The organism is Burkholderia mycopellens, from assembly GCF_964265025.1.
Classification (GTDB): domain Bacteria; phylum Pseudomonadota; class Gammaproteobacteria; order Burkholderiales; family Burkholderiaceae; genus Burkholderia.
Genome location: NZ_OZ183802.1, coordinates 3,293,880 through 3,407,057 on the forward strand (window position 1 = coordinate 3,293,880; position 113,178 = coordinate 3,407,057).

Annotated in this window: 106 protein-coding genes, 1 tRNA gene and 1 riboswitch (2 of these 108 running past the window's edge); of the genes, 52 read left to right on the forward strand and 55 right to left on the reverse strand. The window is 65.5% G+C overall.

Going from position 1 to position 113,178, the window contains the following annotated elements:
• Positions 1-287: the start of a recombinase RecA gene (recA, locus tag ACPTTC_RS15335; protein ID WP_175956449.1), read on the reverse strand. It extends 784 nt beyond the left edge of the window; only the first 287 of its 1,071 coding nucleotides appear in the window; it begins with the start codon at positions 285-287; its stop codon lies off the left edge, out of view.
• 189 nt (positions 288-476) lie between these two features.
• On the opposite strand from recA, the gene ACPTTC_RS15340 reads away from it, so the two are divergent.
• From ACPTTC_RS15340 to ACPTTC_RS15365, 6 genes are all read left to right on the forward strand, one after another.
• Entirely contained in the window at positions 477-1,205 is a 729-nt protein-coding gene (locus ACPTTC_RS15340; RefSeq protein ID WP_175970918.1) for a response regulator transcription factor, read from the forward strand.
• 17 nt (positions 1,206-1,222) lie between these two features.
• The gene (locus ACPTTC_RS15345; protein ID WP_175956444.1) at positions 1,223-2,770 is read left to right on the forward strand and encodes a sensor histidine kinase; all 1,548 of its coding nucleotides are present in this window, start codon (positions 1,223-1,225) and stop codon (positions 2,768-2,770) included.
• 236 nt (positions 2,771-3,006) lie between these two features.
• A complete protein-coding gene (locus ACPTTC_RS15350; protein WP_175970917.1) occupies positions 3,007-4,665 on the forward strand; it encodes an MFS transporter in 1,659 nt (552 codons plus the stop codon).
• A 138-nt stretch (positions 4,666-4,803) separates the two neighbouring features.
• Positions 4,804-4,880: transfer RNA gene (locus ACPTTC_RS15355), tRNA-Met, on the forward strand.
• A 74-nt stretch (positions 4,881-4,954) separates the two neighbouring features.
• Positions 4,955-6,331, forward strand: a complete 1,377-nt coding sequence (locus ACPTTC_RS15360; RefSeq protein WP_423392966.1) for a DUF6538 domain-containing protein — start codon at positions 4,955-4,957, stop codon at positions 6,329-6,331.
• A gap of 72 nt (positions 6,332-6,403) precedes the next feature.
• A complete protein-coding gene (locus ACPTTC_RS15365) occupies positions 6,404-6,949 on the forward strand; it encodes an ion channel (RefSeq protein WP_175858555.1) in 546 nt (181 codons plus the stop codon).
• Here the strand turns inward: ACPTTC_RS15365 and ACPTTC_RS15370 are convergent, their stop codons facing one another.
• Complete coding sequence (locus ACPTTC_RS15370) at positions 6,950-7,294, reverse strand: helix-turn-helix domain-containing protein (protein ID WP_175858556.1); 345 nt, start codon at positions 7,292-7,294, stop codon at positions 6,950-6,952.
• Between the two features lie 117 nt (positions 7,295-7,411).
• Here ACPTTC_RS15370 and ACPTTC_RS15375 point away from each other — a divergent pair, with 117 nt between their 5' ends.
• From ACPTTC_RS15375 to ACPTTC_RS15385, 3 genes are all read left to right on the forward strand, one after another.
• Positions 7,412-7,882: a hypothetical protein gene (locus ACPTTC_RS15375; RefSeq protein WP_175858557.1), complete on the forward strand. Its 471-nt coding sequence runs from the start codon at positions 7,412-7,414 to the stop codon at positions 7,880-7,882.
• A 45-nt stretch (positions 7,883-7,927) separates the two neighbouring features.
• Positions 7,928-8,206 (forward strand): lipoprotein, encoded by a 279-nt coding sequence (locus tag ACPTTC_RS15380; protein ID WP_423392967.1) that lies wholly within the window; start codon positions 7,928-7,930, stop codon positions 8,204-8,206.
• 201 nt (positions 8,207-8,407) lie between these two features.
• Complete coding sequence (locus ACPTTC_RS15385) at positions 8,408-8,623, forward strand: hypothetical protein (RefSeq protein ID WP_175858559.1); 216 nt, start codon at positions 8,408-8,410, stop codon at positions 8,621-8,623.
• Between the two features lie 770 nt (positions 8,624-9,393).
• Here ACPTTC_RS15385 and ACPTTC_RS15390 read toward each other — a convergent pair.
• Complete coding sequence (locus ACPTTC_RS15390) at positions 9,394-9,879, reverse strand: hypothetical protein (protein ID WP_423392968.1); 486 nt, start codon at positions 9,877-9,879, stop codon at positions 9,394-9,396.
• Positions 9,880-10,256: 377 nt separating this feature from the next.
• Here ACPTTC_RS15390 and ACPTTC_RS15395 point away from each other — a divergent pair, with 377 nt between their 5' ends.
• Both ACPTTC_RS15395 and ACPTTC_RS15400 read left to right on the forward strand, forming a co-directional pair.
• Entirely contained in the window at positions 10,257-10,595 is a 339-nt protein-coding gene (locus ACPTTC_RS15395; RefSeq protein WP_175858561.1) for a plasmid mobilization protein, read from the forward strand.
• 47 nt (positions 10,596-10,642) lie between these two features.
• A complete protein-coding gene (locus ACPTTC_RS15400) occupies positions 10,643-11,998 on the forward strand; it encodes a relaxase/mobilization nuclease domain-containing protein (protein ID WP_423392969.1) in 1,356 nt (451 codons plus the stop codon).
• Positions 11,999-12,005: 7 nt separating this feature from the next.
• Here the strand turns inward: ACPTTC_RS15400 and ACPTTC_RS15405 are convergent, their stop codons facing one another.
• The 3 genes from ACPTTC_RS15405 to ACPTTC_RS15415 form a co-directional block, all read right to left on the reverse strand.
• Positions 12,006-12,626: a hypothetical protein gene (locus tag ACPTTC_RS15405; RefSeq protein ID WP_175858563.1), complete on the reverse strand. Its 621-nt coding sequence runs from the start codon at positions 12,624-12,626 to the stop codon at positions 12,006-12,008.
• A gap of 68 nt (positions 12,627-12,694) precedes the next feature.
• Positions 12,695-13,291 carry a hypothetical protein gene (locus ACPTTC_RS15410; RefSeq protein ID WP_261323526.1) on the reverse strand — a complete coding sequence of 199 codons (597 nt, stop codon included), beginning with the start codon at positions 13,289-13,291 and terminating at the stop codon, positions 12,695-12,697.
• Entirely contained in the window at positions 13,288-13,704 is a 417-nt protein-coding gene (locus tag ACPTTC_RS15415) for a DUF3592 domain-containing protein (RefSeq protein WP_423392970.1), read from the reverse strand. The genes ACPTTC_RS15410 and ACPTTC_RS15415 overlap by 4 nt, the downstream gene beginning before the upstream one ends.
• Before the next feature lie 448 nt (positions 13,705-14,152).
• Between ACPTTC_RS15415 and ACPTTC_RS15420 the strand changes: the two genes are divergently transcribed.
• Complete coding sequence (locus ACPTTC_RS15420) at positions 14,153-14,527, forward strand: hypothetical protein (protein WP_423392971.1); 375 nt, start codon at positions 14,153-14,155, stop codon at positions 14,525-14,527.
• A gap of 3 nt (positions 14,528-14,530) precedes the next feature.
• Positions 14,531-14,875 (forward strand): hypothetical protein, encoded by a 345-nt coding sequence (locus tag ACPTTC_RS15425; protein ID WP_423392972.1) that lies wholly within the window; start codon positions 14,531-14,533, stop codon positions 14,873-14,875.
• Positions 14,876-14,932: 57 nt separating this feature from the next.
• Here ACPTTC_RS15425 and ACPTTC_RS15430 read toward each other — a convergent pair whose 3' ends face one another.
• The 3 genes from ACPTTC_RS15430 to ACPTTC_RS15440 form a co-directional block, all read right to left on the reverse strand.
• Positions 14,933-15,757, reverse strand: a complete 825-nt coding sequence (locus ACPTTC_RS15430; RefSeq protein ID WP_423392973.1) for a hypothetical protein — start codon at positions 15,755-15,757, stop codon at positions 14,933-14,935.
• A gap of 332 nt (positions 15,758-16,089) precedes the next feature.
• The gene (locus ACPTTC_RS15435) at positions 16,090-17,064 is read right to left on the reverse strand and encodes a LysR family transcriptional regulator (protein ID WP_175956434.1); all 975 of its coding nucleotides are present in this window, start codon (positions 17,062-17,064) and stop codon (positions 16,090-16,092) included.
• Positions 17,065-17,243: 179 nt separating this feature from the next.
• Entirely contained in the window at positions 17,244-18,215 is a 972-nt protein-coding gene (locus tag ACPTTC_RS15440; RefSeq protein ID WP_423392974.1) for a GlxA family transcriptional regulator, read from the reverse strand.
• A 117-nt stretch (positions 18,216-18,332) separates the two neighbouring features.
• Between ACPTTC_RS15440 and ACPTTC_RS15445 the strand changes: the two genes are divergently transcribed.
• Positions 18,333-19,016, forward strand: coding sequence for a DJ-1/PfpI family protein (locus tag ACPTTC_RS15445; RefSeq protein ID WP_423392975.1), 684 nt, complete (start codon positions 18,333-18,335; stop codon positions 19,014-19,016).
• Between the two features lie 67 nt (positions 19,017-19,083).
• Complete coding sequence (locus ACPTTC_RS15450; RefSeq protein WP_423392976.1) at positions 19,084-19,395, forward strand: cupin domain-containing protein; 312 nt, start codon at positions 19,084-19,086, stop codon at positions 19,393-19,395.
• A 58-nt stretch (positions 19,396-19,453) separates the two neighbouring features.
• On the opposite strand, the gene ACPTTC_RS15455 is transcribed toward ACPTTC_RS15450, so the two are convergent.
• Complete coding sequence (locus ACPTTC_RS15455) at positions 19,454-19,738, reverse strand: PAAR domain-containing protein (RefSeq protein ID WP_048242675.1); 285 nt, start codon at positions 19,736-19,738, stop codon at positions 19,454-19,456.
• Between the two features lie 157 nt (positions 19,739-19,895).
• On the reverse strand, positions 19,896-20,288 hold the full coding sequence (locus tag ACPTTC_RS15460) for an MAPEG family protein (protein ID WP_423392977.1): 393 nt from the start codon (positions 20,286-20,288) through the stop codon (positions 19,896-19,898).
• Positions 20,289-20,708: 420 nt separating this feature from the next.
• Between ACPTTC_RS15460 and ACPTTC_RS15465 the strand changes: the two genes are divergently transcribed.
• Positions 20,709-23,810 carry a transglycosylase domain-containing protein gene (locus tag ACPTTC_RS15465; protein WP_423392978.1) on the forward strand — a complete coding sequence of 1,034 codons (3,102 nt, stop codon included), beginning with the start codon at positions 20,709-20,711 and terminating at the stop codon, positions 23,808-23,810.
• A 49-nt stretch (positions 23,811-23,859) separates the two neighbouring features.
• On the opposite strand, the gene ACPTTC_RS15470 is transcribed toward ACPTTC_RS15465, so the two are convergent.
• Positions 23,860-24,492, reverse strand: a complete 633-nt coding sequence (locus ACPTTC_RS15470) for a FadR/GntR family transcriptional regulator (RefSeq protein WP_423393368.1) — start codon at positions 24,490-24,492, stop codon at positions 23,860-23,862.
• Between the two features lie 222 nt (positions 24,493-24,714).
• On the opposite strand from ACPTTC_RS15470, the gene dgoD reads away from it, so the two are divergent.
• Positions 24,715-25,863: a galactonate dehydratase gene (gene dgoD / locus ACPTTC_RS15475; RefSeq protein ID WP_423392979.1), complete on the forward strand. Its 1,149-nt coding sequence runs from the start codon at positions 24,715-24,717 to the stop codon at positions 25,861-25,863.
• 141 nt (positions 25,864-26,004) lie between these two features.
• Here dgoD and ACPTTC_RS15480 read toward each other — a convergent pair whose 3' ends face one another.
• Positions 26,005-26,937: a CopD family protein gene (locus ACPTTC_RS15480; RefSeq protein WP_423392980.1), complete on the reverse strand. Its 933-nt coding sequence runs from the start codon at positions 26,935-26,937 to the stop codon at positions 26,005-26,007.
• A gap of 379 nt (positions 26,938-27,316) precedes the next feature.
• Between ACPTTC_RS15480 and ACPTTC_RS15485 the strand changes: the two genes are divergently transcribed.
• The 3 genes from ACPTTC_RS15485 (at position 27,317) to ACPTTC_RS15495 (ending at position 31,005) form a co-directional block, all read left to right on the forward strand.
• On the forward strand, positions 27,317-28,081 hold the full coding sequence (locus ACPTTC_RS15485; protein ID WP_175956418.1) for a c-type cytochrome: 765 nt from the start codon (positions 27,317-27,319) through the stop codon (positions 28,079-28,081).
• A 19-nt stretch (positions 28,082-28,100) separates the two neighbouring features.
• Positions 28,101-29,399, forward strand: a complete 1,299-nt coding sequence (locus ACPTTC_RS15490; protein WP_423392981.1) for a c-type cytochrome — start codon at positions 28,101-28,103, stop codon at positions 29,397-29,399.
• A 127-nt stretch (positions 29,400-29,526) separates the two neighbouring features.
• On the forward strand, positions 29,527-31,005 hold the full coding sequence (locus ACPTTC_RS15495; protein ID WP_423392982.1) for a DEAD/DEAH box helicase: 1,479 nt from the start codon (positions 29,527-29,529) through the stop codon (positions 31,003-31,005).
• On the opposite strand, the gene ACPTTC_RS15500 is transcribed toward ACPTTC_RS15495, so the two are convergent.
• The 3 genes from ACPTTC_RS15500 to ACPTTC_RS15510 form a co-directional block, all read right to left on the reverse strand.
• Positions 30,999-31,505, reverse strand: coding sequence for a hypothetical protein (locus ACPTTC_RS15500; protein WP_423392983.1), 507 nt, complete (start codon positions 31,503-31,505; stop codon positions 30,999-31,001). The genes ACPTTC_RS15495 and ACPTTC_RS15500 overlap by 7 nt on opposite strands.
• Before the next feature lie 70 nt (positions 31,506-31,575).
• A complete protein-coding gene (locus ACPTTC_RS15505) occupies positions 31,576-32,403 on the reverse strand; it encodes a ferritin-like domain-containing protein (protein WP_011353107.1) in 828 nt (275 codons plus the stop codon).
• Between the two features lie 327 nt (positions 32,404-32,730).
• On the reverse strand, positions 32,731-34,371 hold the full coding sequence (locus ACPTTC_RS15510) for a gamma-glutamyltransferase family protein (protein ID WP_423392984.1): 1,641 nt from the start codon (positions 34,369-34,371) through the stop codon (positions 32,731-32,733).
• 222 nt (positions 34,372-34,593) lie between these two features.
• Between ACPTTC_RS15510 and ACPTTC_RS15515 the strand changes: the two genes are divergently transcribed.
• The gene (locus ACPTTC_RS15515; protein ID WP_006493999.1) at positions 34,594-35,373 is read left to right on the forward strand and encodes a DeoR/GlpR family DNA-binding transcription regulator; all 780 of its coding nucleotides are present in this window, start codon (positions 34,594-34,596) and stop codon (positions 35,371-35,373) included.
• Positions 35,374-35,676: 303 nt separating this feature from the next.
• Positions 35,677-35,874 carry a hypothetical protein gene (locus ACPTTC_RS15520; RefSeq protein ID WP_006751304.1) on the forward strand — a complete coding sequence of 66 codons (198 nt, stop codon included), beginning with the start codon at positions 35,677-35,679 and terminating at the stop codon, positions 35,872-35,874.
• Between the two features lie 93 nt (positions 35,875-35,967).
• Here ACPTTC_RS15520 and ACPTTC_RS15525 read toward each other — a convergent pair whose 3' ends face one another.
• Positions 35,968-36,336 carry a hypothetical protein gene (locus ACPTTC_RS15525; protein WP_175956402.1) on the reverse strand — a complete coding sequence of 123 codons (369 nt, stop codon included), beginning with the start codon at positions 36,334-36,336 and terminating at the stop codon, positions 35,968-35,970.
• Positions 36,337-36,498: 162 nt separating this feature from the next.
• Between ACPTTC_RS15525 and glpD the strand changes: the two genes are divergently transcribed.
• From glpD to ACPTTC_RS15540, 3 genes are all read left to right on the forward strand, one after another.
• Complete coding sequence (gene glpD, locus ACPTTC_RS15530; protein ID WP_226200832.1) at positions 36,499-38,022, forward strand: glycerol-3-phosphate dehydrogenase; 1,524 nt, start codon at positions 36,499-36,501, stop codon at positions 38,020-38,022.
• Between the two features lie 105 nt (positions 38,023-38,127).
• Positions 38,128-39,630, forward strand: coding sequence for a glycerol kinase GlpK (gene glpK, locus ACPTTC_RS15535; RefSeq protein ID WP_175970877.1), 1,503 nt, complete (start codon positions 38,128-38,130; stop codon positions 39,628-39,630).
• Between the two features lie 81 nt (positions 39,631-39,711).
• Positions 39,712-40,428, forward strand: coding sequence for an MIP/aquaporin family protein (locus ACPTTC_RS15540; RefSeq protein WP_059233266.1), 717 nt, complete (start codon positions 39,712-39,714; stop codon positions 40,426-40,428).
• 80 nt (positions 40,429-40,508) lie between these two features.
• Here ACPTTC_RS15540 and ACPTTC_RS15545 read toward each other — a convergent pair whose 3' ends face one another.
• The 3 genes from ACPTTC_RS15545 to ACPTTC_RS15555 are packed head-to-tail and all read right to left on the reverse strand — an operon-like array spanning position 40,509 to position 43,131.
• On the reverse strand, positions 40,509-41,759 hold the full coding sequence (locus ACPTTC_RS15545; RefSeq protein WP_423392985.1) for an NAD(P)/FAD-dependent oxidoreductase: 1,251 nt from the start codon (positions 41,757-41,759) through the stop codon (positions 40,509-40,511).
• Positions 41,760-41,763: 4 nt separating this feature from the next.
• On the reverse strand, positions 41,764-42,072 hold the full coding sequence (locus tag ACPTTC_RS15550; protein ID WP_175956393.1) for a non-heme iron oxygenase ferredoxin subunit: 309 nt from the start codon (positions 42,070-42,072) through the stop codon (positions 41,764-41,766).
• 36 nt (positions 42,073-42,108) lie between these two features.
• The gene (locus ACPTTC_RS15555) at positions 42,109-43,131 is read right to left on the reverse strand and encodes a fatty acid desaturase family protein (RefSeq protein WP_423393369.1); all 1,023 of its coding nucleotides are present in this window, start codon (positions 43,129-43,131) and stop codon (positions 42,109-42,111) included.
• A 232-nt stretch (positions 43,132-43,363) separates the two neighbouring features.
• On the opposite strand from ACPTTC_RS15555, the gene ACPTTC_RS15560 reads away from it, so the two are divergent.
• The 5 genes from ACPTTC_RS15560 (at position 43,364) to ACPTTC_RS15580 (ending at position 48,402) form a co-directional block, all read left to right on the forward strand.
• Positions 43,364-44,428, forward strand: a complete 1,065-nt coding sequence (locus tag ACPTTC_RS15560) for a LacI family DNA-binding transcriptional regulator (RefSeq protein ID WP_423392986.1) — start codon at positions 43,364-43,366, stop codon at positions 44,426-44,428.
• Between the two features lie 156 nt (positions 44,429-44,584).
• A complete protein-coding gene (locus ACPTTC_RS15565) occupies positions 44,585-45,643 on the forward strand; it encodes a xylose isomerase (RefSeq protein ID WP_423392987.1) in 1,059 nt (352 codons plus the stop codon).
• Complete coding sequence (locus tag ACPTTC_RS15570) at positions 45,640-46,467, forward strand: TIM barrel protein (protein ID WP_423392988.1); 828 nt, start codon at positions 45,640-45,642, stop codon at positions 46,465-46,467. The genes ACPTTC_RS15565 and ACPTTC_RS15570 overlap by 4 nt, the downstream gene beginning before the upstream one ends.
• Before the next feature lie 71 nt (positions 46,468-46,538).
• Positions 46,539-47,525: an inositol 2-dehydrogenase gene (gene iolG / locus ACPTTC_RS15575; protein WP_423392989.1), complete on the forward strand. Its 987-nt coding sequence runs from the start codon at positions 46,539-46,541 to the stop codon at positions 47,523-47,525.
• 190 nt (positions 47,526-47,715) lie between these two features.
• Complete coding sequence (locus tag ACPTTC_RS15580) at positions 47,716-48,402, forward strand: HAD family hydrolase (protein WP_175970875.1); 687 nt, start codon at positions 47,716-47,718, stop codon at positions 48,400-48,402.
• 101 nt (positions 48,403-48,503) lie between these two features.
• Here ACPTTC_RS15580 and ribB read toward each other — a convergent pair whose 3' ends face one another.
• The 3 genes from ribB to ACPTTC_RS15595 form a co-directional block, all read right to left on the reverse strand.
• On the reverse strand, positions 48,504-49,214 hold the full coding sequence (ribB, locus tag ACPTTC_RS15585) for a 3,4-dihydroxy-2-butanone-4-phosphate synthase (protein WP_122168536.1): 711 nt from the start codon (positions 49,212-49,214) through the stop codon (positions 48,504-48,506).
• Positions 49,215-49,332: 118 nt separating this feature from the next.
• Positions 49,333-49,481: riboswitch (FMN riboswitch) on the reverse strand.
• 189 nt (positions 49,482-49,670) lie between these two features.
• A complete protein-coding gene (locus ACPTTC_RS15590; protein ID WP_011353124.1) occupies positions 49,671-50,372 on the reverse strand; it encodes a helix-turn-helix domain-containing protein in 702 nt (233 codons plus the stop codon).
• Between the two features lie 219 nt (positions 50,373-50,591).
• Entirely contained in the window at positions 50,592-51,767 is a 1,176-nt protein-coding gene (locus ACPTTC_RS15595) for an MFS transporter (protein WP_423392990.1), read from the reverse strand.
• Positions 51,768-51,911: 144 nt separating this feature from the next.
• On the opposite strand from ACPTTC_RS15595, the gene ACPTTC_RS15600 reads away from it, so the two are divergent.
• The 8 genes from ACPTTC_RS15600 to lnt all read left to right on the forward strand — a co-directional run bounded on the left by ACPTTC_RS15600 (position 51,912) and on the right by lnt (position 60,229).
• Positions 51,912-52,844 (forward strand): LysR family transcriptional regulator, encoded by a 933-nt coding sequence (locus ACPTTC_RS15600; RefSeq protein WP_423392991.1) that lies wholly within the window; start codon positions 51,912-51,914, stop codon positions 52,842-52,844.
• 214 nt (positions 52,845-53,058) lie between these two features.
• Positions 53,059-54,432, forward strand: coding sequence for a tRNA (N6-isopentenyl adenosine(37)-C2)-methylthiotransferase MiaB (miaB, locus tag ACPTTC_RS15605; protein ID WP_175956373.1), 1,374 nt, complete (start codon positions 53,059-53,061; stop codon positions 54,430-54,432).
• Between the two features lie 29 nt (positions 54,433-54,461).
• Positions 54,462-55,508 carry a PhoH family protein gene (locus ACPTTC_RS15610; protein WP_226200842.1) on the forward strand — a complete coding sequence of 349 codons (1,047 nt, stop codon included), beginning with the start codon at positions 54,462-54,464 and terminating at the stop codon, positions 55,506-55,508.
• Between the two features lie 147 nt (positions 55,509-55,655).
• Positions 55,656-56,432, forward strand: coding sequence for an rRNA maturation RNase YbeY (ybeY, locus tag ACPTTC_RS15615; protein ID WP_226200843.1), 777 nt, complete (start codon positions 55,656-55,658; stop codon positions 56,430-56,432).
• A 12-nt stretch (positions 56,433-56,444) separates the two neighbouring features.
• Positions 56,445-57,077, forward strand: a complete 633-nt coding sequence (locus ACPTTC_RS15620) for a gamma-glutamylcyclotransferase (protein WP_423392992.1) — start codon at positions 56,445-56,447, stop codon at positions 57,075-57,077.
• Between the two features lie 64 nt (positions 57,078-57,141).
• Positions 57,142-57,291, forward strand: a complete 150-nt coding sequence (locus ACPTTC_RS15625) for a hypothetical protein (RefSeq protein ID WP_423392993.1) — start codon at positions 57,142-57,144, stop codon at positions 57,289-57,291.
• A 309-nt stretch (positions 57,292-57,600) separates the two neighbouring features.
• Positions 57,601-58,488, forward strand: a complete 888-nt coding sequence (locus tag ACPTTC_RS15630) for an HlyC/CorC family transporter (protein ID WP_021160150.1) — start codon at positions 57,601-57,603, stop codon at positions 58,486-58,488.
• Between the two features lie 52 nt (positions 58,489-58,540).
• A complete protein-coding gene (lnt, locus tag ACPTTC_RS15635) occupies positions 58,541-60,229 on the forward strand; it encodes an apolipoprotein N-acyltransferase (RefSeq protein ID WP_423392994.1) in 1,689 nt (562 codons plus the stop codon).
• 88 nt (positions 60,230-60,317) lie between these two features.
• On the opposite strand, the gene ACPTTC_RS15640 is transcribed toward lnt, so the two are convergent.
• On the reverse strand, positions 60,318-61,982 hold the full coding sequence (locus ACPTTC_RS15640) for a hypothetical protein (RefSeq protein ID WP_423392995.1): 1,665 nt from the start codon (positions 61,980-61,982) through the stop codon (positions 60,318-60,320).
• Positions 61,983-62,303: 321 nt separating this feature from the next.
• On the opposite strand from ACPTTC_RS15640, the gene glyQ reads away from it, so the two are divergent.
• From glyQ to ACPTTC_RS15665, 5 genes are read left to right on the forward strand one after another with little or no spacing between them, the layout of a single operon-like run.
• Complete coding sequence (gene glyQ, locus ACPTTC_RS15645; protein ID WP_011885965.1) at positions 62,304-63,308, forward strand: glycine--tRNA ligase subunit alpha; 1,005 nt, start codon at positions 62,304-62,306, stop codon at positions 63,306-63,308.
• A gap of 22 nt (positions 63,309-63,330) precedes the next feature.
• On the forward strand, positions 63,331-65,430 hold the full coding sequence (gene glyS, locus ACPTTC_RS15650; RefSeq protein WP_423392996.1) for a glycine--tRNA ligase subunit beta: 2,100 nt from the start codon (positions 63,331-63,333) through the stop codon (positions 65,428-65,430).
• 10 nt (positions 65,431-65,440) lie between these two features.
• Complete coding sequence (gmhB, locus tag ACPTTC_RS15655) at positions 65,441-66,004, forward strand: D-glycero-beta-D-manno-heptose 1,7-bisphosphate 7-phosphatase (protein WP_175970864.1); 564 nt, start codon at positions 65,441-65,443, stop codon at positions 66,002-66,004.
• A 43-nt stretch (positions 66,005-66,047) separates the two neighbouring features.
• Positions 66,048-66,812, forward strand: coding sequence for a lysophospholipid acyltransferase family protein (locus tag ACPTTC_RS15660; RefSeq protein WP_175956354.1), 765 nt, complete (start codon positions 66,048-66,050; stop codon positions 66,810-66,812).
• A gap of 46 nt (positions 66,813-66,858) precedes the next feature.
• Positions 66,859-67,746 carry a M48 family metallopeptidase gene (locus ACPTTC_RS15665; RefSeq protein WP_423392997.1) on the forward strand — a complete coding sequence of 296 codons (888 nt, stop codon included), beginning with the start codon at positions 66,859-66,861 and terminating at the stop codon, positions 67,744-67,746.
• 108 nt (positions 67,747-67,854) lie between these two features.
• Here ACPTTC_RS15665 and gloA read toward each other — a convergent pair whose 3' ends face one another.
• On the reverse strand, positions 67,855-68,244 hold the full coding sequence (gene gloA, locus ACPTTC_RS15670; RefSeq protein ID WP_043190639.1) for a lactoylglutathione lyase: 390 nt from the start codon (positions 68,242-68,244) through the stop codon (positions 67,855-67,857).
• Between the two features lie 383 nt (positions 68,245-68,627).
• Here gloA and ACPTTC_RS15675 point away from each other — a divergent pair, with 383 nt between their 5' ends.
• Entirely contained in the window at positions 68,628-69,560 is a 933-nt protein-coding gene (locus ACPTTC_RS15675) for a DMT family transporter (RefSeq protein WP_423392998.1), read from the forward strand.
• A gap of 95 nt (positions 69,561-69,655) precedes the next feature.
• On the opposite strand, the gene rsmA is transcribed toward ACPTTC_RS15675, so the two are convergent.
• Genes rsmA through ACPTTC_RS15695 form a run of 4 tightly spaced genes read right to left on the reverse strand, consistent with a single transcriptional unit; the run spans position 69,656 to position 75,304 of the window.
• Positions 69,656-70,483 (reverse strand): 16S rRNA (adenine(1518)-N(6)/adenine(1519)-N(6))-dimethyltransferase RsmA, encoded by an 828-nt coding sequence (rsmA, locus tag ACPTTC_RS15680; protein WP_423392999.1) that lies wholly within the window; start codon positions 70,481-70,483, stop codon positions 69,656-69,658.
• A 49-nt stretch (positions 70,484-70,532) separates the two neighbouring features.
• The gene (gene pdxA, locus ACPTTC_RS15685) at positions 70,533-71,522 is read right to left on the reverse strand and encodes a 4-hydroxythreonine-4-phosphate dehydrogenase PdxA (RefSeq protein WP_423393000.1); all 990 of its coding nucleotides are present in this window, start codon (positions 71,520-71,522) and stop codon (positions 70,533-70,535) included.
• A gap of 11 nt (positions 71,523-71,533) precedes the next feature.
• Positions 71,534-72,892, reverse strand: coding sequence for a peptidylprolyl isomerase (locus ACPTTC_RS15690; RefSeq protein WP_226200851.1), 1,359 nt, complete (start codon positions 72,890-72,892; stop codon positions 71,534-71,536).
• Between the two features lie 51 nt (positions 72,893-72,943).
• A complete protein-coding gene (locus ACPTTC_RS15695) occupies positions 72,944-75,304 on the reverse strand; it encodes an LPS-assembly protein LptD (RefSeq protein WP_423393001.1) in 2,361 nt (786 codons plus the stop codon).
• Positions 75,305-75,527: 223 nt separating this feature from the next.
• Between ACPTTC_RS15695 and ACPTTC_RS15700 the strand changes: the two genes are divergently transcribed.
• Together ACPTTC_RS15700 and murU are read left to right on the forward strand one after the other, a co-directional pair.
• Positions 75,528-76,577: an aminoglycoside phosphotransferase family protein gene (locus ACPTTC_RS15700; protein ID WP_423393002.1), complete on the forward strand. Its 1,050-nt coding sequence runs from the start codon at positions 75,528-75,530 to the stop codon at positions 76,575-76,577.
• Positions 76,578-76,608: 31 nt separating this feature from the next.
• Complete coding sequence (murU, locus tag ACPTTC_RS15705) at positions 76,609-77,328, forward strand: N-acetylmuramate alpha-1-phosphate uridylyltransferase MurU (protein WP_423393003.1); 720 nt, start codon at positions 76,609-76,611, stop codon at positions 77,326-77,328.
• Between the two features lie 182 nt (positions 77,329-77,510).
• Here the strand turns inward: murU and ACPTTC_RS15710 are convergent, their stop codons facing one another.
• Positions 77,511-79,382, reverse strand: a complete 1,872-nt coding sequence (locus ACPTTC_RS15710; RefSeq protein ID WP_423393004.1) for an ABCB family ABC transporter ATP-binding protein/permease — start codon at positions 79,380-79,382, stop codon at positions 77,511-77,513.
• Positions 79,383-79,557: 175 nt separating this feature from the next.
• Between ACPTTC_RS15710 and ACPTTC_RS15715 the strand changes: the two genes are divergently transcribed.
• Positions 79,558-79,953 carry an acyl-CoA thioesterase gene (locus ACPTTC_RS15715; protein WP_226200856.1) on the forward strand — a complete coding sequence of 132 codons (396 nt, stop codon included), beginning with the start codon at positions 79,558-79,560 and terminating at the stop codon, positions 79,951-79,953.
• A 46-nt stretch (positions 79,954-79,999) separates the two neighbouring features.
• On the opposite strand, the gene ACPTTC_RS15720 is transcribed toward ACPTTC_RS15715, so the two are convergent.
• The gene (locus tag ACPTTC_RS15720) at positions 80,000-80,482 is read right to left on the reverse strand and encodes a nitrate reductase associated protein (protein WP_423393005.1); all 483 of its coding nucleotides are present in this window, start codon (positions 80,480-80,482) and stop codon (positions 80,000-80,002) included.
• Between the two features lie 115 nt (positions 80,483-80,597).
• On the opposite strand from ACPTTC_RS15720, the gene fdhD reads away from it, so the two are divergent.
• Positions 80,598-81,440 carry a formate dehydrogenase accessory sulfurtransferase FdhD gene (gene fdhD, locus ACPTTC_RS15725; protein ID WP_423393006.1) on the forward strand — a complete coding sequence of 281 codons (843 nt, stop codon included), beginning with the start codon at positions 80,598-80,600 and terminating at the stop codon, positions 81,438-81,440.
• 51 nt (positions 81,441-81,491) lie between these two features.
• Here fdhD and ACPTTC_RS15730 read toward each other — a convergent pair whose 3' ends face one another.
• The 18 genes from ACPTTC_RS15730 to ACPTTC_RS15815 all read right to left on the reverse strand — a co-directional run bounded on the left by ACPTTC_RS15730 (position 81,492) and on the right by ACPTTC_RS15815 (position 103,572).
• Positions 81,492-82,259: an enoyl-CoA hydratase gene (locus ACPTTC_RS15730; protein WP_423393007.1), complete on the reverse strand. Its 768-nt coding sequence runs from the start codon at positions 82,257-82,259 to the stop codon at positions 81,492-81,494.
• Between the two features lie 91 nt (positions 82,260-82,350).
• The gene (locus ACPTTC_RS15735) at positions 82,351-83,550 is read right to left on the reverse strand and encodes an acetyl-CoA C-acyltransferase (RefSeq protein WP_423393008.1); all 1,200 of its coding nucleotides are present in this window, start codon (positions 83,548-83,550) and stop codon (positions 82,351-82,353) included.
• Between the two features lie 27 nt (positions 83,551-83,577).
• Positions 83,578-86,013: a 3-hydroxyacyl-CoA dehydrogenase/enoyl-CoA hydratase family protein gene (locus ACPTTC_RS15740; RefSeq protein WP_423393009.1), complete on the reverse strand. Its 2,436-nt coding sequence runs from the start codon at positions 86,011-86,013 to the stop codon at positions 83,578-83,580.
• A gap of 113 nt (positions 86,014-86,126) precedes the next feature.
• The gene (locus ACPTTC_RS15745) at positions 86,127-87,914 is read right to left on the reverse strand and encodes an acyl-CoA dehydrogenase C-terminal domain-containing protein (RefSeq protein WP_069257557.1); all 1,788 of its coding nucleotides are present in this window, start codon (positions 87,912-87,914) and stop codon (positions 86,127-86,129) included.
• Between the two features lie 58 nt (positions 87,915-87,972).
• Positions 87,973-88,572 carry a TetR/AcrR family transcriptional regulator gene (locus ACPTTC_RS15750; RefSeq protein ID WP_006751498.1) on the reverse strand — a complete coding sequence of 200 codons (600 nt, stop codon included), beginning with the start codon at positions 88,570-88,572 and terminating at the stop codon, positions 87,973-87,975.
• Positions 88,573-88,771: 199 nt separating this feature from the next.
• Positions 88,772-90,046: a cardiolipin synthase ClsB gene (gene clsB, locus ACPTTC_RS15755; protein WP_423393010.1), complete on the reverse strand. Its 1,275-nt coding sequence runs from the start codon at positions 90,044-90,046 to the stop codon at positions 88,772-88,774.
• On the reverse strand, positions 90,043-90,537 hold the full coding sequence (nudB, locus tag ACPTTC_RS15760) for a dihydroneopterin triphosphate diphosphatase (protein WP_174942400.1): 495 nt from the start codon (positions 90,535-90,537) through the stop codon (positions 90,043-90,045). Before nudB ends, clsB begins: the two co-directional genes overlap by 4 nt.
• A 159-nt stretch (positions 90,538-90,696) precedes the next feature.
• Complete coding sequence (gene aspS / locus ACPTTC_RS15765; protein WP_006477843.1) at positions 90,697-92,499, reverse strand: aspartate--tRNA ligase; 1,803 nt, start codon at positions 92,497-92,499, stop codon at positions 90,697-90,699.
• Between the two features lie 67 nt (positions 92,500-92,566).
• Complete coding sequence (locus ACPTTC_RS15770) at positions 92,567-93,217, reverse strand: DUF502 domain-containing protein (RefSeq protein ID WP_175956316.1); 651 nt, start codon at positions 93,215-93,217, stop codon at positions 92,567-92,569.
• 61 nt (positions 93,218-93,278) lie between these two features.
• Positions 93,279-93,626, reverse strand: a complete 348-nt coding sequence (locus ACPTTC_RS15775; protein ID WP_011353158.1) for an FmdB family zinc ribbon protein — start codon at positions 93,624-93,626, stop codon at positions 93,279-93,281.
• Between the two features lie 95 nt (positions 93,627-93,721).
• Positions 93,722-94,348, reverse strand: coding sequence for an SAM-dependent methyltransferase (locus tag ACPTTC_RS15780; protein ID WP_423393011.1), 627 nt, complete (start codon positions 94,346-94,348; stop codon positions 93,722-93,724).
• Between the two features lie 17 nt (positions 94,349-94,365).
• Positions 94,366-95,943, reverse strand: a complete 1,578-nt coding sequence (ubiB, locus tag ACPTTC_RS15785; protein WP_423393012.1) for a ubiquinone biosynthesis regulatory protein kinase UbiB — start codon at positions 95,941-95,943, stop codon at positions 94,366-94,368.
• Between the two features lie 12 nt (positions 95,944-95,955).
• Positions 95,956-96,582, reverse strand: coding sequence for a ubiquinone biosynthesis accessory factor UbiJ (locus ACPTTC_RS15790; RefSeq protein ID WP_423393013.1), 627 nt, complete (start codon positions 96,580-96,582; stop codon positions 95,956-95,958).
• Between the two features lie 164 nt (positions 96,583-96,746).
• Positions 96,747-97,781: a Tim44 domain-containing protein gene (locus ACPTTC_RS15795; RefSeq protein ID WP_423393014.1), complete on the reverse strand. Its 1,035-nt coding sequence runs from the start codon at positions 97,779-97,781 to the stop codon at positions 96,747-96,749.
• A gap of 41 nt (positions 97,782-97,822) precedes the next feature.
• Positions 97,823-98,554: a bifunctional demethylmenaquinone methyltransferase/2-methoxy-6-polyprenyl-1,4-benzoquinol methylase UbiE gene (gene ubiE, locus ACPTTC_RS15800; protein ID WP_124498964.1), complete on the reverse strand. Its 732-nt coding sequence runs from the start codon at positions 98,552-98,554 to the stop codon at positions 97,823-97,825.
• A 53-nt stretch (positions 98,555-98,607) separates the two neighbouring features.
• The gene (locus ACPTTC_RS15805; RefSeq protein ID WP_122946246.1) at positions 98,608-99,021 is read right to left on the reverse strand and encodes a gamma-butyrobetaine hydroxylase-like domain-containing protein; all 414 of its coding nucleotides are present in this window, start codon (positions 99,019-99,021) and stop codon (positions 98,608-98,610) included.
• Positions 99,018-99,461, reverse strand: a complete 444-nt coding sequence (locus ACPTTC_RS15810; protein WP_059533018.1) for an HIT family protein — start codon at positions 99,459-99,461, stop codon at positions 99,018-99,020. The genes ACPTTC_RS15805 and ACPTTC_RS15810 overlap by 4 nt, the downstream gene beginning before the upstream one ends.
• Before the next feature lie 85 nt (positions 99,462-99,546).
• On the reverse strand, positions 99,547-103,572 hold the full coding sequence (locus ACPTTC_RS15815; protein WP_423393015.1) for a DUF3683 domain-containing protein: 4,026 nt from the start codon (positions 103,570-103,572) through the stop codon (positions 99,547-99,549).
• 577 nt (positions 103,573-104,149) lie between these two features.
• Between ACPTTC_RS15815 and ilvA the strand changes: the two genes are divergently transcribed.
• Together ilvA and queF are read left to right on the forward strand one after the other, a co-directional pair.
• Entirely contained in the window at positions 104,150-105,673 is a 1,524-nt protein-coding gene (gene ilvA / locus ACPTTC_RS15820) for a threonine ammonia-lyase, biosynthetic (RefSeq protein ID WP_423393016.1), read from the forward strand.
• 11 nt (positions 105,674-105,684) lie between these two features.
• Positions 105,685-106,509, forward strand: a complete 825-nt coding sequence (queF, locus tag ACPTTC_RS15825) for an NADPH-dependent 7-cyano-7-deazaguanine reductase QueF (RefSeq protein WP_423393017.1) — start codon at positions 105,685-105,687, stop codon at positions 106,507-106,509.
• 122 nt (positions 106,510-106,631) lie between these two features.
• Here the strand turns inward: queF and ACPTTC_RS15830 are convergent, their stop codons facing one another.
• From ACPTTC_RS15830 to ACPTTC_RS15845, 4 genes are all read right to left on the reverse strand, one after another.
• Positions 106,632-107,051 carry a bleomycin resistance protein gene (locus ACPTTC_RS15830; RefSeq protein ID WP_423393018.1) on the reverse strand — a complete coding sequence of 140 codons (420 nt, stop codon included), beginning with the start codon at positions 107,049-107,051 and terminating at the stop codon, positions 106,632-106,634.
• A gap of 175 nt (positions 107,052-107,226) precedes the next feature.
• The gene (locus tag ACPTTC_RS15835) at positions 107,227-107,613 is read right to left on the reverse strand and encodes a RidA family protein (protein ID WP_006751946.1); all 387 of its coding nucleotides are present in this window, start codon (positions 107,611-107,613) and stop codon (positions 107,227-107,229) included.
• 133 nt (positions 107,614-107,746) lie between these two features.
• A complete protein-coding gene (locus ACPTTC_RS15840) occupies positions 107,747-109,228 on the reverse strand; it encodes an N-acyl-D-amino-acid deacylase family protein (protein ID WP_423393019.1) in 1,482 nt (493 codons plus the stop codon).
• Between the two features lie 3 nt (positions 109,229-109,231).
• A complete protein-coding gene (locus ACPTTC_RS15845; RefSeq protein WP_423393020.1) occupies positions 109,232-110,170 on the reverse strand; it encodes a MurR/RpiR family transcriptional regulator in 939 nt (312 codons plus the stop codon).
• Between the two features lie 119 nt (positions 110,171-110,289).
• Between ACPTTC_RS15845 and ACPTTC_RS15850 the strand changes: the two genes are divergently transcribed.
• On the forward strand, positions 110,290-111,570 hold the full coding sequence (locus ACPTTC_RS15850) for an amino acid deaminase (protein WP_423393021.1): 1,281 nt from the start codon (positions 110,290-110,292) through the stop codon (positions 111,568-111,570).
• Positions 111,571-111,726: 156 nt separating this feature from the next.
• Positions 111,727-112,308, forward strand: a complete 582-nt coding sequence (locus ACPTTC_RS15855) for a DJ-1/PfpI family protein (RefSeq protein WP_021161332.1) — start codon at positions 111,727-111,729, stop codon at positions 112,306-112,308.
• A 112-nt stretch (positions 112,309-112,420) separates the two neighbouring features.
• On the opposite strand, the gene ACPTTC_RS15860 is transcribed toward ACPTTC_RS15855, so the two are convergent.
• Entirely contained in the window at positions 112,421-112,867 is a 447-nt protein-coding gene (locus ACPTTC_RS15860) for a MarR family winged helix-turn-helix transcriptional regulator (RefSeq protein WP_423393022.1), read from the reverse strand.
• 26 nt (positions 112,868-112,893) lie between these two features.
• Positions 112,894-113,178: the 3' portion of an MDR family MFS transporter gene (locus ACPTTC_RS15865; RefSeq protein WP_423393023.1), read on the reverse strand. It continues 1,311 nt past the right edge of the window; the window shows 285 of its 1,596 coding nt (coding positions 1,312-1,596); the start codon falls outside the window, past its right edge; its stop codon occupies positions 112,894-112,896.

Below are 113,178 nucleotides of genomic sequence, written 5' to 3' on the forward strand. Positions count from 1 at the left end.
CCCAGCTTCTGCAGCTCGGCGATCACCTGCAGCGTGAGCGTGGTTTTACCGGACGATTCCGGACCGTAGATCTCGACCACCCGGCCGCGCGGCAGGCCGCCGACGCCGAGCGCGATGTCGAGCCCCAGCGAACCCGTGGAGACGACCTGGATGTCCTCCGCCGCCTCGCCGTCGCCCATCCGCATGATCGACCCTTTGCCGAACTGCTTCTCGATCTGCGCGAGTGCGGCGGCCAGCGCCTTGCTCTTCTCGGCGGTCATCCCGGAGCCCTTCTTGCTATCTTCCATGAATCGTCCTTTGCTATGATGAGCAGCGTCTGTCAGAGGCGCGCCCGCTTTCAAGCGCTGCCCACGAATGCAGACACTGTATAAAAAAACAGTGTTTTGTGCAAGCCCGCAATGCAGGCTGCGTTGTACACGAATAACTTCGGAGACAGTCGGCCGGCGCGAACGCCCTGCCGGCCATCGGTCAGCACCATGCGAATTCTCATCGCGGAAGATGACAGCATACTCGCGGACGGCCTCACCCGGTCACTCCGCCAATCGGGCTATGCGGTCGACCACGTGAAGAGCGGCGTCGATGCCGATACCGCGCTGTCGATGCAGACGTTCGACCTGCTGATCCTCGACCTCGGGCTCCCGAAAATGCCCGGGCTCGACGTCCTCAAGCGCCTGCGCGCCCGCAATTCCAACCTTCCCGTGCTGATCCTGACGGCCGCCGACAGCGTCGACGAGCGCGTGAAGGGGCTCGACCTCGGCGCCGACGACTACATGGCCAAGCCGTTCGCGCTCAACGAGCTCGAGGCGCGCGTGCGCGCGCTGACCCGGCGCGGTGCAGGCGGCGGCCCGACCGTCGTGCGCCACGGCTCGCTCGCATTCGACCAGGTCGGCCGCATCGCGTATGCGAACGATCACGTGCTCGACCTCTCCGCGCGCGAGCTCGGCCTGCTCGAGGTGCTGCTGCAGCGGATCGGGCGGCTCGTGTCGAAGGAGCAGCTCGTCGACCATCTCTGTGAATGGGGCGAGGAAGTCAGCAACAACGCGATCGAAGTCTACGTGCACCGGCTGCGCAAGAAGATCGAACCCAGCGGCGTGCGGATCTCGACCGTGCGCGGTCTCGGCTACTGCCTCGAGAAAGTCGCGCCCGCCGCGCCGGCCGACACGGCAGCGCCCCAGCCTGCGGCGGCCGGCACGCCGCTACGCTGAAACCGGCCGTCGCCGCGATGGCCACGCCGGCCCCTACCCGCCACCCGACCGGCGCGCCGTCGTCGGCCGCCGACGAGGCGCGCGACGCGCGCTACGAGAACCCGTTCGCGCCGCCCGACGAAACCGATACGCCCGAGGCACCGCGCCCGCGCTCGCTGTTCGGCGAGATCCTCGACTGGATGCTCGCGCCGCTGCTGCTGCTGTGGCCGATGAGCATCGCCGTCACCTATCTTGTCGCGAAGACGATCGCGAACGGCCCGTTCGATCGCGCGCTCGAGACCAACGCATACGTGCTCGCTCGGCAGATCCATCCGGTGAACGGCGTCGCCGAGCTGACGCTGCCGGAGCAGACGCGTGACTTCCTGCGCGCGGACAACGTCGACAGCGTTTACTTCCAGGTGCTCGGCACACGCGGCGAGCTGGTCGCGGGCGAAGCCGACATGCCGCTGCCGCGCGACGAGGACCGCCCGCCGCCAGGCGTCGTCATGTTTCGCGACGACCTGCTGCGCGGCAACGACGTGCGGGTTGCCTATACGACGGTCGCGCTACCGCAATCGGGCAACCCGCAGCCCGTGCTCGTGCAGGTCGGCGAAACGCTGGACAAGCGCAACGCGCTCGCGAACGACATCATCAAGGGCGTGATCCTGCCGCAGTTCGTGATCCTGCCGCTCGCGATCCTGCTGGTCTGGTTCGGCCTGTCGCGCGGGCTCGCGCCGCTCAACGCGCTGCAGGCGCACATCCGCGCGCGGCGGCCCGACGACCTGTCGCCCGTCGAGGCGCAACGCGCGCCGCCCGAGATCGAGCCGCTCGTCACGTCGTTCAACGACCTGCTCGCCCGTCTCGAACAGAACATGGCGCTGCAAAAGCGCTTCATCGCCGACGCCGCCCACCAGATGAAGACACCGCTCGCGGGCCTGCGCACGCAGGCCGAGTTCGCGCTGCGCCACCCCGTCCCGCCCGACGTGCAGCGCTCGCTCGAGCAGATCGCGACGAGCTCCGAGCAGGCCGCGCGGCTCGTCACCCAGTTGCTCGCCCTTGCGCGCGCCGAGAACCGCGCGAGCGGGCTGACGTTCGAGCCGGTCGAGATCGCCACGCTCGCGCGGCGCGCAGTGCGCGACTGGGTACAGGCCGCGCTCGCGAAACGGATGGATCTCGGCTACGAAGGCCCGCCGGACGACACGCCGCTCGACGTCGACGGCAATCCGGTGATGCTGCGCGAGATGCTCGGCAACCTGATCGACAATGCGATCCGCTACACGCCGGACGGCGGCCGCATCACGGTGCGCGTGCGCGCCGAGCCCGCGGCGCGGCGCGTGCATCTCGAAGTCGAGGACACGGGGCCGGGTATCCCGGCCGCCGAGCGCGAGCGCGTCGTCGAGCGCTTCTACCGGATCCTCGGCCGCGAAGGCGACGGCAGCGGCCTCGGGCTCGCGATCGTGCGCGAGATCGCCACCCAGCACGGCGGCACGCTGACGCTCGACGATCACGTCTACCAGCACGCACCGCGCCTCGCCGGCACGCTCGTGCGCGTCAGCCTGCCGCTGACCGAAACCGCCCCGGATTAACCCTGACGCGCGCCGCCCCGGCACGCCGCGATTGCACGAAAATCATCGACTTACATGACGTTACAAGAACTTCAAAGCACGATGAGCATGCAATACAATCAATTCAACGCAGATTGACGTGCAGTCGTTTTGCACGCGCGAGTCAGTCGGCCGTAAGTTTCCGTACCAATAATCCTCGACAGGCCCGCCCACCCAAGGCGGCCGCATATCTATATCAAGGGACTTGGAGACGACTCATGGCAACGTTAGGCGGGCAAATTTCGCACGCGCCGATGACGGGCGAAGAGAAGAAGGTGATCTTCGCGTCGTCGCTCGGCACCGTGTTCGAGTGGTACGACTTTTACCTGGCCGGCTCGCTCGCGGCCTACATCAGCAAGAGCTTCTTCTCCGGCGTCAATCCGACCGCCGCCTTCATCTTCACGCTGCTCGGCTTCGCCGCCGGCTTCGCGGTGCGGCCGTTCGGCGCGATCGTGTTCGGCCGCCTCGGCGACCTCGTCGGCCGCAAGCACACGTTCCTCGTGACGATCGTGATCATGGGTATCTCGACGTTCGTGGTGGGCTTCCTGCCCGGCTACGCGTCGATCGGCATCGCCGCGCCCGTGATCTTCATCGCGATGCGGCTGTTGCAGGGGCTCGCGCTCGGCGGCGAGTACGGCGGCGCGGCGACCTACGTCGCCGAGCATGCGCCGGCCAACCGTCGCGGCTTCTACACCGCGTGGATCCAGACGACCGCCACGCTCGGCCTGTTCCTGTCGCTGCTCGTGATCCTCGGCGTGCGCACGCTCATCGGCGAGGAATCGTTCGGCAGCTGGGGCTGGCGCGTGCCGTTCGTCGCGTCGATCCTGCTGCTCGCGGTGTCGGTGTGGATCCGGCTGCAGCTGAACGAATCGCCGGTGTTCCTGCGCATCAAGGCGGAAGGCAAGACGTCGAAGGCGCCGCTGACCGAAGCGTTCGGCCAGTGGAAGAACCTGAAGATCGTGATCCTCGCGCTTGTCGGCCTGACTGCCGGCCAGGCCGTCGTGTGGTACACGGGCCAGTTCTACGCACTGTTCTTCCTGACGCAGACGCTGAAGGTGGACGGTGCGAGCGCGAACATCCTGATCGCGATCGCGCTCCTGATCGGCACGCCGTTCTTCCTGTTCTTCGGTTCGCTGTCGGACAAGATCGGCCGCAAGCCGATCATCCTCGCGGGCTGCCTGATCGCGGCGCTGACCTACTTCCCGCTGTTCAAGGCGCTCACGCACTACGCGAACCCGCAGCTCGAACTCGCGACGCAGAAGGCGCCGATCTCGGTCGTCGCCGATCCGGCCGCTTGCTCGTTCCAGTTCAACCCGGTGGGCACGTCGAAGTTCACGAACTCGTGCGACATCGCGAAGAGCGCGCTCGCGAAGGCCGGCCTGAACTACGAGAACGTCGCGGCACCGGCCGGCGCGATGGCCGAGATCAAGGTGGGCGACACGGTGATTCCGGCCTATGAAGGCAAGGCAGCCGACGCGAAGGCGCAGGGCGCGGCGTTCGACAAGACGCTCGCGTCGACGCTGAAGGCGGCCGGCTATCCGGCGAAGGCGGACCCGGCGCAGCTCAACTGGCCGATGACGATCGTGATCCTGACGATCCTCGTGATCTACGTGACGATGGTCTACGGCCCGATCGCCGCGATGCTGGTCGAGATGTTCCCGACGCGGATCCGCTACACGTCGATGTCGCTGCCCTATCACATCGGCAACGGCTGGTTCGGCGGCTTCCTGCCGGCAACCGCGTTCGCGATCGTCGCGGCGAAGGGCGACATCTATTCAGGCCTCTGGTATCCGATCGTGATCGCACTGGCGACTTTCGTGATCGGCCTGCTGTTCGTCAAGGAGACGAAGGACTCGAACATCTACGCGCAGGATTGAGAGCGAGGAGCGGGCGGGTTCCGGTGAACGGCAACCCGCCCCGCGCCCAGGCCGGCATGGGCCGCCGGCACCTTTTTTCACGTAAGATGAAAAAAGGTGTTGACAGCCCGACCGCCGATCTACATAATTCAATTCTTCGGCGAATTAGCTCAGTCGGTTAGAGCGACGGAATCATAATCCGCAGGTCCGGGGTTCGAATCCCTGATTCGCCACCAAATTGTAAAAAGCCTTGTAGATCAATGGTCTACAAGGCTTTTTCTTTTGTCTGGTGTCACAGCAAGTGACACAGATGATCAAAATTCCCCGCCTGCAACGCGACCGCCACGGCACCTACTACTTGCGCGTCGTTGTCCCCAAGTCTCTTCAAGCTGCGCTCAAACAGGTAGAGTTCAGGAAGTCCCTCGGCACGAAGGATTTCCAGCAAGCAAAGCTGCTTGCGCTCCACTTCAACATGCAGATCGAGACAAGCAGGATGAGCAAGCCGAAGATCACCGATTTCGTTCTCAGGCCGAGCGACCTAGACAAGTACCGCATTAATCTCAAGGAAGGCATCATCGAGGCGACCGATGCGGAAGATCACGCCCGAGCGATGGATGCTATTGAGAAAGTAGGCATGTTCAAAGAAGCCGTGACTGTTGCGGCCGGCAAGCTCGAAACACAATCGCTCTTGCTGTCGGAGGTCGTCAAGCAATACCTGCTTGAGAAGAAGTTCGACAACAAGAGCAGCACGCTCTACGAAAAAGAGAACTGCTACAACGAGTTCATCGAACTTTTTGATAAGCCGAAAATTGGCGCCGTAACGGACGAAACTGCTATCACCTATAAGCAACGCATGTTAAGCGGCGGCACGTCTGCCAGACGCATTAATGCGAAAATTTCATTCCTGAAGGATCTGTTTGAGTTCGCCATTAATAACAAGCACTACTTCAAAACAAATCCGTTCGAGAAAATCAGGATTTCGGCTAAAAGTAAGCTGGCGCAAAACGAATATCATTGGGTCGCATACGTCGATGACGAACTGAAGAAGATTTTTGCGCCGAAGAATTATGGATTCATGAGGCGAAAGCCCGATTATTTCTTCGGTCCCTTGATTGGGCTGTTTACAGGAATGCGGATTGAAGAAATCTGCGCAATGCGCGTCGATCTCATCAAAGAACAGAATGGAGTCCACTACTTTGATATTCCCGCTGAAATAGCGAAAACTCCCAAGTCAATTCGCAAGGTTCCCATCAGCGACCAAATTATCGCAACTGGATTTCTCGACTACGTTGCCGACGTCAAAAAGCACGGCAAGACACACATTTTCTTTTACTTGCCACCCGAAGGGAAAAACGGCTTTAGCAAAAATCTAAGCCGCCGCTACGGCCAATATCTTGACACAAGCGAAATTAATATCGTCAGCCCCGAAAAAGTGTTCCACTCATTTCGCTCGACGTTCATTAATTATCTGACGGATATCAACACCAACCCTGCACTTGTCATGTCGCTCGTCGGGCATATCGAGCAAAACTTGGTGAACGTGAAGCTCAACTCTGTTCACTTCACGACATACCAAGTTGAAAAATCACTTGCGACGCTGAAAAATGTTGTTGATCTCGTGAAATTTGATTTTCTGGATTTTTCTCAATTCAAATATCACAGGTCAATGTTTAATGTTTGGAAGTGAACTCACTCGAACATTAGAACCATACCCGCACCACACATCATCAACATTACACATAATTAGCCATATGCACCCATGAAACTACTTATCTACATGACCAAATCGGCATTCAATGGGATGAGAACCAAACCCAAGACTACGGCAGCCTCCAGCTTTTTATTTATTTTCATTATCGGCCTCACCCCACCAATCTTTATCAGCAAAGGCTGGATTGATAAGATTGGATTTGTATATGCTCTAGTGAATCCGTCGCTCCTGATCTGGTGGCTATCGATCATGACCTCAATGGAGTTGAGCGAAGAAGATATCAAAAAACAAGATCAATTAATTCCAGCAGCGTTTGCACTTGGCTATTGCACGTTAATACTCTCCTATCTCTTTGAGTGGATGTTCATTAGCCTCGCCAACAGCAATTCGGTACAAGGATTGAATTGCATCGACTTAAATATCAATTGTGCATTAAATTCATTTTACTTTTCAGTCATGACAGCAACGACTGTTGGATATGGGGATATCACACCGATCGCTCTTGACGCTCGACTGCTAGCCGCTTCTCAATCATTGTCATCGACATTGTTTGCAATTGTCGGTCTCGCGATCTTGTATACAAAGCGAAAATAATCAGGACTTTAATCGAGAAGTCAGTTCCTGCAATCCTCGAACCAACATCTGTCTGTCTTTAAGCGACAAACCGTCCAACAGTTTCGCCATTGCCACTGCTTGATCATCCGCTCTTATCGATGACTCCAACAATAGAGCGTCGACGTTGCACCCAAACAATTCGGCCAGTTCAACAAGTCGAACGACCGTCGGTATAGCTGTGCCTCGCTCAACACGAGCCACCGCCTCACGCTGCAATCCCAATGCTTCCGCTACTTGCTCTTGAGTGTAGCCGGCTTCCTCGCGTCGTGACTTGATGTTCCTACCGACAGATTCAGCCAAAGCTATCTCCAACTGCTTATCCATAGCACCCCTCCCATGCTACTTCTATGGTCGCAGTGCAACGTATTGACGTGTAGCTGCTATCAGGTTGTAATGCTACTCGGTAAGTAGCATTTCTCGACCCCACCAACGAAGGACCCTATGGAAAACACGTTCTCGGCGCAGTACCAAGCAACACGGCAGGCCGATGGAAGTTTGCTCATCACCTACCGGAACAAGGGACATCACGCGCCAGGTTTCACGGGACACATTGCACTACTCACCTTGCCCGCAGCTTTTTATCTTCTCATTACTGCCGCAGTACTTTATAGCGCTCCACTTGCTGGAGTCGTCATGCTTGGATTATTCGTTTGGGTCGTTGTATTCATTGCTCGTGGGAATCGTCGCTCCCTGACTGTCGTTCCTCAACAAGGAATTAAGTGGGGAAATAAACAATTGCCGTTTCGGGACATTAACCGCTTTGGAATTACGCGCGTTACAACCAATATCGGCCAATCTGGTTACGTGTATGCCGAAAGCCACGGTCGCGAAATCATGATTACCCCTCACATCTCAATGTCACTCGCCAATGCAATTTGCGAAGAAATTCAACGAGAAGCGACTCCATCGTAATTCCCCAGATCAATTCACCCCTCTAACAACCGACCTCAAAATATTATGAAAAAAGCTCTTCTTTTTACCATAACTGCTTTTATGCTCGCTGCGTGCGGACAGAAACTCAGCGGCACATATGTAAATCAGACCACTGACGCCAAACTCATTTTCGAATCAAGCGACAAAGTGATCTATGACACTGGAATGGGGAAAGTCGAGGTTTCGTATAAAGTCGACCGGAAGAATTTGAAGTTGATCTCACCCGAAGGAACTCAAATTTTTACGTTGTCGGATGATGGGAGCATTCAAGGACCGATGGGGATGAGCTTTAAGAAACAATAGAGCAATTATCAGCATGCAAAAAAGGCGATCCAATGGATCGCCTTTTTTATCAATCAGACCTCACCCCGAATCCATCTAACCACTTGACAAAAGTAAAAAATATTGTAGATGTACCACATACAATCGGGGTATAGTATGCATTGGATCAAAAATCATCTATCACAACTTCACACCTTTTTTTATTCGATTATGGGGAATATCATGAATTATGGGAAATTCAAGAGCAAACCCGTTCGACCGCACATCCAAAAAATTATCATTGCTGAAATGATCGATGATGAAATTGTGTTTCAGGAACGATTCATTATCGTGAACAGTAAAGGTGAAACTTTACATGCGCAAATATTTACCAATAAAAAAGAAGCTCTAGAATGGCTCGATACTCATCATCCCGCCTCAAATTACCAGCCCGAATGAATTTCAAAAAACAGAAAATCTGACTTGGCCATGCAAAAAGGCGATCCAACTGGATCGCCTTTTTGTTTTGCACCAGAACTATAGCAGTTCAGTCTTCACAGGACTTGCCATTCAATAATATTCGATTATAACCTAAAGTCAATAGCATCCCCAAAATATTTTTCACTCCGCTATTGACAAGCCCACTTTCATTTCGTAGATTTTATATTGATGTTTTTACGCGTCAGTAGCGTGTAGCAGTTGGTTCTTCACAGGACTTGTTGTCTGATATACCCAAAACCTACTCCCGATTCAAAACATCCAGTAATAGCTTATAGCAGGTTGCAACGGTGTAGTGAAGCGTTAAATCAAAACTCAGTTATCACCCTTTGCCAATTACTCAAATGATACAGCCACAAAATTGAATGATACGAACAACACGAGTAATCAGCACTGACGAAACCAACCGAAAGCAATAAGATCGATTACAAGCCATCCCAGATGGTAAAGTGGTTAGAATGATGTACTTGGAAAGCCACACGGAAGACAATCAGCAGACCCGCCAAGTGTGAAATCAACTTCACGAACTGCGAATCGACTACAGTTGAATTGATAGTTGAAGGGATGGATGTGACGTCACATGAAATCCTTCAGAGTCAAATACTCGCAACCCTGCGGGTAGGGTAAGACTTTGAGGGAATTCGTGTGACAACACGAAACCCCAAAGTCGAAAACAAAACAACAAGTCCCCCGCAACGAAGTGAAGGAAAAATGGGCAATTTTTTGAGCCGTTACCCAAACTTCGAATCAATAATTCTCTTCTCCGTCAGTGCGCAAAGCGAATCATAGACGTTCCGTGCAAATTCTTCCTGCTCGGCAGAATCAGCGTTATCGCAAAGAAAGAGATCATGAATCTCGTCCGCCACATATCGACAAACGTTATGCGGAAAATTCACATCTTCGCTCAATCGATTCAATGTGAGCGAATCCACATTGAACGAAAATTCTAGACCTAGGTACTTGCCGTTATTTCCAATCTTATAAATTTCTAGCGGCATTTTCCCATATTCGAGGTCCGATTCTTCTACAGCACAAAATTTGAAATCACTTTCCGAGTTCATCTTAAACCCGAATCGACTGTCACTAACCAATTCCATTTTCAGTTGAACGAGCGCATCCACTACTTTTATGAGGTCGTCACCTTCGTTCTTGCTTAAGCCGAAAACGTCACCTGCCTGTACTGCGCCAACAAATTCCTCATCAAGACCTTCGCTCATTTCACCCCCGACAATCGTTCGAGACAGCATACATCGACGCATCACCTTGTCAAGAAGCCATACGGAGCCATTGGCACGCCTCTTTCATGCATGGAAGCTACGAGAGAACAACCACCTTCTAAGAATATGCCAAGGGGAGGACACACACTCGCGACGAGCCGAAGGAATGAAACCCTTGACAGTCAAAATCTATGATGAGGCGTTACAACAACACCCTCAAAATCGAAGTCAAAAATCTAAGCAAGTTTACTCATTATCCGGACTGTGCGTCCGTCTAATGTATTGGGGGAAATTTTCGTTGAAAATTTGGAACAGGCCTTGCCTGCTTAAATAAATCCGCTAAGATAGAAGGAGAACAATAATAAAACGGAGTACGGATGATGACCAAGGACAACAGAATAGAATTCAAGCTATCAGCATATGAGAAATCGATACTAGAAGAAAAAATGAACCGCTGGGGCTTTGACAATATGAGCGAGTTTCTACGATGCCTAATTCGTAGCGATGACAAATTATATCTCCCCAATCGATTGAAGCTGACTTATGAAATCAACAAGATTGGAGTGAACCTCAACCAGATCACAAAGCATCTCAACGAGAAGAACCCGATTCACGTAATGCTTCTCACTGATGTGGCGAAAATTAAGAGTGACCTATCCGCCATCGAAAAATCTTTTGATGAATCTATCAAGGCGGAGAAAAAGGTCCGTCGCTAATGATTGTCAAGATTTTCGATTCTGGAACTGGCCCGGGTCATGGACCCGTGAACTACCTTTTGAGCGACAAAGATCATACTGGTAAAACTCGAAGCGTTAAGCCAAAAGTCATATTGGGTGACCCAAACCTCACTCGCGACATTATCGACAACATCCAGAACAAACAAAAATACACTTCTGGCGTGATTGCGTTAAGGAAAGAGGAAATCCTCAGCCAAAAAGAATGGCTATATATAATAGACAAATTTCACGAATACATGATGCCGCTCGGCAACGAACGAATTAATTCGTTATGGGTAGCTCATCACGATAAGGGAAGAACTGAGCTTCATTTCGTCGTGCCGAAAATCGACCTCAAAACAAGGCTCGCTTTGAATATCTCGCCGCCTGGCAAACAGAATCAAGAGTTCTATCGCTTGTTTGGCGCGATGATGAATGATCATTTCGGATTCGCTCAAGTCACCCCATTAAATAATGACACTGGACTGGAAATGAAAGCCAAAGAACTGAAGTCTGGTTCAGACGCCTCCCGATTCAAGCTTGAAATTCACCGTCAAATCACAAATGAGATTCGCTCTGGCCACATCAAAAACCGAACCGAATTAATAGACTGGCTTAACGGCAAATCGTATCGAATCGTAAAAATCCATAGCGATTATTTAACTGTCAAGTATAATAATAAAAGCCTCAGACTTTACGGCAATCTTTACGCAGCGAATCCAAACTTCAAGAAAGCAATCGACCTTGAATTCACGTCTCGCCACAGTGAGAAGCTAGAGTGGTATAAAGCCCAGAGGCAAATTTTCTTTGACAAACGATATAATAAGGAGACCAATGAAAGACGATCAAATCATCGAAATGCTCAGAAGCACGCTGGAAAATCTGCAAGTCAATCAACAAGCCACAATCGCTTTACAAGAACAAGTGAGCGAATTGCAGCAAGAATGGCAGCAAATGCAAAATCGAATGCTTCACATGCAGGCCGACCAAGAATCCCAGTCACTCAAAACCAAAATACTCAACAATCGAGTGGTCAATTATCTGGAAAATGGCATGGGGAGTTAGCGCGGGAAATTAATAACCTAGCCGCTAGCACGTCCGCCAACTCAATCGAGCTATCAATAAACAGCAACAAGAACTCAGCCAATCAACCATCCACAAGCGCAGCTTCATCGGGGTCGAGTGACAACTCATCCGTGAAGGTCGCTTTGGGTAGTCGATTGACTGAGCTTTTGGCGAAGCTCACCAACGAGGCTGATCCGGCCAAGCAAGCAGAACTACGAGGTCAGATCAACGAAGTGAGACGGCAGATTGCCGATCTTGAGCTACAGGAAGCACGCGCGAAAGCGACCGAGGAAGATCGTACACTAAGACACTACGGAAACTCACGAGACTATAATTAGTGAACCATCACAAACAACCAGAACCAACTCTACTTGTTCCTTGTGAATTGAAAAAGCTTGCATATTGCCAATCCAAGTTATTTGCGTTCGCAAAAGCGACAATTTCATCATACTTTGCTCGTGCCGAATTGTATTTTTCAATCGCGCCCCGATCATTGCAATTTACTTCACTACGAAGATTCACGCCCATCGACGAAAATTCCGACATAAGCTTTTCCATTCGATCATTCGCCACTCGATCACGTTCGGCTTGACCGTTTGCAGCTTGCGCAGACCTTAGTTGATCGAAAGCGGCACTGTACTGTTGCGCCTGCTTTTCCAATGCAGCTTTATCAACTTGGTTTTGCTTTTCAATTTCAGAAAGAATGAATTCTCGCTTTTCCAAATCCAATCTTTGCTTGAGAATCGATTCATTTTCTCTCGCTCGATATTTCTCGAAATTCACCTTGTCAGCATCTAATTTAGATGACTGCTCACTCAGTTCTGATCTCTTTTTGTCAACTTCTTTCCACTCACCCCACACCCTCCAGCCTGCCGTTCCAAATATTCCACCAAATAATACGACAGCCAAAAGCGCTGTAAATGCATGGCGCCGAGCGAATTTAACGGCAGCTTGAACATCAACCATAAAGCCCTCTTTTTATTAGCTCAAAGATTTCCCGACCCTCTAGTTATAAGCTCAACTGACTACCTCAATTATTGAAGATGTCCGATCATCAGTCCAGCACCGCCACCGATTCCCGCTCGAATTTTTCCATCAGCAATCGTGCCTGATTGTGCTCCGAGACTAAAACCCGCCATTACAAGTACTGCAGGTGCTTCGTAGATGGCAGATCGAAGAAAAGGCATTTGAGGCATAGCTATGCTCATCATGAGAAACGCCATATTGATACCGAGAAGCATAATCGATACACTCATACCGTCGGCAATGATTCCGAAACCTGCATCGATATAAACCGTACCTCCCGTGAAATCAGATCGTTTTAACTCTTTCCCACGAAATGCACCGGTCATATATACGCCACCGGTACTGGTAAATGATGTTGCAGCACCAGTCGCCGACGGCTCATGAGGCATATGCAGTACTTTAGGAATCGATATGTCGGGAACTTTCGGAATTTTTAGCATTCTCCCCAAACCGATACCCGTTCCGCCATAATAAAATTGCTCCTCTTTTCCTGACGGATCTTTTAAGTAGATTGTGCCACCGGACGCGAGCAAAAATCCTAGACCAACCCCACCAGTTGCACCAGTATCATAAATCCAATCGCTTTTTCTTAGTCCAGAAATCATTGTTCTTCCTTATGCCGGCCCATCAATGCTTGGCGTAACGAAACGATTCCAATCGCGAGAAAAACGATCGCAAACATTGCAGTTGCTAGCGTCCAAAACCACATTGATCCAAATTGATCCAGTCGCGCCGTTCTTCGCGGCGCATCTGCAAGGTATCGAACAGATACCTCATCACCGACAGACATTCCAAAAATGAATCCGCCTTGTGGATAAGAAATTTTTTCGCCCGATTGCGTCGTGAATTCTATTTCTGGATGACTACTACCGTGATTTAATTCGGTCACTTTTCCGTTAGCAACACTTGATGATTGCAAAAAATCGGATGTGTCCTGATAGGTTAATATCATTGCCACCAAAAATATTCCACCGGCAATCAAGAATAAAAATGCTTGGAATGGATTGGTTCTCTTCATATCGCCACTCTGTCACATCAATATAACCAGAACGGAATACCTGTTAAATCTTACAGGTTGGCCAGCCGCTCACTAATCCTTGCTCATAGACTACCTCAATGAGTTATCGGATTCGTACAAAAATTCTTAGTGTGGACGAATTTGGGGACGGGTGGTACAGTTGGTCCACCAAAACTTTCGACGCTACGACACCACGAAAGTTGAGCCGAACTCTTTGATTTATAAGAATTTTTCGTTGGTCGGTTGACCATCAGGGAACGAATCCCTGATTCGCCACCAAATGCGAGAGCCGCTGTTTCGAAAGGAACAGCGGCTTTTTCATTTGCATCGTCCGATGCGCCGGTTCCGCTTTCACGAGCCGACCTTCGCGCCACCTCAGTCGTGCATCAACACCGGCCCTGCTTCGCAGGCACAATGACACCGTCCAGCGCACGGCCGACGTCACCCGATGATTCCGACCACTCCCGACAAGACATGGCGCACCACCGCCCTCGCACTGGGGGTCGTCGTGCTTTGCTATGCCGGCGCCGGTGCTCCGACGCTCTCCCGCCTGCTCGACCCCGCCGTGATCGGCGAAGGCCTCGCCCTCAAACCGATCACCTATCACTGGGTCAATCACGTCGATCGCGCGATCCCCGAAGCGGACCTGTTCGCCAGCCGCTTCTACGTGCTGGTGCTGGCCGCGCTCAACGCTGTGGCCGCGCGCTTTGCACTTGACGCCCATCGCAGCGGCAAGCGCTTTGCGTTCGTGCTCGGCTGGGCCCTCGTCATGCTGATCGTGCTCGTCAACGCGCAGATCCAGGCGTTCTACAACGTGGGCTGACCGATGAAGCGGCGCATCACGATCGTCATCGCCTCGCTGTTCACGCTGATCGGGCTCGTGTCCGTCGCCGGCACGTTCGCCAACCTGTCGACGCCCGGCCAGTTGCACCGCCTGCTGAGCTACGACTACATGAGCTTCGCGGACAGCCTCGTCGAACCCGACCTCGGCAATTTCGCCGACAGCTTCTACATCGGCGTGGCGCTGATGCTCGTCGGCGGCACGCTCTTCATCCGGATCGAACGTACGCGTACGGTCGCCCGCATCGTCACGTCGCTGCTGTTCGCACTGCTCGCCTTCAGCCTCGTCTACGCATGCCTGAGTCCGCGCATCGGCATACTGCCGTCCTGATCAGCCGCCATCCGTACGGCCAATCAGGCGCGCCGCCCCAGCGACGAGACGCGCACATTACTTCGGCCGAACCGGCTCATAAACGCTGTCGATACGCTGATACGTATAGAAAAGCCGCTTGTATTCCGGATCATAGAGGCGCTGATACGCGTGATCGCACGCGTCATCCAGCTTCACCGGGTAACTCGGCGGCCATGCCGCGATAGGCTGACACTTGAAATCGCCGGCGCCCGCGCCGTTCTTTTTGAAACGCAGGATCATCAGGCTTTCCTGGATCTCCTGCGCCGCCTTCTCGTAGTACGGCTTGTTGTTCGATACGACGCCCATCGGAAAATAGTCCGATTCGAGGCCTTCGGCCATTTCCGGTTCGGCCACCATGGCGGCGGCCGTGCGCAGAAAGGCTTCGGCCGCAGCCGGATCCGACTCCATCAAGCGTCGCCCCTTGTATTCGTAGGCCACTGCCACGACGGGAAGCTGGCCGGGCGTCGGGTGCTCGCCCCACCACGCGATGATCTGATCGAGACTGCGAGCGAAGAGCTGCTCAAACTCGCCCGACGTGGACTGAGTCACATGCAACGGTAACCGGCAGTCGATCACGCATTCCGCAACGACCGGGGGATCGCCCGCTTTCCACCGCTTCCAGGTTTCCTCTTCACGCGCATTTTGCCGGTGCTCGTCGATTGCGTTGGACACCAGCGCATAGGGTGTGACGACCACCATCGCGGCTCCCCACGCAAGATCGCACGCCGTCGAATGATTACCGGAAAGGATGTTGCTACAGTCTTTCGAGCATGCACCGAGCGCCAGCGCGCACAACAGGCACGCGAGACGTCGAACGATCGTCATCGACTTCGACACGGTTCCCCCGGTAGTCGCAAGCATTTCTTGTCGCCGCAGTCATCTCGGCCGCGGCCTCTCCACCGCATGCGGAAAGCCGCTGCGCGAATTGAACGAATCCGTCGTTTAAAAGATAACTGTCGGGGTTGTCAGGGGCTCAACCGTTTCGGGCGGGATCGCCGAGCGGAAGATGTGTCGAGAAAGTCGCAACATCGGTCAAACGGCAGATCGTCCGAGTCGCGAACCCTCCCATCTGCATGCGCGGCCGGGCACGACGCATGTCGCGCCCGTACCTGGCCGCATCACCATCGCCTTGCTTCTGCGCATCGAGGCGCACGCATGCCCTCCGGTGCGTTCGCTGCACGTCATGTGGCACTTCACGCCGCCACCGCCCCTCTCTGCAGCTTCGCCGCCTGCGCCTCCACCCGCCCGCGCCAGTTCTCCCCACCTTCCAGCGACGGCGTCGACTCGAACACCTCCGCGATCCAGTCGGCGAACACGCGTACCTTCTGCGACAGATGCCGGTTGTGCGGATAGACGATGGAAATCGGCTTCGGCTTCGGATTGCAGTCCGGCAGCACCTCGACCAGCGAGCCGTCGAGCAGGTTCGGCAGCACCATGAACAGCGTCGGCTGGATCATCCCGAACCCTTCGAGCCCGCACGTCACATAGGCATCCGAATCGTTGACCGTGACGCCCCCGTTCATCCGCACCTCGAACGGCTTGCCGTCGATCATGAACACCCACGGAATCGGCCGCGCGCCGTGGCTCGATCGAAAATTCACCGCATGATGTTCGGCGAGATCGGCAATCTCGTGCGGCTCGCCGTGACGCGCGAGGTAATCGGGCGACGCGCAGGTCACGCGCTTGAGCATCCCGATCCGCCGCGCGACCATCGACGAATCCTCGAGCGGCCCGACCCGGATCATGCAGTCGATGCCTTCCTCGATCGGATCCACGTAACGATCGGAGAGCCCCAGTTCGAGCGTGATGTCCGGGTAGCGCTGCCGGAAAATCGACAGCGACGGCAGCACGACGCGCCGCCCGAGCGAACTCGGCATGTGGACGCGCAGCACGCCGCTCGGCTTGCGGTTGCCGGTCTGGAAACTTGCGTCGGCCTCCGCGATCTCCGAGATGATCTTCATGCAATGCTCGTAGTACGCCGCGCCTTCCGGCGTCAGCGACAGCCTGCGCGTCGTGCGGTGCATCAGGCGCACGCCGAGCAGCGCCTCGAGGTTCTGGATGATGGTCGTCACCGACGCGCGCGGCATCGCGAGCGTGTCGGCCGCCCGCGTGAAGCTGTTCGCGTCGACCACGCGGGTAAAAACTTCCATTGCCTGGATTCGGTCCATGCTGCCCCCCTTCGAATCGCCAACGGAACAGAATAGAGCGCGCGACGGGCACGGCACAAGCCCCCACCCATTGTTATCCGATCCCGAATAATTTCGGCGTTTCGGACTGGAAAGCGATCGATTTCCGTTCAGTTCCACGCGGCGATCGTTCCGGCCCGATCACAGCCGCACGCCGCGCGTTACCGCACGAATCGCTCGCGATACCCCTGCGGCGACACGCCCAGCACGCGCACGAAACAGCGTCGCAGCGTCTCCTCCGAGCCGAAGCCGCAGCGCGCGGCAATTCGCTTGACGGGCCATGCCGTTTCGCCGAGCAGGCGCTGCGCGGCCTCGACGCGGATCTGCTCGACCGCGCGCGCGGGCGTGCGGCCGGTTCCGGCTCGGTAGTGGCGCACGAAGCTGCGCTCGCTCATGCGCACGCGCTCGGCCAGCGCGGGCACCGACAGGTCGGCCGTCAGGTGCTCGGCCATCCATGCGTGCAGTTCGCCGAACCGGTCGTCGGTGCGCTGCATCGAGAGCATCGTGCTGAACTGCGCCTGCCCGCCCGGGCGCTTCAGGAACACGACGAGTTCGCGCGCGACGTCGAGGGCGGTCGCCCGCCCGAGATCCTCCTCGACCAGCGCGAGCGCGAGATCGATGCCGGCCGTCACGCCGGCCGAGGTCCACAACGCGCCTTCGCGGATGAAGATCGGATCGGATTCGACGCGCACGTTCGGATAGCGCGCCGCGAATTCATCGCAGCGCGCCCAGTGCGTGACCGCACGCCGTCCGTCGAGCAGGCCAGCCTCGGCGAGCAGGAACGCGCCCGTGCAGACCGATGCCACGCGCCGTGTGCGCGCCGCCTGCTGCCGCACCCAGCGCACCAGCCGCGCATCCCTGGATGCCGCATGCACGCCCTTGCCGCCGGCGACGATCAGCGTGTCGGGATGGCGCGGAGCCGAGCGCAGCGATTGCGCCATCACGACCAGGCCCGACGACGTCTCGACGGGCCCCGCCTCGGCCGCGATGACGCGCGGCGCATACGGCGCCGGCTGGCCGCGCTCCTGCGCCAGCTCGTTGACGGACGCAAACACCTGCAGCGGCCCCGACACGTCGAGCAGCTGTGTACGAGGGAACGCGAGGACCAGGATCGAACGCGGGGCGGCAGGCATGGCGATTGGCTGAAAACGTGGGTGATATGGCAATTTCGCCAAACACTACGCGCCTAGAATCGGTCTGTCCATCCCGTACCGGCTACGGCCCGTTCCCCTTCCAATAGGAGTCTTCGCATGACCGTGCATATCGGCTTTCTCGTGTTCCCGGGCGTCCAGCAACTCGATCTCACCGGCCCGCACGACGTGCTCGCTTCGCTGCCCGACGCAACCGTTCATCTGATCTGGAAGTCGCGCGACACCGTCGCGTCGAGCAGCGGGCTCGCGCTCGCGCCGACCTGCACGTTCGACGACTGCCCGCCGCTCGACGTGATCTGCATTCCGGGCGGGATCGGGATCAACGAACTGCTGCTCGATGCCGAAACGATCGCGTTCGTGCAGCAGCGCGCGGCCGCCGCGCGCTACGTGACGTCGGTCTGCACGGGTGCGCTGCTGCTGGGCGTTGCCGGCCTGCTGCGCGGGCAGCGTGCGACGACGCACTGGGCGTTCCACTCGCTGCTCGAACCGCTCGGCGCGGTGCCGGTGCACGAGCGCGTGGTGCGCGACGGCAACCTGATCACGGGCGGCGGCGTCACGGCCGGCATCGACTTCGCATTGACGATCGCCGCGGAACTGGCCGGCGAAGAAGCAGCGCAGGCGATCCAGCTGCAGCTCGAATACGCCCCCGCGCCGCCCTTCGACGCCGGTTCGCCCGACACGGCACCGGCAGCGATCGTGAAGCGCGTCACCGAACGTTCGGCGGCCGGCTTCGCAAAGCGCAAGGCGACGATCGAACAGGCGCTGCGCGCGATGTCGCGCTGAATGCGGACGCCGGAAAATCGACTGGAAGACGGGAAGACGACGCGCATCCGCGCCGGAGAACACATCGATGAACATCATCCGCAGCGCCGCGTTCACCGCGGACGGCGCGTGGGGCGCGCTCGACATCGCGAACCTGAACGGCATCACGGTCCGCCTGCACTGGACCGACCAGCCGTATCGGTGGCACGTGAACGACGGCGAGGAAGTGTTCGCGGTGCTCGACGGTCGCGTCGAGATGCGCTATCGCAAAGCAGGTGCCGAGCACGCGACGGTGCTCGAAACGGGTGACGTGTTCCACGCGTCGGCCGGCACCGAGCACGTCGCGCATCCGCTCGGGGAAGCCCGCATCCTCGTGATCGAAACCGAAGGCAGCGTCTGACGGCCGGCGGCCGGGTGTCGATGCCGCGCGGATGGCAACCGCCTCCGCGCGGCGGGTTTCATCCGGTGATCGTCCCGGTGGCCTGCGACGCGATCAGTTTCGGCTGCGGCGTGCACAGGCATTGGCACAGGTCGTGTTCGAGCGCGACGACCTTGCCCATCACGGTCATCGTCCGCTCGCCGCCGTCGGACACGATCACGCCCGGCGACTTGCAGGCGGCGCAGAACACCGGTGCGCCGAGATAGGCGAGTTCGCGTCCGTCGAACGACGAATTGGCAATCCCTTCGAGCACGACGCCGCCGTGGTCGGTCGTGTCGCCCTTCAGAATGAATTTGCGGCTCATGTTGTCGGTTCTTCCCTCGGAAATGCCGTGCAACGCGGCAGCGCGCAGGCAGTCGGAATCCGCCCGTCGGTCGCGGGCGTCCCGCGAGCATATCACCGCCCGCCGCAGCCGCTCCACCGGATCAGGACCCATGCCGTATGGCGACGCGAGCCGCCGTTCAGACGAATAACGCGATACACAGCGCAGCACCGCACAGATATGTGCCGAGCGCGCCGACGAAACGCACGGGATTCGGGCTGGCCATCGTCGGCCACGCGAGCAAGCCGATCACGAGCAGGCAACGGCACGCGGTCGCCGCGACGATCAGTGCCAGGATCGCGCGCGATGGATCGTGTGTGCCGAAGTAGAGAAACAGCACCGCGAGAAACGGCGCGTATTCGGCCGTGTTGCCGTGCGCGCGCACGATCTTGTGCAACCCGTTCGTCGGATCGGGCGCACATCCGCAACCGGTGGTGCACCGGAAGCGCGTGGCGGAGACGACGAGCCCGAGCCCGAACAGCAGCAGCCCAAGGGTGGCCGTACAACCAAGCGCGACGGGATGGATCGGCATGGGACTCCCGGCAAAAGCGGACATGCGCGGCACATCCGGCGGTCGTACCCGTGGCCGACACGCGCGGCTATCACGGAAACCCGCAGCAGCATCGCTCGCCGGACACAATTTTACGGTCGGGTTCCGATCCTAATTGTCGCGGCGCCGCCCCGCACGAAACCGGTGCATTGCCCGCCTGCCCGGCCGTTCGGGCCTGCCCGCCGACACACCCGCCATCCGGGTGACCCGGCACGGCACGCGCAAACGTTACGCTGCGACCGCATGCGCCACCGCAACGCAACGCGGGTTACAGCGCGTCGCAGGCACGCCCGTTGCGGCGACGCATCTCGGTAGTGAACGCCCTTGGCAGCCCGCTGCGGAGGACTACACTAATCCTTAATGGGGTGCGGCCGGAGCCCGCGCCTTCAGGGAGACGCCGCCATGAATCGGCCGCTGAATCGTATCCTGCCGCGCGTGACCGGTCCCGCATCGGTCTGGACGTGGGTCAAGTGGTCTTTGCTGGCCGCGCTGCTGATCGCCTTGGCGATCGTTGCGCGACTCGTGCAGAGCGAGATCGAAACGTCCCGGCTGCAGGCGCGCTACCTGTCCGAGCTCACCCGCGACGTCGGCTACACGGTCGAGACGGGCCCGAGCGATCACATCCGCTTTCCCGCGAACGGCCCGTACGACCAGCGCCTCGGCTACGCGATGATTCCGGCATTCCAGGAGCGGCTGCTCGCGCGCGGCTTCGTCGTCGGCAAGCAGGCGCGCGATTCGCAGCGAATGCTGTCGCTCGGCGATCGCGGGCTGTTCCTCCCGTTCGAAGAGAAGGACCAGGCCGGCCTGATGCTGTTCGACTCGACCGGCGCGCCGCTGTTCGCGACCGTGTTCCCGCAGCGCGTCTACGCCGACTTCGACATGGTGCCGCGCGTGGTCACCGATTCGCTGCTGTTCATCGAGGATCGCTACCTGCTCGACGCGAACGAGCCGAACCGCAACCCGGCGATCGACTGGGGGCGTTTCAGCCGCGCGCTGGCCGACCAGGCGCTGCACGTCGTCAACCGCCATCAGGCGCGCCCGGGCGGCAGCACGCTCGCGACGCAGATCGAGAAGTTCCGCCATTCGCCCGAGGGCCGCACCGCGACGCCGCCCGAGAAGCTGCGGCAGATCGCGTCCGCATCGGTGCGCGCGTACCTGAACGGCCCGCAGACGATGCTCGCGCGCCGCACCATCGTCGTGCGCTACCTGAACTCGGTACCGCTCGCCGCACGGCCGCATATCGGCGAAATCACCGGCATCGGCGACGGTCTCGCCGCGTGGTACGGCCGCGACTTCAACGAAGCGAACCGGATCCTGTCCGCGCCGACGACCGGCGACAACGTCGACGAACAAGGCAAGACGTTCCGCGAAGTGCTGTCGCTGATCATCGCGCAGCGCGCGCCGTCATACTTCCTCAACCGCGGCTATCCGGCGCTGCAGAAGCTGACCGACAGCTACCTGCGGCTGCTGTCGAACGGCGGCGTGATCTCGCCCGCGCTGCGCGACGCCGCGCTTGACGCGAAGATCGAACGCAGCGCGCCGCCGGCCGTCGCGCACGTACAGTCGTTCGTGTCGCGCAAGGCCGTGACGTCCGCTCGCGCGTCGCTGCTGTCGGCGCTCGGCATCAGCGACCTGTACCAGCTCGACCAGTTCGACCTGCAGGCGACCAGCACGCTCGACAACGGCGTGCAGCAGGCGGTCGCCGAACGGCTCGCCCAGGCGTCGACACGCGCCGGCGCGCAGGCAGCCGGCCTGTATGGCTTCGAGATGCTCGCGCCGAAGGACGACCCGTCGCACCTCACGTACAGCTTCACGCTGTACGAACACCGCAACGGCGCAAACCTGCTGCGCGTGCAGACCGACAGCGTGAACGAGCCGTTCGACGTCAATCGCGGCGGCCGCATCAACCTCGGCTCGACCGCGAAGCTGCGTACGCTGATCACCTACCTGCAGATCGTGTCCGACCTGCATGCGCGTTACGCGAACCTGTCGAACACGGAACTGGCCCGCGTGAAGCCCGACCCGATCGACGGGCTGTCGCACTGGGCGCTCGACTACCTGTCGCATACGCGCGACCGCTCGCTGCAGGCGATGCTCGACGCGGCCGTCGAACGCAAGTATTCGGCAAGCCCCGACGTGTTCTACACGGGCGGCGGCGCGCAGGTATTCTCGAACTTCGAGAAGTCGGACAACGGCCGCATCATGACGCTGCACACGGCGTTCGAGCACTCGGTGAACCTCGTGTTCGTGCGGCTGATGCGCGACATCGTCCACTACGAGATGTTGCAGGCGGCCGGCCCGTCGTCGTCGTGGCTCGGCGATCCCGAGCAGCGCCAGCATTACCTGCGGCAGTTCGTCGACGGCGAAAGCCAGGTCTACGTGAAGCGCTACTACACGCGCTATGCGGGCAAGGCGCCCGATGATGCGCTCGCGCTGCTGCTGAAGGACGTGCGCAAGTCGCCGCCGAAGATCGCGACGGTGCTGCGCAGCGTCGCGCCGAACGAATCGCTCGCGTGGTTCGACGCGCAGATGCGCGTGCAACTGAAGGGCACGCCCGCCGCGACGCTGTCCGACGACGACCTCGCCAGGCTTTACGCGAAGTACGCGATCGACCGCTTCAACCTCAACGATCGCGGCTACATCGCGAGCGTGCATCCGCTCGCGCTGTGGACCCTCAACTACCTGCGCGCGCACCCGGCGGCGTCGCTCGCCGACGTCCAGCGCGACAGCCGCGATGCGCGTTTCTACACGTACTCGTGGCTGTACAAGACGCGCTACCACGCGACCCAGGACCGCCGCATCCGCCGCATGGTCGAGCTGCGCGCATACGCGGAAATCACGAAGTCGTGGCGCGCGCTCGGCTATCCGTTCGCGGAAGTCACGCCGTCGTACGCGGCCGCGATTGGCGCCTCGGGCGACCAGCCCGACGCACTCGCGAAACTGATCGGCCTGATCGCAAACGGCGGCCAGAAAGCGCCGACCGAGACGATCACGCGCCTCGACTTCGCGAAGGGCACGCCGTATGAAACGCGCTTCGTGCGCGCGGTCGCCCAGCCGCAGCCGATGCTGTCGCCGGAGATCGTCAACGTGGCGCACACGCTGCTGCGCGACGTCGTGCTCAACGGCACCGCGCGCCGCCTCGCGGGTGGCTTCACGCTGCCCGACGGCAAGACGCTCGACGTGTACGGCAAGACGGGGACCGGCGACCAGCGCTTCAACGTCTATGCGCGCGGCGCGCGGCTGATCGAATCGCGCAAGGTGAACCGCAGCGGCACCTTCGTGTTCGTGCTCGGCGACCGGTTCTTCGGGGTCCTGACCGCAACGGCGCACGAGCCGTATGCGGCGCGCTACGACTTCACGAGCGCGATGGCCGTGCAGTTGCTGAAGTCGATGGCCCCGGCGCTCGCGCCGCTGATCGAACGCCCGGCCGGCGCGCGCACCGCGGGCCCCGCCCCGCAGGCGGAAACGCCCGCGCCGGGTGCCGCTGCCGCACAACCGTCCTGACGGCCGCGCGTCGGGGCCCTGCCCAAACCAGGGAAAACGCCCCTCCCGGTCAGGACATCTCGATCCGTGCGCGCGTCACCGCGAGCAGCGCCGCCATCGCGCGGCGCGCCCCCTCCTCGTCGCGCACGCGGATCGCGTCGCTGACGGCCTTGTGCTCGGCGAGCGACGCGTTGTACACGTCCGCGCGGCGTGCATTCAGATGCAGTTGCGCCTCGAGCGTGCGATCGATCAGCGTGCCGAGCGGCACCAGCAGCTCGTTGCCGCCGGCCTCGAGCACGCCCAGGTGAAAGCGCAGGTCGGCGCGCACCCATTCGTCGACGTTGCGCGCGGCGGCCATCGCACGCGCCGCGTCGTCGATCGCGTCGAACGTGTCCGGCGTATGCATGCGCGCGGCGAGCGCGGCCGCGTACGGCTCGACCATCTCGCGCATCTCCTGCAGCTTCAGCGCGAACGCGAGCGGCGGCGCGACACGCGCGTACCAGTCGAGCAGGTCGGCATCGAGCAGGTTCCACACGCCGCGCGGCCGCACGCGCGTGCCGATCTTCGGCCGCGACTCGACGAGCCCCTTCGACGTGAGCGTACGCAGCGCCTCGCGCATCACCGTGCGGCTCACGCCGTACATCTCCATCAGGTCGGGCTCCCTCGGCAGCAGCGATTCGGGCGGGTAGTCGCCGCGCAGGATCGCCGTCGCAAGCCGGAAGGCCGTCTCTCCATGCAGGTCGCGTCGAATGATCGTTCTCCGTTATGCCGGTACCCCGGTGGGCCGGTGGGCCGGCTGCCCACTATCTGCACAATAGTGCTATTAATACTATTTTTTATCGGGCTACGCTAGGATAACCGTGAAAGCACGCGACCTTGCGCTGCGCCCGAGCGCCCGCGCCGGTCAATCCAGGAGACCCGCATCGTGAAAATCACCCGCCTCGAAACCTTCGTCGTCCCGCCGCGCTGGCTGTTCCTCAAGATCGAAACCGACGAGGGCATCATCGGCTGGGGCGAGCCGGTCGTCGAAGGCCGCGCACACACGGTCGAGGCCGCCGTGCAGGAGCTGGCCGACTACCTCGTCGGCCGCGATCCGCTGCTGATCGAGGATCACTGGCAGGTGATGTACCGCGCGGGCTTCTACCGCGGCGGCCCGATCATGATGAGCGCGATCGCGGGCGTCGACCAGGCGCTGTGGGACATCAAGGGCAAGCACCACGGCGTACCCGTGCATGCACTGCTCGGCGGCCAGGTGCGCGATCGCATCAAGGTGTATTCATGGATCGGCGGCGACCGGCCGAGCGACGTCGCGAACAATGCGCGCGCGGTGGTCGAGCGCGGCTTCAAGGCCGTGAAGATGAACGGCTCCGAGGAACTGCAGATCGTCGATACCTACGACAAGGTCGAGCAGGTGATCGCGAACGTCGCGGCGGTGCGCGACTCGGTCGGCCCGCACGTCGGGATCGGCGTCGACTTCCACGGCCGCGTGCACAAGCCGATGGCGAAGGTGCTCGCGAAGGAGCTCGACCCGTACAAGCTGATGTTCATCGAGGAGCCGGTGCTGTCGGAAAACGCCGAGGCGCTGCGCGACATCGTCAACCAGACCAACACGCCGATCGCGCTCGGCGAGCGGCTCTACTCGCGCTGGGATTTCAAGCACATCCTTGCAGGCGGCTACGTCGACATCATCCAGCCCGACGCGTCGCACGCGGGCGGCATCACCGAGTGCCGCAAGATCGCGACGCTCGCGGAGAGCTACGACGTCGCGCTCGCGCTGCACTGCCCGCTCGGCCCGATCGCACTCGCCGCGTGCCTGCAGCTCGACGCGGTCAGCTACAACGCGTTCATCCAGGAGCAGAGCCTCGGCATCCACTACAACCAGGGCAACGACCTGCTCGACTATCTGCGCAACCCCGAGGTGTTCCGCTACGAGGACGGCTTCGTCGCGATCCCGCAGGGCCCGGGGCTCGGCATCGACGTGAACGAGGAGAAGGTGCGCGAGATGGCGAAGACGGGGCACCGCTGGCGCAACCCGGTGTGGCGTCACGCGGACGGCAGCGTCGCCGAGTGGTGAACGCGATGCGCGGCGCGCGCGGCAAGTATCGATTCGAGAACGGCTGCCCGACAGGCAGCCGTTCTTGCATGCGCAGGGCGACCTCCGGCACGTGTCGGGTGCGGGACGGCGGCCTTGCGCCGCGCCGCACAAGCCCTGCCGTCAGCCGAGGGCCGCGAACCCCGGCACGCTGAACGACAGCACGGCGGCCGCGACGAACACGCCGATCATCGTCAGCGCTTCGAGATGCAGGATATTGCGGAACGTGTGCGCATCCTCGGTCGATGCGGTGCGGCGCAGGCGCGGCAGCGCCGCGAAGCGGTTCAGGCCGCCGAGCACGAGCGCAAGCGCGACGAGCAGCAGCTTCAGCAGCAACACGCGCCCCCACGTGCTGCCGTCGAGCGGCGCGAGCGAACCGCCGAGCCCGCGGATCGCGTTGAGCGCGCCGGTGCCGAGCACGAAGACGACCGCGACGATCGACGTACGCGACAGGTGCTGGCCGATGCGGATCAGCGCACCACGCGCGACCGACGAACCGAGCGCCGGCAGCACCGCGAGCCCGCCCGCGAGCACGAGGCCGCCCCACACGGCCGTCGCGAGCAGGTGCAGCGTCTGCACGCCGACCGCGGCGGACAGCGCACCCGTATCGGCCGCGTGGCCGAGCGACGCCTTGCCGGCCGCGACCACGATCACCGCGAGCCACAGCACCGCGTGTGCAACCGGGCCCTCCGGCTTCGCGAGCGAGACGATCGCGAGCACCACGGCGCCGGCGAACGCGACGCTCCATGCGAAGCCCGTATGCGTCTGCGTCAGCATGACTGGAATCGCGGCGAACGCGCCGCCGAGCCCCGCCCCGCTCATCGTCGCGGCCTCGTAGACGAGCCAGCCGAGATCCGCGAGTACCAGCGCCAGCACCGCCGCGACCAGCGAATGTTGCGCGCGCAGCCACGCGGGATGCGACGGCGCGACGACCGGACGTGCACCGTCCTTGCCGAGCCATGCCTTGAGCAGCGCCGAGCCGACCGCCATCGCGAACGCGGCGTCCATCAGCGCCGCGAGCGCGACCTGACCGACCCACAAGCTGTCGAACTTCATCGCGCACACCCTCCCGAAAGCGGCAGGCCGACGAAGCGGCGGCAACGGGACGGACAGCGTGAGGAAGGCAACGGCACGGTAGAAAACGTCATCGATGAATCCGGAAACGGGAGAAATGACTGGACCTGCGGCGGAGGCGGCGCCGCGCGACCCGCGAGTGTACGGTCTTCGATGGTGAAAACGCACGCCGGTTCACACCGACGCGTCGCAATGCGCGTCAAATTGTCGCAAGTCGCAAACGGACAGGAACCGATGTCCTTTTGCCAAATAGCCGTCATTACCCATCGATGATAGAATGCCGCGTCGCAGCAGCCCGGCTGCCCTGCCGTCATGCGCCGAGCCGATCGTAGCCCGGACAACAGGTCCCCGTCGAATAAACATGGAGTCTCGTGTGTCTTCAAGACGCCTCTTCCGTCCGCTGCTCGCCGTTCTGATGTTCGGCGGCGCGGGCCTTATGAGCGCTGCCCAAGCGCAGACCAAGCCCACGGAGCAAGCGCACGCCCAGCAGGCGCCGCTCAAGGCACCCGATACCATGGCCGAGCGCGTGCGCGGCTGTACGGCCTGCCACGGCGTCCATGGCCAGGGCACGGACAACGACTACTTCCCGCGTCTTGCCGGCAAACCGGCCGAGTACCTGTACAACCAGCTCGTCAACTTCCGTGACGGCCGGCGCAAGTACCCGCCGATGAACTACCTGCTGACGTACCTGAACGACGATTACCTGAAGGAAATCGCCGAGCACTTCTCGGCCGAACGTCCGCCGTACCCGACGCCGGCGAAGCCGACGCTGCCGGCCGCGACGCTCGCACGCGGCAAGCAGCTCGTCACGCAGGGCGACCCGTCCCGCAAGCTGCCGGCCTGCGTGGCCTGCCACGGCGCAGGGCTGACCGGCATGCAGCCGGCGATCCCGGGCCTCGTCGGCCTGCACGCCGATTACCTGAGCGCGCAGCTCGGCGCATGGCGCTCGGGCAACCGCCATGCGAAGGCGCCCGATTGCATGCACGACATCGCGTCGAAGCTTTCCGACGAAGACGTGACGGCCGTGACCGCATGGCTCGCCGCGCAACCGGCGCCCGCCAACCCCGTGCCGGCTCCGGCGCGTTCGATGAAGACTCCGCTCGCCTGCGGCAGCGAACCGCAATAAGGCAAGGGAGACAGACACAATGAAACGCAAGTCCCTGTTTGCACTCTCGGCCGTCGCGATCGTCGCGGCTGCCGCCCTCGTGCCGGTCCTGTGGCCGGGCAACGACACGCTGCACGGCGCCTCCGCCGTCGCGGCCACGCCGGCCGACCAGGCCGCGCTGATCAAGAAGGGCGAATACCTCGCGCGCGTCGGCGACTGTATCGCGTGTCACACCGTGCGCGGCGGCAAGCCGTTCGCGGGTGGCCTGCCGATGGCGACGCCGTTCGGCACGATGTACACGCCGAACATCACGCCGGACGACAAGGACGGCATCGGCAAGTGGACGTCGGACGACTTCTACCGCGCGATGCACACCGGTCGTTCGAAGGACGGCAGCCTGCTCTACCCGGGCTTCCCGTTCGCGAGCTACACGAAGGTCACCCGCGCGGATTCCGACGCGATCTACGCTTACCTGCGCTCGGTCGCGCCGGTGTCGGTGCCGAGCCGTCCGCACGAACTGAAGTTCCCGTTCAACAACCGCAACCTGCTGATCGGCTGGCGCACGCTGTTCTTCAAGGAAGGTGAGTACAAGCCGGATCCGACCAAGTCGGTCGAATGGAACCGCGGTGCCTACCTCGTCGAAGGCCTCGGCCACTGCTCGATGTGCCACACGTCGATCAACATGATGGGCGGCCCGGTGAACTCGTCGGCGTTCGCAGGCGGCCTGATCCCGCTGCAGAACTGGTACGCGCCGTCGCTGACGAACGACAAGGAACTCGGCCTCGGCGACTGGCACGTGCAGGAGCTGTCCGACCTGCTGCAGGCCGGCGTGTCGCAGAAGGGCGCCGTGTTCGGCCCGATGGCGGACGTGGTTCACAACAGCCTGCAGTACATGACCGACGAAGATACGCGCGCGATGTCGACGTACCTGAAGTCGATCCCGCAGAAGGCTGAAGCGCCGAAGAACATGCAGTACGAGCCGTCGAAGCAGTTCGGCAATGCGCTGTTCGAGCAAGGCAAGAAGATCTACGCCGACAACTGCGCGACCTGCCACGCCGCAACCGGTGCGGGCAAGCCGCCGGCGTATCCGCCGCTCGCGGGCAACCACTCGATCGTGATGGAATCGGCGGTCAACCCGATCCGCATGGTGCTGAATGGTGGCTATCCGCCGAGCACGTTCAAGAATCCACGTCCGTACGGGATGCCGCCGTTCGCACAGTCGCTGTCGAACCAGGAAGTCGCAGCCGTAGTAACGTATATCCGGATGTCGTGGGGCAACAACGGTACGCCGATCTCGCCGCAACAGGTGAGCGACCTGCGTTCCGCGCCGCTTGACTAAATAACGCGTGATGCAAACGGGGCGCGGCTGCGGGAAACCGCAGCCGCGCCCCTTTGCTTTTTGCGACGCCAGTCCCCGCGCGGGCCGCGCGAGGTGTCGCCGATCATAAAACTCAAGAGTGGTATCTATGTCTTTCGAATCTCTCGGCCTGGCCGAACCGCTTGTCAAGGCGGTCAACGAGCTCGGCTATACGTCGCCGACTCCGATCCAGCAGCAGGCGATCCCTGCAGTCCTCGGCGGCGGCGACCTGCTCGCCGGCGCACAAACGGGCACCGGCAAGACCGCCGGCTTCACGCTGCCGATCCTGCAACGCCTGCATACTTTTTACGCAGAGCATCGCGGTGCGAAGCGCGCGGTGCGCGCGCTGATCCTCACGCCGACGCGCGAACTCGCCGCCCAGGTCGAGGAAAGCGTGCGTGCGTACAGCAAGTACCTGAAGCTGCGCTCCACCGTGATGTTCGGCGGCGTCAGCATCAATCCGCAGATCGATGCGCTCAAGCGCGGCGTCGACATCGTCGTCGCGACGCCGGGCCGCCTGCTCGATCACATGCAGCAGAAGACGATCGACCTGTCGGACCTCGACATCCTCGTGCTCGACGAAGCCGACCGGATGCTCGACATGGGCTTCATCCACGACATCAAGCGCGTGCTCGCGAAGCTGCCGCCGCAGCGCCAGAACCTGCTGTTCTCGGCCACCTTCTCCGATGAGATCAAGGCGCTCGCCGACAGCCTGCTCGACTCGCCCGCGCTGATCGAGGTCGCACGCCGCAACACGACCGCCGAAAGCGTCGCGCAGAAGATCCACCCGGTCGACCGCGACCGCAAGCGCGAACTGCTCACGCACCTGATCCGCGAACACAACTGGTTCCAGGTGCTCGTGTTCACGCGCACGAAGCACGGCGCGAACCGGCTTGCCGAGCAGCTGACGAAGGACGGCATCAGCGCGATGGCGATCCACGGCAACAAGAGCCAGTCGGCCCGCACGCGCGCGCTGGCGGAGTTCAAGAACAGCACGCTGCAGGTGCTCGTCGCGACCGATATCGCCGCGCGCGGGATCGACATCGACCAGTTGCCGCACGTCGTCAACTTCGACCTGCCGAACGTGCCGGAAGACTACGTGCACCGGATCGGCCGCACGGGCCGCGCGGGCGCGACCGGCGAAGCCGTGTCGCTCGTGTGCGTCGACGAAAAGCAGCTGCTGCGCGATATCGAGCGGCTGATCAAGCGCGAGATTCCGCAGGAAGTGATCGCGGGCTTCGAACCCGATCCGAACGCGAAGCCGGAGCCGATCCAGCAGCGCCGCGGGCAGCAGCAGCCGCGCGGCGGCGGCGGTGGCGGCGGCAATCGCCAGCCGCGCGCAGGCGGCTCAGGCCAGCCGGCCGCGAAACGCGACGGCAACGCGCAACCGAAGGCGTCTCAACCGAAGGCGTCTCAACCGAAGGCATCGCAGCAGAAGGCCGCGAAGCCGCGCACGCAGGGGCAAGGCGGCGCCGGCGGCAGCGGCGGGCGTCCGGCTGGCGGCGGCAACAGCGCACGCCCGGCAAACGGCAACGCCGCGCACGCGAACCGCAACCGTTCGTCGCGCAGCGGCCAGCGCGGTCACTGAAGCCGCGCGGCTGCGCGCCGCAGGTGCTCGACCTGGCGTTGCCAGCGCGCGAGCACCGCGGCGCGCTCCCCCTCCAGCGTGAACGTGACCCCTGTCGCGAGACGCGCATAGCCCACCCGCTGCGCATCGCCCTGCGCGATCGTCGCAGCGAATCCGGCCAGTCCGCCGAAGTCTCCTTCGAGCGGCTCCACCCTCAATTGCGCCTGCAAGAACGCGCCGTCCGCGACGAGCGTCAACGCGGCCGTACGCCGTTGCGCAATCGCGCGCGCCGCGCGCGATTGCGGCCAGAGCGCCAGCAGCAGCGTGCGCGCATCGTGTGCATAGATTTCGCCGACGCCGAGCAGCGTCGTGCGCAACTGGCCGTCGTCGGTCGCGACGATCAGCGATGCGGCGAAGTCGGCATGACGCTCGAGCGCAGTGCCGTCGAACAACGCAACGACGGCCGGCGGCCACGCATCGAACGTCCATTGTTCGAGCGCGTGGCGATGGGTATCGGTCATGATGGCGGGGCCCCGGTGGTGAGCGGATGAAAAAGCCGCAGCATACGCGCGACGGGCCGCGCCGCGGTGGTCAGCGCAGGAACACGTGCCGCGTGATCTTCGTGAGCGGATAGTGGACGCCCGGCTGGATCTTCGCGGGCAGGTCGAGCGGCTTGAGCAGCATCTTCACGCACATGTCGGCCGACAGGTTGCGCCGCACCAGCGTGCTGATGCGCGCGGCGCGCTCACGGTTGTACTGGCTGTCGCCGACACGATCCGGATAGCGGACCGCGAACACGTGGCGCAGCGCGATCTCGGAATCCTCGTTCTTGATTTCCATCACGCGGCGCGCCAGCGCGCCGAGCACCGCGAGCCGGCCATTGCCTTCGAGCTGGTTGTACTTCTTGAAGAACTTGAAGAAGTGCTTGTAGTGGCGCACTTCGTCCGTGCGGATGTTGTCGGTGATTTCCTTCAGCACGGGCTCGTCCGAGCACTCGTTGATCGCGCGATAGAGCGTGGCCGTGCCCGTCTCGACGACGCAGCGCGCGACCATCTCGAGCGCGCGGGTCTTCTCGAACGCCTCGACCTTGCAGGTCTTCGAATACTCGGCGAAGAAATTCGCGAACGCGGTATCCCAGTCGAACTCCGGCCACACGTGCGCGATGTACGCCTTCAGCGCGCGCCCGTGCTGCAATTCTTCGTGCTCCCATGCATTGTTGAGCCATGCGGAGACTTCCGGATCGTCGTTGAAGAACTGGCTCAGATTGCTCGTGTAGAGATCCGAGCCGCTTTCGATGAACGACGACGCGCACAGCAGCAGCAACAGATCCTCGTTCGCGGCGGCACGCTGACGATCGATCCGGTTCAGGTCGATGTCCTCGATGCGCCACGGCATCACATGCGTCGTTTTGGTGTCCATGGTAGTGCGCTCCCAGTCGTCGCGCGGGGGCCGGCCCATGCCTTCGGCACAGGCGCCAAACGACCCGCAGGCGGCGCTTTACTTGCGTTTATAGTGGATTGGTCCGGCCGAACCATGCTGGCATCTTAGCCGGACTTTGACGTTCGTGCTCCAGATCACTGACCATACCCGACAAGCGCAGTTCCACGGCGTCTGTTGCCGTTCGTTAGACGAGTCCTTCAAACCGCTTGCGCCCGCCCGGTGATACGGGCTGCCGCAAACGCAACGGGCGGCCATTCGGCCGCCCGCGAAGCGCACGAAATGCCGGCGAAGGCCGGCGGCAATCCGTCAGAAACCGGCCGCCAGACCGTCACGCCGGCTGTCGCTCGCGGCCACGTAGCCGCGCTCGCGATCGTCGCGATCGAGACGCCAGATGAACTGCCCCGAACCGAAATCCATGTAAGGATCGTCGATCGACTTGATCGTATGGCCGCGTGCGGCCAGCGCATCGACGGTCGCGCGATTCATCGTAGCCTCGACGTCGAGCGTGAAGTCGCGATTGACCTTCCAGCGCGGCGCATCGCAGGCCGCCTGCGGTTGCTGCCCGTAGCCGAGCATCCGCACGACAGTTTGCAGGTGCCCTTGCGGCTGCATGTCGCCGCCCATCACGCCGAAGCTCATCACGGCCTCGGTGCGGCCATCGACCTCCTCCGTGACGAACGCCGGGATGATCGTGTGGAACGGCCGCTTGCCGCCTGCGACGACGTTCGGCGAGGCCGGATCCATCGAGAAGCCGTGCCCGCGGTTCTGCAGCGCGATGCCGGTGCCGGGCACGACGAGCCCCGAACCGAAGCCCATGTAGTTCGACTGGATGAAGCTCACCATCATCCCGCGCTCGTCGGCCGCCGACAGGTAGACCGTGCCGCCCGAATGCGGCCGGCCGGCGCCGAAATGCGTCGCACGCGCGGGATCGATCAGCTTCGCGCGTTCGGCGAGATACGCATCGTCGAGCATCTGTTCGGGCGTGACTTCCATCGCGCGCGGATCGGCGACATAGCGATAGACATCGGCGAACGCGAGCTTCATCGCCTCGATCTGCAGATGCTGCGAGTCGGCCGAGTCGACTGGCCATTCGGTCACGCCCGCGTGCTCGGCGATCCCGAGAGCGATCAGCGCGGCGATGCCCTGCCCGTTCGGCGGAATCTCGTGGATCGTGTGACGGCCGAAGCGCTTGCCGATCGGCTCGACCCATTCGGGCCGGTAAGCATGCAGGTCGGCCGCGGTCAGCGCGCCACCGCCTTCGCGGGAGAACGCGGCGATGCGCTCGGCGAGCGCACCTTCGTAGAACGCGCGGGCACCTTCCTTCTGCAGCGTGCGCAACGTCTGCGCATGGCCCGGCAGGCACATGCGCTCGCCCACCTGCGGTGCGCGGCCGTGCGGCATGAAGGTGTCCGCGAAACCCGGCAGCCCCTCGAGTTCCGGCACCGCGGCCGCCCACTTGTGCGCGACGATCGGCGGCACCGCATAGCCACGCTCCGCGATCTCGATCGCCGGTTCGAGCAGGTCCGCGAACGGCAGCGAACCGAACTTCGCATGCAGCGCTTCCCAGCCCGCGATCACGCCCGGCACGGTGACGGTGTCCCAGCCGCGCGTCGGCTTGTTCGCGATGCCGTTGGCCGCCTCGCCGTGGCGCTTGCGGAAATAGTCGACGTTCCATGCGGCCGGCGCGACGCCCGACGCGTTCAGCCCGGACAGCCGCTCGCCGTCCCACACGAGCGCGAACGCGTCGCCGCCGAGCCCGCATGACACGGGCTCGACGACCGTGATCGCGGCGGCGGCGGCCAGCGCCGCGTCGACCGCGTTGCCGCCCTTCCACAGCATCCGCAGCCCGGCCTGCGCGGCGAGCGGGTGCGACGTCGACACGACGTTGCGCGCGAACACCGGAATGCGGGTCGTCGGATACGGGTTGTGCCAGTTGAAGCCAGTCATCGATTCCACCTCGTCGAAAGCTGAATGAACGCGCCGGACGCGCGCCCGCGTGCGCGGGCAAGCCATCATTGCAGCGCGATCGGCGCAATCGCACAAATTCATTTATCACATGAATCAATGCCATTTCCGCATGAATTACGGGCGACCATGCGGGCCGGGCCGGCCGAACGCCGTTGCCGCCCTTACAATACCCGCTCCGTCTCACGACACGACCATCGAGCCATGACCCGAGATCCCCGCCTCACCCTCAACGCGCGCCAGCAGGAATTGCTCGAATGGGTGCAGCGCGACGGCTTCGTGACCGTCGACGATCTCGCCGCACACTTCGCGGTGACGCCGCAGACGATCCGCCGCGACGTGAACTGGCTCGCCGACCTGAACCTGCTGCGCCGCTACCACGGCGGCGCCAGCCTGCCGACCAGCTCGGAGAACGTGTCGTACACGGCACGCCAGCGGATGTTCCACGACGAGAAGCGGCGCATCGCGGCGCTCGCGGCGTCGCACATTCCCGACCAGGCTTCGCTGTTCATCAACCTCGGCACGACCACCGAGGAAGTCGCGCGTGCGCTGAACCGCCACCACGGGCTGCACGTGATCACGAACAACCTGAACGTCGCGTCGATGATGAGCGGCTACCCCGACTGCGAGGTGCTGATCACGGGCGGCATCGTGCGGCCGTGGGACAAGGGCATCGTCGGCGAACTCGCGATCGACTTCATCCGCCAGTTCAAGGTCGACTACGCGATCATCGGCACGTCGGCGATCGAGGCCGACGGCACGCTGCGCGACTTCGATACGCGCGAGGTGCGCGTGGCCGAGGCGATCATGCAGCATGCACGCACCGTCTATCTCGTGACCGACCATTCGAAGGTCGGCCGCCCCGCGCTGGTGCGCCAGGGCCACTTGAGCCAGGTGCACGCGCTCTTCACCGACAAGCCGCTGCCGCCCGAGATGGCCGACACCGTGGCGGCCGCCGGCACCCAGGTGTACGTCGCGGAGTGACGGCGCCGATGCTGCGCCGCACCCTGAACTTCAAGTGAAATCAAGAAGTTGGCGTCGCGAGCAAACCGCTTGCGCGCGGCCCGGCTGTCAAAGGGAAAATTAACGGGGCACGATTTGTCGTTGGCTGCGTGCTCGACTAGACTCCAGTTCCCCGGCCCATTCGACCGTTCCGCCTGTGCCAGGGCGCGGACGAATGGCATGGCCGGCGAATGCAGCTTTTCCCCCCAAGCCATACCCCGATGGGTATCGCGCACCGGCTTTCGCGCCGGCCGCGCGGGCTGACTGGTCGCCATGGAGAGAACGATGCTGAGTCCGCATGAATTCGCCACGCTATTGCTTGTGAAGGACGCCCCCGATCAAACCAACATGGATCGGGACGAAATCGACGCACTGCTCGAACAGCAGCTCGTTCGTCTGGAAGGACTCGGATCGGGGCGCAAATACTGCGTGACCGAAACCGGCGACGCCGCGCTGCGATCCATCAAATACCGCTATTCGTAAAAGACCACACCGCTCGTAACCTGACCGCGCCGCCCGGATTCCGGGCGGCGCGTCCATTCCTGCTTCCCGCTCGCCGCCCCGCCGCAGCCTGCTTCAGCCGCCGCGCAGCGTCGGATCGACCGCCGCCCGCCAGCTGATCGCCTGTGCGCGCGCACCGTTGAAATACGCGACCCAGCCGGCGCGCGTCGCCGCGCCAGGCGCCGCATAGTGCGTCGAAAGTTCGTTTACGAACGCACAATAGTTCGCTTCGGTCAGCCCGCGATACCGTTTCGCCACGTACGCGTCGACCAGCGTCGAGTAGACCGGCTGCGCGTCCGCGCCCCAGTCGCGTGCCGTGCCGCCGCACGATGTCTGCAGGTCGACGAACGACGGCGTGCGCCAGTTGCCGACGAGCGGCGGCATGCCGGCGCTGCACCCCGCCAGAAGGACGGCGCACACGCCGGCCCACATCCCTATACGCATGATTCACCTCGTGAAACGGTCGATTCCGCCAGTATCGTCCGGGATCGCGCCGCGCGCTACTGGCCCCGCTTTTTCGAACTTTACTTTTTCGATTTCGTTCGTTAAATTTCGAATTCGAACATTTTCTGTTCAACCATTTCCCTCAGACGATAAGGACAGCAGGTGACCCAACCGAATCGCTACGATCTGCTCGTCGTCGGCGGCGGCATCAACGGCGCGGGCATCGCGCGCGATGCGGCCGGCCGCGGCCTGTCTGTCATGCTCTGCGAGCAGGACGATCTCGCGTCGCACACGTCGTCGTCCAGCACGAAGCTGATTCACGGCGGCCTGCGCTACCTCGAGTACAACGAGTTCGGGCTCGTGCGCAAGGCGCTGCAGGAGCGCGAGACGCTGCTGCGCGCGGCGCCGCACATCATGTGGCCGCTGCGCTTCGTGATGCCGCACATGCCGAACCTGCGTCCGGCCTGGCTGATCCGCATCGGCCTGTTCCTTTACGATCACCTCGCGAAACGCGAACTGCTGCCCGGCTCGCGCGGCATCGACATGCGCCGCCATGCGGCCGGCGCGCCGCTGATCGATTCGATCAAGCGCGGCTTCGTCTATTCGGACGGCTGGGTCGACGACGCGCGCCTCGTCGTGCTGAACGCGATGGATGCGAAGGAGCGTGGCGCGGAGATCCTGACGCGCACGAAGCTCGTCAGTGCCGAACGTCGCGGCGACGAATGGGAAGCGCGACTGCAGCACGCCGACGGATCGATCCGCGTCGTGCATGCGCGCGCGATCGCGAACGCGGCCGGCCCGTGGGTCGGCGAAGTGCTGAAAGGCGCGCTCGGCCGCGGTGCGCACCACAGCGTGCGGCTCGTGAAGGGCAGCCACATCATCACGCGCCGGCTGTTCGATCACGACCACGCATACATCTTCCAGAACCCGGACAAGCGAATCATCTTCGCGATTCCGTACGAGCACGATTTCACGCTGATCGGCACGACCGACGTCGAATACACGAGCGATCCCGCGAAGGTCGCGATCGATCGCGACGAGACGCAGTACCTGTGCGACTCGATCAACCGCTACTTCAAGCGCAAGATCTCGCCGGCCGACGTGCACTGGACCTACTCGGGCGTGCGCCCGCTGCTGGAAGACGAGAACGCCGCGAACGCATCGGCCGTCACGCGCGACTACCGCCTCGAGCTGGACGACGGCGCGGGCGCCCCGCTGCTGTCGGTGTTCGGCGGCAAGATCACGACGTTCCGCAAGCTCGCGGAAGAGGCCGGCGACATGCTGTGCCGCGCACTCGGCCGCGACGCGAAGACCTGGACGGCCGGCGTCCCGCTGCCGGGCGGCGACATCGCGAACGCGAAGTTCGACGCATTCGCCGATACGTTCGCCAAACGCCACGCGTGGCTGCCCGCCCCGCTCGCCCGCCGCTATGCGCGTGCATACGGCACGCGCGCGGAGCGCGTGATCGACGGCGCGAAGTCGCTTGCCGATCTCGGCACCGAAATCGCACCGGGCATCTACGACGCCGAACTGCGCTACCTGCGCGACGCCGAATGGGCGACCCGCGCGCAGGACGTGCTGTGGCGCCGCTCGAAGCTCGGCCTGCACGTGGCGCCCGGCACGCTCGACGCGGTGACCGCCGCGGTCGACGCGTGGTTCGCCGCCGCGCACGCGCCGCAGGCCTGATCGGAATGCAGTTGCAGTTGCCGTACCGACGTTGACTCACCGACGCGCCGCCCACATGCGGCGCGCATCACAACTAAGCCAAATCCACGGATGGAGATGAGAGACATGCAGGATCAGTACATCCTCGCGCTTGACCAGGGCACCACGAGTTCCCGCGCGATGCTGTTCGATCGCCAGGGCAATATCGTTTCGATCGCCCAGAAGGAATTCGAGCAGATCTACCCGCAACCCGGCTGGGTCGAGCACGACCCGCAGGAAATCTGGTCGACGCAAGCCGGCGTCGCCGCCGAAGCCGTCACGCGCACGGGCCTGAACGGCACGTCGATCGCGGCGATCGGCATCACCAACCAGCGTGAAACGACAATCGTCTGGGACCGCGAGACGGGCCAGCCCGTCTACAACGCGATCGTCTGGCAGGATCGCCGCACGGCCGACTTCTGCGATTCGCTGAAAGCACAGGGCCTCGAGGCGAAGGTGCGCGCGAAGACCGGCCTGCCGATCGATTCGTACTTCTCAGGGACCAAGATCCGCTGGATTCTCGACAACGTGCCGGGCGCACGCGAGAAGGCCCGGCAGGGCAAGCTCGCGTTCGGCACCGTCGACAGCTGGCTCGTGTGGAACTTCACGAAGCACGAACTGCACGTGACCGACGTGACGAACGCGTCGCGCACGATGCTGTTCAACATCCACACGCGCGAGTGGGACAACGAACTGCTCGAGCTGCTCGACATCCCGCGCAGCATGCTGCCGGAAGTGAAGGCATCGTCGGAAATCTACGGCCATACGAAGACCACCGTGTTCGCGTCGAAGATCCCGCTCGCGGGCATCGCGGGCGACCAGCAGGCGGCGCTGTTCGGCCAGATGTGCACGCAGTCCGGCATGGTGAAGAACACCTACGGCACCGGCTGCTTCCTGATGATGAACACCGGCGACAAGCCGATCGAATCGAAGAACAACCTCGTGACGACGATCGCCTGGCAGATCGGCGACAACGTGCAGTACGCGCTGGAAGGCAGCATCTTCATCGCGGGCGCGGTGGTGCAGTGGCTGCGCGACGGCGTCGGCATCATCAAGTCGGCCGCTGAAATCGAGGCGCTCGCCGCGAGCGTGCCGCACACCGACGGCGTCTACCTGGTGCCCGCCTTCGCCGGCCTCGGCGCACCGCACTGGAACCCGCGGGCGCGCGGCTCGGTGTTCGGCGTCACGCGCGGCACGACCTCCGCACACCTCGCACGCGCGGCGCTCGATTCGATCGCGTACCAGTCGCTCGACGTGCTGGCCGCGATGGAAGCCGATTCGGGCATCAGCATCGGCGAGCTGCGTGTCGACGGCGGCGCGAGCGCGAACGACCTGCTGATGCAGTTCCAGGCGGACCTGCTCGGCGTCGACGCGGTGCGTCCGCAGATCACCGAGACGACCGCGCTCGGCGCGGCCTACCTCGCGGGCCTCGCGATCGGCTACTGGAAGAACCTCGACGAAGTGCGCGACCAGTGGCAGCTCGATCGCCGCTTCTCGCCGTCGATGCCGAAGGAGCAGGTCGAACGCTGCATGTCGGGCTGGCAGCGAGCGGTGCGTGCCGCGAAGGCATGGGCCGACGACGCCCAGTAACCCCGAGACTTCCAGACGAAATACAACAACACCGGCGGACCGCGCAACGCGCGAGTCCGCGATGACATACGAGAGACAACCATGTCACCTTATATTGCAGAGTTCATCGGCACAGCGATCCTCGTGCTGCTCGGCAACGGCGCGGTCGCAAACGTGCTGCTTGCCAAGACCAAGGGCAAAGGCGCGGACCTGATCGTGATCGTGATGGGCTGGGCGATGGCCGTATTCGTCGCCGTCTACGTGACCGCGTCGTTCAGCGGTGCGCACCTCAACCCGATCGTCACCATCAGTCTCGCGCTCGCGGGCAAGTTCGCGTGGTCGAAAGTCGGCGGCTACATCCTCGCGCAAATGCTCGGCGGGATGGCGGGCGCGTTGCTCGTGTGGCTCGCGTATCGCCAGCACTTCGCGAAGGAAGCCGATGCAGACCTGAAGCTCGCGGTGTTCTGCACGGCGCCTGCGATCCGCAGCGTCACGCACAACGTGCTGACCGAAGCGATCTGCACGTTCGTGCTGATCCTCGGCGTGCTGTACCTCGCGTCGCCGCAGGTCGGCCTCGGCGCGCTCGACGCACTGCCCGTCGGCCTGCTCGTGCTCGGCATCGGCATCTCGCTCGGCGGCCCGACCGGCTATGCGATGAGCCCCGCGCGCGACCTGTCGCCGCGCATCATGCACGCGCTGCTGCCGATCCCCGGTAAGCGCGACAGCGACTGGCGCTATGCATGGGTGCCCGTCGTCGGCCCGCTGCTCGGCGGCGCCGCGGCGGCCGGCCTGTACCTGCACCTGCACACGACGATCTGATCGTGGCTTGACCGAAACGCGCGGCATTCGTCGCCGCGCGTTTCCCTCCCCTTCTCTCGCGCTTCGCCGCGTCGTTTCCGCTACCGGTCGCCCTCGGCCGATATCAGCGACTTCAGCTTCACCCCCCTATCCGCCACGGCCGCCGGGCTCACGTCGATCCCGCGCTCGACCAGCGCTCTCGCCACGCGCATGTCCTTGACGAACTCCGACGCGCGGCCGAAACCGCTCGCAGCGACGAGCCGCGCACCGGCGTCGAAATGGAAATGGATTTCCGCGTCGTCGCCGAGCACGCGCGCGACCGACCGCTCGCCGAGTGCCGGCTCCCCGGCCACCTGCAATTGCGTGTCGTATTGATCCGACCAGAACCACGGCGTCTCGCGATACGGCTCGTCGGCGCCGAGCATGTTGCGCGCGGCGACGCGCGCCTGGGTCTCGGCGCCGTGCCACGTCTCCTGCCGGACCAGCCGCCCCGACAACGCACTCGGAAACACCGCGACGTCGCCGGCCGCGTAGATGCCGCGCGCCGAAGTCTCGAGCCGCTCGTTCACGACGATGCCCCGCTCGACTGCGAGGCCCGCGTCGCGCGCCAGTTCGTCGGCCGGCTCGATACCGATGCCCGCGACGAGCGTGTCGGCGATCAGCGTGTCGCCGTCGTCGAGCACGACGGCCAGCGCCCCGCTCGCCGTCCGCTCGATCGCAACCGGCTTCCGGCTCACGCGAATGGCCACGCCCTGCCGTTCGTGAAGCGCGTGCACGCGCGCCGCGATCGTCTCCGGCACCGCGCGCCCGAGCAGGCGCGGCGCCGCATCGAGCACCGTCACGCGGCAGCCGCGCAGTCGCGCCGACGCCGCGACCTCGAGACCGATGAAGCCGCCGCCGATCAGCACGACCCGCGCATCGGGCACGAGCCGCGCGCCGAGCGCCGCCGCGTCGTCGAGCGTGCGCAACGCGAACACGCCGTCGAGCGCCGCGCCCGGAATCGCGAGGCGACGCGCGCGGCCGCCGGTCGCGAGCAGCAGCGCGTCGTAGCCGAACACGCGAGCGCCCGACACGCGCACCTCACGCGCGCACGGATCGATTCGCTCGACCGTCGCGACGACCGGCTCGATGCGATCGGCCGCCCATGCGTCCGGATCGCGCAACCGGCACTGCGCCGCGCTGCGCTCGCCGGTCAGCACCCCCTTCGACAACGGCGGCCGCTCGTACGGCAGGTGCGCCTCCGCGCCGATCAGCACGATCCGCCCGCGCCAGCCGGATTCACGCAGCACCTGCGCCGCGCGGCCGCCCGCGTGGCCCGCGCCGACGATCGCCATCACCCGGTCGTTCGTCATCGCGTCACACCTCGATCAGGATGCGGCCGTCTTCGATCTTCGCGCGGTACGTGCGCAGCTTCTCGCACGCGGGAGCGGACAACGGCCGACCGTCGCGGACGTCGAAGCGCCCGTTGTGCTTCGGGCATTCGATCACGTGGTCGATCACGAGCCCGTCCGCGAGATGCACGTGCTCGTGCGTGCACAGGCCGTCGCTCGCATAGACTTCGCCGGCGATGCGGTAGATCGCGTACGTGTGGCCGGCATGGTCGAAGCGCGCGACGTCTTCATCGTCGATCTCGTCGAGCGCGCCGGTGTCGATCCATTGCGTCATGTTGGGTGTCTCCTCGGTTGGCAGGTTCGATGTCGGTCAGGCGCGCGCGGCATCCGGCACGGGCCGCACGACGTAATGGGACGGGTCACGCGTCTGCCTGACCAGCGCCGGCACGATCTCCGCATACGCGGCCAGCGTGCTGCGGTACGGCGGCGGCATGTCGGCCTTCACCGCGTCGTGCAGCTTCGGCAGCGCGTGGAACGGCACCATCGGGAACATGTGGTGCTCGACGTGGTAGTTCATGTTCCAGTACAGGAAGCGGAACACCGGATTCATCATCACGGTCCGGCAGTTGCGCCGGTGATCGAGCACGTTCTCGGGCATGCCCGCGTGCTGCGTGAGGCCGAAATACAGGTACAGCCACGCGCCGTAGAGGCTCGGCAGCCCGATGTAGAGCAGCGGCAGGATCGTGTGCCAGTACAGCGACGCACCGACCACCATCGCATACACCGCGAGATGGATGCGAGACTCGCGCACCACCTTCGGCCGCTCCGATTCGGGCACGTAGGTGCGCTCCTCGTCGTCGAGCCGGCCGGTAAAGGCAATCGCGAGCATCTTGCGCAGCTCGCCGGCCACATGCTTCAGCGCGACGATATTCAGCGCGAACGAGAGCCAGTCGGTCGGCTTCGGCGCGGCGATTTCCGGATCGCGCCCGACGACCAGCGTATCGGTGTGATGGCGTGCATGGCTCCAGCGCCACGCCGTCGCGCGTCGGAACACCTGGAACGACGCGACCTGGTACAGCACGTCGTTCATCCAGCGCGTGCGGAACGCGGTGCCGTGCCCGCATTCGTGCCAGCGCGAGTCGGCCGGGCTGCAGTAGAGCGTGCCGTACACGAAGAACGCGGGGATCGCCCATGCGGAATGCGCGCGCCATGCCAGCCACGCGAGCACGCCGCTGATCGCGATCGCCGCGTACCAGAGCAGCGTGTCGCGGATCGCGCGCGCATCGCCGCGCTGCATCAGCTGCTTCATCAGCGGCCGCGGCACCGGGCATCGGTACCACTCGGCATTGACGAGCCCGGCCGCCTGCGCGCGCGCGCCTGCGCCGCCGATCATCCGGTATGCCTCGCGCCGCGCCGCCGTGCGGTCGTGCGCCTGATCGTCGATATGAACCACGTGCGTCTCCTGGATTCCCTGTCCGTAGGAAGCGCGGCAAGCGCTTCGGCATGGAATCAAAATTAGGCCCGCGGCCTCCCCCGCTCAATCGAAACGTTGACGAAATTTCGCCATCGCTTTAGCGTTCCTCGCATCGCCACGTCTCGATGGCGACACCACGATGGAGACAACCATGGCAGGCGAATCCGGGCCGCGCTGGCGCAAGCGCACCGCGCGCTTCGACGAGATCGCGACGCTCGCCGGCGTCAGCACGACCACCGTCGACCGCGTGCTGAACGAGCGCGGCAGCGTCTCGGCACAGGCCCGCGAACGCGTGGTGGCGGCCGCGCGGCAGCTCGGCGTGCCGCGCCAGCTGCCCGACACGCGGCACGGGCTGATCCATGTCGACGTGCTGCTGCCGGACACCGACGCGGCGTTCTTCCGCCGGCTGCAGCTGGCGCTGCAGCGCTCGCTGCAGATGCTCGACCGGCGCGTGGTCGTGCACCGGACGATCCTGCCCGCCGCCGACGACGAGCGCGCCGCCACGCTGATCGAGCGGCCCGCCTACCGGCGCGCGGCGCTGATCGTCACGGCGCGCGACACCGCCCGCGTGCGCGACGCGCTGGCCGGCGCGATCGCGCGCGGCGAAACCGTCGTCACGATGGTCACCGACATCGGCGGCATCGACCGCGTGCACTTCGCAGGCATCGACAACTACCGGGCCGGGCGCACGGCCGGCTATTACATCGGCCGCCTGGCGGCACGCCCCGGCCGCGTGCTGCTGCTCGGCGGACGCATGGGCTACCGCGCGCACGCGGACCGGATGGCCGGCTGCCGCCACCAGCTCGCCGAAGCGTTCGCCGCCGTCCGCTGCGACGACGAGCCGATCGAGACGCTCGACCAGGACGACCGCTGCTACCGCGCCGTGACGAAGGCGCTGCAAGCGCACGACGACGTGGTCGCGATCTACAACAGCGGTGCCGGCTCGGCCGGCATCGAAGCGGCGCTGCGCAAGGCCGGCGCGGCCGGCCGCGTCGTGTGGATCGGCCACGAGATGATCGACCTGCACCGCACCTTCATCGAGGCCGGTGCAATGGATCTCGCGATCGACCAGGATCCGGACGGCCAGGTGATTTCCGCACTGCAACACGTGCTGCATGCGTGCGGGATCGTCGAACAGTCGCCGCCGGCCGATCCGGTCGAATTCCGCGTGTTCTGTCCGGCAAACGTGAGGACGAGCGCCTACCTGCCGGCCTGAATTCCGACGCCCGGCACACCGTCTGTCGCACCGCATGCGCGTTGCGAAAAAATCGACCGCCGCATTGGCGATTTTTCGTCAACGTTTGTCATGCAGCCCGCGCCGCGCATCCGTACATTGGGCAGCCAATCCCATGACAACGGCGGACAGGAGACGATGGCCGAACCGATCCTCATCGGCGTGAACCTCGACGGCGTGCTCGAACACGACGGCCTGCCGCCGGCCCCGCCCGCCGAACGCTTCCGGATGGTCGCCGGCGCCGGTGTGTTCGACTACGTCGAAAAGAACCCGGCGCGCGGCGAAGACCTGTCTCCCTATTTCGCGCTGGTCGAACGCCATGCGCTCCCGATTCGCGTGATCGGCGGCATCTGGTGCGCGGGCCGTGACGAAGCACACGTGGCCGAGATCGCCGACGCGGGCGCGCATTTCGGCAGCACGGTGCTCAACTGTCAGTTGTACGCGCATCACGCGGACGGCCATCCGCTGTCCGACCGCGAGGTCGCCGATTTCTACCTTCGCACTTACGAGCGCGGCGAGTCGGCCGGCTGCCTGCCAAGTCTCGAAGTGCACGTCGACATGTGGAGCGAGGATTTCACGCGTGTCGCACGCGTCGCGCGGCATGTCGAACAGGCCGGCGTGCCGTTCCGGATCACGCTCGATCATTCTCACCTGCTGTTCAAGATCGGCAATCGCGCCGAACTCGACGCATCGGGCATGCGCGACGCGGCCGACGGCGGCCGCCGATTGCTCGACCCTGCGTCGCCGGACGCCCTCTACGCCGACTGGATCGCACGCGGCTGGGTCCGGCATGCGCATGCGCGCAGCGTGACGCCGAACAATCCGCACAATCCGTGGATGCGCCGCGCCGACGGCAGGCCCGGGCGCGGCATCCAGTATCCGTTCGTCGCCCCCGCGCCGGGCGCCTATCACGGTGCATGGCGCGCGGCAGCGCTCGATACGTGGAAGGCCGCGCTTCGGCAGTTGCTGCACGCGCAGGCCCACGTACGGCCGGCGAAGGTCGAACAGATCAGCTGCGAGTTCATCCCGTTTCCCGACTACGGCGGCGGCGCACGCTATTCGATCTTCGACAACAACGTCGCGTGCGCGCACTGGCTGCGCGACACGTGGCATGCACTCGCCGGGCCGCCGACATCGCGCGCACCGGCACCTGATTCGAACCCGGCCCCCACTCGAGACCCAAGGACAGAACGATGACGCAAGCCTTCCATTTTTCGCTGAACCGGATGAGCGCACCGCGCTTGCCGCTCGACCGTTACGTCGCGCTGTGCCAGCGCCTCGGCGTCGCGGCGATCGAAATCCGCAACGATCTCGACGGCGTCGAAATCGACGACGGCACGCCACCCGCCACCGTTCGCGCGACCGCCGAAGCCGGCGGCGTAAAGATCCTGACGATCAACGCGCTGCAGCGCTTCGAGCAATGGAACGCCGAGCGCGCGGACGAGGCGGCCGTGCTGGCCGACTACGCGGCGCAATGCGGCGCGCATGCGCTGGTGCTGTGCCCGACCAACAGCCGAGGCGACACGCGCAGCGCAGACGTGCGCCACGCGGATCTCGTGAAGGCGCTGAAGGCGCTCAAGCCGATCCTCGACGCGCGCGGCCTGCTCGGCTTCATCGAGCCGCTCGGTTTCGAGGAATGTGCGCTGCGTCGCAAGTCGGATGCGGTGAAAGGCATCTACGACGCGGCGGGCGAGCAAGTGTTCCGGCTCGTGCACGACACGTTCCACCATCACCTGTCGGGCGAGGACATCTTCTTCCCGAACCTGACGGGCCTCGTGCACATCTCGGGCGTCGAGGAAGACGACCTGCCGGCCGACCGGATGCGCGACGGCCATCGCGTGCTGGTCGGCCGCGCCGACCGGCTCGGCAATCTCCGGCAACTGCGCGAACTGCTCGTGCGCGGCTACCGCGGCGCATGCTCGTTCGAGCCGTTCGCAAACGAAATCGCCGAAGCCGACGACATCGAGGAGCGGTTGCGGGCCAGCATCGACTACGTGCGCGGCGAACTGTCGGATCAATGACCGCCGCCAACGTACGCGGCCGACTCGAGCGGCGTGCCGGCGCAAAATCACATCATCAACAGGAGAACGGAATGATCGAATTCGCGTTGTTCGGCGCGGGACGAATCGGCAAGATCCACGCGGCGAATCTCGCGCGCCATCCGGGCGCGAAGCTGAAGTACGTCGTCGACCGGCATGCGCCGTCGGCCGACGCGCTGGCCCGCGCGCACGGCGCGCAAGTGGCCGACGTCGAGCGCGCGCTCGGCGATCCGGCCGTCCGGGCGGTCGTGATCGCATCGAGCACCGACACGCACGCGGACCTGATCGTCGCGGCCGCGAACGCAGGCAAGGCCGTGTTCTGCGAGAAGCCGGTCGACCTGAGCGTCGAACGCTCGCGTGCCTGCGCGGACGTCGTCCGGCGCAGCGGCGTGACCTGCATGATCGGCTTCCAGCGCCGCTTCGACCCGACGTTCGCCGTGCTGAAGGCGCGCGTCGAGCGCGGCGAGATCGGCGCGCCGGAAATGCTGGTCGTCACGAGCCGCGACCCGGGCGCGCCGCCCGTCGACTACATCCGCAGCTCGGGCGGCATCTTCAAGGACATGCTGATCCACGACTTCGACGTGTTCCGCTGGATCCTCGGCGACGAAGCGCAGACGCTGCACGCGACCGGCAGTTGCCTGACCGATCCGGCCGTGCACGACGCAGGCGACATCGATTCGACTGCCGTGACGATCCGCACGCGGCGCGGGCTGCTGTGCCAGATCAACACGTCGCGTCGCGCCGCGTACGGCTACGACCAGCGTTTCGAGCTGCTCGGCAGCAACGGGATGCTGCAGGCCGGCAACGTGCGGCCGACCGAGGTGAGCGCGTGGCTCGCGGGAGGCGTTGCGACGGACGTGCCGGAGCCGTTCTTCCTCGAACGCTACCGGCACGCGTACGCGGCCGAGATCGCGCACTTCGTCGACGCGCTGCGCGACGGCACGCCGGTCAGGACGACGATCGACGACGGGCTCGCCGCGCTCGAACTGGCCGAGGCCGCGATGACCTCGTGGAAAACGGGGCGCGTAATCGCGCTGTAACATCACCGGTCGCAAGTAGCGGCGAACCGCGCAGGCGGGCCGCCGCCGGACGATCGGCAGCCCGCCTGAACGAAGCGCGGCGAGCGCGGCCGCGTCGGGAAAATTTGCCGAAGCGGCGCGCGGCATGTGCGTGAAAGCACGTATGATGGCGCATTGATCTGCGTCGCCGACATCCCGCTTTTTCACCACCATGCTCGATCACCTCATCTGCGACTGCGACGGCGTGCTCGTCGACAGCGAAGTCATCGCCGACCGCGTACTGCTCGACACGCTGTCCGCCACGTTCCCGAATCTCGATTTCGAAGCCGCCGCCAAGTCGGCGTTCGGCCAGCAGACGTCGCGCTTCCTGGCGGGAATCGAATCCCGCTTCGGGATCGAGATGCCCGCCGACTTCATCGAGACCATCGAGCACAACATCGAGAGCGCGCTGGCCCAGTCGCTCGCGCCGATCTCCGGCGTGCGCGACGCGCTGCTGAAGGTAAGCCTGCCGGCGGCCGTCGTGTCGAACAGCCGGCTCGTGCGCGTGCGCAGCTCGCTGAAGCGCGCGTCGCTCACCGAGATCTTCGGCGATCGCGTGTTCAGCTCCGAGCAGGTGGCGCGGCCGAAGCCCTACCCCGACGTCTACCTGCATGCGGCGCACACGCTCGGCGTCGCGCCGGAGCGCTGCATCGTCGTCGAGGACAGCGTGTCGGGGTTGAATGCCGCGCGTGCGGCGGGCATGAAGACGATCGCATTCGTCGGCGCGAGCCACATTCCCGACAACTACGCGGACGCGCTGCGCGCGATGGGCATCACGCGGATCATGCGCAAGATGGACGAACTGCCGGCGTTCGTCGAAGCCGGCATCCGCGGCGAATTCGGGGACGTGCAGTCCTGATGGTCTGCGCCGGCCCGATCAGGCTGATCGGGCCAATCCGGCGTGCGCCGGTTCACGCACGCCGTGCCACGGGCGCGCGAACGCGCCCGCCTTCCCTTCCCTCAAGCCGGTTCGCAGCAGCGCTCGCGCGCGGCGGCCAGCGCCTCGCGGAACTCGACGAGTTCCGCGATCGTCAGCATCGGCAGCCCGTGCTGTTGCGCGAAACGCTCGACATCGTCGCCACGCGTCATCGTGCCGTCCGGATTCATCAGCTCGCACAGCACGCCGGCCGGCTTCAGGCCCGCGAGGATCGACAGGTCGACCGTGCCTTCGGTGTGACCGCGGCGTGCCAGCACGCCGCCCGGTTGCGCACGCAACGGAAACACGTGGCCGGGGCGCACGATGTCGTGCGGCTTCGCCCCTTCCGCGATCGCCGCGCGGATCGTCGTGACGCGATCGGCCGCCGATACGCCCGTATGCACGCCTTCGCGTGCCTCGATCGAGACAGTGAATGCGGTGCCGTTGCGGCTCTCGTTGGTCTGCACCATCGGCGGCAGCTCGAGCGCACGCACCGTGTCGTCGGTCAGGCACAGGCACACGATGCCGCTGCATTCGCGGATCAGCAGCGCCATCGTCTCGGGCGTGATGCGCTCGGCGGCAACGATCAGGTCGGCTTCGTTCTCGCGGTCGTGGTCGTCCTGCAACACGACCGCACGGCCTGCGCGCATCGCATCGAGCGCGGCGGCGATGCGCGGCGGCACCGGTTCGGAATCCAGCAACGGGAGATCGGCAAAGGCGTCGGCGGGTGCCGACGAAATGGACATCAAGGACATGTGAAACGCTCCTCGCGAATACGATTTGGGCGAAAAACGTTTCAGGGCATTGCAAACAGACAGAACGACAACCCGCTTCGCACACATGGCGAAGCGGCCCTGGCGGACATGACTATCTGCACATCTTCTCTCATCCGGACTATGACCGTCGGCTCTGGCATTCGACCAGATCTGCTGACCCCGCGCGAATGCGCGGGCGCTCGCGGGCTCGCCGGCTTACGCCAGCCTACCGCCGGTGGGGAATTTCGCCCCGCCCTGAAGACGCACTGATTGCCGGATGGGCCTACCCCATCAACGGCGGGCCAAGCATACAACAGCTGCGCGCGCGGCGCAGCGAACACCACCTAAAACCTTACCGACGACCCCGTCTAACGGCATCGTCCAAACAGCCGACAAACGCCCCGCGATCTCGCCCGAACGACGGGAACGCGGCCCGCTTTCGTGCTGCCTGCGCGCTCAGCCGGCCGCGTGCGCTGCATGTGCGGCGTGCGCCGCATCGGGCACGAGCCAGCGCGGCGGCACCTCGGGGCTCACCGTCACGCGAAACGCACGCGCCTCGCTGTCGCCCGGGTTGCGCAGGCTGTACGGCTGGTCGGCATCGAACACGATCGCATCGCCGGTCGCGAGCAACTGGCGGCGCTCATGCACGCTGACTTCGAGCGTGCCCTCGCTGACCACGAGGTTGACCGTCGTGCCGGGCGCGCGGCGGGCGCCGGGCTCCGTATGCAGCGGCGCGATCCGCAGCTCGTGGAACTCGGCCGCGGCCGGCTCGCCTTCCGGATACAGCGCGCGCGCCGAGAAGCGGCCATTCGAGCTGACGACACGCGACGCGCGCTCGGCCGCCAGGTGCTCGAAGCCGTTCACCGCATGGCGGCGCAGGAATGCGGCGACCGACACCTTCAGCGCCGCGGCGATCTTGCAAAGCACCTTGATCGACGGCACGCTGCGCGCGGACTCGATCTGCGCGAGCATCGCGCGCGACACGCCGGACAGCCGCGCGAGCGCATCGAGCGACAACTGCCGCTCGGCGCGCAACCGTGCGAGGTTCACGCCGACGACCTGCTCGAGAACGTCGAGCGACGCGGACGCCCGCGCATCGGCGGCATTGCCGGACTCGAAGGAAGACACGTCGCGCACGAGCGCCAGGGATGAAGACATAGCATTGCCTCCGGGCCGCTGTGCAGCCCTGCGTATGGGGTAAGCCGGGATCGGAATCGGGTTGCGCCAGCAACGGCGCGTATCGAGACGCTATCACCCGGCCTTGCGCCGGCAAACGAAGTTATCTTCACACCGTTATCAGCATCGCGGAGGAATGCGTTCCTCGCGAACCTTTTCCCGCCGCTATCGCGTCGCTCATTGCACCGCTCATTGCACCGCTCATTGCGCCGCCGGCGCCGCGCCGCGTGCCGGCCCGCGCGCGTCGAGCCGCATCGCGAACCACGTCACGACGAGCGCCGCAAACGTCACCGCGACGGCGACCCACGGCAGCGTATCGAGCGCGAAGCCGTGATCGAGCGCCAGGCCGCCGAGCCACGCGCCGAGCGCGTTGCCGACGTTGAACGCGCCGATGTTCAGCGTCGATGCGAGATGCGGCGCGCTCGCGGCCTTCTCGACCACGTGCGCCTGCAGCGGAGGCACCGTCGCGAACGCGGCGATCCCCCATACGAACACGGTGGCGGCTGCCGCGACCGGATGGTGGCTCGTCTTGGCGAACACGACCATCACGGCCATCAACGCGACGAGGATCGCGATCAACGACGGCATCAGCGCGCGGTCGGCGAGCTTGCCGCCAAGCGTGTTGCCGATCGTCAGGCCCACGCCGAACAGCACGAGGATCAGTGCAACCGCGCGCGGCGAATAGCCCGACACGGACTGGAGAATCGGCGCGATGTACGTGAACACGACGAATACGCCGCCGAAGCCGAGCACGGTCATCAGCAGCGCGAGCCACACCTGCGGCTCCTTCAGCACGCGCACTTCGTGGCCGAGGCCGACCGGCCCGCTGTCGTGGCGGTTCGGCACGAGCGCGGCGACGCCGCCAAGCGCCAACACGCCGAGCGCGGCGACGATCCAGAACGACGCGCGCCAGCCGAGCAGCTGGCCGACGAACGTGCCGAACGGCACGCCGAGCACGTTCGCCAGCGTGAGCCCCGTGAACATCAGCGCGATCGCGCTCGCGCGCTTGTCGGCCCGCACCAGCGACGCGGCGACCACCGCACCGATCCCGAAAAACGAGCCGTGCGCGAACGACGTGACGACCCGCGCGACCATCAGCATCGCGTAGCCGGACGCGGTCGCGCACAACACGTTGCCGACGATGAAGATCGCCATCAGCAGCTGCAGTGCGGCCTTGCGCGGCATGCGGCTCGTCAGCACCGCGAGCAGCGGGGCGCCGGCCGCGACGCCGAGCGCGTAGCCCGTGACCAGCAGGCCGGCCGACGGCAGCGACACGGCCAGGTCGTGCGCGACCTCGGGCAGCAGGCCCATGATGACGAACTCGGTGGTACCGATGGCGAAGGCGCTGATCGCAAGCGCCAGCAATGGAATGGGCATGAGGTTCTCCGGAAGGCGGCGGACGCGGCGCCCGGTCGGTGCCGCACCGCACAAAAGGCAGGATCTGCGCATTGTCCCGAAGATGCCTATATTTGATAATTGGCGTGGCGTTTGAACCATTTTCAAATATTTCTGAAAAATCCCATGGATCGACTGGGCGATATCCGGCTGTTCGTCGAGGCCGCCGAACTGGGCAGCCTGTCCGCCGCCGGGCGCAAGCTGAACCTCACGCCGGCCGCCGCGAGCGCGCGCCTCGCGAAGCTCGAGGCGGCGGTCGCCACCCGGCTGTTCGACCGTTCGACCCGGCAGTTGCGGCTCACCGACGAGGGCCGCCTGTACCTGACCGGCTGCCGGCAGGCGCTGCAGGCGCTCGACGACGCGAACGCGCTGCTGCAGGCCGGCCGCAACGTCGTCGGCGGCCGGGTGCGGCTGTCGGCGACGTCCGATTTCGGCCGCCGGCGGCTGCTCGACTGGCTCGACGAATTCACCGCGCGCTACCCGGACGTGACGTTCTCGCTGACGGCGTCCGACTCGACGGTCAACCTGTGGCAGGACGAGATCGATCTGGCGATCCGCTTCGCGGCGCCGCCCGACGGCGCGCTGATCGCCCGCCGGCTCGCCGCGGACCGGCGCGTGCCGTGCGCGGCGCCGTCTTTCATCGAACGCCACGGCGTGCCGCGCGATCCAAACGATCTGGCCCGCTTTCCGTGCAACGTGATCACGGTGGCGTCCGGGCCGATGAACACGTGGCGTTTCACGCGCGGCGACGACGCGCAGACCTGCACGGTACCGCTCGCCACCGCGTTCGAGACCAACGACGGCGGCCTCGCCCGCGAGTGGGCGCTGCGCGGCCGCGGCATCGTGCTGAACTCGATCTGGGATGTCGCCGACGACATCCGCGCCGGGCGGCTCAAGGTCCTGCTGCCCGACTGGCGGCACCAGAGCGCGCCGCTGCACGCGATCTATCCCGGCAAGCGCTACATGGCGCCGCGCGTGCGCGTGCTGCTCGACTTTCTCGCCGAGCGCTTCGCGCGCGAGGAAGCCGCGCACGACGACCTGCTGAACGCGTGCCACTGACGGCCAGCGCGCCGCCGTTCAAGGGTCGGAACCGGGCAGGCGGCGTCGCGCGGCCACAACCCGCCGCGCGTCCCGGGCGGCATGAAAAGCTATAATGGAAGGCTTTCCTGACGGCTTTTCAGGGTGGCTGCGCGCCATCTGCGTGCAGCGCACGGCCGTCCCGATTCACTCTTGACGACGCCCCCAGGTCAACCACTGCGAACGGCGAACCCCCATGACCAAGAAAGTTTACGTAAAGACCTTCGGCTGCCAGATGAACGAGTACGACTCGGACAAGATGGTGGACGTGCTGAATGCGGCCGAAGGCCTCGAAAAGACCGATACGCCGGAAGACGCGGACATCATCCTGTTCAACACGTGCTCGGTGCGTGAAAAGGCGCAGGAGAAGGTGTTCTCCGATCTCGGCCGCGTGCGCGAGCTGAAGGAAGCGAAGCCCGGCCTGCTGATCGGCGTCGGCGGCTGCGTCGCGAGCCAGGAAGGCGCATCGATCGTGTCGCGCGCGCCGTACGTCGACCTCGTGTTCGGCCCGCAAACCCTGCACCGCCTGCCGCAGATGATCGACGCGCGCCGCGCGAGCGGCCGTGCGCAGGTCGACATCACGTTCCCCGAAATCGAGAAGTTCGACCACCTGCCGCCCGCGCGGGTCGAGGGGCCGAGCGCATTCGTGTCGATCATGGAAGGCTGCTCGAAGTACTGCAGCTACTGCGTGGTGCCGTACACGCGCGGCGATGAAGTGTCGCGCCCGCTCGACGACGTGCTGACCGAAGTGGCCGGCCTCGCCGATCAAGGCGTGCGCGAAGTCACGCTGCTCGGCCAGAACGTCAATGCCTATCGCGGCGCGCTGACGGCCGGCGCGTCCGAGATCGCCGATTTCGCGACGCTGATCGAATACGTCGCCGACATCCCCGGCATCGAGCGGATCCGCTACACGACGTCGCACCCGAAGGAATTCACGCAGCGCCTGATCGACACCTACGCGAAGGTGCCGAAGCTCGTGAGCCACCTGCACCTGCCCGTCCAGCACGGTTCCGACCGCATCCTGATGGCGATGAAGCGCGGCTACACGGTGCTCGAATACAAGTCGGTGATCCGCAAGCTGCGCGCGATCCGCCCCGACCTGTCGCTGTCGACCGACATGATCGTCGGCTTCCCCGGCGAGACCGAGGAAGATTTCGACAAGATGATGGCGCTCGTGCACGAGATGCGCTACGACACCAGCTTCTCGTTCATCTACAGCCCGCGCCCCGGCACGCCGGCCGCGAACCTGCACGACGACACGCCGCGCGAGGTGAAGCTCAAACGCCTGCAACATCTGCAGGCGACCATCGAGGAAAACGTCGCGCGCATCAGCCAGTCGATGGTCGGGAAGGTCGAGCGGATCCTCGTCGAAGGCCCGTCGCGCAAGGACCCGAACGAACTCGCAGGCCGCACCGAGAACAACCGGGTCGTGAATTTCCCGGCGCCGCTCGCGTCGCACCCGCGCCTGATCGGCCAGATGATCGACGTGAAGATCAACCATGCGTACCCGCATTCGCTGCGCGGCGAGCTCGTGCTCGTGAGCGACGACGCGAGCGCGGCCACCCACTGACTGACGCTCAACAGGAACCCGACGCCACTTTGAAGCCGACCCAAGCACTGGAATTCGTCGCGCCGCGCGACGACAACGCGCGCCTCGCCAATCTCTGCGGCCCGCTCGACGAGAACCTGCGGCAGATCGAACAGGCGCTCGACGTCACGCTGTCGCGACGCGGACACCGGATCACGATCCGCGGGCGCGGCGCCAAGCTCGCGCTCACCGCGCTCGAGAATTTCTACAACCGCGCGCGCGATGCGCTGTCGGTCGACGACATCCAGCTCGCGCTGGTCGAAGTGCGCCACACGTCCGGCAACGGCCGCCAGGACACGCTCGACGTGCGCTTTCGCGGCGACCCCGACCATCCGTTCGACGACCCGGTCGTGCAGCTCGACGCCAGCGAGCCGGACGAAGAGCCCGCGCCGAAGCTCTACACGCGGCGCGCCGACCTGCGCGGCCGCACGCCGGCGCAGCGCGAGTACCTGAAGCAGATCCTGTCGCACGACGTGACGTTCGGCATCGGGCCGGCCGGCACCGGCAAGACCTACCTCGCGGTCGCATGCGCGGTCGACGCGCTCGAGCGCGACCAGGTCAAGCGGATCGTGCTGACGCGCCCGGCCGTCGAGGCCGGCGAGCGGCTCGGCTTCCTGCCGGGCGATCTCGCGCAGAAGGTCGACCCGTACCTGCGTCCGCTGTACGACGCGCTGTACGACCTGCTCGGCTTCGACAAGACGGCGAAGATGTTCGAGCGCCAGATGATCGAGATCGCGCCGCTCGCGTACATGCGCGGCCGCACGCTGAACCATGCGTTCATCATCCTCGACGAGGCGCAGAACACGACGCCCGAGCAGATGAAGATGTTCCTCACGCGGATCGGCTTCGGCTCGAAGGCGGTGGTGACCGGCGACACGAGCCAGGTCGACCTGCCGCGCGGCCACAAGAGCGGCCTCGTCGAGGCGCAGCAGGTGCTCGGCGGCGTGCGCGGCATCGCACTCACGCGCTTCACGAGCGCGGACGTCGTGCGCCATCCGCTCGTCGCGCGCATCGTCGAGGCGTACGACGAATTCCACGCACAGCACCAGGACGGCTGAGCGGCCAGCGGCACCTGCACGCCGCCCCGGCCAGACTGCCCGGCCCGGCCCGCCAGACGGCGCGCCGGGCATTTTTTCGCCTGCGTGAATTCGGGTGCGATCGGCCGTTTGGTGTATCCTCAACGCGTCCTAATCGCCGCACGCGTCATGAAATCCTCCCGTTCTCGCAAGTCCGGGCGCGCCCAGTCCGCCGCGCCCGCCTCCCCCCGCCTTTCACTGTTCGATGCGAAGGGCAAGGCCCGGACCGTCAACGCGCAAGGGTTGCGAATCGACTTCCCGGATGGCCGCAGCCTGATGTTCGACCTGTCGGGCAGTTCGGGGGAAGCAGCCGTCGCGATCGTCGCGCAGCACAATGATCCGGCCATGCGCGCGAAGCTCGCGCTGCAGCCCGAGCATTACGACAGCGTGACGCTGCACGTGGGCGCCGAGCCCGCACCGCGCGAAGACGACACCGAAGACGCGCTGCGCGAGCCGGAGCTCGATCTCTCCGTGCAATACGGTGACGAAATCACGAGTGACGTGCGCAAGACGCTGCCCAAACGCAAGCTGATCGCCGAATGGATCGCGCCGGCGCTGTTCGCCAGCGCGCAGCTCACCGTGCGCTTCGTCGGCGAAGAAGAAGGCCGCACGCTGAACGCCGGCTACCGCCACAAGGACTACCCGACCAACGTGCTGACCTTCGCGTACGACGCGGCGCCCGACGGCACCGTGATCGGCGACCTCGTGCTGTGCTGCCCGGTCATCGAGAAGGAAGCGCACGACCAGGGCAAGCCGCTCACGGCCCACTACGCGCACCTGCTGGTGCACGGCGCGCTGCACGCGCAGGGCTACGACCACGAGACGAGCGACGAGGACGCGGCCGAAATGGAAGCGCTCGAAGTCGACATCCTCGCGAAGCTGGGCTTCCCGAACCCGTACCAGTAAGCCATCTGCACGATGCGCAACGCCGCGACGCTCCCGCCCGCCTATCCGCCGTCGATCGGCGACGGGTGCCTGCTGACGGAAGACGAGCTCGCGGCCTCGCTCGCACACACGATGCGCGACTGGGACGGCCGGCAGGATCTCTGGCTGTTCGGCTATGGCTCGCTGATCTGGAACCCCGGGTTGCCGACCGTCGCCGCCGTGCGCGGCAAGGTACATGGCTACCATCGCGGGCTCTATCTGTGGTCGCGCGTGAACCGCGGCACGCCCGAACGCCCGGGCCTCGTGCTCGCGCTCGATCGCGGCGGCTCGTGCTCGGGCATCGCGTTCCGGCTTGCCGGCCCGACCGCGCAGCCGCACCTCGAGACGCTGTGGAAGCGCGAGATGCCGATGGGTTCGTACCGGCCCGCGTGGCTGCCATGCTCGCTCGAGAACGGCGAACGCGTGAACGCGCTCGCGTTCGTGATGCGCCGCGACGCGCCGACCTATACGGGCAAGCTGCCCGACGCCGTCGTGAAGGAAGTGTTCGGCTGCGCGGCCGGCCGCTACGGCACGACGCTCGACTACGTGAGCCGCACCGTCGACGCACTGCGCGCGAGCGGCATTCCCGACCGCGCGCTGGAAGGGCTGCTCGCGCGATGCCGATGACGCAACGCGACGCCCGGCTTGTCGCGCGCCGCGCCACTCGCCCGTTCGAACGAGGAGATGACCGATGAAACCGTCCCGCTGGTCGCGCTGCAAGGTCGCCGCGCTACTCGTCGCCGCGAGCGTCGCGCTGTCCGGCTGCGGAATAATCGGTTGCGGCGGCGCCGCGACCAACGGCGCGGCCGGCGGCGGCTGCTCGACCGGCCTGCGGTTCTGATCCGCGGCCCGACGGCGCGCGCATGCGGCAGAATGCCGCCGTCACGCCGCGCCATTGGCCGACCGCCTTCCCGCGCCGCACGTCCCCGCGCTTCCCCCACCCGTTTTTTGGCCGCTGCTGCGCCGTCGCCCTTTTCTGGGATAGGATGGACGCAAGGACGACGTCGCCCGGCGCGGCCGTCCGCGAGCGGGGCCCGCGCGAGCTGCCCACCCTGGCCGTGCGGCCGGTGTGACACGGCCGCGTCGTGCCCTTGGTGTATCCTTGCCTACTCCGTGACAGCGCGCTCCGGCATGACCCGGGCGCACCACCATGAACGATTCGTATCCCAGTCGTAAGCCAACCGACAAACCGCAAGAAAAGCGTTCGCTGCTCGAACGCCTGACCGACTTCATCTCGCCCGAGCCCGAATCCCGCGGCGAGCTGCTGGAAATCCTCCAGGACGCCCACGAGCGCAACCTGATCGACGCCGATTCGCTGTCGATGATCGAAGGCGTTTTCCAGGTATCCGACCTGTGCGCACGCGACATCATGGTGCCGCGCGCACAGATGGACGCGATCAACATCGCCGACAAGCCTGAAGATTTCATCCCGTTCGTCCTCGAGAAGGCGCACTCGCGCTACCCCGTGTACGAGGAGAACCGCGACAACGTCATCGGCGTGCTGCTCGCGAAGGATCTGCTGCGTTTCTATGCCGAAGAGGAATTCGACGTGCGCGGGATGCTGCGCCCGGCCGTGTTCATTCCCGAATCGAAGCGCCTGAACGTGCTGCTGCACGACTTCCGCGTGAACCGCAATCATCTCGCGATCGTCGTCGACGAATACGGCGGCGTCGCGGGCCTGATCACGATCGAGGACGTGCTCGAACAGATCGTCGGCGACATCGAGGACGAATACGACTTCGACGAGGAAGCCGGCAACATCATCTCGGGGCCCGATGGCCGCTACCGCGTACGTGCGCTCACCGAGATCGAACAGTTCAACGAGACGTTCGGCACCGATTTCCCCGACGACGAAGTCGACACGATCGGCGGGCTGATCACGCATCATTTCGGCCGCGTCCCGCATCGCGGCGAAAAGCTGCAGCTCGGCAACCTCGTGTTCGAGATCCAGCGCGGCGATGCGCGCCAGGTCCACGTGCTGCTGGTGCGCCGCAACCCGCTCGCCAGCCGTCGCGCCGAAACCTCGCACGAAGACTGACCGTCGCGCGCCAGCCGCGCATTTCACAACCGCTCGCCCACTTTCGCTTCACATGGACGATCCGATCCTGTCCCGCCCGGCTGGCGGCCTGCTCGCGCCGGCACCCGGCCGCGCGCTGCCGCGCTGGCACTACCCGGCCGCGCTGCTCGCCGGCGCCGCCAATACGCTCAGCTTCGCACCGACGCCGCATGGCGGCTGGCTGCAACTCGTCGTATTCGTCTGGTTTTTCGCGCAGCTCACGCGCACCGCAAGCTGGCGCGGCGCCGCGCTCACCGGTGGCGCGTTCGGCTTCGGCAACTTCATCACCGGCATCTGGTGGCTCTACATCAGCATGCACGTGTACGGCGAGATGGCCGCGCCGCTCGCGGGCGGCGCGCTCGTGCTGTTCTCGCTGTACCTGTCGCTATACCCGGCGTTCTCCGCCGGGCTGTGGTCGTTCTGCGCGGGCCATGCGTGGCATCGCCGCACGCCCGACCCGCGGCCGTTCTCGCCGACCTGGCACGGCGCATTCGCGTTCGCGAGTGCCTGGGCGCTCGGCGAATGGCTCCGCGGCACCATGTTCACCGGCTTCCCGTGGCTCGCCAGCGGCTATCCACAGGTCGACGGCCCGTTCGCGGGCTTCGCGCCGGTCGCCGGCGTGTACGGGATCGCTTGGGTGCTCGCGCTGTTCGCCGCGCTCGTCGTGCAGGCGCTCGCCGCCGCCCGGCCGTTGCCGCTTGCCGAACCCCGCGCCGGCGATGCCCGCGTGCGCATCGCCGCGCCGGCCGGCATCGCGGTCGCGCTGATCGCGGCCGGTCTCGGCCTGTCGCAGGTCACGTGGACCGTGCCCGCCAACAAGCCGCTCACCGTGCGGCTGCTGCAGGGCAACGTGAAGCAGGACATCAAGTTCGAGGAAGCGGGCATCGACGCGGCGATCAAGATGTACACGCAGATGATCGTCGAGAAACCGGCCGACCTGATCGTCACCCCCGAAACCGCGATCGCGGTGATGATTCAGGAACTGCCCGAGCCGTTCGCCGTCGCGATCCGCAAGTTCAGCGACACGACGGGCTCGGCCGTGCTGTTCGGCGCGGTCGGCGCATCGGTGACCGAGGACGGCCACTACGTCGACTATACGAACAGCCTGTACGGCGTGACGCCGAACTCGCGCGACATCTATCACTACGACAAGCACCATCTCGTGCCCTTCGGCGAATTCATCCCGTGGGGCTTCCGGTGGTTCGTCGACCTGATGAAGATGCCGCTCGGCGACTTCGCGCGCGGCGCCCCCGTGCAGAAGCCGTTCCTCGTACACAACCAGCCCGTGATGGCCGACATCTGCTACGAGGACTTGTTCGGCGAGGAGATCGCCGCGACGATCCGCGACAATCCGCAGCCGCCGGGCGTGCTCGTCAACGTGACGAACCTCGCGTGGTTCGGCGACACGATCGCGCTCGACCAGCACCTGCAGATCGCGCGGATGCGCTCGCTCGAGACGGGCCGGCCGATGCTGCGCTCGACCAACACGGGGATGACGGCCGCGATCGATGCGCACGGCCGCGTGCTCGGCCAGTTGAAGCCGTTCACGATCGGCTCGCTCGACGTGCGGATCGAAGGCACGAGCGGCTTCACGCCCTACGTGACGAGCGGCAACAACCTCGTACTCGCGGTGTCGCTCGTGCTGCTCGCGTTCGGCTTCACGTTCGGCCCCGGGCTGCGCCGCCGCAACGGCAAAAAGAACGGCGACGAACAGCCGGAATGACGTAACGGGCGGCCGCTGCGCGGTGCGTGGCGGCCGCCGCCCAATGCAGCATGCAGCGGCGGCCCCCGGCCGCGAACCGGCCGGCCGCTCAGGCCTGCCGGGACGACTCCGCCGATTGAGTCGATTGAGCCGGCTGCGCGGCCAGGCGCCGCAGGTCGCGGCCCACGGCCTCCATCACCGGCTCCCATGCGCCGAACACAGGTTGCCGGTACAGCGTCGCCGTCGGATACCACGGGCTGTCGTTGCGTTCGAGCAGCCACGGCCAGTGCGGATTCACGTCGAGTAGCACCCAGGTGCGCGCGCCGAGCGCACCCGCCAGGTGCGCGACCGACGTGCATACGGTGATCACGAGATCCAGCGCGCCGATGAACGCGGCCGTATCGTCGAAGCTCGTCAGTTCCGCCGTGAAATCCTCGATCGCGAAGCCGGCCGCGCGCGCCGCCGCGACATCCGCCTGCGCACCCGGTTGCAACGAATAGAACGCGACGCCGTCGATTCCGCGGAACGCGTCGGCATAGCGCTCGAGCCCGACGCGCCGGAACGGATTGCGCTGGTGCCCCGCGCTGCCCGTCCACACGAGCCCGACCTTCAGCCGGCGCTCACCCGCGAGCCGCGCGCGCCACGCGTCGCGCGCAAGCGGATCGGCCCGCAGGTACGGCACCGACGACGCGAGCGTCGACGCCTCCATGCCGAGCATCAGCGGCAGGCCGATCAGCGGCACTTCGTAGTCGAAGGCGGGCAGCAATTCGACGCCGCCGCCCGCGCTGAACGCATCCGCATGCGCGCCGAGGCTGCGCTGCATCAGCGTGCCCACCAGCGGGAACGTATTCCAGATGAGCCGCCCGCCCTCGCGATGCACGCGCTCGGCGAGCGGCGCGACGAAGCGGCAGAACTGCAGCACGTCGCCGAGCCCCTGCTCGCCCCACACGAGCAGCGTCTTGCCGGCGAGCGGCTCGCCCTGCCAGCGCGGGCCAGGCAGCACCGGCCGGCGGCCGCGCAACTCGCCCGCGCCGTCCCAGCGCGCCTCGTGGCCGCGCCAGCCGGCCGCGAAGTTGCCGCGCACGAGCTGGATGATCGCCAGGTTGAAACGGTACGACGCGTCGTCGGGCGCCAGCTCGCACGCGCGCGCCGCGTAGCGCTCGGCGTCGTCCCAGCGCTGCGCCTCCTTCATCGCCAGCGCGACATTGTTCATCGCGAGCGCGTTGTCGGGCGCGAGCTCGACGAGCGGCGCCGTGCACGCGAGTGCGGCGTCCAGGTCGTGGGTCGCGATCCGCGCGACGACGAGGTTGATCCACGCCTGCACGTCGCGTGGATCGAAGCGCACGGCCGCTTCGAGCAGCGCGATCTCCTCCGCGCGGTCACTGCCCGACAGCCGCAGCGCGATGGCAAGGTTGTTGCGCAGCGACGGCCGGTCGGCATCGAGCGCCAGCGCTGCCCGATACGGCGCCACGGCATCCGCGTGCCGGCCCGCCATCTGCAGCGCGTAGCCGTGATTGAAGTACGCGGTCGCGCCCGGCTGGACGCGCGCCGCGCATTCGGCGAGCGCGACCGCATCGGCCGTACGCTGCCGCGAGACGAGCGCGCCGGTGAGTTGCGCGAGCGCATCGGCGTCGACCGCATGCAGGTGCGCGGCGGCGGCAAGCCACAGATCGCGCGCGGCGTGCTCGCCGCGCGCCTGCGCGTCGGCGGCCTGCCCGAGCAATGCGAGGAACGGCGGAAGCAGCGGAATGAGGATGTCGGTCGAATCGTCCATGCAGTCGGGATCGGCTAGCGGTGACGCGGCGCGCGTCGCGCGCACCGCAATACGCGCATCTTAACGCCCGCGCGAAGCCGCGCGGCATGCACGTCTCGACAGGCCGCGCGCGGCCGCCCGGCGCGCGCCGGTCACGCCCGTGCAGGCCGCCGGAACGCTGCCGGCGGTGCGCCCGCCCGCGTTCCGGCCGCATCCGCCCGCCGATCCGGTAAAATTACGCGTTTCAGCACACTAACAAGCCGCGCCGCCGCGCGAGCCGACCCTCCGGGCCCAGCCCGGAGCGCCGCCCGCAACGGAGCGCCAGCGCCACGAAGGCTCTTCATGCTTACGTTTCAGCAAATCATCCTGACGCTGCAGTCCTACTGGGACAAGCAGGGTTGCGCCCTGCTCCAGCCCATCGACATGGAAGTCGGCGCGGGCACGTCGCACGTCCACACGTTCCTGCGCGCGGTCGGCCCCGAGCCGTGGCGCGCCGCATACGTGCAGCCGTCGCGCCGCCCGAAGGACGGCCGCTACGGCGAGAACCCGAACCGCCTGCAGCACTACTACCAGTACCAGGTCGTGCTCAAGCCGGCGCCGGAGAACATCCTCGACCTGTACCTCGGCTCGCTCGAGGCGCTCGGCTTCGACCTGCAGCAGAACGACGTGCGCTTCGTCGAGGACGACTGGGAAAACCCGACGCTCGGCGCGTGGGGCCTCGGCTGGGAAGTGTGGCTGAACGGGATGGAAGTCACGCAGTTCACGTATTTCCAGCAGGTCGGCGGCCTCGACTGCAAGCCGGTGCTCGGCGAGATCACGTACGGCCTCGAGCGCCTGGCGATGTATCTGCAGAAGGTCGAGAACGTGTACGACCTCGTGTGGACCGAATGGGAAGAGCAAGGCCCGAATGGCCCCGAGCTGCGCCGCCTGTCGTACGGCGACGTCTACCACCAGAACGAGGTCGAACAATCGACCTACAACTTCGAACACGCGAACGTCGACCTGCTGTTCACGTTCTTCAACAGCTACGAGGCGGAAGCGAAGAAGATGATCGACGCCCAGCTCGCGCTGCCCGCGTACGAGCTCGTGCTGAAGGCCGGCCACACGTTCAACCTGCTCGATGCGCGCGGCGCGATCTCGGTCACCGAGCGCGCGGCGTACATCGGCCGCATCCGCGCGCTGTCGCGTCTCGTCGCCCAGGCTTACTACGACTCGCGCGAGAAGCTCGGCTTCCCGATGCTCGGCAACCCGCCGGGCGTGCCGGGCCTCACCACCGACGCCCAGGATGCCGCACAGCCGGCGTGGGCGCCGCCGCTCAAGGTCGAACGCAAGATCGATCAGGACTGACGAGACGAGATTCATTCCAAACATGACGCACAATCATCCCGCCCCCCTGCTCGTCGAACTGCTGACCGAAGAGCTGCCGCCGAAGGCCCTCGCGCGCCTTGGCGACGCATTCGCCGAAGGTCTTGCGCAACGCCTCGCGGCGCGCGACCTCGTCGAAGGCGAACTCGTGTTCGAACGCTACGCCACGCCGCGCCGCCTCGCCGTCGTCGTGCAGAACGTGCGCGCCGTCGCGCCTGACAAGCAGGTCCGCGAAAAGGTCCTGCCCGTGTCGGTCGCGCTCGACGCCGAAGGCAAGCCGACGGCCCCGCTCGCGAAGAAGCTCGCGGCGCTGGGCCACCCGAACCTGTCGATCGCCGATCTCGAGCGCGCACAGGACGGCAAGGCCGAAGCGTTCTTCATCAACTATTCGGCAGCCGGCGCGACGCTCGCCGACGGCCTGCAGGCCGCGCTCGACGAAACGCTCGAGAAGCTGCCGATCCCGAAGGTGATGACCTACCAGCGCCCGGACGGCTCCGACGTGAAGTTCGTGCGCCCGGTGCATCGCCTGACGGTGCTGCATGACGATCGCATCGTGCCCGTCACCGCATTCGGCGTCGACGCCGGCGACACGACGCTCGGCCACCGCTTCCTGTCCGACGGCCTCGTCGCGATCCAGCATGCGCGCGCGTACGCCGACACGCTGCGCGACAAGGGCCGCGTGATCGCGCACTTCGCCGATCGCCGCGAAACGATCCGCACGCAGCTGAACGAACACGCGAACGGCGATACCGTCGTGATGCCCGAGTCGCTGCTCGACGAAGTGACGTCGCTGGTCGAATGGCCGGTCGTCTACCCGTGCCGCTTCGAGGACGAATTCCTGCAGGTCCCGCAGGAATGCCTGATCCTCACGATGCAGACGAACCAGAAGTACTTCGCGCTGACCGACGTCGGCGGCAAGCTGCGCTCGCGCTTCCTGATCGTGTCGAACATCGAGACGAAGACGCCGGGCGAGATCATCGAAGGCAACGAGCGCGTCGTGCGCCCGCGCCTCGCCGATGCGAAGTTCTTCTTCGAGCAGGACAAGAAGAAGCCGCTCGCCGACCGCGTGCCGCAGCTCGCAAACGTCGTGTACCACAACAAGCTCGGTTCGGCGCTCGCACGCGTCGAGCGCCTCGAGGCGCTGGCCGGCGAGATCGCGCCCGCGATCGGCGCCGACGCCACGCTCGCGAAGCGCGCCGCGCGTCTCGCGAAGGCCGACCTGCTGACCGACATGGTCGGCGAGTTCCCGGAGCTGCAGGGCACGATGGGCACGTACTACGCGCGCCACGACGGCGAAGCCGACGACGTCGCGCTCGCGTGCGCCGAGCACTACCAGCCGCGCTTCTCCGGCGACGCACTGCCGACCACGCCCGTGTCGACCGCCGTCGCGCTCGCCGACAAGCTCGAGACGATCGTCGGCATCTGGGGCATCGGCCTCGCACCGACCGGCGAGAAGGATCCGTTCGCGCTGCGCCGTCACGCGCTCGGCGTGCTGCGCCTGCTGCTCGAGAAGCAGTTGCCGCTCGATCTCGTGTCGCTGCTGCGCACGGCCCATGCACGCTTCGAAGGCGTGCCGGGCGTGGCCGAATCGACCGATGCGATCCTCGCGTTCTTCATGGACCGCCTGCGCGGCCTGCTGCGCGAGCGCGGCTATTCGGCCGGTGAAATCGACGCGGTGCTGAGCCTGAACCCGACGCGCGTCGACGATCTCGTCGCACGCCTCGACGCGGTGCGCGAATTCACGCATCTCGTGGAAGCGGAAGCGCTCGCGGCCGCGAACAAGCGGATCTCGAACATCCTGAAGAAGTCGGAAGGCGGCGCGAACGGCGCGGTGCAGCCGGCGCTGCTCGTCGAAGCCGCCGAGAAGGCGCTGCACGAACAGCTCGCGGCCGTAACGCCGCACGTGCAGTCGCAGCTCGAGGCGCGGGCGTACACGGGCGCGCTGTCGGCGCTCGCCGCGCTGCGCGTGCCGGTCGACACGTTCTTCAACGACGTGATGGTCAACGCGGAAGATCCGGCACTGCGCGCGAACCGTCTCGCACTGCTGTCCGCGCTGCACCAGCAGATGAACTGCGTCGCCGACATCTCGAAGCTCGCCGCATAAGGGCCTCACGATGCCGACCAGCCCCAACCGAAAGCTCGTCGTCCTCGACCGGGACGGCGTGATCAACGTCGATTCGGATGCGTTCATCAAGACGCCCGACGAATGGATCGCGCTGCCCGGCGCCCTCGAGGCGATCGCCCGGCTCAACCACGCAGGCTATCGCGTGGTCGTCGCGACCAACCAGTCCGGCATCGGTCGCGGGCTGTTCGACATGGCCGCGCTCAACGAGATGCATCTGAAGATGCATCGCGCGGCGGCCTCGGTCGGCGCACGTGTCGACGCGGTGTTCTTCTGCCCGCACACGGCCGAGGATCACTGCGACTGCCGCAAGCCGAAACCCGGCATGATGCAGATGATCGCCGAGCGCTTCGAGATCGATCCCGGTCACACGCCGGTCGTCGGCGATTCGCTACGCGACCTGCAGGCCGGCGTCGCGGTCGGCTTCCAGCCGCACCTCGTGCTCACCGGCAAGGGCAAGAAGACGCTCGCCGCCGGCAACCTGCCGCCCGGCACGAAGGTTCACGACGACCTGCGCGCGTTCGCGCTCGATTTCCTTTCACACGAACACGAGTGATGCAGCCGCCGCGCGCATCCTCCCTAACGCCAGACTTACGCCGATGCGCTTCGTCCGCTCCCTGCTGCTGCTGATCTACTTCATCCTGTACACGGTGCCGTACGCCACCGCGTGCTTCATCGCCTTTCCGTTCATGCGTCCCGACGCGCGCTACTGGATGGCGGCCGGCTGGTGCAAGTCGACGCTGTGGGTCGTGCGCTGGCTGAACGGCATTCGCTACCGGATCGAAGGGTTCGAGAACCTGCCCGACGGCCCGGCCGTGCTGCTGTCGAAGCACCAGTCCGCGTGGGAGACGCTCGCGTTTCCGGCGCTGATGCCGAAGCCGCTCTGCTATGTGTTCAAGCGCGAGCTGCTGTACGTGCCGTTCTTCGGCTGGGCGCTCGGGCTGCTGCACATGGTCAACATCAACCGCAAGGAAGGCAAGAACGCGTTCGCTTCGGTGATCCGCCAGGGCAAGAAGCGCCTGTCGGAGGGCGCATGGATGATCATGTTCCCGGAAGGCACGCGCACGCCGGTCGGCAAACAGGGCAAGTACAAGACGGGCGGCGCGCGCTTCGCGATCGAAACCGGCGCACCCGTCGTGCCGATCGCGCACAATGCAGGTCGGGTGTGGCCGCGCAACTCGTTCACGAAATTCCCGGGCGTCGTCACCGTGTCGATCGGCAAGCCGATCCCCAGCGAGGGGCTGACGCCCGATGCATTGAACTCGCAGGTCGAAGCATGGATCGAAGCGGAAATGCGCCGGATCGATCCGGATTCGTATCGCCAGGCGGGCAATGCCGGCACGCGCGATGCCGCGCGCGTCTGACGCCTCCAGGTTGCAGCCGTTGCGTACGACAAAAAGAAGCGAACTGATGAAACAGCGTCCGCGGCCACGGCCTGCCGTCGTGGCCCTCGATCATCGCCAGATGGACCTGCCGCTCTTCGATGGGCCGGCCGCCGCACCGTCGGCGCCCGCTACGCCGCCGGCGCCGCCCGAAGCGGCGCCCGCCGCGCCCCTCGATCCGGGCCCGGCACCCGACCGCTCGCGCGTGCGCACGTTCGCACTCGACAGCCGCGTGCTCGAATACCGCCTGAAGCGCTCCGCGCGCCGTACGATCGGCTTCACGATCGACGGCAGCGGGCTGTCGATCACCGCGCCGCGCTGGGTCACGCTCGCCGACATCGAAGCCGCGATTTCCGAGAAACAGCGCTGGATCTTCGCGAAGCTCGCGGAGTGGAAGACGCGCACCGAGCAGCGCGCGCTGCCGCAGATCGACTGGCGCGACGGCGCGCAGCTTCCGTATCTCGGCAAGACGGTGACGATCGCGCTCGGCGCGGGCGCCGTCTCGTTCGATGCCGATGCGCTGCGGCTCTCGTTGCCGCTGTCCGTGCAGGCCGACATGCAGCAGATCAAGGATCGCGTGCAGGGCTGGCTGCAGGGCGAAGCCAAGCGGATCTTCGGTGAGCGCCTCGTGGTCTACGCGGAGAAGCTCGGCGTCACGTATTCGGTGTACGCGCTGTCGTCGGCCGCGACGCGCTGGGGCAGTTGCTCGAGCGACGGCAAGATCCGGCTGAACTGGCGGCTGATCCATTTCCCGATGTCGATCATCGACTACGTCGTCGCGCACGAGCTGTCGCACCTGCGCGAGATGAACCACAGCCCGGCCTTCTGGCAGACCGTCGAATCGATCTTCCCCGAGTTCCGCGAGGCGCGGCACACGCTCAAGCATCATCCTCCCGAGCTGCTGCCGTCGCTTTGACGCGCGTGGCTTCGCCGCCAACGAAAAAGGGCGACGCGGGTCACCCCGCATCGCCCTTTTTTGCTGCTGCGGCGCACATTGCGCGCCGCAGCCCGGTTCATCCGGCGCTCAGTGCGCCTTCTTCTGGATGAACTCGATCTTGTAGCCGTCCGGATCCTCGACGAACGCGATCACGGTCGTGCCGTGCTTCATCGGGCCCGCTTCACGCGTGACCTTGCCGCCTTGCGCCTTGATCTTGTCGCAGGCCGCGTACGCGTCGTCGACTTCCAGTGCGAGGTGACCGAAACCCGTGCCGAGGTCATAGGACGGCGTATCCCAGTTGTGGGTCAGTTCGATCACCGTGTTATCGCTTTCGTCGCCGTAGCCGACGAACGCGAGCGTGAACTTGCCTTCCGGATAGTCGTCGCGGCGCAGCACCTTCATGCCGAGCAATTCGGTGTAGAACTTGATCGAGCGGTCGAGATCGCCGACTCGCAGCATCGTATGCAGCAATCGCATGTGTTGTACTCCTGTGGGGACTTTCCAGAAGCGGGAACTCTACCAGAGTCGGATGAACTTCGCCGGGGGTGCCTTAGCCGGGAGCGCCTAGCCTGAGGCGGCCAACCGGGGCGCTTGCCCGGAGCGCGGCCGATACGCCGATCGGCGCCGGGCGGCGCGAGTACGACGGCGGAAACCGGCGCGATCCGGCTCACCCGGCTACCGTACCGATCGAGTAACATCCTTCCACCTCGCACCCAAAACGGGCATGCGACCCGCCGCCCGCACGCGGCCACCACTCTCCCCTACAGCCACACTGCCGTGCGAAACCGCCGATTCGAGCGCGCCGGATGCGCAGCCCTCCCGATCTTGCAGCCGCCATACCGAACCGGCGAGGTTCGCCGATGACCACCCTCGCCGCCCCCGTGCGCCGCGCGCTCGACACGCGCGCCGTCGGCCTGATGCTGCTGCTGTGCGCGATCTGGGGCTTCCAGCAGGTCGCGATCAAGAGCACGAACGCCGCGATCGCGCCGATGTTCCAGGCCGGGCTGCGCTCGGTGATCGCGGCAGTACTGCTGTGGGGCTGGGCCCGCTCGCGCGGCACGCCGCTGTTCCGGGCGGACGGCACGTTCGGTGCGGGTCTTGCGGCCGGGGCGCTGTTCGCCGGCGAATTCATCTGCGTGTTCTTCGGGCTGACGCTGACGAGTGCGTCGCACATGGCGATCTTTCTGTATACGGCGCCGTGCTTCACCGCGCTCGGCCTGCACCTGTTCGCACCGGGCGAACGGCTGCAGCGCACGCAATGGGCCGGCGTCGGCCTGGCATTCGCCGGCATCGCACTCGCGTTCGCGGACGGCTTCCTGAAGCCACGGGCGCCCGGCGCATCGGTACTGGCCGGGCTGGCTGGCGATGCGCTCGGGATACTCGGCGGCGCGATGTGGGCTGCAACGACGGTCGTCGTGCGCTCGACGGCACTCGCGCGCACGAGCGCGAGCAAGACGCTGTTCTACCAGCTCGCGGTATCGGCGGTCGTGCTGGTCGCGCTTGCCGAGCTGTTCGGCCAGGTGTCGTTCGCACGCGTCACGCCGGTTGCGGTGGCAAGCCTCGCGTACCAGTCGGTGATCGTCGCGTTCGTGAGCTACCTGTCGTGGTTCTGGCTGCTGACGCGCTACAGTGCGTCGCGATTGTCCGTCTTCACGTTCCTGTCGCCGCTGTTCGGCGTCGCGTTCGGCGTGCTGCTGCTCGGCGAATCGGTCGGCTGGCGCTTCATGTCCGCTGCCACGCTCGTGCTGACCGGCATCGCACTCGTCAACGCGCCGCCACGCCGGCGGACATGACGACCGTGCACAACACGCGCGCATCCACGCAATAAAAAGGCTGCCCGCGGGGCAGCCTCTTCGGCACACGTCCGATCCAGCTCGCGTGGCCGGCCTCAACCGCCCTTGCGCACCACCGCGAGCGCCTGCGCGACGCCGACGTATTCGGCCACGCTCACGTCCTCCGCGCGACGCGCGAGATCGAAACCGAGCGCGTCGAAATCGATCGTCTCGCGATAGTCGCCGAGCGTATTGCGCAGCATCTTGCGGCGCTGCGAGAACGCGGCGGTGACGATTTCGCCGAGCAGCACGGGATCGACGTCCGGCAGTTCGTGCGGCTCGTACGGAATCATCCGGACGATCGCCGAATCGACCTTCGGCGGCGGCTGGAACGATTCCGGCGGCACGTCGAGCATCTTCTCCATCACGTAGCGGTACTGCAGCATCACCGACAGACGCGAAAACGCCTTCGTGCCCGGCTCCGCGACCATCCGCTCGACGACTTCGTTCTGCAGCATGAAATGCTGGTCGATGACCGCATCGGCGAACGTCATCAGGTGAAACAGCAGCGGGCTGGAGATGTTGTACGGCAGGTTGCCGACGATCCGCAGCGACGGCTTGTCGCCGGGCGCCGCGAGCGAACGGAAGTCGAACGCGAGCGCGTCGCCCGCGTGCAGCTCGAGCAGCGCGCCGAAGCGTTGCTGCAGGCGCCCGATCAGGTCGCGGTCGAGCTCGACCGCATGCAGCGGCGACTCGGGCGTCGCGAGCCGCTCGATCAGCGGCCCGGTCAGCGCGCCGAGCCCGGGGCCGATCTCGACCATGCGCTGGCCGCGCGCGGGGCCGATCGTCGAAACGATCGAGTCGATCACGCCGTGATCGACGAGGAAGTTCTGCCCGAAGCGCTTGCGCGCGAAATGGCCTTGGTGCTGTCTGCTGTTCGACATCGACTGAGTAAAACGAAAAAAACGACGAAAGAGGGGAAGCCGGGCCGCGTCAGGCCGTGCGGCGATGGCGCGCCATCGTGACGGCCGTGTCGAGCGCGGCGATCATGCTGCCCGGATCCGCGCGGCCCGTGCCGGCCAGATCGAGTGCCGTGCCGTGATCGACCGACGTCCGGATGATCGGCAGCCCGAGCGTCACGTTGATGCCCTCGCCGAACGTCGCATACTTCAGCACGGGCAGACCCTGGTCATGGAACATCGCGAGCACGCAATCGGCGTCGGCAAGATGGCGCGGCTGGAACAGCGTGTCGGCCGGGTACGGGCCGCGCGCGTCGATGCCCTGCGCGTTTGCGCGGGCCAGCGCCGGCGAGATCACGTCGATCTCCTCGCGGCCGAGATAACCGTTCTCGCCCGCGTGCGGGTTCAGGCCCGTCACGACGATACGTGGCGCGGCGAGGCCGAAATCGCGCCGCAGGTCGCGATCGATGATCGCAAGCGTCTCGACGAGCCCGTCGATCGTGAGTGCGGCCGACACGTCCTTCAGCGGCAGGTGCGTGGTCGCGAGCGCGACACGCAGCGGCTTGTGCCCGGTACCGGCCAACATCATCACGACACGCGGCGTATGCGTGCGCTCCGCCAGGTATTCGGTATGGCCGGTGAACGGCACGCCTGCATCGTTGATCGTGCTCTTCTGCAGCGGCGCGGTGACGATCGCGTCGTACCGGCCTGCCAGCGCGCCGTCGATCGCCGCGTCGAGCAGCCCGAGCACGTACGGCCCGTTCGCTGCGTCCAGCTTGCCCGCCTGCACGGGCACGGCGAGCGCGTGATGTGCGACCGACACCGGCCCGCCGCCGGCCAGCGTGGCCAGCTCGGCGCCGACGGCCGCCGCGCGCGCGTCGAGCAGCGCCGCATCGCCGAGCACGGTGAAATGCGCGTCGGGCCAGCGCCGCGCAGCGTCACGCAGCGCCTGCACGGTCAGCTCCGGGCCGACCCCCGCGGGTTCGCCGGTCGTGATCGCGATCTGCAGCGCGGGCGTGGTCATCCGAAGCTCGCTCAGTTCGCCGGGCCGACGCCGCCGATCTTGTACTGCACGTACGACGAATCGCGCAGCTCGCGCAGCCAGTCGGCATATGCCTGTTCGGCCTTGCGCTGGCCGATCGCCTGACGCGCGATATCCATCTGCTGCTGCACCGAACCTTCCGCTTCGCGGCGGCTCAGCACCTGGATCAGGTGATAGCCATACTCGGTACGGATCGGCTGGCTGATCTGGCCGTCCTGCAGGTTGTTCATCGCGCGCTCGAACTCCGGCACGGTCTCGCCCGGGCTGATCCAGCCGAGATCGCCGCCTTGCGACGCCGACCCGTCCTGCGAGTAGGTGCGCGCGAACTTCGCGAAATCGCCGCCGGCCTCGACCTGGTTGCGGATGTCGACCAGTTGCTGGCGCGCCTGGCCTTCCGACTTGCCTTCGCCCACGCGCAGCAGGATGTGGCGCACGTGTGTCTGGACGATCTTCGGTGCGGCGGCAGTCGCGCCCTGGCTCTGGCGGCGATCGACGAGACGCACGATCTCGAAGCCGTCCGGCACGCGGATCAGCGTCGGGTTGACCTCGCCCGGGCGCAGCTTCGACGCGGCCTCGACGACGTCGGCCGGCAGCGCGCTCGGTGCCTTGAAGCCGAGGTCCCCCCCCTTCTTCGCGTCGTTCGCTTCCGAATTGTTCTTTGCGAGCTTCTCGAAATCGGCGCCCGACTTCGCCTGCTGCAGCAACGCGTCAGCCTTCTTCTGCGCGGCTTCGATGTCGGCCTGCGGCGCGTTGGTCGGCGCCTTGATGAAGATGTGCTGGAAGCGCAGGTCCTGCTGCTGCGACGCGTTCGGCCCGCGCTGGCTCGCGATGTAGTTCGCGACCTCGGCGTCCGACACGGTGATCTTGCCGTCGACCTCGCGCTCGCGCAGCTTCGACAGCATCAGTTCGGTGCGCGCGTCGCTCGTGAAGATGCTCCAGGGCACGCCTTGCGCCTCGAGACGCGCGCGGTACTGCTCGAGCGTCATGCCGTTCGCCTGCGCGAGACGCTGCAGCGTGGACTGCACGGTCGCGTCGTCGATGCGGATCCCGTCGTCCTTGGCCTTCTGCACCTGGATACGCTCGAGCACCATCTGGTTCAGCACCTGCGCGCGCAACTGGTCGGTCGGCGGCACGGGTGCGTTCTGCTGCTGCAGCCGGCGCGCGATCAGGCCGGCACGCTGGTCGAGTTCGCGGCCCGTGATCACGTCGTTGTTGACGACCGCGACGACTTCGTCAGCGAGCTGCGCACCTTGCGAACCGAGCGCCTGCGCCGCGGCCGGCGCGGCGGCGAGCAGCGCGGAGGCCGCAGCGAGGCTGGACACGACTGCCGCGAAACGAAGGGTTTTCTTCATTGCCACTGGAACTCCATTGAAATCGTGCTGACCGGTGCAGACAAGCCGGCGTTACTCGTAGTTGCTGAAGCGGGACATCGGCGGCGGCGACGGCGGCAGCGGCGTGTAGCCCGCCACCCCGGCGCGGAATGCGGACACGAGGCCGTTGTCGATGGTCGACAGGCCCTTGAGCGTCAGCTGCATCATGACTCGCGTCGACGAGTTCTGCTGTCCCGACGAATTGATGCCGTTCGCCGCCCGTTGCACCCCGACCCCGAGCGCCCAGCAGTCCGCGTCGTATTGTAAGCCGACCAGACCGTCGACCACGCGATCGCCGGCGAGGTCGTAGTTGAAGCGGCCGATCGCATACAGGCGGCGCGTGAGCGGCCATTGCGCGGACACCAGGAACTGGTTGATCGGCTGGTTGTCGAGCGTGGTGTTCGAGCGCGTATAGCGGTAGCCGACGTTGATCACGCGGCGCTCGCCCGGGCTGTAGCCGAAACCGACGCTCGATTTCACGAGCTGGTTGTTGTTCTGGTTGTACTGGAACGCCGTCTCCGACATGAAGCCCGAGCCGAGCTTCAGCGCGGCGCCGACGATCAGGTCCGAGTGGCGCGCCAGTACGGCACTCTGCCCGGAATTCAGCGTGACACGCTGATCGGCGAAGTAATACTGCTGCGCGATCACGAAGCGCGCACGCTCGTCGCCGGTGCGCGGATCGATGAAGCGCGACGTGAGGCCGGCCGTGATCCGGTTCGCATCGGCGATCCGGTCGTTGCCGACGAACGTGTTCGGCTGGTAGATCTCCGCGAGGCCGAAGTCCGATTCCGCGGTATCGAACAGCGGTGCGTTCGACTGGTTGCGATACGGCGTGTACACGTAGTACAGGCGCGGCTCGAGGGTCTGGATGAAGTCCTGGCCGAACAGGCGCACCGAGCGGTCGAAGATCAGCCCCGAGTCGAAGCTCACGGTCGGGATCGACTCGGTGAAGCGCTTCGGGTTGTTCGGCGTGGTCGACGACAGGTAGTTCAGGTCGTACGACGCGAAGTGGTACTGGACCTTCGGCACGACGAAGTAGCCGGGTCCGTACACCCCGTACGAGATGTACGGATTGAAGACGATCCGGTCACCCTGGGTCGCATCGGCGGTCGTGATGCGGAAGCGAGAATAGTCGGCTTCCGCGCCGAAGTCGAAGCCGCCGACGTTGTACTTCGTGTACTTCACGTTCAACTGCGGCTCGCGGCTGTACGGCGCGATCGACGGCGGCAGCGTCTGCCAGTGCTGGTAGCGCGCGAGCACCGACCACGGGCCGTTGTTGTACGTCAGGCCGGCTTCCTGCTGGTACAGCGTCTGCGTCCCGTTGATGAACTGGTTCGACGAACCGAGATCTTCGGGATAGGTGTTGTCCGAGACCTTGTTGAAGAAGACGTAGCCGCCGAAGCCGCCGCCGAAGTTCTGCTGGTGCTGCCAGTAGATCGCGTAGCGGTTGCGGTGCGCGAGCCGGTCATCCGGCAGGTAATTGGCCGTAAACGTGCCCGCATACGACGGCGACAGGTAGCGGAACGTCGCCTCGGCCATCACGCCGCGCCGCGAGATGATGCGCGGCGTGAGCGTCAGGTCGCGGTTCGGCGCGATGTTGAAGTAGTACGGCAGCGTCAGCTCGAAGCCGTTGCTCGAGTTCATCGAGAACGTCGGCGGCAGCAGGCCGCTGCGCCGCTCGCCCGACAGCGGGAACGTCATCCACGGGCTCGCGAAGATCGGCACGCCCTGGAAGAACAGCACGCCGTTGCGCGCGGTGCCCTCGTCGGCGCCCATATCGAAGTCGAAGCGGCTGCCCTTGATGTACCACGCGGGGTTCGTCGAGCACTGGCACGCCGTGTACGTGCCGTTGACGAACACCGAGCGCTCGTCGTCGACCATGTCGACGCGCTCCGCGCTGCCCGACCCGCCCGTCATGTTGAAGTGATACTTCGGCGCCGTCATGAAGCCCTGGTTCGCCTCGATCTTCAGATGCGCCTCGGGGCCCGCGAACGACGTGCCGCCATTGATCACCCTGACCTGGCCGTACGCATCGGCCATGTCGGTATCCTGATCGTAGTGGATCGCGTCGGCCTTCACGACGGCGTCACCGCGCCGCAGCTCGGCCGAACCCTTCGCGGCGAGATCCTGCTCGGCCGTGCCGCTCGTGTGGTCGGCGATCACGAAGGCGGCCGGCTTCGAGCCGTCCTTCAGCGGATGATCCTCGAGCTGGGGCGCGAGGCGCAGATCCCACGGCGAGTCGAGCGGCTGCGGCTGCGCGGCCGCGCCCGACAGCTGCGCGTACGACACGGCCGGCACGAGGCCGGGCACGGCCAGGAGCGCGAGCGCGAGCCGCCGTTTGCGCGGCGCCCCGTCACCGGGGAAAACATTCGGGAATAGCGGTTTGGGCGGCATCTATCGTTTGGCGAATCGCCCCTTGTCAGCCGCACCGTCGCGGCACATTCGCGCGTGGCGCGCCGCACCGTCGCACCGCGACTGCGGCTGAGCGCAAACCGGGGAGGCGATCGGGCGGACGGCGCGGCAGGCAGCGGGCCTGCACGGCGGAAGCTGACGCGGGGCGCGTCAAAAAAGTCGTGGGGTATTATATGGCAAGACGTTCCCCCCTCCTCCGAGTTTCATGACGCCCCCATCCGCCGCATCCCAGCCCGACGCCCGCCTCGAAGCGCTCACCGCGTGGCTGCGCCCGCTCGCCGAACGCTATGCGCTCGACCTGTCGACCCTCTCGCCCGCATCGTCTGACGCCAGTTTCCGCCGCTATTTCCGCGTCGCATCGGCCACGAGCGACGTCGGCACGCTGATCGCCGTCGACGCGCCGCCGCCCGAAAAGTGCCGCGAGTTCGTCCAGGTCGCGCAACTGCTCGTCGCGGCCGGCAACCATGTGCCTGACGTGCTGGCCCACGATTTCGACGCGGGCTTCATGCTCGTGACCGATCTCGGCCGCACGTCGTACATCTCAGTGCTCGATCCGGCCGACCCGGCCGCCGCAAAACCGCTGATGCGCGCGGCGCTCGACGCACTGATCCGCTTCCAGCTCACGTCGAAGCCCGACGTGCTGCCGCCGTTCGACGAGGCATTCCTGCGCCGCGAGATGGAGCTGATGCCCGAATGGTTCGTCGGCCGCCACCTCGGCAAGCCCGTCACCGACGCGATGCGCGGCACGCTCGACCGCACCTTCGCGCTGCTGGTCGCCAGCGCGCACGCGCAGCCGCAGGGTTTCATGCTGCGCGATTTCATGCCGCGCAACCTGATGGTGTGCGAGCCGAACCCGGGCATCCTCGATTTCCAGGACGCCGTCCACGGGCCGCTGACGTACGACGTCGTGTCGCTGCTGCGCGACGCCTTCATCAGTTGGGACGAGGCGTTCGAGCTCGACTGCTTCGCGTACTACTGGGAAAAGGCGAAAAAGGCCGGCCTGCCGGTCGACCCCGATTTCGGCGAATTCTACCGCCAGCTCGAATGGATGGGGCTGCAGCGCCACATCAAGGTGCTCGGCCTGTTCGCGCGTATCAATTACCGTGACGGCAAGCCGCACTACCTGAACGACCTGCCGCGCTTCATCGCGTATGCGCGCAAGGTCGCGCTGCGCTACCGCCCGCTCGTGCCGTTCGCGAAGCTGCTCGACGAGTTCGAGGGCAACGCACCGGCCGACGTGGGCTATACGTTCTGATCGTTCCGACTCTCCTGAAACCCGGCCGAACATGAGCAACACCCTGACCACGGCGATGATCTTCGCCGCCGGGCGCGGCGAACGGATGCGCCCGCTCACCGACACTCGCCCGAAGCCGCTGCTCGAAGCGGGCGGCAAGCCGCTGATCGTGTGGCAGATCGAAGCGCTCGCCCGCGCGGGCATCGAGACGATCGTGATCAACCATGCTTGGCTAGGCGAACAGATCGAGGCTGCGCTCGGCGACGGTTCGCGCTGGGGCGTGCGGCTCGTGTATTCGGCCGAGGGCGAGGCACTGGAAACGGCCGGCGGCATCGCGAAGGCGTTGCCGCTGCTCGAGCGCGACGGGCAGCCGGCCGTGTTCGCGGCGGTCAGCGGCGACGTCTACTGCGCGTTCGACTACCGGTCGCTCGCGCCGCGCGCCGCCCGAATGGCCGAGCTCGAAGCGCCGGCGATGCACCTCGTGATGGTGCCGAACCCGCCGTTCCACCCAGCCGGCGACTTCGCACTCGGCGACGACGGCCGCCTTGCGCTCGACGGCCCCGCACGCTTCACGTTCGGCAATATCGGCCTGTATGACACGCGGATGTTCCGCGATCTCGCGCCCGGCACACGGCGTGCGCTGACGCCGTACTATCGCGCGGCGATCGAGGCCGGCCGCGCGAGCGGCGAACTGTATGAAGGTATCTGGGAGAACGTCGGCACACCCGCGCAGCTCGGCGAGCTGGATGTGCGGCTGCGCGCCGCGAAGTGACCGGCTGACGGGTCGTCGGGCCGATCGATCGGATGGCCGGTTGGCCCGCTGGTGAGCCGACCTGCAAGCCGGCCGGTTTGGCCTGGCCAAACAACAGGACCAGCGCCTGCCGACCGCTCATGCCGGCGCGACTCCCGCCCGTCAAGCACCCCGCTGCGGGCCTGCGCGTGCAGCACCGCGGCTCACGCGGCTTCCGCTTCCTCCCCGCCCGCCGCCGCGCGCTGCTGCTGCAGCGCCCACATCTGCGCATACAGCCCGTCGGCGCGCACGAGTTCGTCGTGCGTGCCGCGCTCGACGATCCGCCCGTGGTCCATCACGAGGATCTGCTGCGCGTGCACGACCGTCGACAGCCGGTGCGCGATCACGAGCGTCGTCCGATGCCGCGCGATCTGGTCGAGTTCGTGCTGGATCGCACGCTCCGAGCGTGAATCGAGCGCCGACGTCGCTTCGTCGAACAGCAGCACCGGCGGATCCTTCAACAACGTGCGCGCGATCGCGACGCGCTGCTTCTCGCCGCCCGACAGCTTCAGCCCGCGCTCGCCGACCGGCGTGTCATAACCCTTCGGCAAGCTTTCGATGAAATCGTGGATGTGCGCGGCACGCGCGGCCGCGATCACTTCGTCGCGGGTCGCGGTCGGCCGGCCGTATGCGATGTTGTAGTAGATCGAGTCGTTGAACAGCACGGTGTCCTGCGGCACGATCCCGATCGATGCGCGCAGCGAGTCCTGCGTGACGTCGCGGATGTCCTGCCCGTCGATCCGGATCGCACCGCCCGCCTGCCGGTCGAGATCGTAGAAGCGGAACAGCAGCCGCGACAGCGTCGACTTCCCGGAGCCGCTGTGACCGACCACCGCGGTCGTCGTGCCCGCGTCGATCGTAAACGACACGTCGTACAGGATCTGCCGCGCCGGCTCGTACGCGAAATTCACGTGCTCGAAGCGCACCTGTGCGCCGGCGACCGCAAGCGGCCGCGCGTCGGGCAGGTCGGCGACTTCCTTCGCGGCCGACAGCAGCCCGAACATCCGGTCCATGTCGGTGAGGCTCTGCTTCAGCTCGCGGTAGACGACGCCGAGAAAGTTCAGCGGAATGTACAGCTGCAGCATGAACGTGTTGATCAGCACCAGATCGCCGAGCGTCAGCTTGCCCGCGAGCACGCCCTGCGTCGCGCGCCACAGGATGAACACGAGCCCCGTGCCGATGATCGCCTGCTGGCCGAAGTTCAGCACCGACAGCGAGTTCTGCGAGCGGATCGCGGCCTTGCGGTAGCGCTTCAGGTTCTCGTCATAACGCTGCGCTTCCCACTCCTCGTTGCCGAAGTACTTCACCGTCTCGTAGTTGATCAGCGAATCGATTGCCCGCGAATTCGCGCGCGAATCGAGTTCGTTCATCGTGCGGCGGAAATGCGTGCGCCAATTGGTGACCTTCACCGTGAACAAGATGTAGGTGACCAGCGCCGCGAACGTCACGTACGCGTAATACGCCTCGTACTTGACCACGAAGAAGCCGAGCACGAGCCCGACCTCGACGAGCGTCGGCAGGATGCTGTACAGCGAATACGAAATCAGTTGCTGGATGCCGCGCGTACCGCGCTCGATGTCGCGCGACATGCCGCCCGTCTGGCGCTCCAGGTGAAACCGCAGCGACAGTCCGTGCAGGTGCCGGAACACCTGCAGTGCGAGCTGGCGCACCGCGCTCTCGGTGACCTTCGAGAACAGGATCTCGCGCAGCTCGGTAAACAGCGACGTGGACAACCGCACGAGCGCATACGCGACGACCAGCAGCCCCACGCCGCCCGCGAGCACGATGCCGGCCGACTGTTCGGCGCGGCCGATCGCGGTGATCTGCTGTACGTAGGACAGGTGGTCGACGATGCGCTTCATCACGACCGGCACGCCGAGGTTCGCAACCTTCGCGCCGATCAGGCAGCCGAGCGCGAGCGCGACGCGCCATTTGTAGGTGGCCAGGTACGGCAGCAGCGACCGGATGGTCTGCCAGTCGTTGCGGGGCCCGGTTGAAGCCGGCGCGGGCTCACCGGAAGCAGGAAATCGGCGCATGGGGGGAAGGATCGGCGGCGGTGCCGGACGCGTGCAACGGCGGCCGGCTCGCTCACTTTCTCGTACAATTTGCGAACGTTGTATTGTCGCAGAAGCCGCTTCGCGCCGCTGCCGGCGCCCTCGCCGGCCGGGCTGCGCGCGGCGGCAAATTCATTACAGGATGAAAGCCCCCGCCATGACCGATTCGACCCTCGAACTTCCGGCAAAGCAGCCCGCGCTGCGCGTCGTCCCGCAACCGCACGACGCGAACGTCCACGGCGACGTGTTCGGCGGCTGGATCATGTCGCAGGTCGACATCGCCGGCTCGATCCCCGCGAGCCAGCGGGCGAACGGTCGCGTCGCGACGGTCGCGGTCAACTCGTTCGTGTTCAAGCAGCCGGTGTTCGTCGGCGATCTGCTGAGCTTCTATGCGACCATCACGCGCACCGGCAACACGTCGATCACGGTCGACGTCGAGGTGTACGCACAGCGCATGCGCCTGATGGGTGAAGTCGTGAAAGTCACCGAAGCGACGCTCACCTACGTCGCCACCGGCACCGACCGCAAGCCGCGGCAACTGCCGCCGCTCTGACGGGCGAGCACCGCGCGACGGCGCCCTCCGCCTGCCCGCGGCCACCTCAGTGCGTGGCCGTCAGCCCGAACTCCCGCATCGCGGGCAGGAAATCGTGGTTCAGCTTCGGCTTGCGCGACAGCTTCACCAGCACGTAGCGCTGGAACGGCGCGAGCCGCTGCCACTGCGCGAGCGCGGGGGCCGACAGCCCGGCCAGCGCGCTCTGCTGCACGAGCGACTCCGGCACCGTATCGGTGGCGCGCCAGGTCGGCTGCTCGTCCGGCTGGAACCACGACGGTTCCAGATCGGCATGCGTGCGCAGCATCTCGAACAGCGCGTGATCGAAGTTGGGCTCGATCGAGGTGTCGTCGTCGGCCGGAAAGCGCGCGAGCAGCTTGCGGTCCTCGAGCGGCAGTAGCTGCCACTGCTCGAGCGAAATCCGCAGACCGAAGCGGTCGAGGTTGAAACGCACGATCATCGGGATGTACGTGAAGTTTTCCGACGAATCGTGTTCGAAGTTGAATAGCAACGGAGCGTCGCTGAGTCCCATGGTCGTTACCTGACGTGGCGGATGCCGGCGCGGCCGGCTTGCCTGAGGTATTTTAGAACCTCTGCGCGCGGGCGGCGGACACGATTGCCGCCGGCCCCGCGCCGAATCAACGGGAGTGCTCGTGAATCCGACCGAATCCGCTGACATGCGCGACGAACCGCGCGGCGCGATCGAACTGACCGTGCGCCGCACGCGTGGCGGCGCCGTCGAGACCGCACACGACTACGTGGGCCAGGAATGGCCCGTCGCGCTCGTCTTCAACGGCATCTCGCATGCGGTGATGATGTGTACGCCGTGCGACCTCGAAGCGTTCGCGGTCGGTTTCGCGATCTCGGAAGGGATCGTCGCGCGCGGCAGCGACATCAAGGACATCGAGGTGATCCTGCACGCCGACGCGCCGCTGCCGCATGCGGAAGTCCACCTGGAGGTCGTCCAGCAGGCATTCGCCGAGCTGAAGGACCGGCGCCGCGCGCTCGCCGGGCGCACCGGCTGCGGCGTGTGCGGGATCGAAAGCATCGACCTGCTCGACCTCGCGCCCGAACGCGTGCCCGACACGGGCTTTCTCGCGCGCCTCGCGCCCGACGCGCTGGCGCGCGCGGCGCACGGGCTGCCGGCCCATCAGGCGCTCACGCAGCTCACGGGCGGCCTGCATGCGGCCGCGTGGTGCGACGCAACAGGCGCGATCCGGATCGCGTTCGAGGACGTCGGCCGCCACAACGCACTCGACAAGCTGATCGGCTCGCTCGTGCTGTCGCGCGCCGACGCGACCGACGGCTTCGTGTTCCTGTCGAGCCGCGCGAGCTACGAGCTCGTGCGCAAGGCCGCACGGGTCGGCATCCCGCTGGTCGCGACGATCTCCGCACCATCGTCGCTCGCGATCGAAATCGCGAAAGCGGCCGGCTTGCGGCTCGTCAGCTTCTGCCGCGAAACCGGGCACGTCGACTACGGCACGGCCTGATCGCGAGCGCGAAATCGCGCCGACGATACGCCGCCGGCGCGACCCGCTCCGTCAGTCGAACTGACGGAAGTCCGGCTTGCGCTTCTCGAAGAACGCCGTCATCGCCTCGCGCGCTTCCGGCGCGCGCAGCATCGCCGAGAAGTGGGCCGCCTCTTCGGCCATCCGCGCGGCGGTAGCCACACCGCCCGTATCCTTCAGCAGCGCCTTCGTCACACGCAGCGATGCCGCCGGCAGCGCCGCGAGCTTCGCCGCCTGCTTCGCCGCGAACGCGTCGAGCTCGGCCGCCGGCAGCACGCGATTGACGATGCCGATCCGGTGCGCCTCCAGCGCATCGAACGCCTCGCCGAGCAGCAGCTTCTCGGCCGCTACCTGATGGCCGGCCAGACGCGGCAGCAGCACGCTCGACGCGGCTTCCGGGCACAGCCCGAGCTGCGTGAACGGCAGCGAGAACGTCGCGGTGTCGGCCGCGTACACGAGATCGCAATGCAGCAGCATCGTCACGCCGACACCGATCGCCAAGCCCGGCACCGCGGCCACGATCGGCTTGCTCGCGCTGCTGATCCGCGCAAGAAACTGGAACACCGGAGCGGTGTCGTCCTTCGGCGGCGACTTCAGGAAATCCTCGAGATCGTTCCCCACGGTGAAATTGCCGTCACCGCCGCGCAGCAGGATCACGCGAATCGCCTTGTCTTCCTGGGCTTCGGCGAGAGCGTCGGCCATCGCCTGGTACATCGCCGCCGTCAGCGCGTTCTTCTTCGCCGGGCGCGCGATCGTGATCGTCATCACGCCATCGGCGCATTCCACTTGAATTTCGGCCACAACCGTCTCCTTTGACTTTCCTCTATCGGAATGAAAAAACGGTGCGCGAGCTCGTGGCCCGCGCACCGTCATCGCTCTTGTCCCGCCCCGCTTACAGGCGTTCGATGATGCCCGCGGCGCCCATGCCGGTGCCGACGCACATCGTGACCATCCCGTACTTCAGGTTACGGCGGCGCAGGCCGTGCACGACGGTCGCCGCGCGAATCGCGCCGGTCGCGCCGAGCGGGTGGCCGAGTGCGATCGCACCGCCCATCGGGTTGACCTTCGACGGGTCGAGACCGAGATCGCGCATCACCGCCAGCGATTGCGCGGCGAACGCTTCGTTCAGCTCGATCCAGTCGAGATCGTCCTGCTTCAGGCCGGCAGCCTTCAGCGCGGCCGGAATCGCTTCCTTCGGACCGATGCCCATGATTTCCGGCGGCACGCCACGCACCGCGAAGCTCACGAAGCGCGCGAGCGGCGTCAGGTTGAATTCCTTGAGCACCTTCTCCGACACGACGAGCAGTGCACCCGCGCCGTCCGACGTCTGCGAACTGTTGCCGGCCGTGACGGAGCCCTTGTTCGCGAACACCGTGCGCAGCTTCGCGAGGCCTTCGATCGACGTATCCGCACGCGGACCCTCGTCGAGCTTGATCTCGCGCGTCTTCACGTCGACCTCGCCCGTCGCCAGGTTCGGGAAACGCTCGGTGATCGTGTACGCGGCGATCTCGTCGTCGAAGTCGCCGGCCTGCTGTGCGGCAAGCGCCTTGCGGTGCGACTCGACCGAGAACGCGTCCTGGTCTTCGCGGCTCACCTTCCACTGCTCGGCGACGCGCTCGGCCGTCAGGCCCATCCCGTACGCAATGCCGAAGTCTTCGTTGCGATCGAAGATGTGCGGCGACATCGACGGCTTGTTGCCCATCATCGGCACCATGCTCATCGATTCGCAGCCGCCCGCGAAGATCGCGTCCGATTCGCCGACGCGGATGCGGTCGGCCGCCATCGCCAGCGCCGTGATGCCCGACGCGCAGAAGCGGTTGACCGTCACGCCGCCGACCGTCTGCGGCAGGCCCGCGAGCAGCGCGCCCATCCGCGCGACGTTCAGGCCCTGCTCGGCTTCCGGAATCGCGCAGCCGATGATCGCGTCCTCGATCAGCTTCGTATCGAAGCCGGGCACCTGCGCAACCGCCGACTTGATCGCATGGACCAGCAGCTCGTCCGGGCGCGTGTTCTTGAAGACACCGCGCGGGGCCTTGCCGATCGGCGTGCGGCTGGCGGCGACGATGTATGCGTCTTGCAATTGTTTGCTCATTTGAGACTCCTTGCCTTATCCGCTCGCTCAGTTACGCACCGGCTTGCCGGTCTGCAACATGCCCATGATCCGTTCCTGCGTCTTCTGCGTGCCGAGCAGCTCGACGAACGCACGGCGCTCCAGCGCGAGCAGCCACTGCTCGTCGACGAGGCTGCCGGCTTCGACGTCGCCGCCGCACACGGCTTCGGCGATACGGCTCGCGATCAGGTAGTCGTGGTCGCTGATGAAGCGGCCGTCACGCATGTTGACGAGCGATGCCTTGATCGTCGCGATCGCCGACCGGCCCGCGACCGGCACGTCCTTCGCGCGCAGCGGTGCGCGGTAGCCGGTTGCCGCCAGTGCGCGCGCTTCCTTCTTCGCGGTGTCGAGCAGTTCGAACACGTTGAAGACGATCGTGTCGGACGGCTTCACGTAGCCCATCGCACGTGCATCGTGCGCGGACGCCGACACCTTCGCCATGGCCGCGTTCTCGAACGACTTCGTGACGAACTTCAGGATGTCGGTGGTCGCGTTCGCGGCCGTTGCGGCGTCCGCTGCGCGCAGCGCGGCTTCCTTCAGGCCGCCGCCCGCCGGCACGAGGCCGACGCCCACTTCGACGAGACCGATGTAGCTCTCGACGTGCACGACGCGCTTCGCGCTGTGCAGCATCAGCTCGCACCCGCCGCCGAGCGCGATGCCCGACACGGCTGCGACGACCGGTACGTTCGCGTACTTCACGCGCAGCATGCCTTCCTGGAACTTCTTCACGAACGGCTCGATACCCTTCGCGCCGCCCATCATGAACGCGGGCATCGCCTCTTCGAGGTTCGCGCCGGCCGAGAACGGGCCGCCCGGCGTGCCGAGCTTCAGCGACGTCGGCTGCCAGATCACGACGCCCTTGTAGTCCTTCTCCGCGAGTTCGATCGCCTGCACGAGGCCGTCGATCACGCTCGGTCCGATCGTGTTCATTTTCGACTTGAACGACACGATCACGACGTCGTCTTCACCCGCACGGTCGTCGACCCATGCACGCACGGCATCGGTCTCGAACAGGGTCTTGCCGTACGTCTTCGGATCGGCACCGGCTTCGCCGAGCAGCGGTGCGCGGAACACCTGCTTGTCGTAGACCGCGAGGTCCGAACGCGGCACGAAGCGCTTCGCTGCCGGTGCCCACGAGCCTTCGGCCGTGTGCACGCCGCCCTTCTCCGCAACCGGGCCGTCGAGCACCCACGACGGCAGCGGCACGTTCGCGAGCGCCTTGCCGGCCGCGATGTCTTCCTGCACCCACTCGGCGACCTGCTTCCAGCCGGCGGCCTGCCAGCCTTCGAACGGGCCTTCGTTCCAGCCGAAGCCCCAGCGAATCGCGAGGTCGACGTCGCGCGCGTTGTCGGCGATCGATTCGAGATGCACGCCGATGTAGTGGAACACGTCGCGGAAGATCGACCACAGGAACTGCGCGTGCGGATGGTCCGTTTCACGCAGCAGCTTCAGGCGTTCTGCCGGCGGGCGCTTCAGGATGCGGCCGACGGTTTCGTCCGCCTTCGCGCCCGAATCCACGTAGGTGCCCGTCTTCGCGTCGAGCACCTTGATCGCCTTGCCTTCCTTCTTGTAGAAACCGCCGCCCGTCTTCTGGCCGAGCGCGCCCTGCTTCACCAGTTCGGCGAGCACGGCAGGCGTCTGGTAGACCGGGAAGAACGGATCGTCGGCGAGGTTGTCCTGCATCGTCTTGATCACGTGCGCCATCGTGTCGAGGCCGACCACGTCCGCGGTGCGGAACGTTGCCGACTTCGCGCGGCCGAGGCGGCTGCCCGTCAGGTCGTCGACTTCGTCGAAGCGCAGGCCGAACTTCGCGGCCTCGGTGATCACCGCGAGGATCGAGAAGATGCCGACACGGTTCGCGATGAAGTTCGGCGTGTCCTTCGCGCGCACGACGCCCTTGCCGACGATGCTCGTCAGGAACGTCTCGAGCTGGTCGAGGATCTCCGGACGCGTATGCGCGGTCGGGATCAGTTCGACGAGGTGCATGTAGCGCGGCGGGTTGAAGAAGTGCACGCCGCAGAAGCGCGCCTTCAGCTCGTCCGAGAAACCTTCGGACAGCTTCGTGATCGACAGGCCCGACGTGTTGGTCGCGAAGATCGCGTTCGGTGCGATGTGCGGCGCGACCTTCTTGTACAGGTCGTGCTTCCAGTCCATCCGCTCGGCGATCGCCTCGATCACGACGTCGCACTCGGCGAGTTTCGCGATGTCGTCTTCGTAGTTCGCTGCTTCGAGGTACTTTGCGTCGTCCTTCACGCCGAACGGCGCGGGCGACAGCTTCTTCAGGTTCTCGATCGCCTTCAGCGCGATCGCGTTTTTCGGGCCTTCCTTGGCCGGCAGGTCGAACAGCAGCACCGGCACGCGCGCGTTGATGAGGTGCGCGGCGATCTGCGCGCCCATCACGCCGGCGCCCAGCACGGCGACCTTGCGAATCAGGAAATTGCTCACGGGATGTCTCCGGATAGTGTCGTGCAGCGCGGGAGGTGTGGGCTGCACGGCGAAGTGAGTACCAGGAACCGTTGCGTTCGGGCGGCGCGCAGCGCGCGCCGCCCGGACTCGCGTCAGAACAGCGATTCGTCGACTTCCATCAGCGTCTTCGAACCGGCGCGCGCGGCGCGGATCGTCGACGCCGTCTCGGGCAGCAGGCGCGCGAAGTAGAAGCGTGCCGTCGCGAGCTTCGACTTGTAGAACGGATCGCCCGACGCTTCCTTGTCGAGTGCGAGGCGCGCCATGCGCGCCCAGAAGTACGAGAACACCAGGTGGCCGACGGTGCGCAGGTACGGCACGGCGGCAGCGCCGACTTCGTCCGGGTTCTGCATCGCCTTCATGCCGATTTCCATCGTCAGCTTCTGCACCTTGTCGCCGATGTCGGCGAGCGGGTTGATGAACTCGGCCATTTCCGGCTTCACGCCTTCGGCTTCCGCGAATTCCGTGACGAGCTTGCCGAACTTCTTCAGCTTCGCGCCCATGTCGCCGAGTACCTTGCGGCCCAGCAGGTCGAGCGACTGGATCGAGTTCGTGCCTTCGTAGATCATGTTGATCCGCGCGTCGCGCACGTACTGCTCCATACCCCACTCGGAGATGAAGCCGTGGCCGCCGTAGATCTGCATCGCGTGGTTGGTCGACTCGAACGCGTTGTCGGTCAGGAACGCCTTGATGATCGGCGTGAGCAGCGCGACGAGGTCGGCTGCTTCCTTGCGCACCGCTTCGTCACCGTGCGACAGTTCCTTGTCGATCTGCAGCGCGGACCAGTACGTGAATGCGCGCGCGCCTTCGGCGTAAGCCTTCTGCGTGAGCAGCATGCGGCGCACGTCCGGGTGCACGATGATCGGGTCGGCCGGCTTGTCCGGCGCCTTCGGGCCCGTCAGCGAGCGCATCTGCAGGCGCTCCTTCGCATACGTGAGGGAGTTCTGGTATGCGACTTCCGTGAGGCCGAGGCCCTGCATGCCGACGCCGAGGCGCGCGGCATTCATCATCACGAACATCGCGTTCAAGCCCTTGTTCGGCTCGCCGACCATCCAGCCCTTCGCGCCGTCGAGGTTCATCACGCACGTCGAGTTGCCGTGGATGCCCATCTTGTGCTCGATCGAGCCGCACTTGATGCCGTTGCGCTCGCCCGGCTCGCCCGCCGCGTCGGGGATGAACTTCGGCACGATGAACAGCGAGATCCCCTTGGTGCCCTGCGGCGCGTCCGGCAGACGCGCGAGCACGAGGTGGATGATGTTCTTCGACATGTCGTGCTCGCCGCTCGAGATGAAGATCTTCGTGCCGCTGATCGAGTACGAGCCGTCGCCGTTGGGTTCGGCCTTGGTGCGCAGGATGCCGAGGTCGGTGCCGCAGTGCGGCTCGGTCAGGCACATCGTGCCCGTCCATTCGCCCGTCACGAGCTTCGGCAGGTAGCGCTGCTGCAGTTCCGGCGCACCGTGTGCGTGCAGGCACTCGTAGGCGCCGTGCGACAGGCCCGGATACATCGTCCAGGCCTGGTTCGCCGAGTTCAGCATTTCGTAGAGCGCGTTGTTCACGAACGCGGGCAGGCCCTGGCCGCCGTACTCCGGATCGCAGCCGAGTGCCGGCCAGCCGGCCTCGACGTACTGCTGGTAGGCTTCCTTGAAGCCGGTCGGGGTCTTCACGACGCCGTCGCCTTCATACGTGCAGCCTTCGCGATCGCCGACCTGGTTCAGCGGGAACAGTACCTCGGAGCAGAACTTGCCCGCTTCCTCGAGGACCTGGTTGATCGTGTCGGCGTCGAGGTCCGCGTGCTTGGGCATTTGCTTGACTTCGGCTTCGACGTTCAGAAGCTCGTGCAACACGAATTGCATGTCGCGCAGCGGCGCGGCGTACTGTCCCATGACTCTCTCCAAAGGTGGGCAAAACGGCTCGAGCTCCTGGCGGGCGGATCACGCGCCGCTAACGGCTCTCGCTCTGATACGAAACAATCGTCTTTTCCAGCGCGGCCCACGTGAGGCGCACGGCGTCCGGCGAATGCAGGAAGCGTGCGTCGTGATGCAGGCCGAGCGTGAAGCTGTACAACTCGAAGAGCATCAGGTCCGGATCCGTATCCGCACGCAGATGGCCTTCTTCCTTCGCCTGCGAAATGGCACGCAGCATCGCGGCACGCCAGGCCGTCACGCTTGCGATCAACTGCTCGCGCACGGGGCTGTCAGGCCGGTCGTCGTACTCGACGGCACCGCTGATGTAGATGCATCCGGTCGTCACCTCCTGGATGCGCTTCTCCGTCCAGCGGGCCAGCATCGCCCGAAGGCGCGGCAAGCCTCGCGGCTCGCGCAGGCTCGGAAAGAACACCTCGTTTTCGAAACGATGGTGATACTCGCGGACGACCTCGACCTGCAGATCCTCACGCGATCCGAAGTGCGCGAACACACCGCTCTTGCTCATCTGCATGCGCTCGGCCAGCAGGCCGATCGTCAGCCCCTCCAGCCCGTCCCGGCTGGCGAGGTCCAAAGCAGCTTCAAGTATCGCGGCACGCGTCTGTTCGCCTTTTCGCATAGCTATTTCTGTAACCGTTCGGGGGTTCGAATAAAATCGAACGGCCGTACTATTATTGAGTGCGGCCGCTCGCGAAACAAGGAAATTATTAGAAACCGGTGTCTAACCGAGCCGCTATTTTGCGCGATTCCGGCGGGACCGGAGCGGCTTTTCCGCACGAACGTGCGGACAGATTTTTGAAGCGAACACTTAGTCTTCGTCAGTCGTAACCACCGACCGTCAGCGCCTTCATCACGAGGCGATAGGTCGTATAGGCGAGCCAGTTCAGCATGCGCTCGATCCGGGGGCGCGCGGCGAATCGTGCGGGATCGATTTCCCGGCCGTCGGCAAACGCGGCCGCGATCGCGTCGCGCAGTTCGTTCGTGACAGCATCGTAGCGCACCAGCACGACATTCGCCTCGTTGTTCAACATCAGGCTCAGCGCGTCCAGGTTCGACGAGCCGACCGTCGCCCAGTTGTCGTCGATCACGGCCACCTTGCCGTGCAGCATCGTCTTGTCGTATTCGGCCACGCGCACGCCTGCGCGCAGCAGCGCGTGATAGAGGAACGGCACGGCCGTATCGAGTGCCGCGAATTCCTTGCGGCCGATCAGGATCCGCACGTCGACGCCGCGTCGCGCGGCGCCCGACAGCGCACGGCGCAGTTTGCGGCCCGGCATGAAGTACGGATTGGCGAGCAGGATCCGCTGGCGCGCCTGGCCGATTGCGGCGAGATACGCCTTCTCGATCGCGCGGCGGTTCACGACGTTGTCGCGCGCGACGAACGCGACGCTCGGCTCCGTCACGACCCGCAGCGCGCCGGCCTTGATCCACCGGTGGCTGCGCATCCAGCGCCGGAACATCTCGGGGAATGCCTCGCCGCCATGCAGCCCGGCCGCGTATTGCGCATACGGCTTGTGGCCGAACATGATCCGGTGCCACTGCAGTTCGAACGCGGCACGCACGTCGGACACCGCGGGCCCCGCCATCTCGACCGCGAAATCCCAGCGCGGAAACGGCAGCGTCGCGCCGCCCTGCGCGTAGTCGTCGATGATGTTGATGCCGCCACAGAATGCGACTGCATGATCGATCACCGCGAGCTTGCGATGCGTGCGCGAAAAGCCGAAACGGCCGAACAGGAAACGGTTGTAGATGCAGTGCTCGACGCCGGCCGCCCCCCATGTGTCAAACAACGGCAGGCGTGCGGTGCCGATGCCGTCGGTGATCACGCGCACGCGCACGCCGCGCTGCGCCGCGCGGATCAGCGCGTCCGACACCGGCCGGCCGGCCGCGTCGTCGCAAAAGATGTAGGTTTCGAGCATCACCTGCTCGCGGGCGGAATCGATCCGTTCGATCAATGCCCGGAAGAATGCGCCGCCGCCCTCGCACAGCCTGACGGTGTTGCCCGACGTGAAGGCGAGCCGCGACGCGGAACCGCGTTCCTGCAGGAACATCTGCCGCAATTGCGCGAAGCGCTTGCGGGCTTCCGCCGTCATGCGGACGAGCCGTGCGGCGCGCGCGAGAGTGCCACGCGTGCGGGCAGTTGCAGGATCGCTTCGGCGTTCGACGGCGAGAAGCAGCGCGCGGCCGCCTCGCGGAACGGCAGCCACGCATGGTCGACGTGCTCGCGCGGCGACAGCGTCACGTCGACGCGATGCGGCACGCACAGGCCGAACCAGTGTTCGGTGTTGCGCGTGACGCCCGGCGCATAGCGGTGCAGGTATTGCGGATAGATCGTGTATTCGATCCGGTGACGCCAGTCGACGAGCGCGCTGGCCGGCACGTCCGGCGTGCCGATCGCGATGCCGGTTTCTTCGGCCACTTCACGCGCGGCGGTGACCGCGAGCGGCTCGTCGAGCGCGTCCTTCGAGCCGGTCACCGATTGCCAGAAATCGGGCTGGTCGGCACGCTTGATCACGAGCACATCGAGGTCCGGCGTGTAGATCACGACAAGAACGGATTCGGGGATTTTCGGCGGCTTCGTCATCGTTGTTTCATGCAGCACGGGGCCGCGCGCCGGGCATGGACTCCGAACGGGCGGCAAGTGCTGCGACTGTACCGCAAAAAACGAAAAAGGCGCATCGCTGCGCCTATTTCATGTGCGTCGTGTGCGCGCGAACGCACACACGACCGGGTACGAAACGCGTTACGCCTTCGGCTGCTCCGGCTGACGCAGACGGATGTGCAGTTCGCGCAGCTGACGCTCGTCGACCGGGCTCGGTGCTTGCGTGAGCAGATCCTGCGCACGCTGCGTCTTCGGGAACGCGATCACGTCGCGGATCGAATCGGCGCCGGCCATCATCGTGACGATGCGGTCGAGACCGAATGCGATACCGCCGTGCGGCGGCGCGCCGTACTGCAGTGCGTCCAGCAGGAAGCCGAACTTCAGTTGCGCTTCTTCCGCACCGATCTTCAGCGCGCGGAACACCTTGCTCTGCACTTCCTCGCGGTGGATACGCACCGAGCCGCCGCCGATTTCCCAGCCGTTCAGCACCATGTCGTACGCCTTCGCGAGGCAACGGCCCGGATCCGTCTCGAGGTACTCGAGGTGCTCGTCCTTCGGGCTCGTGAACGGGTGGTGCGCGGCGACGTAGCGCGCATCTTCGTCGTCGTATTCGAACATCGGGAAGTCGACGACCCACAGCGGCTTCCAGCCGGCCTGGACGAGCCCGTTCGCCTTGCCGAATTCCGAATGGCCGATCTTCAGGCGCAGCGCGCCGAGGCTGTCGTTGACGACCTTCGCGCGGTCGGCCGCGAAGAAGATGATGTCGCCGTCTTCCGCGCCGGTGCGCTCGAGGATCGCCGCGATCGATGCGTCGTGCAGGTTCTTGACGATCGGGCTTTGCAGGCCGTCACGGCCCTTCGCCTTCTCGTTGACCTTGATCCATGCGAGACCCTTCGCGCCGTAGATGCGCACGAATTCGGTGTAGCCGTCGATGTCGCCACGCGACAGCTCGCCGCCCTTCGGCACGCGCAGTGCCGCGACACGGCCGTCCTTCGCGTTGGCCGGCGTGCTGAACACCTTGAAGTCGACGTCCTTCATCGCGTCGGTCAGCTCGGTGAATTCGAGCTGCACGCGCAGGTCCGGCTTGTCCGAACCGAAACGCGCCATCGCTTCCGAGTAAGGCATCACCGGGAATTTCGCGTCGAGTTCGACGTCGATCGTCGTCTTGAAGATGTGACGGATCATGTCTTCGAACAGGTCACGGATTTCCTGCTCGCCGAGGAACGACGTCTCGCAGTCGATCTGCGTGAATTCCGGCTGACGGTCGGCGCGGAGATCTTCGTCGCGGAAGCACTTGGTGATCTGGTAGTAACGGTCGAAGTTCGCGACCATCAGCAGCTGCTTGAACAACTGCGGCGATTGCGGCAGTGCGAAGAACTGGCCCGCGTTCACGCGCGACGGCACGAGGTAGTCGCGCGCGCCTTCCGGCGTGCTCTTCGTCAGCATCGGCGTTTCGATGTCGATGAAGCCCTGCTCGTCGAGGTACTTGCGCGCTTCGATCGCGACGCGGTAGCGCAGGCGCAGGTTGTGCTGCATCTGCGGGCGGCGCAGGTCGAGCACGCGGTGCGTGAGACGCGTCGTTTCCGACAGGTTGTCGTCGTCGAGCTGGAACGGCGGCGTGACCGACGCGTTCAGCACGTTCAGTTCGTGGCACAGCACTTCGATCTTGCCGCTCTTCAGGCCGGCGTTGACCGTGCCTTCCGGACGGTTGCGCACGAGGCCCTTGATCTGCACGCAGAACTCGTTGCGCACGCCTTCGGCGGTCGCGAACATTTCCGCGCGATCCGGGTCGCACACCACCTGCACGAGGCCTTCACGATCGCGCAGGTCGATGAAGATCACACCGCCGTGATCGCGGCGGCGCTGCACCCAGCCGCACAGCGACACGGTTTGGCCCAGCAGGTGTTCGGTCACGAGACCGCAGTATTCAGTACGCATCGACATGATGTTTGCTTTCGTTCGGTTTGATCAACGGGCGCCGCAACGCGCGGCCCGGGCGATGATTCTTTACTTACAGCGGCGGCTCGACGGGGCGGCGTGCAGGCGCCGGAACCGGCGCCGGGGGCGCCACCACGCCCATCGAGACGATGTACTTGAGCGCGGCATCGACCGACATGTCGAGTTCGATGACTTCGCTCTTCGGCAGCATCAGGAAGAAGCCCGACGTCGGGTTCGGCGTCGTCGGAATATAGACGCTCACGTATTCTTCCGTCAGATGATTGAGCACGTCGCCGCCCGGCGTGCCGGTCAGAAACGCGATCGTATACGAGCCGCGACGCGGGTATTCGATCAGCAGCGCCTTGCGGAACGCGTTACCGCTGCTCGACAGCAGCGTGTCCGACACCTGCTTGACGCTCGTGTAGATCGGCCCGACGACCGGGATGTGACGCACCACGGCGTTCCACCACGTGACGAGCTTCTGGCCGATGAAGTTCTGCGTGGCCAGCCCGACGACGAAGATGAACGCGAGCGTCAGCACCGCGCCGATCCCCGGCAGATGGAAGCCGAGCAGCCGCTCGGGCTGCCACGATTCGGGCAGCAGGAGCAGCGTCTGGTCCATCGTGCCGATGATGAGACCGAGCACCCACAGCGTGATCGCGAGCGGGACGAGAACCAGCAGGCCGGTCAGAAACACCGATTTCAGGGTCGTCTTTTTCATCATCTGCCGTCAATGAACCGCGCCGGCGGCGCGGGTTGGTCGCAGCCCGGCCGGGCCGCGACGGTCAACTGCTGGCGGCGGGCGCTGCAGCCGGGGCGGGCGCGGCGCTCGTCGTCGTGCTTTCGGAACTGCTCGATGCAGCCGGTGCAGCCGCCGCGGGCGCGGCTTCCGTCGCTGCCGCCGGTGCCGCGTCGCCCGACGCCGTCGCCGGCGCGCTGGTGCCGCCCGAACCGCCACGGAAATCGGTGACATACCAACCCGAACCCTTCAGCTGGAAGCCCGCAGCAGTGACCTGCTTGCGAAACGCGTCCTTCCCGCATTCCGGGCACTGCGACAGCGGCGCGTCGCTCATCTTCTGGAGCACGTCCTTCGCGAAACCACACGCTTCGCATCGATAGGCGTAGATCGGCATGATATTTTTCCCGCGGAAACTGGAAACGGCTTGCAAAACCTTGAATTATAGCCGAAACCCTGCCGTGCTCCGGCAATGGCCGCGACACCCGCGCATCAGCGGCGACGCCACGTGAGCCAGCGCTCATGTCCTTCGAACACGGGCAGCGAATCGGTCACGGGCAAATCCTCGATCAGCTCGAAGTGCGGCGTGAGCAGCGCATCGAGTTCGGCACGCTCGATTCCGAACGGCGGCCCCTTCGGTTTCGCCGTCAGGAAGAAATAGCCGGCCAGCAATCCGTCCGCAGGCAGCAGCTCGGCCATGCGCGCTGCATAGCCGGCACGCATGGCCGGCGGCAGCGCGCACAGGAACGCGCGCTCATACACCCACTGCACGTCGAACGGCGGCCGGTACGCAAAGAAATCAGCCTGCTCGACGACACCCGCATGCGCGCCGAGTTGCGCCTTCGCGGCAGCCACCGCCTGCGCGGCGAAATCGATCGCACGCACGGGCCAGCCGGCTTCAGCCAGCCACCCGGCTTCCTGCGCACTGCCGCAGCCGGGAATCAGCACCGTGCACGGCTCGAGCCGGTGCGCGAACACGCCAAAACCCTCGGGCACGCCACCGAATTCCCACGGCGTCACGCCACGCTCGAAACGCTCGTCCCAGAACGACGCGTTGCCGGGATCGCGCGTCGCGAAATCGGCGGCTGACGGTGTAGCGGGTTGCTTCGGATCGGACATCGCCCTGCTCCTTTCGGTCATGTGCCGTACGCGAGCGCGAGCAGTACACGCGCAACGAGCGCCCCGACGCCAACGGCGAGACCGTAGATCAGCAGCGCCTGCAGCAGCCGGTTCGTCCGCTTCTGCTCGACGAGGATCTGGCGCATCAGGTCCTCGCTCGCCGCGCGCGGCGCGTCATGGCGCGCGGCCATCGCATGGTGGATCAGGCGCGGCAATTGCGGCAGCGTCTTGCTCCACTGCGGCGCCTCGACCTTGAAGCGTTCGTACCAGCCGCGCAGGCCGATCTGCTCGGTCATCCAGCGCTCGAGGTACGGCTTCGCGGTCTTCCACAGGTCGAGTTCAGGGTCGAGCGAGCGGCCGAGCCCCTCGACGTTCAGCATCGTCTTCTGCAACAGCACGAGCTGCGGCTGGATCTCGACGTTGAAGCGGCGCGACGTCGAGAACAGGCGCATCAGCACCTGGCCGAGCGAGATGTCCTTCAGCGCCCGGTCGAAATACGGCTCGCACACCGCGCGGATCGCGCTTTCGAGTTCCTCGACGCGCGTTTCGGGCGGCACCCAGCCCGATTCGAGGTGGAGCGTCGCGACGCGGTGGTAGTCACGCTTGAAGAACGCGAGGAAGTTTTGCGCGAGGTAGTTCTTGTCGAAATCGGACAGCGCGCCGACGATCCCGAAATCGAGCGCGACGTAGCGGCCGAACGTGTTCGGATCGAGGCTCACCTGGATGTTGCCCGGGTGCATGTCCGCGTGGAAGAAGCCATCGCGGAACACCTGCGTGAAGAAGATCTCGACGCCTTCGCGCGCGAGCTTCTTGATGTCGACGCCGGCCGAACGCAGCGTCTCGACCTGGCTGATCGGCACGCCGGTCATGCGCTCCATCACCAGCACCTGCGACGTCGAGAAATCCCAGAACATCTCGGGCACGAGCAGCAGGTCGAGGCCCGCGAAGTTGCGGCGCAGCTGGCTGCCGTTGGCGGCCTCGCGCATCAGGTCGAGTTCGTCGTGCAGGTACTTGTCGAATTCGGCGACGACCTCGCGCGGTTTCAGGCGCCGGCCGTCGGCCCACATGCGCTCGGTCCAGATCGCGATGTCGCGCATCAGCGCGAGGTCGGAATCGATCACGGACAGCATGTTCGGGCGCAGCACCTTGACGGCGACGGCCTTGCCCGCGTGCTGGCCCTGCTTCAGCTTCGCGAAATGCACCTGCGCGATCGATGCGCTCGCGACCGGCTCGCGCTCGAATTCGTCGAACAACTCATCGACCGGCGCGCCGAGCGACTTCTCGATGATCCCGATCGCGACCGCCGATTCGAACGGCGGCACCTGGTCCTGCAGCTTCGCGAGTTCGTTCGCGAAATCGACCGACAGCAGGTCGCGGCGCGTCGACAGCACCTGGCCGAACTTCACGAAGATCGGGCCGAGGCTTTCGAGCGCGTGACGCAGCCGCACGGCAGGCGGATCGGAATAGCGGCGGCCGATCGTCGTGATCCGCAGCAGCAGCTTCACACGCCGGTCGTCGATCCGGGACAGCATCACTTCGTCGAGACCAAAGCGGATGACGGTGTAGACAATCTTGATGAAACGGAAAATGCGCATGCCCTGCGGCCCTCAGTGCGCGCCGCGCGGGCCGGAACCCGTGCGCGCGCCGATTTTTTGTTCGAGTCGCTCGACCCGCTTTTCGACCCGCGCGAGCGCATCGCGTGCGCGCGCCAGTTCGGCGTCGAAGCCGCCGAGCGACGCGCGCCTGACGACCTGCGGGTTCTCGTCGAGCCAGTATTCGGCGACGGAATCGAGCACGTTGCGGCCGGTGCGTCGCGCGCGCGCGCCGGCGTCGCGCACGACCGTCGCGATCCGGTATGCCGCGGCGTCGCCGACCAGCTTCGCGAGATCTTCTTCAGGTTCCCAGCGCAGGTGCTCGGCCAGCTTCGCGATCTGCGTCGCGAACTCCGCGTCGCCCTCGATCTTCACGTGCTTCATCACGGCCGCCTGGCCGCCCTGCAGGAACGCGGCGACCGTGTCGCCCGCGAGCGCGATCGACACGTCGACCTGCTGCGCATCATGCGAATCGACGGCCGACAGATAGCCGTCGGGCTGCACCAGCAACGTGAGCGTGACGGGAGGCACGTCGATCCGGGCAGTCTTGCCCGCATACGGAATCAGGCGGTCGCGCGCCCACGATTCGCGGGCGAGCAGGTGATTGACAGCAGCAGCAAAAGGCTTGGCGGCAAAGGTCATCGGGCTGGGAAAGAAAAAACCCGCGCAGGCCGGGCGCCCACGCGGGTTTCTATTGTAACGTCGGATCGTCGGCAGACCGTGCCTGACCGCACACCCGGGCGGCAAGCGGTCGCAGTGCGGCGGCCGTTGCCCGGGTGACCGGCGGCGCGGGCCGCCGGTCACGCTCAGTGCGTGTTGATCTGCTGGATGCCCGCGAGCAGCCAGCCCTGACTGCCCGACTTCGACAGGTTCCACACTTCGTCGAACGGTGCGGCCGACGCATTCGCCGATTCGCGGATCAGGCCGTGGAAGCGCACGCTCGCCGACTGCTCGATGCCGCGATCCTCGATCGCGACCAGTTCCGCGTCGAGCTGCACGACGTCGGTCTGGTTCGACTCGTTGCCGCGCGAATCGAGGTCGATCTTGATCTCGGCGAACATTTCGGGCGTCGTGAACTCGCGGATGTCGGCCAGGTTGCCCTGGTCCCACGCGGCCTGCAGGCGCACGAAATAGACCTTCGAGCTGCGCAGGAACGCTTCGGCGTCGAAGCCGGCCGGCACCTGGAGCGGCGCTGCCGCAGCAGCCGCTGCCGCGCCTGCGCCCGCGGCACCGCCGCCGAACACGCCTTGCGCTTCGTTCGCGTAGCTGCTGCCGCTACCCGCATAGTTGCTGCCGGTGCTGCCCTGCTGGAACGACGGGCTTTGCGAGTAACCACCCGACGACGACGCCGAGCCGCCTGCCGAATACGCGGGCTCCTGCGGGCGACGGCGGTTCATGAACTTGCGGATCAGCCAGATGCCGACGAACGCGAGCAGCGCGATCACGATCAGGTTCGACATCATGCCGGCGAACGCCTCGCCGAGGCCGAAGTGCGACAGCAGCGCCGCGATGCCGAGACCGGCCGCGAGGCCGGCGATCGGCCCGAGCCAGCGCGAGCGGTTGGGCTGCGCGGCCGGCGTGGGCGCGGCCGGATTCGCACGCTGCGCCTGCGACGGCGCGGCCTGCTGCATCGGCTGCTGCGCAGGCGGCGTGGCCTGGCGCTGCGTGACGGTGGAATTCTGGCGGCCGATGCTGCGCCCGCCGCCCATGCGCTTGGCTTCGGCGTCGAGCGATGCGAACGTGCCGGCCGTGAGCAGGCCGACCATCAGCAGGGTGCCGACCCGTCGAGCCCACGGCTTCGACGGCTTGCCACGGTTGAACAACGAACGCGATTCGAACATCAGCTTCTCCGAATGTAAGACAAATGTATGGAAAGAGCCCCTTAGTACTTGGCTCCCATGTGTAAAGCTACCACGCCACCTGACAAATTGTAATATTTGACGGCGTCGAGGCCCGCTTGTTCCATCATCGTCTTCAGCGTGTCCTGATCGGGGTGCATCCGGATAGATTCAGCAAGATACCGGTAACTTTCAGCATCTTTCGCGAACTTGTCGCCAAGCCACGGTAATACTTTGAAAGAATACAGATCGTACGCTTTTTTCAGCGGATCCCAGACTTTCGAGAATTCCAGCACCATCACGCGGCCGCCGGGCTTCGTCACGCGGCGCATCTCTGCCAGCGCGGCGTCCTTGTGCGTCATGTTGCGCAGCCCGAACGCGACCGTGACCACATCGAAGTAGTTGTCCGGAAAGGGAATTTTCTCCGCGTCGCACAACAGCGACGGCGTCACGATGCCCTTGTCGAGCAGCCGGTCGCGGCCGACGCGCAGCATCGATTCGTTGATGTCCGTGTGCCAGACCTCGCCCGTCGGCCCGGCCGCCTTCGCGAACGCCTTGGTCAGGTCGCCGGTGCCGGCCGCAAGGTCGAGCACCTTGAAACCGGGGCGCACGTTCGCCTGCGCGATCGTGAACGCCTTCCACGCGCGGTGCATGCCCGCCGACATCAGGTCGTTCATCAGATCGTAGTTGCTCGCGACCGAATGGAACACACCCGCCACTTTCTTCGCTTTTTCGTTTTCCTCGACGCTTTCGAAGCCGAAGTGGGTTTTGCTCATCGCGTTGATCCTCAGTAAATGGCAAGACGGCGCCGAGCGGGCGCCGTCGAATTTCAGTGGCAGTGGCCGTGCGACGCGCCCGCCGCCGGCATCGGGGCGTCGCGCTCGACGCCCGCCGCCTTCAGTTTGTCGAAATAGTCGCGCCACAGCGCGTCCTGCTGCGTCGCCAGCTCGTACAGCAGGTCCCACGAGTAGATGCCGGTCGAATGGCCGTCGGAAAACGTCGGCTGCAGCGCGTAGTTGCCGACGCCCTCGAGCGCGGTGATCGTCACTTCACGCTTGCCCGTCTGCAGCGTCTCCTGGCCGGGCCCGTGGCCGCGCACCTCGGCCGACGGCGAATACACGCGCATCAACTCGAACGGAATCCGGTAGCTGTCGCCGTTCGGGTACTGCAATTCGAGCACGCGCGACACCGCGTGCACGACGACGCCGGACGGAATCGGCGTCGTGGAAGTCAAACCGCTCATGGCTGCCTCGAATCGGTCATGCGTTGAATTTCCTCGCGCACCGCATTGTGCAGCAGCGAGGCCTGCGCCGCGCGCGTGCGCAGCAGCGCCTCGGACACGCTGCGCTGGCGCGGCGCCCATACGGGCTGCGGGAAATGGGCGTCGTTGGAAAAGCGCGGGATCACGTGCCAGTGCACGTGCGGCACCATGTTGCCGAGGCTCGCGAGATTCACCTTGTTCGGCTGCATCACGCGGCGCACGGCCCGCTCGACCGCGTAGACCACGCGCATCAAATGCGCCCGCTCCGGCTCGCCAAGATCGGAAAATTCGGCCACGTGCGCGCCCCAGATCACCCGGCAGAAGCCCGGATATTCGTGCTCGCCCGTCGCGAGGACGACACGCAGCGCATCGTCCTGCCAGAGCACCTCGCCGCCGTCTTCACGGCAAAACACGCATTCCATCGTCGCTCCCATGTGGACGGGCGCCCGCATTGCTGCGCCGGCGCCCGCTCATCCCTAGCCCGGTCGGGCGGTCGTCATGCCCGCATTAGACCAGCACGCGCTCGATCCCGCCATGGTTCGCACGTGCGACATAATCGGCCATCCAGTTCTCGCCGAGCACCTGACGCGCGATTTCGACGACGATGTAGTCGGCCTCGAGGTTCGCGTCCTCGCTGTAGCGCGACAGGCCCTGCAGGCACGACGGGCAGCTCGTCAGGATCTTCACGTCCGGGCCGTTCGCGGCCGCGGCGGCCGGCGCCGCCGCATTGCCGGCCACGACCGGGATGCTGCGCAGCTTCGCGGCCCCCTTGCGAATCTCCTCTTCCTTGCGGAAGCGGACCTGCGTCGACACGTCCGGGCGCGTGACCGCGAGCGTGCCCGATTCACCGCAGCAGCGCTCGTTCTTCTCGATCTTGTAGCCGTCCTTCTCCGCGCCCATCAGCTCGTTGACGAGCTTCACCGGGTCCATCGTCTTGATCGGCGTGTGACACGGGTCGTGATACATGTAACGCGTGCCCGTCACGCCATCGAGCTTCATCCCCTTCTCGAGCAGGAACTCGTGGATGTCGATGATCCGGCAGCCCGGGAAGATCTTGTCGAATTCGTAGCCCGCGAGCTGGTCGTAGCAGGTGCCGCACGACACGACCACCGTCTTGATGTCGAGGTAGTTCAGCGTGTTCGCGACCCGGTGGAACAGCACGCGGTTGTCGGTGACGATCTTCTCGGCCTTGTCGTACTGGCCCGAGCCGCGCTGCGGATAGCCGCAGCACAGGTAGCCCGGCGGCAGCACCGTCTGCACGCCGGCTTCCCACAGCATCGCCTGCGTCGCGAGACCGACCTGCGAGAACAGGCGCTCGGAGCCGCAGCCCGGGAAGTAGAACACCGCTTCCGAATCGACGGTGGTCGACTTCGGGTTGCGGATGATCGGCACGATCTTGTTGTCCTCGATGTCGAGCAGCGCGCGCGCCGTCTTCTTCGGCAGGTTGCCCGGCATCTTCTTGTTGACGAAGTGGATCACCTGCTCGACCACGGGCGGCTTGCCGACCGTCGCCGGCGGGTGCTGCGTCTGCTTCGTCACGACCTTCTTCAGCATGTCGTTCGCGAAGCGCTGCACCTTGTAGCCGGCGCCCATCATCACGCCGCGCGCGATGTTGATCGTCTGCGGGTTGGTCGCGTTCAGGAAGAACATGCCCGCCGCATTGCCGGCGTTGAACTTCTTCTTGCCCATCTTGCGCAACAGGTTGCGCATGTTCATCGTGACGTCGCCGAAGTCGATCTTCACCGGGCACGGCGTCGCGCACTTGTGGCACACCGTGCAGTGGTCGGCCACATCGTTGAACTCGTCCCAGTGCTTGATCGACACGCCGCGGCGCGTCTGCTCTTCGTACAGGAACGCCTCGACCAGCAGCGACGTCGCGAGGATCTTGTTGCGCGGGCTGTACAGCAGGTTCGCGCGCGGCACGTGCGTCGCGCACACCGGCTTGCACTTGCCGCAGCGCAGGCAATCCTTCACCGAATCGGCGATCGCGCCGATGTCGGACTGCTTCATGATCAGCGACTCGTACCCCATCAGCCCGAAGCTCGGCGTGTACGCATTGCGAAGATCAGCACCTTCGAGCAGCTTGCCCTTGTTGAAGCGGCCGTTCGGGTCGACGCGCTGCTTGTACGCGCGGAATTCGGCGATCTCGTCGTCGGTCAGGAACTCGAGCTTCGTGATGCCGATGCCGTGCTCGCCGGAAATCACGCCGTCGAGCGAACGCGCGAGCGTCATGATGCGTGCGACCGCCGCGTGCGCGTCCTGCAGCATCTCGTAGTTGTCGGAGTTGACCGGCAGGTTGGTGTGGACGTTGCCGTCGCCCGCGTGCATGTGCAGCGCGACGAACACGCGGCCGCGCAGCACCTGCTTGTGGATCGCCTGCGCCTCGTCAAGGATCTGCTTGAACGCCCCGCCGTTGAAGATCGCGCGCAGCTCGGCGCGGATCTCCTGCTTCCACGAGATGCGGACCGTGCGGTCTTGCGTGATGTGGAACACGGTCGCGCCCGGCTGCTCGTCCGCGCGGTCCGCGAACTTCTCGGCCAGCGCCTCGTAGCCGAGCTGCACGAGGTAGTGCTGCGCCTCGCGCAGCGGCTGGTCGAGGCGGTCGCGCACGAATTCCCAGCGCGCACGCACGCGCTTGAGCAGCTCCAGCGCCTGCTGGACCCGGTCTTCGAGCAGTTCGGCGCTCGGGATCTCGTTCGCGTCGTCGGTCTTGCCGAGCGGCAGGTTGCCGGCACGGAAAAACGCTTCCAGCGCGTCGACGAGCTGCAGCTTGTTCTTCAGCGACAGCTCGATGTTGATCCGCTCGATGCCGTCGGTGTACTCGCCCATCCGGTTCAGCGGGATGACGACGTCTTCGTTGATCTTGAACGCGTTCGTGTGCTTGGCGATCGCGGCCGTACGGCTGCGGTCGAGCCAGAAGCGCTTGCGCGCCTCCGCGCTGACCGCGACGAAGCCTTCGCCGCTCTTGCCGTTCGCCATCCGGATCACTTCGGACGTCGCGTGCGCGACCGCATCGGCATCGTCGCCGACGATGTCGCCGATCAGCACCATCTTGGGGAAGGCATTGCGCTTGCTCTTGGTCGCGTAGCCGACCGCGCGCAGGTAGCGCTCGTCGAGGTGCTCGAGGCCCGCCAGGATCGCGCCGCCCTGCTTCGACGTTTCGAACAGGTAGTCCTTGATCTCGACGATGCTCGGGATCGCCTCGCGTGCCTGGCCGAAGAATTCGAGGCAGACCGTGCGCGTGTGCGCGGGCATCTTGTGCAACACCCAGCGCGCGGACGTGATGAGCCCGTCGCAGCCTTCCTTCTGCACGCCCGGCAGGCCGGCGAGGAACTTGTCGGTCACGTCCTTGCCGAGCCCTTCCTTGCGGAACCGGCGGCCTTCGATCTCGAGCATCTCGCTCTTCAGCAGCTTCTCGCCCGGCGCGTAGGCGCCGTCGAACCACTTCAGCTCGAAACGCGCGACCGCGATGTCGTGGATCTTGCCCTGGTTGTGCTCGTGGCGCGTGACTTCGAGCCAGTTGCCGTCCGGGTCGACCATCCGCCACCAGGCCAGGTTGTCGAGCGCGGTGCCCCACAGCACGGCCTTCTTGCCGCCCGCGTTCATGGCGACGTTGCCGCCGATGCACGACGCGTCGAGCGAGGTCGGATCGACCGCGAACACGTAGCCGGCCGCTTCCGCCGCCTCGGTCACGCGGCGTGTGACGACGCCCGCGCCGGAGAAGATCGTCGGCACCTTGTGCGCGACGCCCGGCAGCTCGGTCAGCTCGACCGCGCCGAGTTGCTCGAGCTTCTCGGTGTTGATCACCGCGGAGAATGGCGTGAGCGGCACCGCGCCGCCCGTGTAGCCAGTGCCGCCGCCACGCGGGATCACGGTCAGGCCGAGCTCGAAGCAGGCCTTGATGAGGCCGGCGATCTCGGCTTCGCTATCGGGGGTCAGCACGACGAACGGGTATTCGACGCGCCAGTCGGTCGCGTCGGTCACGTGCGACACGCGCGACAGCCCATCGAAACGGATGTTGTCCTTCTGCGTGCAGCGGCCGAGCGCCTTGGTGGCGCGGCGGCGCAGGTCGGCCATCTTCTCGAATTCGTCGGCGAACTCGTTGACCGCGCGCTGCGCGGCGGCTTCGAGCATCGCGACGCGCGACGCGCGTTCGCGGCCCGCGTCGTCGCGGTGCTCGGTGAGATCCGCGCTGCGGCGCTTGCCGATCTCGGTCAGGCGGTGGTTCAGCGCCTCGATCAGCAGCGCGCGGCGCTTCGGGTTGTCGAGCAGGTCGTCCTGCAGGTACGGATTGCGGCGCACGACCCAGATGTCGCCGAGCACTTCATACAGCATCCGCGCCGAGCGACCCGTACGGCGTTCGGCGCGCAGTTCGTCGAGCACCGACCACGCCTCTTCGCCGAGCAGGCGGATCACGATCTCGCGATCCGAGAAAGAAGTGTAGTTGTAGGGAATCTCGCGCAACCGGGGCGCGGGGTCGGCGGCGACGGCAGCGGCCGCGCCATTCGGATCGAAAACTTGTGGTGCGTTCATGTTCGGACGACTCGGAGGGCCGATACCCCGTGCACGGGCGTCGGCAAGCGCGTGGGCGCAATCTTGGGGAAATCTGTTCTGTTACCAGGCGCGCGGCTGTCCTTCATGGGGCCGGAGCGGGCGTTGACTCGCCCCTCGCGGCCGGCGACAGGGCCTGGCGGCACTCGGAACCATCAGCACGATCGCGCGCGGCGCGCATGCCGTTCCGCCGCGGGGGTGGCTGCGCGCGGCGTCGGCTTCAACGGGGCGATCCGAGGGTGCCTCTGCATCTTCCGATCCTTGATTCAAAACGGAATTCTAACCCATGATCGGACCATGCGTGACACGTCGGACGGGTCGTGGGGCTATCGCCGCGAGCCGCTCCAGGCCTGGTTCGGCGCGATTTCGCGCGATCATTCGCCGTCCGTCCGGTCGGTAACCATGCGGTTAAACCGGTAAAAACGGGCCATCGCGCGCGCCGACGCCCCGCCGGCACGGCCCCGCGAGCGAGCGCTCGGCACGCCGCTTGCGTGCGGGCGGACCCTTGGCGCTATCATTGATCCTTTACCGTCTGCTTCCGCACTGCACGCGAGCGCCCATGGCATCCCACGATTACCTGAAGAAAATCCTCACCGCGCGCGTCTACGACGTCGCGATCGAGACGGAACTCGAATCCGCCCGCAACCTGTCGGCCCGGCTGCGCAATGCGGTCTACCTGAAGCGCGAGGACAACCAGCCGGTGTTCTCGTTCAAGCTGCGCGGCGCGTACAACAAGATGGCGCACATTCCGGTGGACGCGCTCGCACGCGGCGTGATTACGGCGTCGGCCGGCAACCACGCGCAGGGTGTCGCGTTCTCGGCGGCCCGGATGGGCGTGAAGGCCGTGATCGTCGTGCCGGTCACGACGCCGCAGGTGAAGGTCGATGCGGTGCGTGCGCACGGCGGCCCGAGCGTCGAGGTGATCCAGGCCGGCGAATCCTACAGCGACGCGTATGCACACGCGGTCAAGGTGCAGGAGGAGCGCGGCCTCACGTTCGTCCACCCGTTCGACGATCCGTACGTGATCGCCGGCCAGGGCACGATCGCGATGGAAATCCTGCGCCAGCACCAGGGCCCGATCCACGCGATCTTCGTGCCGATCGGCGGCGGCGGACTCGCGTCCGGCGTCGCGGCCTACGTGAAGGCGGTGCGCCCGGAGATCAAGGTGATCGGCGTGCAGGCCGAGGATTCGTGCGCGATGGCGCAGTCGCTGGAAGCCGGCAAGCGCGTCGAACTGAGCGAGGTCGGCCTGTTCGCGGACGGCACCGCCGTGAAGCTGGTCGGCGAGGAAACCTTCCGGCTCTGCAGCGAATACCTCGACGGCGTCGTGACGGTCAACACCGACGCACTGTGCGCGGCGATCAAGGACGTCTTCCAGGACACGCGCAGCGTGCTCGAACCGTCCGGCGCGCTCGCGGTGGCGGGCGCGAAGCTCTACGCGGAACGCGAAGGCATCGAGAACCAGACGCTCGTCGCGGTCACGTCCGGCGCGAACATGAACTTCGACCGGATGCGCTTCGTCGCGGAGCGCGCGGAAGTGGGTGAAGCGCGGGAAGCCGTGTTCGCGGTCACGATCCCCGAGGAGCGCGGCAGCTTCAAGCGCTTCTGCTCGCTCGTCGGCGACCGCAACGTCACCGAGTTCAACTACCGGATCGCCGATGCGCAGGCCGCGCACATCTTCGTCGGCGTGCAGATCAAGCGCCGCGGCGAATCGGCCGAGATCGCCGCGAACTTCGAATCGCACGGGTTCAAGACCGTCGACCTGACGCACGACGAACTGTCGAAGGAACACATCCGCTACATGGTGGGCGGCCGTTCGCCGCTCGCGCTCGACGAGCGCCTGTTCCGCTTCGAATTCCCGGAACGGCCGGGCGCGCTGATGAAGTTCCTGTCGTCGATGGCGCCGGACTGGAACATCAGCCTGTTCCACTACCGTAACCAGGGCGCGGACTACAGCTCGATCCTCGTCGGGCTGCAGGTGCCGCAGGCCGATCGCGCTGAATTCGAACGCTTCCTCGCGGCACTCGGCTATCCGTATGTCGAGGAGAGCGCCAACCCGGCTTACCGCCTCTTCCTGTCGTAAGGGCGACACGCATGAATCCCGAACATTCCCCGCTCGGCAAGGCCACCGTCTACGCCGCCCAGTACGACGCGTCGCTGCTGTTCCCGATCCCGCGCGCCGGCGCGCGCGAGCAGCTCGGCATCACGTCGGCGCTGCCGTTCTTCGGCACCGACATCTGGAACGCGTACGAGCTGTCGTGGCTCAACGCGCGCGGCAAGCCGCAGATTGCGGTTGCGACCTTCTACGTGCCGGCCGAATCGCCGAACATCGTCGAATCGAAGTCGTTCAAGCTGTATCTCGGCTCGTTCGCGCAGACGAAGTTCGACTCGATCGACGCGGTGCGTGACACGCTCAAGCGCGACGTGTCGGCCGCGTGCGGCGCGACCGTTTCCGTGCAACTGGTGTCGCCGCACGATTTCGGCAAGCTCGAGATGGACGAACTTGACGGGCTGTCGCTCGACCGGCTCGACCTCGACACCGATGTGTACGAACCCGATCCGTCGCTGCTGTCGGCCGCTGAGGACGAAGCACCGGTCGAGGAGACGCTCGTGTCGGACCTGCTGCGCTCGAACTGCCCGGTCACCGGCCAGCCCGACTGGGGCAGCGTGCAGATCCACTACGTCGGGCCGCAGATCGACCACGCGGGCCTGCTGCGCTACATCATCTCGTTCCGCAATCACACGGGCTTTCACGAGCAGTGCGTCGAGCAGATCTTCCTCGACATCCTGCATGCGTGCAAACCGGTGAAACTCGCGGTGTATGCGCGCTATACGCGCCGCGGCGGGCTCGACATCAACCCGTTCCGCACGAACTACAACCAGCCGATGCCGGACAACGCGCGCAACGCGCGGCAGTGACGGCCGCGGGCGGCCCACGGTCGATGTTGGCGACACGTGGCGGCCCCCATACAAAACAGCCCCGTCGGATTCAACCGACCGGGCTGTTTTTCATTGCGCGGAGAAGCGCGAACGGCCTGCGCTCACTCGCTCACCGGCCGCTCCGGAAGGAGCTCCATCAGGCGCAACAGGTAGCCGTCGGGATCCTGCACCAGCATCTCGACCTGGCCGTGCTCGATCTCGCCTTCCCGATACCAGGACGTGCGCGGCTCGACGAACAGCGTTACGCCCGCGGCGCGGATCCTGTCCAGGATGGGATCGAGCGCATCGACCTCGATCTGCAGATTGATCCCACGCCCGAACGGCGGCTCCAGCGGGCCGGTCAGCCAGCCCTCCGCGCTGTACTGCTCGAGCATCAGCTGGGCACGCCCGATTTCAAGATAGACGAAGCCGTCTTCCGGACGCTCGAAGCGAATCCGGAATCCGAGCACGTCACGATAGAAGCGAACGCTTCCGGCAAGATCCGAGCAAATCAGCTCCGGCACCAGCGCAGCCCATTCCATGCATGTCCTCTCCGCAGGGTCATGCGGCACATTACATGAACGAGCGGGATGCGTTGCGGCGGTTGCCGCCGCGAGAGCGCCGCCTGCAGGCCGACCGGTGCCCGGCACATGAAAAAACGGTCCCGGCGCACGTAAATGCGCCGGGACCGTTGCGTAGCGGCTCGCCGTCGCCGCGTTACTTCGCCGGCGCCTTGTACGCGATGCAGTCGACCTCGACCTTGCAGTCGATGACCATGCTCGACTGCACGCACGCGCGGGCCGGCGGATGCTCGCCGAAGTACGACACGAACACCTTGTTGAACGACGCAAAATCGCGCGCGTCGTCGAGCCACACGCCGCAGCGCACGACGTGCTCGAGGCCGTAGCCGGCTTCCTTCAGGATCGCGATCACGTTCTCGATCGTCTGCTTCGACTGCGTGACGATCCCGCCTTCGACGACCTCGCCGTTCACCATCGGCGTCTGGCCCGACACGTACAGCCAGCCGTCGGCCTCGACCGCACGTGCAAACGGCATCACCTGGCCGCCTGTGCCCTTCGCTTCGCCTACGCCATATCGCTTCATCGTTTCACTCCTTGTTTCGTCGACCCGGGCAGGCGCATCAGCGCCGACCCGAATCCCATGCAACGCACGGTTGCGGATGCGCACGCCTGCAGCGGCGCGCGCGGGAAGATCGGAACTACAGCCGCGCCCGGACTCAGAACGCAGCCTCGGCACCCACCGGCACGCGCTCGCCGCGCGCGACGAAGCCGCCCGCGCGCTCGCCGGTCGGCCGGCCGTTTTCATAAGTGAGCACGCCGTTCACCCACACGGCGTCGATCCCGTGCGCGGGCTGCTGCGGCTTCTCGAACGTCGCGGCGTCGATCACGCGCGCCGGGTCGAACAGCACGAGATCCGCGTGGTAGCCCACATGCACCTCACCGCGCCGCGCGATCCCGTAGCGGCGCGCGGACAGCGACGTCATCTTGCGGATCGCCTCCTCGAGCGGCAGCAGGTTCGTGTCGCGCACGTAATGGCCCAGCACGCGCGGGAACGCGCCCCACAGCCGCGGGTGCGGCAGCGGATCGTTCGGCAGGCCGTCCGAGCCGACCATCGTCGCGGGGTGCGACAGGATCCGGCGCACGTCGTCCTCGGACATGTTGTGGTACACGGCACCGGCCGGGCGGATGCGCTGCGCGGCTTCCTGCTCGGTCACGCCCCAGTCGGCCGCGATCGCCTTCAGCAGCTTGCCCGCCACTTCCGGGTGCGGCTCCGACCACGTGATCGTGATGTCGATGTCGCCGGTCACCTGCTTCAGGTCGAGCGTCGACGAGCTGCGGCTGTACGGATAGCAGTCGCAGCCGACCGGCTGGTAGCGGCGCGCGCCTTCGAGCGATGCGAGGACTTCGGTGCTGCGCCCCCAGTTCGACGGGCCTGCGCACTTCAGGTGCGAGATCACGACCGGCACGCGCGCATGGCGGCCGACCTGGTACGCCTCTTCCATCGCATCGAGGATCGCGTCGAACTCGGTGCGCATGTGCGTGGTGTACAGCGCGCCCGCGTTCGCGAGCGGCTCGGCAAGCGCCATCACCTCCTCGGTCGGCGCCGCGAACGCGGAGCCGTACGCGAGGCCCGACGACAGCCCGAGCGCGCCGTTCGCGAGCGCCTCCTCGAGCTGCGCGCGCATGCCGGCGATCTCGCCGTCGGTCGCCGCGCGGTCGAGGCGGTCCATCTGGTTGTTGCGCAGCGCCGTATGGCCGACGAGCGCCGCGACGTTCACGGCCGGACGCGCGTCGTTCACGGCCGCGACGTAGTCGGCGAAGGTCGGGTACCGGAACGCATCGCGCTCGCCGAGCAGGTTCATCGGATCGGGCGGATCGCCCGCGAGCGTCACCGGTGACGCGCTGATCCCGCAGTTGCCGACGATCACGGTCGTCACGCCCTGCGAGATCTTCGGGATCATCTCCGGTGCGCGGATCACGTGCGTGTCGTCGTGCGTGTGCACGTCGACGAAGCCCGGCGCGAGCGCACGGCCATCCGCATCGACGACGGTCTCGGCAAGCCAGTTCGACAGGTTACCGATCGCCGCGATCACGCCGTTGCGGATCGCGACGTCGCGCGTGACGGGCGGCGCACCGGTACCATCGTAAAGCTGCGCACCGACGATCAGCGTATCGGCGGCTTCGGGATGCGAATGCATGGGTCAGTCTCCTACCGGTTGACGGTCTCCGCCGCCGCGATGCGCATCGAGCGCGTGCTTGATGCGACGCAGCGATTCTCGGCCCGCATCGCCGAGCCGCAATGCGACTCCGGTGACGAGCACGTCGATCGCCATCATCATCGCGTAACGCGATGTCGACGGCTTGTAAATGAAATCAGTTTCGAACGCGACGACCGGAATCAGGTGGTCGGCCAGCTTCGCGAGCGGCGAAGCCGGCGCGGTGATCGCGATCAGCTTCGCGCCGTAGCGCTTCGCGAGCCGGCAACTCTCGAGCAGCTCGGGCACGCGGCCGCTCACCGACAGCGCGACGACGACGGTGTCGCGCGACAGCGTCGCGGCCACCATCCGCTGCAGCACGCTGTCCTGGTAGCTCGCGACCGGCCGGCCGAAGCGCACGAGCCGGAAGCGCAGCTCGTCGGCAAGCGCCGTCGAGCCGCCGCCCTGCCCGTACACATAGGTCATCTTCGCGCCGGCGAGCAGGTCAGCCGCTTCGTCGAACGACGTATTGCGCAGCAACTGATGGTTGTGCGCGAGCGCCACGCGGATCTCGTCATAGACCATCGACGCAGGGCTCGCGTCGTCGGCCGGCGCGTCATCGGACGGCACCAGAAAGCGCTGCCCGACGGCCGCCGCCTGCGCGACCAGCACTTTCAGTTCGCGCACGTCGCGGCAGCCGACCGCTTTCGCGAAACGCGTAACCGTCGCGACGCTGACCTCCGCGTCGCGCGCAAGTGCACCGATGCTCGCATGCGCGGTGCGCGCGAGATCGGCGAGGATGTACGCGGCGACCTTTCGCTCGGCTTCGCGCAGCTCGGGCGCACATTCGGCGATCCGCGCGACGATGTCGAGGATCGGCGTAGCGGCAGGCGCCGGATGGAGCTCGGCCGCGAGCGGTACGGACGGGGTGGCGGGCGTATTCATCTGCGGGAAAGGGGGCGAAGCTCGATGTTACTAAATAACATCACCGCGCCGATGCTACTTTCTGTACCATCGGCGTGTCAACTTCAGTGCAATGCATAGTGATGATGGAGTGGGATGACATGAAAGTTACAAACTATCAGGAAGCGACGATCGACCCGTTCGGCAAGGGTCTCGGCAATCTGCCGAGCGCGAGCGTGCCGCTCGGCGACGCGGGCCGCCTCGAGTGGAACCTGCTTGCGGAAGACGTCAGCCTGCCGGCCGCCGTGCTGTACGAGGACCGCATCGAACACAACCTGAACTGGATGCAGGCATTCGTCCGGAAGTACGGCGTCAAGTTTGCGCCGCACGGGAAGACGACGATGGCGCCGCAGCTGTTCCGCCGTCAGCTCGACGCCGGCGCGTGGGGCATCACGCTCGCGACCGCGCACCAGACGCAGGCCGCGTATCACGGCGGCGTGCGGCGCGTGCTGCTCGCCAACCAGCTGGTCGGCCGCCAGAACATGACGATCATCGCCGGGCTGCTGTCCGATCCCGACTTCGAATTCTTCTGCCTCGTCGATTCCGCGGAGAGCGTCGACCAGCTCGGCCGCTTCTTCGGCGCACTGAAGAAGCCGCTGAACGTGCTGCTCGAGCTCGGCGTGCCGGGCGGCCGCGCAGGCGTGCGCGATGCCGCGCAGCGCGAGGCCGTGCTGGCCGCGATCGCGCGCTATCCGGACACGCTGAAGCTGGCCGGGATCGAGCTGTACGAAGGCGTGCTGAAGGAGGAAGGCGAGATCCGCACGTTCCTGCAGGAAGCGGTCGCGCTCACGCGCGAGCTAGCCGCAGCGGGCCGCTTCGCGCGTACGCCGGCGATCCTGTCCGGCGCCGGTTCGGCGTGGTACGACGTGGTCGCGGAGGAATTCGCGAAGGCGTCGAACGCCGGCTTCGCGGAAGTCGTGCTGCGTCCGGGCTGCTACCTGACGCACGATGTCGGCATCTACAAGAAGGCGCAGACCGACGTGTTCGCGCGCAACCCGATCGCGCGCACGATGGGCGAAGGGCTGCTGCCCGCGCTGCAGCTGTGGGCCTATGTGCAGTCGGTGCCGGAGGCTGATCGCGCGATCGTCGCGCTCGGCAAGCGCGACGCGGCGTTCGACGCGGGGCTGCCGGAGCCGGCGCGCCATTTCCGCCCGGGCCGCGATACCGCGCCGCGCGACGTCGCCGCCACCGAAGGCTGGGCCGTCACCGGGATGATGGACCAGCATGCGTACCTGCAGATCCCGCCGGGCGCGGACGTGAAAGTGGGCGACATGGTCGCGTTCGACATCTCGCACCCGTGCCTGACGTTCGACAAGTGGCGCCAGGTGCTCGTGCTCGATCCGCAGTTCAGCGTGACGGAAGTCGTCGAAACCTTCTTCTGACGCCCGTCGCGCGTACCGCCCCGCCGCTCGCGCGGGGCGGCCGTCACGCGCGCTTCAAGCGGCCGGAGTACACTGCGCTTTCGTCCTCGGGGCCCCAGGCGGGCGTTGCACGCGCCTGCCGCGCGGGCCCTCAACGCAGTTCCACTGGAGAAAGCCATGGCCGCGAAGAAGATCCTGTTCCTGACCGGTGATTTCGCCGAAGACTACGAAACGATGGTGCCGTTCCAGGCGCTGCAGGCCGTCGGCCACCACGTCGATGCAGTCTGCCCGGGCAAGCGCGCGGGCGACAAGATCAAGACCGCGATCCATGATTTCGAGGGCGACCAGACCTACACCGAGAAGCCCGGCCACCAGTTCACGCTGAACGCGGCGTTCGACGACGTCGACGCATCGCGCTACGACGCGCTCGCGATCGCGGGCGGCCGCGCCCCCGAATACCTGCGACTCGATCCGAAGGTGATCTCGCTCGTGCGCGAGTTCGCCGAAGCCGGCAAGCCGATCGCCGCGATCTGCCACGCGGCGCAGCTGCTCGCGGCCGCCGACGTGATCCGCGGCAAGCGCATCTCGGCCTACCCGGCCTGCGCGCCCGAGGTGAAGCTCGCCGGCGGCGAATACGCGGACATCCCGGTCGATGCGGCCGTGACCGACGCGCCGTTCGTCACCGCGCCCGCGTGGCCCGCGCATCCGGCATGGCTCGCGCAGTTCCTCGCGCTGCTGGGAACGCGCATCGAGCTGTAAATCGAAAGTGAATTGAGATGAGATGAAGCGCCGGCCGGCGGCGGGATTTCGTGCCCGCTTGCCGGCCGCGATCGGTCGCGGGCGCGGCGCACGCGCCTGCCCGCGTCGCGCTTCAGCGCGCGGTCGGTGTCGAGCCGACGTCCGCGATCCGCGCCTCCAGCATCGCCAGCGCGCCCGACAGCGCATTCAGCACGTCGTCCGGCAATTGCGCCATCGTCCGGTCGAGAAACGCCTTGCGGCGTGGCAGGCACGCGTCGAACGCGGCGCGGCCGTCGTCCGTCAGCGTCACGTTGGTCACGCGATTGTCGCGTGCGTCGGATTCACGCTGAATCCAGCCGAGCGCGTCGAGCGACTTCAACTGGCGCGTGAGCGCGCCCGGATCGATGCGCAGCACTTCGACGAGCTTCTTCTGCGACGAATGCCCGCCCATCGTGTGCAATGCGACCATGATGCGCCAGCGCGGCATCGGTTGCCCGACGTGCGCCTCGAACGCGATCATGAACGCACGATACGTGCGTCCGAATTGCTGCAAGATCGCGACGCGGTCCTGTTCTTCCATGCGCTCAGTTCTACTCGTTCAATCGTTCAGTCGGCCGCGACATGCGGTTCGATCTTGTGCCGCAGCGCGATCGGCGGCACGCGGCGGCACTGCCACACCGACACCACGGCGACGACGGCCGCCATTGCGACGCCCAGGTGAATCGCGCCGACGAGCGACTCGCGGGCCGCTTCCAGCAGCAGCGCGCCATTATGCCCGGCACGCGTCAGCTCCGCGACCAGCCCGCCCTGCGCGGCGCGATCGATCAGGATTTGCGGATCGGCGAGCTGCGCATGCCACGGCGTCGCATGATCGGCCGACAGCGCACTGCG

Excerpts from the sequence above, each read along its gene's own strand:
- ACPTTC_RS15340 (WP_175970918.1), top strand. The coding sequence starts at position 477 with ATGCGAATTCTCATCGCGGAAGATGACAGCATACTCGCGGACGGCCTC.
- ACPTTC_RS15345 (WP_175956444.1), top strand. The coding sequence starts at position 1,223 with ATGGCCACGCCGGCCCCTACCCGCCACCCGACCGGCGCGCCGTCGTCG.
- ACPTTC_RS15350 (WP_175970917.1), top strand. The coding sequence starts at position 3,007 with ATGGCAACGTTAGGCGGGCAAATTTCGCACGCGCCGATGACGGGCGAA.
- ACPTTC_RS15360 (WP_423392966.1), top strand. The coding sequence starts at position 4,955 with ATGATCAAAATTCCCCGCCTGCAACGCGACCGCCACGGCACCTACTAC.
- ACPTTC_RS15365 (WP_175858555.1), top strand. The coding sequence starts at position 6,404 with ATGAAACTACTTATCTACATGACCAAATCGGCATTCAATGGGATGAGA.
- ACPTTC_RS15370 (WP_175858556.1), bottom strand. The coding sequence starts at position 7,294 with ATGGATAAGCAGTTGGAGATAGCTTTGGCTGAATCTGTCGGTAGGAAC.
- ACPTTC_RS15375 (WP_175858557.1), top strand. The coding sequence starts at position 7,412 with ATGGAAAACACGTTCTCGGCGCAGTACCAAGCAACACGGCAGGCCGAT.
- ACPTTC_RS15380 (WP_423392967.1), top strand. The coding sequence starts at position 7,928 with ATGAAAAAAGCTCTTCTTTTTACCATAACTGCTTTTATGCTCGCTGCG.
- ACPTTC_RS15385 (WP_175858559.1), top strand. The coding sequence starts at position 8,408 with ATGAATTATGGGAAATTCAAGAGCAAACCCGTTCGACCGCACATCCAA.
- ACPTTC_RS15390 (WP_423392968.1), bottom strand. The coding sequence starts at position 9,879 with ATGAGCGAAGGTCTTGATGAGGAATTTGTTGGCGCAGTACAGGCAGGT.
- ACPTTC_RS15395 (WP_175858561.1), top strand. The coding sequence starts at position 10,257 with ATGATGACCAAGGACAACAGAATAGAATTCAAGCTATCAGCATATGAG.
- ACPTTC_RS15405 (WP_175858563.1), bottom strand. The coding sequence starts at position 12,626 with ATGGTTGATGTTCAAGCTGCCGTTAAATTCGCTCGGCGCCATGCATTT.
- ACPTTC_RS15410 (WP_261323526.1), bottom strand. The coding sequence starts at position 13,291 with ATGATTTCTGGACTAAGAAAAAGCGATTGGATTTATGATACTGGTGCA.
- ACPTTC_RS15415 (WP_423392970.1), bottom strand. The coding sequence starts at position 13,704 with ATGAAGAGAACCAATCCATTCCAAGCATTTTTATTCTTGATTGCCGGT.
- ACPTTC_RS15420 (WP_423392971.1), top strand. The coding sequence starts at position 14,153 with ATGATTCCGACCACTCCCGACAAGACATGGCGCACCACCGCCCTCGCA.
- ACPTTC_RS15425 (WP_423392972.1), top strand. The coding sequence starts at position 14,531 with ATGAAGCGGCGCATCACGATCGTCATCGCCTCGCTGTTCACGCTGATC.
- ACPTTC_RS15430 (WP_423392973.1), bottom strand. The coding sequence starts at position 15,757 with ATGCTTGCGACTACCGGGGGAACCGTGTCGAAGTCGATGACGATCGTT.
- ACPTTC_RS15435 (WP_175956434.1), bottom strand. The coding sequence starts at position 17,064 with ATGGACCGAATCCAGGCAATGGAAGTTTTTACCCGCGTGGTCGACGCG.
- ACPTTC_RS15440 (WP_423392974.1), bottom strand. The coding sequence starts at position 18,215 with ATGCCTGCCGCCCCGCGTTCGATCCTGGTCCTCGCGTTCCCTCGTACA.
- ACPTTC_RS15445 (WP_423392975.1), top strand. The coding sequence starts at position 18,333 with ATGACCGTGCATATCGGCTTTCTCGTGTTCCCGGGCGTCCAGCAACTC.
- ACPTTC_RS15450 (WP_423392976.1), top strand. The coding sequence starts at position 19,084 with ATGAACATCATCCGCAGCGCCGCGTTCACCGCGGACGGCGCGTGGGGC.
- ACPTTC_RS15455 (WP_048242675.1), bottom strand. The coding sequence starts at position 19,738 with ATGAGCCGCAAATTCATTCTGAAGGGCGACACGACCGACCACGGCGGC.
- ACPTTC_RS15460 (WP_423392977.1), bottom strand. The coding sequence starts at position 20,288 with ATGCCGATCCATCCCGTCGCGCTTGGTTGTACGGCCACCCTTGGGCTG.
- ACPTTC_RS15465 (WP_423392978.1), top strand. The coding sequence starts at position 20,709 with ATGAATCGGCCGCTGAATCGTATCCTGCCGCGCGTGACCGGTCCCGCA.
- ACPTTC_RS15480 (WP_423392980.1), bottom strand. The coding sequence starts at position 26,937 with ATGAAGTTCGACAGCTTGTGGGTCGGTCAGGTCGCGCTCGCGGCGCTG.
- ACPTTC_RS15485 (WP_175956418.1), top strand. The coding sequence starts at position 27,317 with ATGGAGTCTCGTGTGTCTTCAAGACGCCTCTTCCGTCCGCTGCTCGCC.
- ACPTTC_RS15490 (WP_423392981.1), top strand. The coding sequence starts at position 28,101 with ATGAAACGCAAGTCCCTGTTTGCACTCTCGGCCGTCGCGATCGTCGCG.
- ACPTTC_RS15495 (WP_423392982.1), top strand. The coding sequence starts at position 29,527 with ATGTCTTTCGAATCTCTCGGCCTGGCCGAACCGCTTGTCAAGGCGGTC.
- ACPTTC_RS15500 (WP_423392983.1), bottom strand. The coding sequence starts at position 31,505 with ATGACCGATACCCATCGCCACGCGCTCGAACAATGGACGTTCGATGCG.
- ACPTTC_RS15505 (WP_011353107.1), bottom strand. The coding sequence starts at position 32,403 with ATGGACACCAAAACGACGCATGTGATGCCGTGGCGCATCGAGGACATC.
- ACPTTC_RS15510 (WP_423392984.1), bottom strand. The coding sequence starts at position 34,371 with ATGACTGGCTTCAACTGGCACAACCCGTATCCGACGACCCGCATTCCG.
- ACPTTC_RS15515 (WP_006493999.1), top strand. The coding sequence starts at position 34,594 with ATGACCCGAGATCCCCGCCTCACCCTCAACGCGCGCCAGCAGGAATTG.
- ACPTTC_RS15520 (WP_006751304.1), top strand. The coding sequence starts at position 35,677 with ATGCTGAGTCCGCATGAATTCGCCACGCTATTGCTTGTGAAGGACGCC.
- ACPTTC_RS15525 (WP_175956402.1), bottom strand. The coding sequence starts at position 36,336 with ATGCGTATAGGGATGTGGGCCGGCGTGTGCGCCGTCCTTCTGGCGGGG.
- glpK (WP_175970877.1), top strand. The coding sequence starts at position 38,128 with ATGCAGGATCAGTACATCCTCGCGCTTGACCAGGGCACCACGAGTTCC.
- ACPTTC_RS15540 (WP_059233266.1), top strand. The coding sequence starts at position 39,712 with ATGTCACCTTATATTGCAGAGTTCATCGGCACAGCGATCCTCGTGCTG.
- ACPTTC_RS15545 (WP_423392985.1), bottom strand. The coding sequence starts at position 41,759 with ATGACGAACGACCGGGTGATGGCGATCGTCGGCGCGGGCCACGCGGGC.
- ACPTTC_RS15550 (WP_175956393.1), bottom strand. The coding sequence starts at position 42,072 with ATGACGCAATGGATCGACACCGGCGCGCTCGACGAGATCGACGATGAA.
- ACPTTC_RS15555 (WP_423393369.1), bottom strand. The coding sequence starts at position 43,131 with ATGATCGGCGGCGCAGGCGCGCGCGCGCAGGCGGCCGGGCTCGTCAAT.
- ACPTTC_RS15560 (WP_423392986.1), top strand. The coding sequence starts at position 43,364 with ATGGCAGGCGAATCCGGGCCGCGCTGGCGCAAGCGCACCGCGCGCTTC.
- ACPTTC_RS15565 (WP_423392987.1), top strand. The coding sequence starts at position 44,585 with ATGGCCGAACCGATCCTCATCGGCGTGAACCTCGACGGCGTGCTCGAA.
- ACPTTC_RS15570 (WP_423392988.1), top strand. The coding sequence starts at position 45,640 with ATGACGCAAGCCTTCCATTTTTCGCTGAACCGGATGAGCGCACCGCGC.
- iolG (WP_423392989.1), top strand. The coding sequence starts at position 46,539 with ATGATCGAATTCGCGTTGTTCGGCGCGGGACGAATCGGCAAGATCCAC.
- ACPTTC_RS15580 (WP_175970875.1), top strand. The coding sequence starts at position 47,716 with ATGCTCGATCACCTCATCTGCGACTGCGACGGCGTGCTCGTCGACAGC.
- ribB (WP_122168536.1), bottom strand. The coding sequence starts at position 49,214 with ATGTCCTTGATGTCCATTTCGTCGGCACCCGCCGACGCCTTTGCCGAT.
- ACPTTC_RS15590 (WP_011353124.1), bottom strand. The coding sequence starts at position 50,372 with ATGTCTTCATCCCTGGCGCTCGTGCGCGACGTGTCTTCCTTCGAGTCC.
- ACPTTC_RS15595 (WP_423392990.1), bottom strand. The coding sequence starts at position 51,767 with ATGCCCATTCCATTGCTGGCGCTTGCGATCAGCGCCTTCGCCATCGGT.
- ACPTTC_RS15600 (WP_423392991.1), top strand. The coding sequence starts at position 51,912 with ATGGATCGACTGGGCGATATCCGGCTGTTCGTCGAGGCCGCCGAACTG.
- miaB (WP_175956373.1), top strand. The coding sequence starts at position 53,059 with ATGACCAAGAAAGTTTACGTAAAGACCTTCGGCTGCCAGATGAACGAG.
- ybeY (WP_226200843.1), top strand. The coding sequence starts at position 55,656 with ATGAAATCCTCCCGTTCTCGCAAGTCCGGGCGCGCCCAGTCCGCCGCG.
- ACPTTC_RS15620 (WP_423392992.1), top strand. The coding sequence starts at position 56,445 with ATGCGCAACGCCGCGACGCTCCCGCCCGCCTATCCGCCGTCGATCGGC.
- ACPTTC_RS15625 (WP_423392993.1), top strand. The coding sequence starts at position 57,142 with ATGAAACCGTCCCGCTGGTCGCGCTGCAAGGTCGCCGCGCTACTCGTC.
- ACPTTC_RS15630 (WP_021160150.1), top strand. The coding sequence starts at position 57,601 with ATGAACGATTCGTATCCCAGTCGTAAGCCAACCGACAAACCGCAAGAA.
- lnt (WP_423392994.1), top strand. The coding sequence starts at position 58,541 with ATGGACGATCCGATCCTGTCCCGCCCGGCTGGCGGCCTGCTCGCGCCG.
- ACPTTC_RS15640 (WP_423392995.1), bottom strand. The coding sequence starts at position 61,982 with ATGGACGATTCGACCGACATCCTCATTCCGCTGCTTCCGCCGTTCCTC.
- glyQ (WP_011885965.1), top strand. The coding sequence starts at position 62,304 with ATGCTTACGTTTCAGCAAATCATCCTGACGCTGCAGTCCTACTGGGAC.
- glyS (WP_423392996.1), top strand. The coding sequence starts at position 63,331 with ATGACGCACAATCATCCCGCCCCCCTGCTCGTCGAACTGCTGACCGAA.
- gmhB (WP_175970864.1), top strand. The coding sequence starts at position 65,441 with ATGCCGACCAGCCCCAACCGAAAGCTCGTCGTCCTCGACCGGGACGGC.
- ACPTTC_RS15660 (WP_175956354.1), top strand. The coding sequence starts at position 66,048 with ATGCGCTTCGTCCGCTCCCTGCTGCTGCTGATCTACTTCATCCTGTAC.
- ACPTTC_RS15665 (WP_423392997.1), top strand. The coding sequence starts at position 66,859 with ATGAAACAGCGTCCGCGGCCACGGCCTGCCGTCGTGGCCCTCGATCAT.
- gloA (WP_043190639.1), bottom strand. The coding sequence starts at position 68,244 with ATGCGATTGCTGCATACGATGCTGCGAGTCGGCGATCTCGACCGCTCG.
- ACPTTC_RS15675 (WP_423392998.1), top strand. The coding sequence starts at position 68,628 with ATGACCACCCTCGCCGCCCCCGTGCGCCGCGCGCTCGACACGCGCGCC.
- rsmA (WP_423392999.1), bottom strand. The coding sequence starts at position 70,483 with ATGTCGAACAGCAGACAGCACCAAGGCCATTTCGCGCGCAAGCGCTTC.
- pdxA (WP_423393000.1), bottom strand. The coding sequence starts at position 71,522 with ATGACCACGCCCGCGCTGCAGATCGCGATCACGACCGGCGAACCCGCG.
- ACPTTC_RS15690 (WP_226200851.1), bottom strand. The coding sequence starts at position 72,892 with ATGAAGAAAACCCTTCGTTTCGCGGCAGTCGTGTCCAGCCTCGCTGCG.
- ACPTTC_RS15695 (WP_423393001.1), bottom strand. The coding sequence starts at position 75,304 with ATGCCGCCCAAACCGCTATTCCCGAATGTTTTCCCCGGTGACGGGGCG.
- ACPTTC_RS15700 (WP_423393002.1), top strand. The coding sequence starts at position 75,528 with ATGACGCCCCCATCCGCCGCATCCCAGCCCGACGCCCGCCTCGAAGCG.
- murU (WP_423393003.1), top strand. The coding sequence starts at position 76,609 with ATGAGCAACACCCTGACCACGGCGATGATCTTCGCCGCCGGGCGCGGC.
- ACPTTC_RS15710 (WP_423393004.1), bottom strand. The coding sequence starts at position 79,382 with ATGCGCCGATTTCCTGCTTCCGGTGAGCCCGCGCCGGCTTCAACCGGG.
- ACPTTC_RS15715 (WP_226200856.1), top strand. The coding sequence starts at position 79,558 with ATGACCGATTCGACCCTCGAACTTCCGGCAAAGCAGCCCGCGCTGCGC.
- ACPTTC_RS15720 (WP_423393005.1), bottom strand. The coding sequence starts at position 80,482 with ATGGGACTCAGCGACGCTCCGTTGCTATTCAACTTCGAACACGATTCG.
- ACPTTC_RS15735 (WP_423393008.1), bottom strand. The coding sequence starts at position 83,550 with ATGAGCAAACAATTGCAAGACGCATACATCGTCGCCGCCAGCCGCACG.
- ACPTTC_RS15745 (WP_069257557.1), bottom strand. The coding sequence starts at position 87,914 with ATGGGACAGTACGCCGCGCCGCTGCGCGACATGCAATTCGTGTTGCAC.
- ACPTTC_RS15750 (WP_006751498.1), bottom strand. The coding sequence starts at position 88,572 with ATGCGAAAAGGCGAACAGACGCGTGCCGCGATACTTGAAGCTGCTTTG.
- clsB (WP_423393010.1), bottom strand. The coding sequence starts at position 90,046 with ATGACGGCGGAAGCCCGCAAGCGCTTCGCGCAATTGCGGCAGATGTTC.
- nudB (WP_174942400.1), bottom strand. The coding sequence starts at position 90,537 with ATGACGAAGCCGCCGAAAATCCCCGAATCCGTTCTTGTCGTGATCTAC.
- aspS (WP_006477843.1), bottom strand. The coding sequence starts at position 92,499 with ATGTCGATGCGTACTGAATACTGCGGTCTCGTGACCGAACACCTGCTG.
- ACPTTC_RS15770 (WP_175956316.1), bottom strand. The coding sequence starts at position 93,217 with ATGATGAAAAAGACGACCCTGAAATCGGTGTTTCTGACCGGCCTGCTG.
- ACPTTC_RS15775 (WP_011353158.1), bottom strand. The coding sequence starts at position 93,626 with ATGCCGATCTACGCCTATCGATGCGAAGCGTGTGGTTTCGCGAAGGAC.
- ACPTTC_RS15780 (WP_423393011.1), bottom strand. The coding sequence starts at position 94,348 with ATGTCCGATCCGAAGCAACCCGCTACACCGTCAGCCGCCGATTTCGCG.
- ubiB (WP_423393012.1), bottom strand. The coding sequence starts at position 95,943 with ATGCGCATTTTCCGTTTCATCAAGATTGTCTACACCGTCATCCGCTTT.
- ACPTTC_RS15790 (WP_423393013.1), bottom strand. The coding sequence starts at position 96,582 with ATGACCTTTGCCGCCAAGCCTTTTGCTGCTGCTGTCAATCACCTGCTC.
- ACPTTC_RS15795 (WP_423393014.1), bottom strand. The coding sequence starts at position 97,781 with ATGTTCGAATCGCGTTCGTTGTTCAACCGTGGCAAGCCGTCGAAGCCG.
- ubiE (WP_124498964.1), bottom strand. The coding sequence starts at position 98,554 with ATGAGCAAAACCCACTTCGGCTTCGAAAGCGTCGAGGAAAACGAAAAA.
- ACPTTC_RS15805 (WP_122946246.1), bottom strand. The coding sequence starts at position 99,021 with ATGAGCGGTTTGACTTCCACGACGCCGATTCCGTCCGGCGTCGTCGTG.
- ACPTTC_RS15810 (WP_059533018.1), bottom strand. The coding sequence starts at position 99,461 with ATGGAATGCGTGTTTTGCCGTGAAGACGGCGGCGAGGTGCTCTGGCAG.
- ACPTTC_RS15815 (WP_423393015.1), bottom strand. The coding sequence starts at position 103,572 with ATGAACGCACCACAAGTTTTCGATCCGAATGGCGCGGCCGCTGCCGTC.
- ilvA (WP_423393016.1), top strand. The coding sequence starts at position 104,150 with ATGGCATCCCACGATTACCTGAAGAAAATCCTCACCGCGCGCGTCTAC.
- queF (WP_423393017.1), top strand. The coding sequence starts at position 105,685 with ATGAATCCCGAACATTCCCCGCTCGGCAAGGCCACCGTCTACGCCGCC.
- ACPTTC_RS15830 (WP_423393018.1), bottom strand. The coding sequence starts at position 107,051 with ATGGAATGGGCTGCGCTGGTGCCGGAGCTGATTTGCTCGGATCTTGCC.
- ACPTTC_RS15835 (WP_006751946.1), bottom strand. The coding sequence starts at position 107,613 with ATGAAGCGATATGGCGTAGGCGAAGCGAAGGGCACAGGCGGCCAGGTG.
- ACPTTC_RS15840 (WP_423393019.1), bottom strand. The coding sequence starts at position 109,228 with ATGCATTCGCATCCCGAAGCCGCCGATACGCTGATCGTCGGTGCGCAG.
- ACPTTC_RS15845 (WP_423393020.1), bottom strand. The coding sequence starts at position 110,170 with ATGAATACGCCCGCCACCCCGTCCGTACCGCTCGCGGCCGAGCTCCAT.
- ACPTTC_RS15850 (WP_423393021.1), top strand. The coding sequence starts at position 110,290 with ATGAAAGTTACAAACTATCAGGAAGCGACGATCGACCCGTTCGGCAAG.
- ACPTTC_RS15855 (WP_021161332.1), top strand. The coding sequence starts at position 111,727 with ATGGCCGCGAAGAAGATCCTGTTCCTGACCGGTGATTTCGCCGAAGAC.
- ACPTTC_RS15860 (WP_423393022.1), bottom strand. The coding sequence starts at position 112,867 with ATGGAAGAACAGGACCGCGTCGCGATCTTGCAGCAATTCGGACGCACG.